Source organism: Pseudocitrobacter cyperus (assembly GCF_039889165.1).
GTDB classification, from domain to species: Bacteria; Pseudomonadota; Gammaproteobacteria; order Enterobacterales; family Enterobacteriaceae; genus Pseudocitrobacter; species Pseudocitrobacter cyperus.
Genome location: NZ_JAYMYY010000002.1, coordinates 172811 through 288153, shown reverse-complemented (window position 1 = coordinate 288153; position 115343 = coordinate 172811). Strand labels below are relative to the sequence as shown.

Below are 115343 nucleotides of genomic sequence, written 5' to 3'. Positions count from 1 at the left end.
CCAGGTTTGCGGGATTATCCGCTGTATCCCTATCTCGAATATCGCCAGCTCTCCGGCGACCTGAAGAACACCCCTGCAGTGACTGTCACCAATTTTGTGCGGGATAACCCAACGCTGCCGCCTGCGCGCACGCTCAAAAACCGTTTTGTGAATGAGTTGGCTCGTCGCGAAGACTGGCGTGGCCTGCTGGCCTTCAGCCCGGACAAACCCGCCACCACCGAAGCGCAGTGTAACTACTACTATGCAAAATATAACGTTGGGGAAACCCAGCAGGCGTGGGACGGTGCGAAGGAACTGTGGCTGACGGGGAAAAGCCAGCCGAATGCCTGTGACAAGCTGTTCAGTGCCTGGCGCTCTTCCGGGACTCAGGATCCCCTGGCCTACCTGGAACGTATCCGCCTGGCAATGAATGCCGGGAACACTTCGCTGGTGAAAGCGCTGGCATCGCAGATGCCGCCGGATTACCAGACCATTTCGCAGGCGGTGACCGACCTTGCGAACAATCCGAACAATGTGCTGACCTTCGCCCGTAGCACAGGGGCGACTGATTTCACCCGCTCGATGGCGGCTGTGGCGTTTACCAGCGTCGCGCGTCAGGATGCGGAAAACGCGCGTCTGATGATCCCTTCACTTGTGCAGGCGCAGCAGTTGAATGAGGATCAAACCCAGGCGCTGCGCGATATCGTCGCCTGGCGCTTGATGGGGTCGGATGTCACTTCCGAACAGGAGAAATGGCGTGATGACGCGATTATGCGTTCTAACTCCACGTCTTTGATTGAGCGTCGGGTACGCATGGCGCTGGGCACAGGCGATCGCCGCGGGCTGAACACCTGGCTTGCGCGTCTGCCGATGGACGCCAAAGAAAAAGATGAATGGCGCTACTGGCAGGCCGACCTGCTGATGGAGCGCGGGCGTGATGACGAAGCCAAAGAGATCTTCAAATCGTTAATGACTCAACGCGGCTTCTACCCAATGGTGGCGGCGCAGCGTCTGGGCGAGGATTACACGCTGCGTATTGAAGAGCCGCAGGGCACGATTTCACCGTTGCTGGTGAATGGCCCGGAGATGGCGCGTGTGCGTGAGTTGATGTACTGGAACATGGATAACACCGCGCGCAGCGAATGGGCGAACCTGGTGACCAGCCGCACGAAGAACGAGCAGGGGCAACTGGCGCGTTACGCTTACGATCAGCGCTGGTGGGATCTCGGCGTACAGGCGACCATCGCCGGTAAGCTGTGGGATAACCTGAAAGAGCGCTTCCCGCCCGCTTATAACGACCTCTTTGTACGCTATACCGCCGATAAAGATATTCCGCAAAGCTACGCGATGGCGATTGCGCGCCAGGAGAGCGCCTGGAATCCGAAAGTGAAATCGCCGGTGGGTGCCAGCGGCCTGATGCAGGTCATGCCCGCGACCGCGACGCACACGGTGAAAATGTTCAATATTCCAGGCTACAGTAACCAGAACCAGTTGCTTGACCCGGAAACCAACATCAATATTGGCACCAGCTACCTGCAATACGTTTACCAGCAGTTTGGCAACAACCGCATCTTCTCTTCTGCCGCCTATAACGCGGGGCCGGGGCGTGTGCGTACCTGGGTTGGCAACAGCGCAGGGCGTATCGATCCGGTCGCGTTTGTCGAAAGTATTCCTTTCTCGGAAACGCGCGGTTATGTGAAGAACGTGCTGGCTTATGACGCCTATTATCGTCACTTTATGGGCGAAAAAGAGGCGATCTTTAGCGATAGTGAGTGGCAACGTCGTTACTGATCTTAATGACTATGTTATGCTGTACTCGTTGAAGAGTACAGTAAGCGGATGGCCCAGTGCCATCCGCCATAACATGGCGGCATACTATGACCCAACAATCACCTTATTCAGCCTCCGTCGCCCAGCAGCGACATCAGGAATGGCTTCGCTTTGTTGAACTGCTTCGTCTGGCATACGCTGATGAACACGCACTGCCCTTACTCGACTTAATCATGACGCCCGATGAACGCGAAGCGCTGGGTACGCGCGTGCGTATCATCGAAGAACTGCTGCGCGGAGAGATGAGCCAGCGTGAGCTGAAGTCGGAGCTGGGAGCGGGGATCGCAACCATCACGCGGGGTTCAAACAGCCTGAAATCGGCTCCGGCCGAATTGCGTCAGTGGCTGGAGCAGACGCTGCCGAAAACGGTGAACAACGGCGGATAGCGCTTCGCTTATCCGCCATCCGGCCACGTTATTGCCCGTAAATCGCGTTATGGAACGGGCTTAACGCCAGCACCACCGCCTGATGGTAAACGCTGCTGCGGGTCAGCGTGCCTTTGGTGAAGACACCAATCGCGCCCTCCTTGCGGCCAATTTTATCGATGCCGGTGTAGTGCGACATCACCGGCCCCAGCGCTTCCCCTTCACGCACTTTCTCCAGAATGACTTCCGGCAGCGGCAATGTGGCGGAACGCGCTTCGCCGCGGCGTTCTGCGTTTTCAATGACCACCCAACTGAAGGTGCTGCCTTCATCGATACCTGCTTCAATCGCCACCCAGAAATCGGCGTCCGGACGCATTGCGCGCGCGTTCTCTACGCGGTTTCGTGCGCCAGCCCGCGTTTCTTCATTGCCATTCGGCTGCTCCGGCACACCGCTATCGACGGAGATTGCGTCAATATGGCAGGATCCTTCACCGTAGATCAGCTCAAAAGCCGCAAGAATTGCCTGAATTTTGGCTGGATTGGTGGTAGCTGTGACAACATTGTGCATAATCAGAACAACTCATAAGATTTAACATCACCGCAGTATACGGAATAAAGACATGTTACAGGTATACCTTGTTCGCCATGGCGAAACGCAGTGGAACGCCGAACGGCGTATTCAGGGCCAGTCTGACAGCCCTCTGACCCAAAAAGGGGAAGATCAGGCAAAGCAGGTGGGCGATCGCGTTCGCTCGCTGGGGATCACCCATATCATTACCAGCGATCTGGGGCGCACTCGTCGCACGGCGGAGATCATCGCTGATGCCTGCGGCTGCGAAGTGATCGCCGACCCGCGCCTGCGCGAGCTGAATATGGGCGTACTGGAACAGCGCCATATCGACACGTTAACGGCAGAAGAAGAGATGTGGCGTCGCCAGTTGGTGAACGGCACGCCGGATGGCCGCATCCCGGAAGGGGAGTCGATGCAGGAGCTTAGCGACCGCATGCACGGCGCGCTGCAAAGCTGTCTGGAACTGCCGCCGGGAAGTCGTCCGCTGCTGGTCAGCCACGGTATTGCGCTGGGTTGCCTGGTGAGCACTATCCTCGGTCTACCCGCGTATGCGGAGCGCCGTCTGCGCCTGCGTAACTGCTCGATTTCACGGATTGATCACCAGCAGAGTGCCTGGCTTGCTTCGGGATGGGTAGTAGAAACCGCAGGTGACGTCTCGCATCTGGACGCCCCTGCGTTAGATGAGTTGCAGCGTTAACGACGGATAGGGATCAGGTATTCGCAGCGTAGCTGAATTGGCGGTTCCTGATCCCGCGCTTCATCCTGCGGGAAGAAGCGTTCGATATCCAGCCCCTTGCGGCGGGTCAGGTTAAGCATCGGCATACAGGTGCCATACAGCGTCAGGATAAATTCCTGTAACCCGGTTCCCAGCCCTTCGTAGGTGAACATCACGTACTCGCCGCCTTCCAGCGTCACCGGATGCGAATTGTTAAGGTGGCCGTTAGCCATATCTGGCGTCACCGCAGTGGTGTAGAACACCTCTTGTTCATCATCTTTTTCAAGGCTCGGACGCGGCTCATGCAGCCCGTAAAGCACCGGCGGGATAGACGGTGAGTTGCCGAGGAACTCCTGCCAGAATTGCACACGCATTTGCTGACGGAACTCGGAAATCTCTTCCAGCTTGCAGGTATAACTTTGCGTCACCCCAACCAGCGGTGTGGCAGGCAGCGTCACGTATTCATACGGCGGCATGGTAAATTCACCCAGGCGCAGCGGCGGACGCATGCCGTAGGAGCTCCAGTCCGGCGAGCGGCGATAAAGGGCAGGCGTCTGAGCAAACTGCTTTTTGAAGGCGCGGGTGAAGGTTTGCTGTGAATCGAATCGATATTGCAGGGCAATGTCTAAGATAGGGCGAGCGGTCAGGCGCAGTGCAACGGCGGATTTCGACAGGCGACGCGCACGAATATAAGCACCAATGGCATGACCTGTGACATCTTTGAACATCCGCTGTAGATGCCACTTGGAATAGCCCGCTTTCGCCGCAACATTATCAAGCGACAGGGGTTGATCCAGATGGCTTTCCAGCCATATAAGGAGATCGCGAATAATCCCAGCCTGATCCATATAATGTCCTCGTCCTTAAAATTATAGGTACCTGATATTAAGGTAGCGGATAATAGCATTTTTTGATGTTTTAGCATTCAGTGTTTTTTTTGTTCATTCATGCGCTTTACAATGGGTTACAGCGTAATATTTGTAAAGCTGTGATCTTTCAATGCTTTATATCTGAAATGTTGAATAATCACTCAATAGAATCGTCAGAAATGGTAACAATATGAAATACAAGAAGTTAATGGCGGGGCTGCTGTTGAGCGTCTGCGGTTTTAGCGCCCAGGCGGAACAAATTGGCTCCGTAGATACTGTTTTCAAAATGTTTGGCCCGGATCATAAAATCGTCGTGGAAGCCTTTGATGATCCTGATATTACCAACGTCACCTGCTACATCAGCCGGGCGAAAACCGGTGGCATCAAAGGTGGGTTAGGGCTGGCGGAAGATACCTCCGATGCGGCGATTTCCTGCCAGCAGGTGGGGCCTATTGAGCTCTCAGATAAGATTAAAAAGGGCAAATCGCAGGGCGAAGTGGTTTTCCAGAAACGGACTTCTTTAGTCTTTAAAAAGCTGCAGGTGGTACGTTTCTATGACAGCAAACGTAATGCGCTGATCTATCTGACCTACTCCGATAAAGTGGTCGATGGCTCGCCGAAAAATGCCATTAGCGCAGTGCCGATCATGCCATGGAGTAAATAACAAGGAAGGTGTATGGAACGACCGCTGATCTGGCTGGTGGAGGATGAGATAAGCATTGCGGACACGCTTATCTATATGCTCCAACAGGAGGGATTTACCGTCAGGGCTTTTGAGCGTGGCCTGCCAGCGCTGGAAGCGGCCCGGCACCAGTTGCCCGAGTTGGCCATTCTTGATGTCGGGCTGCCGGATATCAGCGGTTTTGAATTGTGCCGACAGTTGCTGGCGCGTCATGCGGCGTTGCCGGTGTTGTTTCTAACCGCGCGCAGCGACGAAGTCGACAAACTGCTTGGGCTGGAAATCGGCGCGGATGACTACGTTGCCAAACCCTTTTCACCGCGCGAAGTCTGCGCCCGCGTGCGCACGATTTTGCGTCGCCTGCAAAAATTTTCCACGCCGCATGCACAGGTGCGCGTGGGGGATTTTGTTCTTGATGAACTTGCCGCCCAGGTCAGTTGGTGCGGCCAACCGCTGCTGCTGACGCGTTATGAATTTCTGCTGCTGAAAACACTGCTTTTGTCGCCAGGACGCGTGTACTCGCGCCAGCAACTGATGGATATCGTTTGGGGCGATGCGGCGGAAAGCTTCGAGCGTACTGTGGATACGCATATCAAAACCCTGCGCGCCAAGCTGCGCGCGATTGACCCATCACGGCAGCCTGTTAATACCCACCGCGGCCTCGGCTACAGTCTGGTGAAAGCCTGATGCGCATCGGGATGCGCGTACTATTAGGCTACTTCCTGATCGTGGCGGTGGCGGGGTGGTTCGTGTTGTCGATCTTCGTGCAGGAGATTAAGCCCGGCGTGAGGCGGGCGACGGAAGGCACGCTGATCGACACCGCTACACTGCTGGCTGCGCTGGCGCGGGACGATATGCTGGCGGGCAACCCGACGCAGGGCAAGCTGGCACAGGCTTTTCGCCAGTTGAATACGCAACCGTTCCGCGCCAATATCGGCGGGATCCAGAAAGTCCGCAACGAATATCACGTCTACATGACCGATGCGCAGGGGCGGGTGGTCTTTGATTCGGCCAATCGTGCTGTCGGGCAGGACTACTCCCGCTGGAATGATGTCTGGCTTACGCTGCGTGGCGAATATGGCGCGCGTAGCACCGCGCAAGACCCCCGCGATCCAGACAGCACGGTGATGTACGTCGCTGCACCGATTGTTGATCGAGGAGAGACAATCGGTGTGCTCAGCGTCGGCAAACCTAACGCCGCCATGGCGCCGGTGATTAAGCGCAGCGAGCATCGCATGCTGTGGGCGGCGGGCGCGCTGTTGGGCATCGCGCTGCTGATTGGCGGCGGGGTGATTTTATGGATTAACCGCTCTATCGGTAAGCTGGTGCACTACGCCGATTCGGTGACGCTTGAACAGCCTGTTCCATTACCAGACCCTGGCAGCAGCGAACTGCGCAAGCTGGCGCAGGCGCTGGAAAGTATGCGCGTTAAGCTGGAAGGTAAAAACTACATCGAGCAGTACGTTTATGCCCTGACTCACGAACTCAAAAGCCCGCTGGCGGCAATTCGCGGTGCGGCGGAGATCTTACGTGAAGGGCCGCCGCCGGAAGTTGTCGCGCGCTTTACTGACAATATTCTCCAGCAGAATGCGCGAATGCAGGCGCTGGTGGAAACACTGCTGCGCCAGGCACGGCTGGAGAATCGGCAGGAGATCGCGCTTGCGCCGGTTCCGGTGACGACGTTATTTAACCAGCTACAGGAGTCGCGAAGCGTCACGCTGGCGACGAAACAAATTGCGCTGCACGTCGAACCTACAACTCTGATCGTGGCGGCGGATGAAGCATTACTGATGCAGGCGATGGGCAATTTGCTGGATAACGCCATTGATTTCACGCCAGAGCAGGGGCGTATCACCCTTTGCGCCGACGAGCGGGGCGAAAGCGTGCTGCTGAAGGTGATTGATACTGGCAGCGGTATTCCCGATTTTGCCTTGCCGCGTATTTTCGAGCGCTTCTATTCGCTGCCCCGCGCGAACGGCCATAAAAGCAGTGGCCTGGGGCTGGCGTTTGTCAGCGAGGTCGCGCGTTTGCATCAGGGCGACGCCCGGTTATGCAACCGCGAGCAGGGCGGGGTGGAAGCGACGCTCACACTTCACCGTCACTTCACATAACTTCAAATTCACCGCACATAACCCGTTTACTCTCCTGCCATTGCAAAGGAGAAGGTTATGTCGAAATCAAAATCACCGCTGGCTGTAAAAATCGTTACTCTGGTTGGCACGATGTTGTTGCTGTTAATCCCGCTGATGGTGGTCAGAGGGCTGATTGTTGAACGCGCGGATTACCGTAGCGAGGTGGAAGAGGCGATTAGCCGCAGCACCAGTGGCCCACAGAGGCTGGTTGGCCCATTGATTGCCATTCCGGTGACGGAAATTTATATCACCCGGGAAAACAATCATGACGTGCCGCAAAAGCGCAGTTTTATCCATTTCTGGCTGCCGGAGTCGTTGATGGTGGAGGGCAATCAGAACGTTGAACCGCGTAAAGTGGGTATTTATGAAGGGCTGGTGTGGAAAACGGATGTTAGCGTTAAGGCTGAGTTTGATACCTCGCGGCTGGAAGCGCTCAATCACGACAATATCACTTTAGGAAAACCGTTTATGGTGATGGCCGTGGGTGATACGCGCGGCATTGGTGCGGTGAATGTTCCGAGCCTTGATGGCACCCCGCTGAAGGTGGAGCCCGGTACCGGGCTTGCCGGGGAGTCACAAGGGCTGCATGTCCAGTTACCGGATTTCCCTCTCGCACCGAAGAAATTTACCCTCGATTTTTCCCTTTCGCTGAGTGGCTCTGGCAATTTTTCCGTGGTTCCGCTTGGGCGTAACAGCGAATTTGTACTCAACAGCAACTGGCCGCATCCGAACTTTATTGGCGACTTCCTGCCCGTGAAGCGTGAGGTCAGCCCCACCGGTTTTCAGGCGCGCTGGCAGAGTAGCTGGTTTGCCAATAATCTGGGTGAACGATTCACTGATGTCGACAAATTTGCCTCGCCAGACCTGCCTTCGTTTAACGTAGCCGTTGCAACGCCCGCCGATCACTATCAACTGACCGATCGCGCGACGAAATATGCGCCATTACTGATTGCCCTGACCTTTACGGCCTTTTTCGTCCTGGAAGCGCTCACCGGGCGGCGCATGCACCCGATGCAGTATCTGCTGGTGGGGCTGTCGCTGGTGATGTTCTACTTTTTGCTGCTGGCGTTGTCGGAGCATATTGGCTTTACCCGCGCATGGGTAACTGCGAGCCTGGTCGGTGCGCTGATGAACGGAGTGTATCTGCAGGCGGTGCTGAAAAGCTGGCGGAGCAGCGCGCTATTTACGCTGGCGTTGCTGCTGCTTGATGGCGTGATGTGGGGGCTTCTGCGTTCAGAGGAGAGTTCGTTGCTGTTAGGGACGGGAGTACTGCTGATGGCGCTGTGCGGCGTGATGTTCCTGACGCGTCATCTGGACTGGTATGCGCTGGGTTTGCCAACTGCGCCGAAGGTGCCATCGCCGGAAAGTGATGAGTTGCGGATCTGGAAGTAAGATGCTTCAGGCCCGGTAAGCGAAGCGCCACCGGGCAACGCCAACCTGACCGACAGAAACGAAAACGGCGCTTAACGCGCCGTTTTTAATTATTCCTGCAGTTCGCCGCAGAAGCGGTAACCTTCACCATGAATAGTGGCAATGATTTCCGGCGTGTCCGGCGTAGATTCGAAATGCTTACGAATACGACGAATGGTCACGTCAACGGTACGGTCATGCGGCTTCAGCTCGCGACCGGTCATTTTCTTCAGCAGTTCAGCACGAGACTGAATTTTGCCTGGGTTTTCGCAGAAGTGCAGCATCGCGCGAAATTCGCTACGCGGCAGCTTATACTGCTCACCGTTAGGGCTCACCAGAGAACGGCTGTTGATGTCCAGTTCCCAACCGTTGAACTTATAGCTTTCCACGCTGCGGCGCTCTTCGCTCACAGTACCCAGGTTCATGGTACGGGAGAGCAGGTTACGCGCACGGATGGTCAGTTCACGCGGGTTGAACGGTTTGGTGATGTAATCGTCAGCACCGATTTCCAGGCCGAGGATTTTGTCGACTTCATTGTCGCGCCCGGTCAGGAACATCAGCGCTACGTTTGCTTGCTCGCGGAGTTCGCGTGCCAGCAGAAGGCCGTTTTTCCCTGGCAGGTTGATATCCATGATCACCAGGTTGATATCATTCTCAGAGAGGATATGATGCATTTCCGCGCCATCGGTCGCTTCGAAAACATCGTAGCCTTCTGCTTCGAAAATACTTTTTAACGTGTTGCGTGTTACCAACTCGTCTTCAACGATAAGAATGTGCGGGGTCTGCATGTTTGCTACCTAAATTGCCAACTAAATCGAAACAGGAAGTACAAAAGTCCCTGACCTGCCTGATGTATGTCGTAAATTAACATCACCGGCGTAACATGACTAAAGTACGTAATTGCGTTCTTGATGCACTTTCCATCAACGTCAACAACATCATTAGCTTGGTCGTGGGCACTTTCCCTCTGGACCCGACAGTGTCAAAAACGGTTGTCATCCTAACCATTTTAACAGCAACATAACAGGCTAAGAGGCACCAGACAGCCAATAAACCTACGCTTCGTTGACATATATCAAGTTCAATTGTAGCACGTTAACAGTTTGGTGAAATCATCGCTGCTAAATGCTAACGCTTGTCACATTATTTCCACAACTCAATTAGTTGCGTAGATTAACTGATAAACGCGTTGAATCCAATGTCTATAAGCTAAGTGGCACGAAAATAGTATTTATAAACATAGGGATATATAAGCTCTGTTAACATTAAAACACATAGTTTCAGAGCTGAATAGTTTAGCGTTTTTTATATGTTATGAAACATCATTTCAGTGATTTTTGTTGCATTTTTGTAAATTCGCGCTGCGCAATATGTTGAACTGCATCACATTTTTGCCGCGTGCCCGTTATGAAGAGAACTTTAAATGCGCTTATCGATAGTGCTGGTTTCACCAGCAAGAGCTGAAAATATCGGCGCCGCCGCCAGAGCCATGAAAACCATGGGCTTTAGTGACCTGCGCATCGTAGACAGCGTGGCTCACCTTGAGCCCGCCACCCGCTGGGTCGCCCACGGCTCTGGCGATATAATTGATAACATTACCTGTTATTCCACACTTGCCGATGCGCTGTATGACGTTGATTTTACTATTGCTACGACCGCGCGTAGCCGCGCAAAGTTCCATTACTACGCCACGCCGCAGGAACTTTTGCCGATGCTGGAAGAGAAAGCGCAGTGGATGGGGCATGCCGCGCTGGTATTTGGCCGGGAAGATTCAGGGTTAACTAACGAAGAACTGGCGCTTGCTGATGTGTTAACCGGCGTGCCGATGGTGGCTGATTACCCTTCGCTCAACCTCGGGCAGGCGGTAATGGTTTACTGCTACCAGCTCTCTTCGTTATTGCAACATCTGCCGCAGACGGCGGCCGTTGTTCAGGACAATCAGCTTCAGGCACTGCGCGAGCGCATCACTGCGTTGCTGACGCATCTGGACGTTGCCGGAGATGTAAAACTGGCTGACTGGCTGCAACAGCGAATCGGCTTACTTGAACAGCGCGATACGGCAATGTTACATCGTTTGCTCCATGATATTGAAAAAAAACTACCAGAGTAAAATTCTGTTGGTTTTTTGTTTTTTGGTTCAAAGGGCTGCTTTGTTGCGGAAATGTTGGGTTATAAAGTTAAAAAATTCCGCGTGAGTGGCGTGATGTGAAAAGGTTGCGAAGCGTGACGAACTTAAAAATTCGTTGACTTAAACGGGCAGATACTTTAACCAATATAGGTACAGCGCACAGACAGCGTAAAAATAACAGAGCACACAACATCCATGATTCGCATCAGCATCATTATCACCATGACAACCACCACTATTACCACAGGTAACGGTGCGGGCTGACGCGTACAGGAAACACAGAAAAAAGCCCGCACCGAACAGTGCGGGCTTTTTTTTCGACTAAAGGAAACGAGGGAACAACCATGCGAGTCTTGAAGTTCGGCGGTACATCAGTGGCAAATGCAGAACGCTTTCTGCGTGTTGCCGATATCCTGGAGAGTAATGCCAGGCAGGGGCAGGTGGCGACCGTGCTCTCTGCCCCGGCGAAAATTACTAACCATCTGGTGGCGATGATTGAAAAGACCATCGGCGGGCTGGACGCTCTCTCCAATATCGACGATGCCGAGCGCATTTTTTCCGAACTTCTTCATGGGCTTGCTGCGGCTCAGCCGGGGTTCCCGCTGGCTGAACTAAAACAAACCGTCGACAGCGAATTTGCTCAGATTAAACATATTCTGCATGGGATTAGCCTGCTGGGTCAGTGCCCGGACGGCGTTAACGCCGGGCTGATTTGCCGTGGTGAAAAACTCTCTATCGCGATCATGGCGGGGCTGCTGCGTGCTCGTGGTCACGGCGTGACGGTTATCGATCCGGTCGAAAAACTGCTGGCGACAGGCCATTACCTCGAATCCACCGTGGATATCGCTGAATCCACCCGTCGCATCGCCGCCAGCCAGATCCCGGTGAATCACATGATCCTGATGGCCGGGTTTACCGCGGGCAATGAGAAGGGCGAACTGGTTGTGCTTGGGCGTAATGGCTCGGATTACTCCGCCGCCGTGCTTGCCGCCTGTTTGCGCGCCGACTGTTGCGAAATCTGGACTGATGTCGACGGTGTTTATACCTGCGACCCAAGGCAAGTCCCGGACGCCCGCCTGCTGAAAAGCATGTCGTATCAGGAGGCAATGGAGCTCTCCTATTTCGGCGCTAAAGTTCTCCACCCTCGTACCATTGCCCCCATCGCCCAGTTCCAGATCCCTTGCCTGATTAAAAACACCGGAAACCCACAAGCACCCGGTACGCTTATCGGTGGCAGTAGCGTTGATGACGAACTGCCGGTTAAGGGGATCTCGAACCTCAATAATATGGCGATGTTCAGCGTCTCCGGGCCGGGGATGAAGGGCATGGTCGGCATGGCGGCGCGTGTATTCGCCACCATGTCGCGAGCGGGGATCTCCGTGGTGCTGATTACGCAGTCTTCATCCGAATACAGCATCAGCTTCTGTGTGCCGCAAAGCGACTGCGCGCGGGCGAAGAAAGCGATGGAAGATGAGTTTTATCTGGAGCTGAAAGAGGGGCTGCTGGAGCCGCTGGCGATTATGGAGCGTTTGGCGATCATCTCCGTGGTCGGCGATGGTATGCGCACCCTGCGCGGGATCTCAGCGAAATTCTTTGCCGCCCTGGCACGCGCCAATATTAATATTGTGGCGATTGCCCAGGGCTCGTCCGAGCGCTCTATTTCCGTGGTGGTCAGCAACGATGATGCCACCACCGGCGTGCGCGTTACTCATCAGATGCTGTTTAATACCGATCAGGTGATTGAAGTGTTTGTGGTGGGCGTCGGCGGCGTCGGCGGGGCGCTGCTGGAACAAATTAAGCGCCAACAGGCGTGGCTGAAGAACAAACATATCGACCTGCGTGTTTGCGGCGTGGCAAATTCAAAAGCGTTGCTCACCAGTGTTCATGGTTTGAATCTGGAGAACTGGCAGTCTGAACTGGCTGAAGCAAAAGAACCTTTTAACCTTGGCCGCCTGATCCGCCTGGTGAAAGAGTATCACCTGCTCAACCCGGTGATTGTCGACTGTACCTCCAGCCAGGCGGTTGCGGATCAATACGCCGACTTCCTGCGCGAAGGCTTCCACGTGGTCACGCCGAACAAAAAGGCCAATACCTCGTCGATGGACTACTATCACCAGTTGCGCCATGCGGCAGAGAAATCACGGCGTAAATTCCTGTACGACACTAACGTTGGCGCGGGTTTGCCGGTTATTGAGAACCTGCAAAACCTGCTCAACGCAGGTGATGAACTGCAACGCTTCTCCGGTATCCTTTCGGGCTCTCTGTCGTTTATCTTCGGCAAGCTGGATGAAGGCATGAGTTTCTCGCAAGCGACGGCAGTGGCGCGCGAGATGGGCTATACCGAACCCGACCCGCGTGATGACCTCTCGGGGATGGATGTGGCGCGCAAGCTACTTATTTTAGCCCGCGAAACCGGACGTAGCCTCGAATTGAATGATATTGTGGTGGAGTCGGTGCTGCCTGAAAACTTTGACGCTTCAGGCGACACTGAGAGCTTTATGGCGCGTCTGCCGCAACTGGATGACGACTTTTCTGCCCGTGTGGCGAAAGCGCGCGATGAAGGCAAAGTGCTGCGCTACGTTGGCAACATTGACGAAGATGGCGTGTGTCGCGTGAAGATCGACGCCGTCGACGGTAACGATCCGCTCTATAAGGTCAAAAACGGCGAGAACGCGCTGGCGTTTTACAGCCACTATTATCAACCGCTGCCGCTGGTACTGCGCGGCTACGGTGCGGGGAACGACGTCACGGCCGCCGGGGTGTTCGCTGACCTGTTACGTACCCTGTCATGGAAGTTAGGAGTTTAAGATGGTCAAAGTATATGCCCCGGCTTCCAGTGCCAATATGAGCGTCGGGTTCGATGTATTAGGCGCGGCGGTGACGCCTGTCGACGGAAGCCTGTTGGGTGATAACGTGTCGGTAGACGCGGCGGAAAGTTTCAGCCTGCGTAATGTCGGGCGCTTTGCCGATAAATTACCGCACGAGCCGAAAGAGAATATTGTTTACCAGTGTTGGGAACGCTACTGCCAGGAGATTGGCAAAACCGTTCCGGTGGCGATGACGCTGGAAAAAAACATGCCGATTGGTTCCGGGCTGGGTTCCAGCGCCTGTTCCGTGGTAGCGGCGCTGGTGGCGTTGAATGAATTTTGCGGTAAGCCGCTCGACGAAACCCGCATGCTGGCCCTGATGGGCGAGATGGAAGGGCGTATCTCTGGCAGCGTGCATTACGACAACGTCGCGCCGTGCTATCTGGGCGGCATGCAGCTAATGATTGAAGAAAACGGCATCATCAGCCAGCAGGTTCCGGGGTTTGATGAATGGCTGTGGGTGCTGGCGTACCCCGGCATCAAAGTGTCGACGGCGGAAGCGCGGGCGATTTTGCCCGCTCAGTATCGTCGCCAGGACTGTATTGCGCATGGCCGCCATCTGGCCGGTTTTATTCATGCCTGTTATTCCCGTCAGCCTCTGCTGGCGGCGAAATTGATGAAAGATGTGATTGCCGAACCCTATCGCACCAAACTGCTGCCGGGCTTCAGCCAGGCGCGCCAGGCGGTGGCGGAGATCGGCGCGCTTGCCTGTGGTATCTCCGGTTCCGGGCCGACGCTGTTCGCCCTTTGTGACAAACCCGAAACCGCGCAGCGCGTGGCCGACTGGCTGGGCAAACACTATCTGCAAAATCAGGAAGGCTTCGTTCATATTTGCCGGCTGGACACGGCGGGCGCACGAGTAGTGGGATAACCGATGAAACTCTATAACTTAAAAGATCACAACGAGCAGGTCAGCTTTGCGCAGGCCGTTACTCAGGGCCTGGGTAAGAATCAGGGGCTGTTTTTCCCGCACGACCTGCCGGAGTTCAACCTCACCGAGGTGGATGCGATGCTGGAAATGGATTTCGTGCCACGTAGCGCGAAAATCCTCTCCGCGTTTATCGGCGATGAAATCCCGCAGGAGCTGCTGGAAGAGCGTGTTCGCGCAGCCTTTGCTTTCCCGGCGCCGGTAAGCCAGGTGCAGGAAGACGTTGGTTGCCTGGAGCTGTTCCACGGCCCGACCCTGGCGTTTAAAGACTTCGGCGGCCGCTTTATGGCGCAGATGCTGACCCATATCAGCGGCGACAAACCGGTGACTATCCTGACCGCAACGTCCGGTGATACCGGGGCGGCAGTGGCGCATGCGTTCTACGGCCTGCCGAACGTTCGCGTGGTGATCCTCTACCCGCAAGGCAAAATCAGCCCGTTGCAGGAAAAACTGTTCTGTACCCTGGGCGGCAACATTGAAACGGTGGCCATCGACGGTGATTTTGATGCCTGCCAGGCGCTGGTGAAACAGGCGTTTGATGACGAAGAGCTGAAAGTGGCGCTGGGGCTTAACTCTGCGAACTCCATCAACATCAGCCGCCTGCTGGCGCAGATTTGCTACTACTTCGAAGCGGTGGCGCAACTGCCGCAGGAAGCCCGTAACCAACTGGTGGTCTCTGTGCCAAGCGGTAACTTCGGCGACCTGACCGCAGGGCTGCTGGCGAAATCCCTCGGCCTGCCGGTGAAACGCTTTATCGCTGCGACTAACGCCAATGACACCGTTCCGCGCTTCCTGCAACAGGGTGAATGGGCGCCGAAATCGACCCAGGCGACGCTATCGAATGCGATGGACGTCAGCCAGCCGAACAACTGGCCGCGCGTGGAGGAGCTGTTCCGGCGTAAAATCTGGCGTCTGAACGAGCTGGGCTATGCGGCGGTGGACGATGAAACCACCAAAGCGACCATGCGTGAACTGAAAGAACTGGGCTATCTCTCGGAGCCGCATGCGGCGGTGGCTTACCGAGCCCTGCGCGATCAGCTCAACCCAGGGGAATACGGCCTGTTCCTCGGTACGGCGCATCCGGCTAAATTCAAAGAAAGTGTTGAAGAGATCCTTCAGGAAACGCTGCCGTTGCCGAAAGAACTGGCAGACCGCGCCGACCTGCCGCTGCTCTCCCATAACCTGCCGGCAGATTTTGCGGCATTGCGCCAGTTGATGATGCGTCAGGCGTAATCGGTATCACGCTATCTCCAGATTGCCCGGTTAACGGGCAATTGTGGAGAGAACGTGGAAGAATAAAGCAGGAAAAACGCAGAAATTATCAATAGATGCGGGCGATCACAGAATAGGATTGCGGAGAATAACAACCGTCGTTCTATGGGGTTATTCTTACCTCATAGGCCGAAAGGCAGATGATAAATGAGGAATAACCTATGTCGAAGTTGAAACCCGTGATCCTTGCACTTTCTATGATGCTGGTGGCTCCGGCGATGGTTCAGGCGGAAGAAATCACACTGATTCCGGCTGTAAAGCTACAAATTGGCGACCGCGATAATAACGGCAACTACTGGGATGGCGGCCACTGGCGCGACCGTGATTACTGGAATGACCATTATGAGTGGCGTGACAACCGCTGGCATGCGCATAACAAACCGCCAAAACCGCATCATGACAATCGTGATAAGCACAAGTACAAAGATAAGCATGACGGCCCGGGTAAGGGGCACCATTAATTCGTCGCCGGGTGACATTGCGTCACCCGGCGTTTACATTACTCGTGGCGCTTAAACACCAGCTCATCCGGCGTGGATGATGCCTCATCAAAGAAATACCCTTCACTGTTAAACGCGGTTAACTGCTCCGGTTTGCTCAGGCGATTCTCAATAATAAAGCGGCTCATCAGCCCGCGCGCTTTCTTCGCATAGAAACTAATCACCTTAAACTTACCGTTTTTCTCATCGAGAAAGACCGGCTTGATGATGCGACCCTTTAGCACCTTCGGTTTCACTGATTTGAAATACTCATCTGATGCCAGGTTAACAATGATGTCATCGCCTTGCGCAGCCAGCGCGGTGTTCAGCTTTTCGGTGATTATCTCCCCCCAGAACTGGTAGAGATCTTTCCCGCGGGCGTTCTCCAGACGAATGCCCATTTCAAGGCGATAGGGCTGCATCAGATCCAGCGGACGCAGAACGCCGTAAAGCCCGGAGAGCATACGCAGGTGCTGCTGGGCAAAATCGAAATCAGCCTCGCTGAGGGTTTCGGCCTGAAGACCGGTATAGACGTCCCCTTTGAACGCCAGGATGGCCTGGCGAGCGTTGTCTGGGGTGAAATCAGGCTGCCAGTCGTGAAAGCGGGTGGCGTTCAGGTCGGCCAGTTTGTCGCTGATGCCCATCAGCTTTTTGATTTGCGGCGCGGAAAGCTTCCGCGCTTCGCGAATCAGTTGCTGAGAGTAGTCCAGCAGCTCGGGCTGGGTGTAGCGCGTGGTCGCCAGCTCGCTTTGATAATCGAGCGTCTTCGCGGGTGAGATCAGAATCAGCATATCCAGTCCTTACTAAAAATTTCACTCAACTTTAACAAAAAAAGCGTGTGAGCGGATCGATTGCTGCGATTGCCGCGCTACTCGCGCGGCGTCTCATCCCACGCCCCGGGCGCAAGCTGTTGTTCGATATCCGGATAATAGCGGGCGTTGAATACCGGCCGTACGCCCAGCTTGCGCTGGCGCAGATAGTCTCGGGCGATGATGCGGATGACCGGAGAGAGCAGCAGCAGCGCCGTCAGGTTAGTGATGGCCATTAGCGCCATAATCACGTCTGCCAGTTGCCAGACTATCGGCAGGCTGAGCAGGCTCCCGGCCAGCACCATCAGTACCGTCACAATACGTAAAATCCAGATGTTGGTTCGTGAATGCAGATGTAAAAAATAGAGGTTATTTTTGGCGTAAAGATAGTTCCCGGTAATCGACGTCAGCGCGAACAGCGCCATGATAAAGGCGACAAAGCCGGCCCCCCAGTTGCCAACCAGCATGGCCATTGACTGCTGAATTAAGTGAATACCGCTGTGGGTGACGATTTCTGTATCGTGCCCGGAGAGCAACACCACCATGGCACTGGCGCTACAAATGATGATGGTATCAATAAAAACGCCGATCATCTGCACGATGCCCTGCGCCGCAGGGTGCGGTGGCCAGGAAGTGGCAGCCGCGGCGATATTTGGCGTAGAGCCCATTCCTGCTTCGTTGGAAAACATCCCGCGCTGGAAACCGTTAGTTAAGGCCTGGCTGATGGTGTAGCCCACCGCGCCTGCGGCGGCCTCCTGCCAGCCAAAGGCGCTGCGAACTATCATCTCTAATAGCGCCGGCACCTCCACTGCATGCCATAAGGTGATCGCCAGACTGGCGCCAACCCACAGAATCGACATCAACGGTGCGACCCACTGCATCATTCGCGCGATATTTTTCAGGGTGCGGGTGATGAACAGCATCACCAGCAATCCGCCGATGATGCCAGTGATAAGTTTCGGTGTATCGAAGGCAAATTCCAGTGCGCGCGCCATTGAATTGGCCTGGACGGTATTAAAAATCAGACCATAGGCCAGCAGCAGGAAAATCGAGAACACCACGCCCATCCAGCGCATCCCCAGCCCGCGTTCCATATACCAGGCGGGGCCGCCGTGAAAATGGCCTGCGGCATCTTTTTCTTTGTAGAGCTGCGCCAGTGAAGATTCCGCGAAGCTGCTGGCCATGCCGACAATGGCCGACATCCACATCCAGAAGACGGCGCCGGGCCCGCCGACGGTAATGGCGATGGCGACGCCCGCCAGGTTACCGCTGCCGACGCGAGCGGCCAGACTGATGCAAAGAACCTGAAAGGAGGTTAACCCGCCTTGTTGTGGCGTCAGGCTGCCTTTCAGACTTCTGCCAAACTGGCGGATATAACGAAACTGAATATACCCTGTTCGCCAGGTAAACCAGACTCCACATCCGAGGAGCAGGTAGATCATCACGGAACCCCAAAGGATTTCGCCGATAAAAGAAAGAAAATCAGGCATTAAACGTCCTCTTGTTTATGCCGAAACAGGGGCTGGAATACGGAAATTATCGTCATAAGCACGATTCGATTCAGCCCATGTAAGCGTTACCATTTTACGGGCGAACCGTTGTCAGCCCTGAATGTTCAATGTCCCAGTTTATCATACTCTGCGCTCTCGAGGCTCCGGCAGTTGCGCAAAGGGCGGGGCGTGATATCATCGAAGAAGACCGGTTACATCCCCCTAACAGCTATTTAAAGAGAAACACTATCATGACGGACAAATTGACATCTCTACGTCAGTACACAACCGTGGTGGCTGACACCGGAGACATCGCGGCGATGAAGCTGTACCAGCCGCAGGATGCAACAACTAACCCTTCTCTGATCCTGGGTGCCGCTCAGATCCCTGAGTATCGTAAACTGATTGATGAAGCGATTGCCTGGGCGCGTAGCCAGAGCAGCGATCGCGCGCAGCAGGTTGTTGATGCAACTGATAAGCTGGCCGTAAACATCGGCCTGGAAATCCTGAAACTGGTTCCTGGGCGTATCTCCACTGAAGTGGACGCGCGCCTCTCTTATGATACCGACGCGTCTATCGCCAAGGCGAAACGCCTGATCAAGCTCTACAACGATGCTGGCATCAGCAATGACCGTATCCTGATCAAACTGGCCTCTACCTGGCAGGGCATCCGTGCCGCTGAGCAACTGGAAAAAGACGGCATCAACTGTAACCTGACGCTGCTGTTCTCCTTCGCGCAGGCGCGTGCTTGTGCAGAAGCGGGCGTTTACCTGATCTCCCCATTCGTAGGGCGTATCCTTGACTGGTATAAAGCCAATACCGACAAGAAAGAGTACGCACCGGCAGAAGATCCGGGCGTGGTTTCCGTAAGCGAAATCTACGAATATTACAAACAGCACGGCTACGAAACTGTCGTGATGGGCGCAAGCTTCCGTAATGTCGGCGAAATTCTGGAACTGGCGGGCTGCGACCGTCTGACCATCGCTCCGGCTCTGCTGAAAGAGCTCTCTGAAAGCGAAGGCGCGATTGAGCGTAAACTGGTTTACACCGGCGAAGTAAAAGCGCGTCCGGCGCGTATCACCGAGTCTGAGTTCCTGTGGCAGCACAACCAGGATCCGATGGCCGTTGATAAACTGGCGGAAGGCATCCGTAAGTTTGCTGTCGACCAGGGCAAACTGGAAAAAATGATCGGCGACCTGCTGTAATTCAGCCATAGTCGCACTCTGAATAACCCGCGCTTCTTTGTGAAGGCGGGTTATTTTTTTATCTTCATCATGCGTTCGCCCGCCAATCCCGTGTATCATTTCGCCTGACAGTACAAGTTTGGACGGAATGACTATGAACACCTTACGTATTGGCCTGGTTTCTATCTCTGACCGCGCTTCCAGCGGCGTTTATCAGGATAAAGGTATCCCGGCGCTTGAAGAGTGGTTGAGTAAAACCCTGACCACCCCTTTTGAACTCCAGACCCGCCTGATACCGGATGAACAGCCGATTATCGAGCAAACTCTGTGCGAGCTCGTGGACGAAATGAGTTGCCACCTGGTGCTGACCACTGGCGGAACCGGGCCGGCGCGTCGTGACGTGACGCCGGATGCAACGCTGGCGATTGCCGATCGCGTGATGCCGGGCTTCGGCGAACAGATGCGCCAGGTGAGTCTGCACTTTGTGCCAACGGCAATTCTCTCCCGACAGGTTGGTGTGATCCGCAAACAGGCGCTAATCCTTAACCTGCCCGGCCAGCCAAAGGCGATTCAGGAAACGCTGGAAGGCGTGAAAGATGCGGATGGCAACGTGCTGGTTCACGGTGTTTTTGCCAGTGTGCCGTATTGTGTGCAACTGCTTGAAGGCCCCTATATTGAGACTGACCCTGTGGTTGTTGCTGCATTTCGCCCGAAAAGCGCGCGCCGCGACGCGAATGCCTGAATCTGATGCATTAATGACATTGCCAGTCGCTCTGCTGGAGCGGTAAATACGAGCAGCCTTCCAGAATAGCAACGAACTCCTGACAACGGCTCGCGCCGGGTAGATACTGCGCCGCGAGTCAGTTTTTCAGGGGAATATTATGACAGGGAAAGTCTCAGCAGGGCCGCATGACGCGTTTTTCCGCCAGGTGATGACGCATCCTGAAGCCGCCCGTGATTTCCTCGAGATCCATCTTCCGCAGCATTTACGCGCCCTTTGCGATTTGAGTTCGCTGAAGCTGGAGTCCGGCAACTTTATCGAAGACGATTTGCGTATCCGCTATTCTGATGTGCTTTGGTCAGTGCAGATGAACGGGGAGAAGGGATATATCTACGCGCTAATCGAGCATCAAAGTAAGCCTGATAAGCAGATGACGCAGCGGCTGATGCGTTACTCGCTGGCGGCGATGCAACGTCACATTGAGAAGGGGCATGATACGCTACCGCTGGTGGTTCCTATCCTTTTTTATCATGGTGCAACGCGCCCCTATCCCTATTCAATGTGCTGGTTTGATGCTTTTTCCGATGCGGAATTGGCGAAACGGATATATTCCGGCCCCTTTCCGCTGGTAGATATTACCGAGGTTCCTGATGACGCGATTTTGACACATCGTCGGATAGCGATACTGGAATTTTTGCAAAAGCATATTCGTCAGCGCGATCTGATGGCGTTGACGGAGTCGCTGGTCAAGATTTTGCAGGCGGGATACACTTCAGATCAGCAGCTCCGAATGGCGCTGAATTATATCTTACAGGTTGGTTTTACCGCAGATAAAGGCGCTTTCTTTCGCACGCTGGCGAAAAGCGCAGCACAGCAGGGAGACGTTATCATGACATTAGCTGATGAACTGAGGCAGGAAGGTCTTGAACAAGGTCTGGAACAGGGTCTGGAACAAGGCCGTGAAGAGGCCACATTCAAAATTGCTCAGGCGATGATCGAAAGCGGTATCGATCGCATGCAGGTTCTGCACCTGACGGGGTTATCAGAAGAGACGCTGGAAACGCTGGTACACTAACGCCGGAAAGACGTTGCTCCTGCCACAGGCAGGAGCAAGAGTAATCAGTGAGATTCACCGATCGGCAGCACGGTGCGGCCAAACTGCTCGTTAAGCACTTCACCCATCGCCAGGTAAATCGCGCTGGCGCCACATACCAGGCCAATCCAGCCCGCCACGTGGACGATGCTTTCGTTGTCTGTCAGGTGGCCAATGGCCAGCAGTGCGAACAGCACGGTCAGGCTCAGGAAGACGAACTGCAACATACGCGCGCCCTTCAGCGTACCGAAGAACATGAACAGGGTGAAGACGCCCCAAAGACCCAGGTATACGCCCAGGAAGTGTGCGTTGGCGGCATCGGCCAGGCCCATTTTCGGCAGCAGCAGAATCGCGACCAGCGTCAACCAGAAGGAACCGTAGGAAGTAAAGGCGGTTAAACCGAAGGTATTGCCTTTCTTAAATTCCAGCAGTCCGGCAAAGATTTGCGCGATACCGCCATAAAAAATGCCCATCGCCAGGATGATGCCATCCATCGGGAAAAGCCCAATATTGTGCAGGTTCAGCAGAATGGTGGTCATGCCGAAACCCATCAGACCCAGCGGAGCCGGATTAGCCAACTTAGTGTTGCCCATAATTCCTCAAAAAATCATCATTAAATGGTGAAGTAATTTCCCCGCTGGACGTTACAGGTAGCGGGGCGCGGCATAATAATCAGGCAATGAATGGCTGTCTATGATCTGAGCGGGGGAAAATGAAATATTTCCCCTCTTAAAGGGGATTAAGGTGAAGGCGCGTATTTTTAATGGTTCTGTCTGGGATAGCGGTGTATGAAAGGGAGTGAGCCTTCACGCACTCTGGCATTTTCATGCCTTCACTAACGGCATTGATGACTCCGCTATTGCGCTAAAGCATATATTGCGCCGCGAACCGGGGAGTAAGCGATGTTTTACTGTATTGCTTCGATAGACCGGTTTTTTAACGTATCTAACGGGTTACAGGTTTTTTTTCTTCTTTTTGTTTATCGGGACAAAAAATTTTTTATCTCTCCCCCTTGATGGATTCAGTAACGACCCCATCTTGTACTCAACCGCAGTGGTGAGTCTGAAAAAAAACGATTCAGGGCAGTTGAAACGGCACGTTTCGCCCTTATTACAGATTCACAACCACATGTTGATCGAATTTTTAGTGGAGACGTTTAGATGGGTAAAATTATTGGTATCGACCTGGGTACTACCAACTCTTGTGTAGCGATTATGGATGGCACTACTGCACGTGTGCTGGAGAACGCCGAGGGCGATCGCACCACACCTTCTATCATTGCATATACCCAGGATGGTGAAACTCTGGTTGGTCAGCCGGCTAAACGTCAGGCAGTGACAAACCCGCAAAACACCCTGTTTGCGATTAAACGCCTGATTGGTCGCCGCTTCCAGGACGAAGAAGTTCAGCGTGACGTTTCTATCATGCCGTACAAAATCGTTGCCGCAGACAATGGCGACGCATGGCTGGATGTGAAAGGCACCAAAACTGCACCGCCGCAGATCTCTGCTGAAGTGCTGAAAAAAATGAAGAAAACGGCTGAAGATTACCTGGGTGAACCGGTAACTGAAGCGGTTATCACCGTACCTGCATACTTTAACGATGCGCAGCGTCAGGCAACCAAAGATGCTGGCCGTATCGCAGGTCTGGAAGTAAAACGTATCATCAACGAACCGACCGCTGCCGCACTGGCTTACGGCCTGGATAAAGAAGTCGGCAACCGCACTATCGCGGTGTACGACCTGGGTGGTGGTACTTTCGATATCTCTATTATCGAAATCGACGAAGTTGACGGCGAAAAAACCTTCGAAGTTCTGGCAACCAACGGTGATACCCACCTGGGTGGTGAAGACTTCGATACCCGTCTGATCAACTACCTCGTTGACGAGTTTAAGAAAGATCAGGGCATTGACCTGCGTAACGACCCGCTGGCCATGCAGCGCCTGAAAGAAGCGGCAGAAAAAGCGAAAATCGAGCTTTCTTCCGCTCAGCAGACCGACGTGAACCTGCCGTATATCACCGCAGACGCAACCGGTCCGAAACACATGAACATTAAAGTGACCCGTGCGAAACTGGAAAGCCTGGTAGAAGACCTGGTTAACCGTTCTATCGAGCCGCTGAAAGTTGCGCTGCAGGATGCGGGTCTGTCCGTATCTGATATCCAGGACGTTATCCTGGTCGGTGGTCAGACGCGTATGCCGATGGTTCAGAAGAAAGTTGCTGAGTTCTTCGGTAAAGAACCACGTAAAGACGTTAACCCGGACGAAGCTGTTGCTATCGGCGCGGCAGTTCAGGGTGGTGTATTGACCGGTGAAGTGAAAGACGTACTGCTGCTGGACGTTACCCCGCTGTCTCTGGGTATCGAAACCATGGGCGGCGTGATGACTGCGCTCATCAACAAAAACACCACGATCCCGACGAAGCACAGCCAGGTGTTCTCTACCGCTGAAGACAACCAGTCTGCGGTAACCATCCATGTGATTCAGGGTGAACGTAAACGTGCGTCTGATAACAAATCACTGGGTCAGTTCAACCTGGATGGTATCAGCCCGGCACCGCGCGGCATGCCGCAGATCGAAGTCACCTTCGATATCGATGCTGACGGTATCCTGCACGTTTCCGCGAAAGACAAAAACAGCGGTAAAGAGCAGAAAATCACCATTAAGGCTTCTTCCGGTCTGAACGAAGAAGAGATCCAGAAAATGGTACAGGAAGCTGAAGCAAACGCCGAATCTGACCGTAAGTTCGAAGAACTGGTTCAGACGCGTAACCAGGGCGACCATCTGCTGCACAGCACTCGCAAGCAGGTTGAAGAAGCGGGCGACCAGTTACCGGCTGACGACAAAACGGCTATCGAGTCTGCACTGACTGCGCTGGAAGGTTCTCTGAAAGGCGAAGACAAAGCGGATATCGAAGCGAAAATGCAGGCGCTGGCGCAGGTTTCCCAGAAACTGATGGAAATCGCTCAGCAGCAGCATGCGCAGCAGCAAGCTGGCGCAGCAGGCGCTGACGCTTCCGCGAACAATGCGAAAGATGACGACGTTGTCGACGCAGAGTTCGAAGAAGTAAAAGATAAAAAATAATCGCCCTTTGATTGGGTAATTACTGATACGGGCGAAGAGGTTTCCTCTCCGCCCGTTCATGCATGTTAAGGGCAGATAAAAAAAGATGGCGAAGCAAGACTATTACGAGATTTTAGGCGTCTCCAAAACAGCGGAAGAGCGTGAAATCAAAAAGGCGTACAAACGCCTGGCCATGAAATATCACCCGGACCGCAATCAGGGTGACAAAGAGGCCGAAGCCAAATTTAAAGAAATTAAAGAGGCTTACGAAATTCTGACCGACGCGCAGAAGCGTGCGGCCTACGACCAGTACGGTCATGCGGCCTTTGAACAAGGCGGCATGGGCGGCGGCGGCGGCTTTGGTGGCGGTGGCGCAGACTTTAGCGATATCTTTGGTGACGTATTTGGTGACATCTTCGGCGGTGGCCGTGGTCGTCAGCGTGCTTCACGCGGCGCTGACCTGCGCTACAACATGGAATTGACCCTTGAAGAAGCGGTTCGTGGTGTGACCAAAGAGATCCGTATCCCAACGCTTGAGGAGTGCGATGTCTGCCACGGCAGCGGGGCGAAAGCCGGTACGCAGCCGCAAACCTGTCCGACCTGCCATGGCGCAGGCCAGGTACAGATGCGTCAGGGGTTCTTTGCGGTGCAGCAGACCTGTCCACATTGTCAGGGGCGCGGTACGCTGATTAAAGATCCGTGCAACAAATGTCACGGTCATGGTCGCATCGAGAAAACCAAAACATTGTCGGTTAAAATTCCGGCAGGCGTCGATACCGGCGATCGTATTCGTCTCTCCGGCGAAGGTGAAGCGGGCGAGCACGGCGCACCGGCAGGCGATCTGTACGTTCAGGTTCAGGTGAAACAGCATGCTATCTTTGAGCGTGAGGGTAACAACCTGTACTGCGAAGTGCCGATTAACTTCGCGATGGCAGCGCTGGGCGGTGAAATTGAAGTGCCGACGCTGGATGGCCGCGTGAACCTGAAAGTGCCAGGAGAAACCCAAACGGGTAAACTCTTCCGTATGCGAGGCAAGGGAGTTAAATCCGTTCGCGGCGGTGCGCAGGGCGATCTCCTGTGCCGCGTGGTGGTGGAAACCCCGGTCGGCCTGAACGACAAGCAGAAGCAATTGCTTAAAGAGTTGCAGGAAAGCTTTGGCGGCCCGACAGGCGAGAAAAACAGCCCGCGCTCCAAAAGCTTCTTCGATGGCGTGAAAAAGTTTTTTGATGACTTAACACGCTAATGGCCGTGGCTCGTCCTGATATAGGTTGACAGTTTTCTGTCGGTAAAGCGCCTGATGAACATCATCGGGCGTTTTTTTATGTAATGAGTTAGTTTTATTTAAAATTATTTTTATTAAAACTTAAAACATCACGCCTGCCTCCTCTCATGAATTGAATTACGTTTATTTATAATTAAATGAGCATGTTTTTAGTGGCGGATGTTTTATTTATCTTAAGTATTATCTATATTGCCTCTTTTCATTGGCCAGAGGCTGACAGCGTATGGGATCGAAAGGTGCCAACAAGGAGTTTGATTATAATTTAATCAAAGTTCTTGATGCTGTTATCTCGTCAGGTAACGCCGCAAAGGCGGCAAAAAAACTGTCGGTTACTCCCGCCGCTATCTCTTTGGCACTCACTCGTCTCCAGGGGTTTTATCCGGACGAGTTATTTATTCGGGGTAAAGACGGGCTGATTCCTACCGCGAAAGCGGTGGAGATCCACCACTCCTTCCGCCAGGTGATGGCGCTTATTAATAACACCTTCATTGAGGAACAGCCTCATCGTCACGGCACCGAAATCTCGGTTCTTGGCGGCGAAATCGTTGAAAGTTATTATCTCTCCCAGCTTAACCATGACGACGTTTTTGCGCGTTTTGCCATTAGTCATTTCTCCGGTCGAAATATGCCGTTAACCGAAATGAAGGAGCTGCTCTTAACGGGAGAGTGTGATCTGGTGATAGGTATGGAACCTCTCGTTGATGCGGCGGTTGAGTTTCAGCTTATTGACACCTTTAAACATTACGTCTGTATCTGTAGCGAACAGAATCTGCTGGCGGAACTGTCACAGCTTTCATTACATCACTTCTATTCCGCGCATCACGCGGTTTATCAATCCGGTATCTTTTCCAGCACGGTGTTCAGCGAACGTAGCCTGCTCGGGGACGATGCTTTATACAAAGGGACGCGCATTCAGGGATATCGCGGTGATTCTATCAGCGGCATTATCAGTATTGTTGAGCGTACCTCGCTTATTGCGACCCTGCCATTAAAGCTGGCGTTGTTCTTCAAAAACCAGCGACGCTATACGATAAAAATGGTGCAACCTCCACCTGAGCTGACATTAAGACCGCTTTCCATTTATGCTTCATGGAACCGCAACAGCCATAAACGGAAAGAGACGGATGAACTGGTGACAATGCTGCATGCGCTCTCCTCATTCCGTCGTTAATGGCGGCTCACTGTGCTTGATTGATAATATTTGGCATGTGTTGATTTATCGTGATTAGTATTTTTAACCGTAAAGCCTGAATCTTGTGCCACTACATTGAAACAGGAGGTTAAAATGTCTATTGCTAATCATTTGGATACATCAGAAGTTGCTTTGCTGGAACTGGAAATTCTTTTCACCATTGTGGCAACTGGCGCATGGGGTGGTTTCGTCAGCTATCTTATTAAGGCTGATAAGAAATCTACCAAAAATATTAATAAAGGGATTATGAGTTGTCTGACTCAAGTTGTCGTCTCATGTTTTACCAGCTTCTTACTCAGTGCCGTAGCCATTGAAAAAAATTGTAGTTTTAATATTGTATTATTAGCCGCCGGGTTAGGTGGCGTATTTGCGGGCCCAATCCTGAAAGTGTTCGGTGAACTGGTTAAACGTTTTCTCGAAGATTACAACATTTTAAAAAGGTGAGTGTGCTTTTTTTAGTATTAAGGCCCTTCCATGGGCCTTAATATCTATCAAGACACCGCGCATGAACTTACCGTAAGTGTTATATAACAAAAATTATGCAACTCTGTTTTTTATCCAGCCATAGATGAACTCTTCATTTTTACTCGATTCTTCAGTGATATTCAGATAGTACGCCCCCTGACTACAGTTTAATGCTTTCACCAGAACATTTTCTCCCTCTTTTCCTCGCCAGTGCAGGAGAGCCTCCAGTGCATTGACCGTCATTAAGCCGATACAGCCATCTACTTTAATATCACGATAACCTTTTTGCTCACGGTTCAGTACATTTAGCCAGCGCTGAAGCCATAGGCAGGGAAGGCGTGGGCCGATATTAACGCCTGCATCGCACAGTTCAAAGGCGACATCCCACGAGACTCTGGCGATGAGATCGAAGCCGGGTTTAACCCAGTAATTTGTCTCCAGAATGGAATAGGCTTCTATCCGCGTCATCTCACGCATACTGCCCATATAACCACAGGCACGGGCGGTTTTTAGCGTGATTCCCCAGTTGGTTTCACCGCCGCTATCTTTCGGGTTAACGCTATACCCACCTTCGGTAGTTAAAATTCCATCAATAATCGGGTTCATGATATTCCTTATCCTTTAGTGAATATTAAAAAATACAGTTGTGGTTAATAAAATACTCGCCGCTACGGTGAACAGCGTTTTTGTTGACTTCGCAATAACCTCTTTTAATGATGTTTTCTTTACCGGCTCATGGAGCTTCATCGCAATCTGCGAATTGACCTGTATTCCCTGGCGCGGGATCGTAATAATCAGGTCGCTAATGCCCATGCTTTTTAAATCCTTACGGATTAAATAAAGTATCTGGGTCAAATTGGCATCACTCACAAATTCACTTCGATTTCCCCACAGCGCCTGGCTAAGCTGACGGCGGTCAATAACGCCTGTTTCTGCATGCTCAATTATGTAGCTCAGACACTTTGCGCGCATCGCCGTCATTCTGATTACCTGTGAGTTATTGGTATTTTTTAACTCGTACTGAGCTTCGTTAAAAATACAGTTGTTATTAATTAAATACATTTTCATTGCTTCATCCTTTAGATAGGTGGTTCCTGTTTGTGCTGGCGATATTAGATTTGGGATTTTGCTTATTCCATCATTTGTCTTTTATTTTCTGCTGTTTGATCGGTAAAGAGTGAGCCTTTTCACATAAAAAAGGCGTAATTAAATGACAGTTAATATCCTCATTAATTTTATTTAACTGGTTACGGAACCTCTCCTCTTTTTTCATGAAAGATGTCAATAAGTTGGCTCTGTGACTGATTTATCTACTCTCTTCGCCAAATAGATTACGGCTCATTAGAAATATGATGTTTTGTGATTAGCCAGAGGGATGAGGGCGCAGGAAGATGCGCGCAGCAGAATTGTCTGCCCCAAATTCAAACTTAAAAGGATATTAAAGTGGCTACCAGCAAAGAAGTTAAAGGAGCATCAGCACCCACCGTTACGATTAAAACCAGCAAAATCAATGTACAAAGCTGGTATCAGAAGGTGACGGTAACGCTGACTAACAGCAGCGACAGCGCTGTTGATATCAACCATGCGCAGATCTGTTTTCGTGCATCCGGCCATCCCGATCCGTGGGGCAATATTGGCGGAACCCTGAAAGGCAACCAGCCGTTGACGCTACATGATGAACCGCAGGGCAATGTGGATGCCAACACCATCACCATTAATAACAGCGGCGCGCTGTTACTCCACCCGGGGAAAAGCGGCACCCTCTTTTTTAGTTTTGCTTCTACTCAGGTTCCGCTGGTGATGTCCGACTTTTCACTGAAGCTGGTTGGTATGCCAGAGGAGCAAGAAGAAGAGGATATTGAACAGCCGGAAGAAGAGATAAAGCCCGCGCCACAGCCTGAACCAGAGAAAATCCCTGAACCGGTTAGCGGAGAGGGCATCACGATTAGCGCCAGCGAACTTAATCGCACAAGCTGGTATCAGCGCGTGGTATTCACGATTGCTAATCACTACAGTTGCGCTATCGATTTGAATAAGCTGAACATTCAGTTTACTGCCAGCGCCCATCCCGATCCTTACAGCCCGTTTGCGGGCAGCGCACTGGGCGATCAGGCTCCAATACTCGCCAGTGACGGGGGATGGCCTGTCGAGAAAAACAGCATCACTCTGCATAACAGCGCAGAAAAAATGCTGCCCACAGGTCGCAGCGCAACGCTGGAGTGCTATCTGGCGGCGACGCAAACGCCGCTGGTGTTCTCTGATTTGCAGGCGACGCTGGCCCGCGATCCTGGTCGTCAGGGAAAAATCGTGTTGAGCTTTCCGTCGCTTGCCAGCGAGCTAAAACCGATGGTCGAACTGCTGCATGCTGATGGCAAGAGCCAGATGCTTACCGGCAATTGGGGCGAATCTCTGAGCATAGATAACCTGGCGGCAGGGCAATACCGTGTGCGGGTACTTACCCTGCAAAATGAGGTGATGCAGCTTGCGCCGGTTGACGAGATGATTGCCGTGACGCTTCTCTCGTCGGCTGATGTTCAGTACTGCCAGGTGGCTTATCAGCCGGTGGTGATGTTCGCCAGCGCCGAACTTATGCTCGCCTGCTCGCCGCTGACGGGCGGCGAAGTGACGGCGGAGATCTGGAGTGATGACGGAAAATGCGTCCGCACGCTTCCCCTTACGGTGGGAAACGCGGCGAAGGTGGAGACGCTGATTTCGGGTCAGCGTTATGAAATACGTCTGCTGTCTACAGTAATTAATAACCAAATCATCACCACGCCAGCTCATGCCGTCAGCTTTGTGGCGACGACCGGCGAAGCCTGTCACGTTAGCGTAGGTTTCCAGCAAACAGCCGTCGACACGCACGGTTTCGTCAATGTGCGAGCAACGGTTCTGGGTCTACCCGAGGGCGTGGGGCCGCAACGCTACCGTCTGCGTACCCGCAGTGGACAAGGTGAATTTCAGTATGTTGTGGCGCTGCAAAGCGACAGCTTCCAGCAAACGCTGCCATTTATTGTCTCTCCTGGGCAGTACAGTGTTGAGGTGGCGGATGTAAGCTGGCAGGGCGGGCGCTGGCGCTGCGAAGCGCTCCAGCCGTTGCGTCTGTTACAGGCCACTAACGCGATAACCCTCTCTTTTGAAAAGAGTATCCCGCTTCAGGTTCGTGGCTGGCCAGCTTATCTGGCGCACGGCGGCGTCACGGTGAATGCCGCAGAAACGACAACCCTGTATCGCGATGTGCCTTTCAGCGCGCTGTTTAAGTACGATGGTTTTGATGGCGGCGGCGACCCCATTCCCGCACGGGAGATGGATCTCAACGGCGATGGTTTCCTGGATGCGAATCTGCTGCCAGTGCATAAAACGGTGGCATTAACCCGCCAGATCGAGAAAGAAGCGAAGCGCGCCGTTATGCCGGTGATGGTTATCTATACGGCTAACGCCAGCGGGGGAAGCGCCCTCAGCGATTTGCAGGATAATCAAAAGCTGCACAATCACTTTGGCAATTTTATAACCCAGTGCCTCACCGCGCAGTCATATAAAGATGCAGAACATCCGGTTCCGGCCACCTTTGTGCTGAATCCCGATTTCCTTGGTGCGATTGAACAGGAGCCTTACGGCTACACTGTCGTGCGGCAAAAAAACAGCGTGCAGGTAAATGCGCAACTGGCTGCTGCCGTGCGTGAACTGGCGTCCCTGCCTGGCTTTAACGCCCCGGCGCTGCCTGTTTTTAGTGATGACCTCTACGGTTATGTGCAGGCGATCAACTACATCGTGCGCCATTTTGCGCCAGATGTGGCGTTTGGCTGGCAAACCAACGTCTGGGCGACGGGGACGGCCGACTGGCTGCTGCGGGATAATGCCGATCCGCTGGCGCAGGGCAATCAAATCGCCGATTTTATTCAGGAGCTCGGCGTCTATACCGGACACTACATCCCTGACTTTATCGCCTTCGATAAATTTGAACGCGACTGTTTCAGTCCCGATGCTATTGCACACTATGCCTGGAATGCGCGCTGCTGGCTGAACTATCTGGAGATGGTCAGGCAAACGGCGAAGCGGCTCAGCGCACCGGCGATGCTATGGCAAATTCCCGGAGGACACATGCCGACGATCGATGAGGGCACCAGCAAACTTACTGCAACGCACTTTGCTTCCGGTGGTACGTTCTTTATGGGCGACAAAAGAATAGGCAGCAATATCGCAGCGATCACCCCGGATCTATTGAACAGCGCCCTGAACCCTGCGACCTACGGCGTTTCGACGGTTGGCCAATTCCTGGCGAAAGACCAGGGCTACGACTGGGGACAAATGCAGGCTCTGAATCTGCCGGACTACAATGTGTTCTCCGTGTTATGGGGCGGCGGTTCGACGGTCAGCATTACAACTATTCACTCGAATGGTGAAGATGGCGGCTGGCTGGCCGACAAAATGCGCGAATATTATGCCGCGCCGCGTTATTTTTATTGATGTCTGATGTGGCTGGCGATCCTGTTTTAGGATCGCCTTTTCTAACGATTAAGTTACGAGTTGTTTAACTAATTAAAATAAATGATAAGAATGTACTCAATTGAATGATGGTTGTGTTACGGATTACCTGTTTTTAGTTTTGTTTATCAACAATTATCCGCTTGGATAAAGTATTTCTATAAAATGATGTTATTTATAATTAATTGATTGCCCTGTTTTTGTCAGATATCTTCTTTTTTACCTCTCTATAACTTGATGAAAATAATGAAATTTAACATCATCGAAAACAATAATGATAATATATTGCATTCGTTCCTTTTTTCCCAGCAAACAAAACCTTATGCAGCAATAGATGGGTTGTTTTCGGCTTTCATGCCGATCAGTAAACCGTTACGGCTTGAGGCTGGTGCTGAGTTTCCGTTAGGAACGAGTAAAGAGAATGCGGAGCTGGTGTTGCTTGAGGATGGCATTTGTTCGTTTTGTCATGGAGAGAGCCAGATTCACATTACGACGATCTTTGCCCCTTCCGTGGTAGGGCTTGTCGATGGCTACGCCTTGACCTGCGAAGCGCCAAGCTGGCCGCAACACTATTTACTGGCTGAGACCCGCTGTCTGGGGCGTACTGTCAGTGTGATGGATTTTATCCGCGTGGCTAATGAACAGTCGCTGTGGCATGACGTGGCGCAGATCCTCGCACACCGCCTGGTGTTTATGAGTGCGCGAGGCAAAGAGATGATCGGCGTCGATTCTTATATAAAAGTCAGAGCGCTACTGATTGAGGCCTGGGCCTATCCTGAAGCCTATCGTAGCCAGATAAGTATTATGAGTTTCATTCAGCGACGCACCGGGCTTTCCCGTAGCCGAATTCTGAAGATCCTTTCAGAATTAAAGAAAGGAGGCTATATCGATATTGAAACCGGGAGGCTAATCTACGTCCGAAAACTTCCTTTAGCCTATTAACAGGAATAATTTCAGTCGTGATTATTTATAATTATTTTTCAGAATATCATCACGTTATCACCAGTCCTTTAAAGGATGCTTTATTGAGTTGCAACTAAATGTGCTATTTATAATAATTAAATCGCATGTTGAGTGCGCATTGTATTTTAAATAACTCACAGATGAATACTCGAGCGGGTTTGATATCCGTCGTGAGAACTCATCACATTTTTCTTGAGGAAAAAAAGAGACCGCGAGCGTAGGGGGGAGACGGCGCTCGCTATTTTAAATCAGCTCAATTTAATTCTATTTAAGGGAACGTATGAAAAAGCCTATTTTAGCTATTCTGATTGCCGCTTGCGCGGCTGGCGGGACATCCATTACCGCACTGGCGGATACCGCGACGGTTTCCGGTGGTACCGTTAATTTCGTCGGTCAGGTAGTGGATGCCGCCTGCTCAGTGTCAGCAGACTCCGTTGATCAGACCGTGACGCTGGGCCAGGTGCGATCCACCAAATTAACCGCCGCGGGTATGACTGCAAATCAGAAAGAAGATTTCACCATCAAGCTGGAAGATTGCGACATCTCCACCACTCAGAATGCTGCGGTTATTTTTAACGGCCAGGAAGACCCTTCCCAGACCGGCGCGCTGGCAAATACGGCAGGCGCTGGTTCAGCAACCAACGTGGCGTTGCAGCTTTATGGCCCGGATGGTCAGACACTTAACGTCGGTGATACCTCGTCCGCGATTACCCTGATTCAGGGGGAGAACACGATTCCGCTGAGCGTGGACTACATCGCGACGGGGACGGCCACGGCAGGTAATGTTGCCGCGACGGCAACCTTCAGCATGGTTTATTCCTGATTTTGTCCCCACCGCCCTTTGTCGGCAAAGGGCGGGTTAAGGCCTCACCCTGAAAGATTAAAAATGAAATCATTCGTCTCCACACCCTTTTTACGGCGTATTCGACGCCTTTTTCCCGTGCTTATCGTCGCCGCGTTGACGCCAGGTATTGCCCCCGGTGCTTACGCAGGCGGTGTGGCGCTGGGCGCAACGCGAGTTATCTACCCTCAGGGTGATAAGCAAACGTCGCTACCGGTCAGCAATTCTTCTGCCAGCAACGTCTTCCTGATTCAGTCCTGGGTGGCGAACGCCGATGGCAGCCGCTCGGGGGATTTTATTATTACGCCGCCGTTGTTTGTGCTGTCGCCGCAAAAAGAGAATGTACTGCGCATTATGTATGTGGGGCCGACGCTGCCTGGCGACCGGGAGAGTGTGTTCTTTCTCAACAGCAAAGCCATTCCCTCCGTGGATAAGCGCAAACTTCAGGGCAATACGCTGCAAATTGCGACCCAGAGCGTGATCAAACTCTTCGTCCGTCCAAAGAATTTACCCACACCTTCGACGGCCGCGCCCGCGTCGTTACGCTGCGATCGGCAGGCGGGGAAGATCACGGTAAATAATCCCTCTCCTTACTATGTCTCACTGGTTGAACTGCGTGTCGGGTCGTCAAAGCTTGCGAATACCATGGTTGCGCCAATGGCGAGCCTTACGTTAAACACGGCGGGTAAAAGCGGGAAGTTTACCTTCCAGACGGTGAATGATTTTGGCGCCAATACGCCCGTGCAAAGCTGTAAGGGCGCGTAACTTATGCATGTTGCGAGACCGGGGATTCGGGGCTGGCTTACGCCTGTCGCACTGGCGGTGATGGGCGTGCTGATCGTGCAAAAAGGCTGGGCGGAAAACTATTTCAACCCGGCGTTTCTCTCTGATGACCCCTCAGCCGTGGCGGATTTGTCGCATTTCGATAATAGCGAGCAGATGCCCGGTACTTATCGCGTTGATATCTATCTCAATACGGCGCTATTCGCCACCCGTGACGTCAGGTTTCACGCCGTAAAAGCGGCGGTGGACAATAGCGGGCTTGCCGCCTGTCTGACGCCGGAAATGCTGGCGCAGATGGGTGTCGATTTACCTGTCCTGATGGCGCATAAGCAGTCGGGCTGCATCGATATTGCGCAGGCAATCCCGGCGGCGACGTCGCATTTTGATTTTGCCAACCAGCGGCTGGATATCAGCATCCCGCAGGCGGCGCTGAAGAATGACGCGCGCGGCTACATTCCTCCTGAGCAGTGGGATGAGGGCATTAATGCACTCCTCCTGAATTACACTTTTACCGGCAGCCACAACAGTGACCATAGTGAGGAGGGCGAAGATAGTGATAGCCACTTCCTCGGCCTGAACAGCGGACTGAACCTGGGGCCGTGGCGGCTGCGTGATTATAGTACCTGGAACCAGGACAGCGGCGGCGACGATCGCGGCCGCTGGCAACATATTAATACCTACCTTAAGCGCGACATCATCCCGTTGAAGGGGGAGTTAACCGCCGGAGATAGCTACACGCCGTCTGATGTTTTCGACAGTCTGCCGTTTCGCGGCGTGCAGGTCGCCTCGGATGACAATATGTTACCGGATAGCATGAAAGGTTTTGCGCCCACCATCCACGGCATTGCCAAAAGCAACGCGCAGGTCACTATCCGCCAGAATCACTATGTTATCTACCAGAGCTATGTGCCGCCGGGCGCGTTCACGATTAACGATCTCTATCCCACCTCATCGAGCGGTGATTTAACCGTTGAGGTGAAGGAGTCTGACGGCAGCGTCAGCAGCTACAACGTGCCTTACTCCGCCGTTCCCATTCTTCAGCGTGAGGGGCGGGTGAAATATGCCCTTACCGTGGCGAAATACCGGGGCGATAGCAGCGAGAAAGAGGATGTCGGTTTTGGCCAGGGCACGCTGCTGTGGGGGCTGGCGCACGGCATAACGCTCTATGGCGGGGTGCAGGCATCTTCCCGTTATCGTGCGGGCGCGCTGGGCAGCGGCGTTAATCTTGGCGATCTCGGCGCGGTGTCGCTGGATATTACCCAGGCATACAGTCAGCTTGCCGACAACAGCGATCACCAGGGGCAATCCATTCGTTTTCTCTATGCCAAATCGCTTGCGGTAACGGGAACTCATGTCCAGTTACTGGGGTATCGCTACTCGACCTCCGGTTTTTACACGCTTGATGAAACCACCTGGAAACAGATGAGCGGTTATACCGGCGATGAGGATGACGAGGATGAGAAAGCGGACTGGAGCAACTACTACAGCCTCTATTACACCAAACGCGGCAAGGTGCAGATTAACGTGTCTCAGCCGTTGGGTAAGCTGGGCTCCGTTTTTGTCACCGGCAGCCAACAGAGTTACTGGCACACGGATGAGACGCAAACCCTGATGCAGGTGGGGTACAGCGATGTGCTGGCCGGTATCAACTGGAGCCTGACGTACAACGATACTCACTCTCCGGGCGACGCGCAGCATGACCGGATGCTGGCGCTGAGCCTCTCATTGCCAGTGGGACAGTGGTTACATCCTGGCGGCGATGCGCAGCAAGCGCACCACAATGTCTACGCCACCTACAGCACCAGCAGTGATAACCATCACAGCGTCTCGCAAAACGCCGGTATCAGCGGCACTTTGCTTGAGGACAACAACCTGAGTTACAGCGTGCAGCAGGGCTATCAAAACCAGGGCGTTGGCCGCAGCGGTACGGCGAGCCTGGAGTATGACGGCGCTTACGGAAATCTCTCGCTGGGCTATAACGACAGCCAGAACGGTGATTACCAGCAGGTGAACTATGGCCTGAGCGGAGGGATCGTCGCGCACTCTCACGGAATCACCCTGAGCCAACCGCTCGGCGACACTAACGTGCTGATCGCCGCACCCGGCGCGGATGATGTGAAAGTGGACGATCAGCCGGGGATCCACACCGACTCGCGCGGCTACGCGGTGGTGCCCTATGCCACGACCTATCGGGAAAACCGCATGGCGCTGGATGTGAACTCCATGCCAGACAACGTGGATATCGACGACGCTGTAACCAGCGTGGTGCCGACTGAGGGGGCGCTGGTGCGCGCGTCCTTTAAGGCGCGGGTCGGGGAGCGGGCGCTATTAACGCTACGCCATCTCGGTAAAGCGGTGCCGTTTGGCGCCACGGCGGTGAGTGGAGACAGCGGAGAAGAGTCTATCGTCGGTGAACACGGCGAGCTTTATCTGGCCGGGCTGGCGCCGCAGGGCATGATTTCCGCGCAGTGGGGGCGTAACCCGGATCAGCGCTGTACAGCGCGTTATCAACTACCGGCGGCCTCGGAACTGCTGGTGCGTCAAACGGTGGATTGTCAGTAAATGAAGAGATGTCGAATTATCCTGCTTATTGTCGGTTTTCTGGTCGCACGCAGTAGCTTCGCCGTGATATGTCAAAACGCAACGGGCACGCCCACAAGCGTTGATTATGATTTAACCACCACCTTGACAGCAGCACAAAACCAGGTGGGCAATACGGTGCAACTGCTGAGAAGCCAGGATGTGAACGTGCAGGCTATCTGCCCGGCAGATATGGGAGGTACGGGGATAACTTATCGTTCTTACGCTACGCAATATCCGGTGGTGGAGGTGGTTGGCAACTGGAAATATCTGCAACTCGATCCTGACTATCTGGAAGGGGCGATGGAGATTGAAGACTCTTCTGCGGGCAATTTTTATCCCCCGATTAATTACGTCCAGATGGGATACGACAATAACGTTGACCGGGGAACCCCTTTTTACGTGCATGATTCCAATCTGGTTTTCCAGCTAAAAATCGTCAAACCATTTGTGGGGACGGTAAACATCTCACCAAAAACAATGTTTAGCGTATATGTCACGACGACCCCCAGTGATGCCTTATCCAGCGTGGTTTACAACATCGTCTATAGCGGCAGCATCACGGTGCCGCAAAGCTGTGAAATTAATGCCGGGCAAACGGTGCTGGTGGATTTCGGCTCACTCTACAGTGGTGATTTTATTCGTGCGGGTCAGAAACCGGTCACTGTGCGGGCAAAAACGTTTCGTGTGCCAGTGAAGTGCAGCGGTGTGGATTCGCAGGTGAATTTGAGTATGCGCCTCGAAGCGACGCCGGACAGTCACTTCACGCAGGCGATCGCCTCGGATAACCCGGACGTCGGCGTGGTCGTTACTGATTCACAAGGCACGATTCTGACGCCCAACGATGCGGGCAGCGTCATTCCTTTCGTAACCGATGATATGGGGAACGCCAGCCTGACGATGCAGGCCTATCCGGTTAGCACGACCGGGCAGACGCCTGCGGAAGGGCAGTTTACCTCGCTTGCCAGCCTGCGGGTGGATTTCGACTAAATGAACAGCAAACACATCGCCTTTGTCAGCGTCGGCTGCGCATTGCTGGCCTGTGCCACGGCGCGGGCGGATGACGCCTACAATCTCGAACTGACTGGCACTATCGTGGCGCAAACCTGCAACGTGGATGTCTCCAGCCTCAACCAGACCATCGATCTGGGCGCATTTTCCATACACGATTTCCCGACGCCCGGGACAACCAGCAAATTTAAGCCCTTTAACATCAACCTGAAAAACTGCTCGCGCGGCATTACCGGCACCAGAGTCTGGTTTAGCGGCATCGCGGATAACGACAACCCGGCGCTGCTGGCGCTATCGGATACGGGAATGGGCAACGAAACCATTATGGCGACAGGCATTGGCGTGGAGCTGCTGGATGACGATCAAAACCCTATCAACATTAACAACACCACTTCGACGACATTTCCGCTGAAAGCAGGGCGCAATACGCTCTCTTTTTATATCCGTTACAAATCGACGTTACCGCAGGTGACTTCGGGTAACGCCACGGCGGTGATGTATTTCGATCTTGAGTATCAATAAGGAACGGCAATGAAATACTGGATAGTGCTCTGGCTTATGTTGGCGGTGGCCGGTGCGCAGGCGCATGACGGTCGGGTTAATATTACCGGCACGATTGACGACAATACCTGCACTTTGTCTCCTGATTCACAGAATTTCACCGTTGAGATGGGACAGGTATCCAACCGTCAGTTTTATCATGCCGGCGATGGTGGGGCGTATGTACTGTTCACAATTAATCTGGAAGATTGCGGCAGCACCGCCAGTGGCGTCAGCGTCAGTTTTAGCGGGGCAGCGGACAGCCTCAACCCGATCCTGCTGGCGCTAACGGGCGGGGCGGATAGCGCCTCTGGCGTCGGTATCGCTCTCTATAACGGAGACAAAACGCCGGTTGCACCGGGAGATATCAGCAATCTTCAGCCGTTAATTCCAGGCCAGGCGACGGCCCGCCTGAACTTCTATGCGCGCTATGTCGCGGACGGCGCTACCGTTACCCCCGGTTCGGCAAATGCTTCTGCGACCTTTGTTCTTAACTATGCGTAGCATCGGGTTATGTGTTGTGGCGCTCCTGCTGCTGTGCGCCTTGCCAGCACGGGCGGGCGTAGTGATCGGCGGGACGCGCTTTGTCTATCGGCAAGAACAACATGCTCTGAATGTGCCGCTGCGCAATGCATCGGACAGCGCCTGGCTGGTCGTCACCCGGGTGCAGTCGGCGGCGCGCTGGCCGGGAGCCAGGGTTACTGCCGCCGAAGCTTTTGTCGTGGTACCGCCGATTTGCGTCCTTGCTGGCGGCCAGGAGAATACGCTGCGCCTGATTCGCACGGCGTCGCCGTTACCGACGGATCGTGAAAGCCTGTTCACGCTGAGCGTGGCGACGGTACCTTCCGGAAAAGTGGACGGAAATCGCGTGCAGATGGGCGTCCGTTCGGCGCTGAAGCTAATTTATCGCCCGTCGGGGCTGGCGGGGGAGCCGCAGCAGGCTTACCGGCAATTGCGATGGTCTGCGGGGCGAGGGCTATCGGTCAGTAACCCTACGCCGTACTACGTCACGCTTTTCAATCTCAGCATCAACGGAAAGACGCTGGATAATCCGGGGGTTGTCGCCCCTTTCTCAACCCGAAGCCTGAGCCGTGAATTGCCGGGCAAAGTGATACAGCTTCGCTGGCAAACGCTTAACGACTATGGGCGGGTTATGCCGCCGATCACCGCCCATCCGCTTCGGGTTCCTTAACTTCACGGCGCATTGCCTGCAGTGCGCTGATTTTTAACTATCCGCTATGAGAACAGAGTATGACGATTCATCGTATAAAACTGCGCCATCTGGCCGCGCTGATGGCGCTTGCGTGGGCGACATCCGCCAGCGCCAAAGAGAGCAACGCCTTCAGTACTGAACAACAGACGCAAATTGGTCAAATTGCCGAAAGTTACCTGACGGCGCACCCCGATAAAATGGGGCAGGCCATTTCGACGTATCTGGCAGACCATCCGGAATTTCTTATCGCTGCCAGCGAGAGTTTGCGCCAGCGCCAGCAGGTGGCTCAACAGCAGGCCTATACCCAGATGGCGCTGGAGTACCGCGACGATCTGCTGAGTACGCAAAGCCCGTCCGTCGGCCCGAAAACAGCCAAAGTGGCGGTGGTGATGTTCTTCGATTACCAGTGTTCGTGGTGCAGTAAAATGGCGCCGGTGGTTGAACAGGTCATTAAGGCCAACCCGGATGTGCGTTTTGTGTTTAAGGAGCTGCCGATTTTTGCCTCCCGCTGGCCGGTTTCCGGACTGGCGGCGCGCGTCGGTGAACAGGTGTGGCTCGGCAAGGGCGGAGAAGCCTACCTCCAGTGGCACAATGCGCTTTATGCCACTGGCAAAGTGGAAGGGTCGATGACCGAACAGGATGTTTACACCCTGGCGCAGCACTACCTGACTACCGGGCAACTGGATGCTGTTAAGCACATGCAGGAAAATGGGCCGATTCATGATGCACTTCTCGCCAATCAGGGGCTGGCCAATCATATGAACTTTGGCGGCACGCCGGATTTTGTGATTATGCCGCAGGGTGACAACCCGGATGTGCAGAGAATTACCGTCATCCCTGGTAGTACGACCCAGGATATGCTGCTGATGGCAATTCAAAAAGCGAAAGGCTGATGACCGGAGAGGGGGTGTCCATCATCGGGCATCATCCCTCTCACCATGGGCTCAATGAGGGCAAAGAGATGGATAAACGAAAACATCACGGGTGTGTCAGCATGATAAATAGCCGTTCAGTTATCCTGATGCTCTATTTTCTTTCTGCCGCTGTTATTGCCAGGGGCGTATCGCAAATTCATTTTTCCGGCGCGGTTATTGAATCTGGCTGCTGGCATGAACCAGGTACGGTAGAAATTCTTTGCCAGAAGAAAAATACCGTTGAGCATCATCTTATTGTAGAAAATTTAACAACGACTATTTCTTCGCACAACGTAACGGTAGAGCAGCATTATCTTGATGAAGATAAACTTCTCACCGTTTTTCGTATTATTTATGACTAACCCAGGTCAGGCAGTTCGTTCAGAACTGCCTCATTCCACCTCATTTGACGCATCACAATATCATTCCCGCCGCCGGTGTTATTTCGAGAGAGTTAGTGATTAGCCATTTTTTTGTCCTGCCCGATTATGGCCTCAAGCAGAACGAACTGCGAGAAACATACACGTTTAAGACAACATTCAATTTTAAAAGGAAATTTAAAATGGCTACCAGCAAATTAATTAAAGGCGACACTCTGACTGAAACCAGCAATGCAGCAGATGGCTTTAACCCGGCAACCGAAACTGAAAAGTTTAGCTATACCTCCGCTCGTGTAGCGAAACCGGTTTATAACCAATATAAAGCAAACGTGGCTAAACCAAAGGTATTCGGCTACTTCACCGACTGGTCTCAGTATGATTCCCGTCTGCAGGGTGACGATATTCCGGCAAACCGCGGCCGCGGCTATGACCTGATGAACGTCTCTCCGACTGCATACGACAAAATCATTGCGGGCTTCGTCGGGATCGTCGGCTTCCACAAAGTTGATGGTCAGTATCGTGATGTGGTTGCCGAAGCGGCTGAGCTGTGCGGCAAAGTGAAATATGAGCCGACCTTCCTGGATCCGTGGGGCGACTTCCAGTCTTACATCAACGTTGGCCACGATGTTAGCGGTTGGGACGTTGACCCGAAAACCGTCACCCAGGCTAACTGCAAAGGCTTCCTCGGCGGTCTGCGCGACCTGCAGGCGAAAGCGAAAGCACAGGGCCACACTCTGGCGCTCTCTATGAGCATCGGCGGCTGGACGATGAGTAACGGCTTCCACGAGATGGCGTCCGCGGACTCTTCGCGGAAAATCTTCGCCAAAGGCGTGGTGAAACTGTTCAAACAGTTCCCGATGTTCAGCGAAGTGGATCTGGACTGGGAATACCCGAACGCAGAAGGCGCCGGCAACCCGCACGGTGAGAAAGATGGCGAAAACTATGCGCTGGTGATTGCAGAACTGCGTAAGCAACTGGACGCGGCAGGCCGTAGCGATGTGAAAATCTCCATTGCGGCTTCTGCGGTGGTTTCCACTCTGGAGTACTCCAACGTGAAAGCGTTGATGGCGGCAGGTCTGCACTACATCAACGTGATGACCTATGACTTCTTCGGTACGCCGTGGGCAGAAACCCTGACTCACCACACCAACCTGAAAGCGCTGGAAAAAGGCGCGTGGGCAGTGGATACCATCGTTGATCACCTGCTGGCGGAAGGTTTCCCGGCCGATCGCATCAACATCGGTTACGCAGGTTACACCCGTAACGGCCGTAACGTGGAGATCGAATCCCTGTCTCCGCTGAAAGGCACCTATAATGCAGGTACAGGCACCACCACCGGTACGTTTGAATCCGGCACCAACGAATGGTACGACGTGATTTACAACTATCTGGATCTGGAAAACAAGAAAGGTCGTAACGGCTTCAACGTTTACACCGACCAGGTTGCGGATGCCGATTACCTCTACAACCCGACTTCTAAGCTGTTCATGTCGCTGGATACGCCGCGCAGCGTGAAAGCGAAGGGCGAATATGCCGCGAAACTGGGTCTGGGCGGTCTGTTCACCTGGACTGTCGATCAGGACAACGGCGTGCTGGTTAACGCAGCGCGTGAAGGCCTGGGTTATGAAATCAGCAAAGAGGTCATCGATATGGATCCGTTCTATTTCGAAGGCATCAACGTTGAACCAGGCGAGAAAACGGAAGAGGAAACGCAGAAAGTTAACCATGCTCCGAAAGCGGCTATTGCGCTGCTGGTGGTGGGCGGCTCTCGCGTACAACTCTCTGGTGAAGGCTCTTCTGACGAAGACAATGATGATCTGACCTTTAGCTGGGGTGTGCCGACTGCGATTACCGTGGCTGATAAAGCGCAGAAAGTGATCGAGTTCGTGGCGCCGGAAGTTAGCGTGAAGACCGAATACCAGTTCACGCTGTTTGTTCGTGACTCCTGGGGCGAGCCGTCAACGCAGCAGCGTTTTGTACTGACCGTGGTTCCGGCTCTGAGCGAAGTGAAACCACAGCCGCAGCCGGAAGAGGAAGAAGAGGAGACGATTGTTCCTCAGCCGGAAGAGCAGGAAGAAACGCCGGCGGAAGAAGAGAAAGCCGCACCGTATGCGCAGTGGAACGCCAATACTATTTATGGCGCGAACTGGGGCTCTTTCGAAATCGTTAGCTGGAAAGGCCACAACTACCAGGTTAAGTGGTGGTCTCAGGGGAACCAGCCAGACACCAACTGCGGTAACGGAGGAGCATGGACTGACCTCGGCGCTTACTAAAAATGTGATTCAACGTTAAAACCGAAACCCCATGCTTGCATGGGGTTTATTGCTTCGTAAAAACTGAACTATAATCCAGAAATAATCTGTTTTTACCGATCTTTCTTTCGCGATACATTAGTCTTATCGATGAATGAGCAGTAAAAGAGAGAGTAAAAGTGAAACATCTACAGCGTTTCTTTCATAGTGATGCATCCGGCGGAATTATCCTGATCCTGGCTGCGAGCCTGGCGATGCTGCTGGCTAACATGGGGGCGACGAGCGGCCTCTATCACGCTTTCCTTGAGACTCCGGTGCAACTGAAAGTCGGCGTCCTCGAAATTAATAAAAACATGCTGTTGTGGATTAACGATGCGCTGATGGCGGTCTTTTTCCTGCTGATTGGTCTTGAAGTGAAGCGCGAAATGGTCGAAGGGGCGCTGGCGACGCGACGCCAGGCTATCTTCCCGGTAGTTGCGGCGCTGGGCGGCATGGTCGTACCGGCGCTGGTCTATCTGGCGTTTAACTACCAGGATCCTGTCGCCAGCGGCGGTTGGGCAATCCCGGCGGCGACGGATATCGCTTTTGCGCTGGGCGTGCTGGCGTTGCTCGGTAGCCGTGTTCCGGCATCGTTAAAAATCTTCCTGATGGCGCTGGCGATTATTGATGATTTGGGCGCGATTGTGATCATTGCGCTGTTCTACACCAATGACCTGTCGCTGCTATCGCTGGCGGTGGCTGCGGTGGCGATTGTGCTGCTGGCTATCCTGAACGTCAGCGGCGTGCGGCGTACCGGGCTCTATATTCTGGTGGGCGTCATTCTCTGGACGGCGGTGCTGAAATCGGGCGTTCACGCCACGCTTGCCGGGGTGATTGTCGGCTTCTTTATTCCGCTAAAAACGGAAAACGGTAAATCACCGGCCAAACAACTGGAGCATGTGCTACATCCCTGGGTGGCGTTTATGATTCTGCCGCTGTTCGCCTTCGCCAATGCCGGAGTATCGTTGCAGGGCGTTACGCTGGAAGGTCTGACCTCGCTGCTGCCGCTCGGCATTATTGCTGGCCTGTTTATCGGTAAGCCGCTTGGGATCTCCCTGTTCTGCTGGCTGGCGCTGAAGTTTAAGCTGGCCCGCCTGCCGGAAGGCGCAAGCTTCTCACAGATTATGGCGATCGGCCTGCTGTGCGGTATCGGTTTTACCATGTCGATCTTTATTGCCAGCCTTGCGTTTGGTACGGTGGATCCCGAACTGATTACCTGGGCGAAACTGGGTATTCTGCTGGGCTCTTTATTGTCTGCGGTGGTGGGATACAGTTTGTTGCGTATGCATCTGAAGCCTGAGCAGGCATAATTAGTGTGAATGTTTTATTCAGGGAGGAAATCAGGCATGTCGCACATTAATTACAATCATCTCTATTATTTCTGGCACGTCTATAAAGAGGGCTCAGTCGTTGGCGCGGCTGAGGCGCTCTATCTCACGCCACAGACCATCACCGGGCAGATCAAAGCGCTGGAAGAGCGGCTACAGGGCAAACTGTTTAAACGTAAGGGGCGTGGCATTGAGCCGAGTGAACTGGGTGAACTGGTGTTTCGCTACGCCGACAAGATGTTCACCCTGAGTCAGGAGATGCTCGATATCATCAATTACCGTAAAGAGTCGAACCTGCTGTTTGATGTGGGCGTGGCGGATGCGCTCTCAAAACGGTTAGTGAGCAGTGTGCTGAATGCGGCGGTGGTGGAAGATGAACAAATTCACCTGCGCTGTTTTGAATCTACCCACGAAATGCTTCTGGAGCAGCTCAGCCAGCACAAGCTGGATATGATTATCTCCGATTGCCCCATCGACTCGACTCAGCAGGAAGGGCTGTTTTCGGTGAAAATTGGCGAGTGTGGTGTCAGCTTTTGGTGTATGAATCCACCGCCGGAGAAACCGTTTCCCGCCTGCCTGGAAGAGCGCCGCTTGTTAATTCCTGGCCGCCGATCGATGCTCGGACGTAAGCTGCTGAACTGGTTTAACACTCAAGGCCTGAAGGTGGAGATCCTCGGCGAGTTTGACGATGCGGCATTAATGAAAGCCTTTGGCTCCGCGCACAACGCGATTTTTGTTGCGCCGACTCTTTACGGGCAGGATTTTTTTGCCGATGGCAACATTATCGAAATCGGGAGGATGGAAAACGTGATGGAAGAGTACCACGCTATTTTTGCCGAAAGGATGATTCAGCATCCGGCGGTGCAGCGTATCTGTAATCAGGATTATTCAGCGCTGTTTGCGCTTTCCCACTAAACTGCAGACGTAAAAAAACCCGCACAAGGCGGGTTTTTTCAACAAAGCGATAACAAGCAGGCGATTAAGCCAGTTTGTTGATCTGAGCGGTCAGGTTTGCTTTATGACGCGCAGCTTTGTTTTTGTGGATCAGACCTTTAGCAGCCTGACGGTCCACGATCGGTTGCATTTCGTTAAATGCTTTAACTGCAGCAGCTTTGTCGCCAGCTTCGATTGCTGCGTATACTTTCTTGATGAAAGTACGCATCATAGAGCGACGGCTTGCGTTGTGCTTGCGAGCCTTTTCAGACTGAACGGCGCGCTTCTTAGCTGATTTGATATTAGCCAAGGTCCAACTCCCAAATGTGTTCTATATGGACAATTCAAAGGCCGAGGAATATGCCCGTTTAGCCTTCTTTTGTCAATGGATTTGTGCAAATAAGCGCCGTTAATGTATCAGCGCTTCATTACGTATTGATGGCGCAGGATTCTACCAGCTTGTGGGCGATGAATACAGCCTTTCCGGCATAAAATTCGCACGACTGGCACAGATTTTCTTGCCTTTTATGTTGATGCTGATGAAATCATTGTCTCTTTCCCTGTACAAGGTGCAATCGGCGGTTAACGTCGACTGCTGTACAAGGTATACTTTGGCGATTTTCACTCTTTTGAGCCAGACATGAAGCTGATACGCGGCATACAAAATCTCAGTCAGGCCCCGCACGGGTGTGTGCTGACCATTGGAAATTTCGACGGTGTGCATCGTGGACACCAGGCGTTGCTACAGGGTCTGCGTGCCGAAGGGCGTGCGCGTAACTTGCCTGTCGTGGTGATGATTTTTGAACCGCAGCCGCTGGAACTGTTTGCCGCTGATAAGTCGCCCGCGCGCCTGACGCGCCTGCGCGAAAAACTGCGTTATCTGGCCGAGAGCGGCGTCGATTATGTCGTTTGTCTGCGTTTTGATCGTCGCTTTGCCGCGCTGAGCGCACAGGACTTTATCCGCACTCTTTTGGTGAAGCGTTTAGGCGTTCAGTTTCTGGCGGTGGGTGATGATTTCCGCTTTGGCGCTGGTCGTCAGGGTGATTTCTTGTTATTACAGAAGGCGGGCGCTGAGTTCGGCTTTGATGTCACCAGTACGCAAACTTTCTGCGAAGGCGGCGTGCGCATTAGCAGCACCGCCGTGCGCCAGGCGCTGGCGGATGACCAGCTCGAACTGGCTGAAAATTTACTGGGGCATCCTTTTACTATCTCCGGGCGCGTGGTGCACGGCGATGAATTAGGGCGCACCATCGGCTTCCCGACGGCAAACTTACCGCTGCGTCGTCAGGTCTCCCCGGTTAAAGGGGTGTATGCGGTAGAAGTGACGGGGCTTGGCGACAAATCCTATAAAGGCGTCGCCAATATCGGTACCCGCCCAACCGTTGCGGGTGTGCGTCAGCAACTGGAAGTCCATCTGTTGGACGTTGTAATGGATCTTTACGGTCGCCATATAGACGTTATCCTGCGTAAAAAGATACGCAATGAGCAGCGATTTGCTTCGCTGGATGAGCTAAAAGCGCAAATCGCGCGTGACGAATTAACGGCCCGCGAATTTTTTGGGCTTTCAAACCCGGCTTAATGCCTGAATAAGTACGTTTAAATACGGAATCGAGAATCTAATGAGTGACTATAAATCTACCCTGAATTTGCCGGAAACAGGGTTCCCGATGCGTGGCGATCTCGCCAAACGCGAACCGGGAATGCTGGCGCGTTGGACCGAAGATGACCTGTACGGCATCATTCGTGCCGCGAAAAAGGGCAAAAAAACCTTCATTCTGCATGATGGCCCTCCTTATGCGAACGGCAGCATTCATATTGGTCACTCGGTAAACAAGATTCTCAAAGACATTATTATTAAGTCCAAAGGTCTGGCGGGTTACGACTCTCCGTATGTACCGGGCTGGGACTGCCACGGTCTGCCGATTGAACTGAAAGTTGAGCAAGAGTTCGGTAAGCCGGGCGAGAAGTTCACTGCCGCAGAATTTCGCGCCAAATGCCGCGAATACGCAGCAGGCCAGGTGGATGGTCAGCGTAAAGACTTTATCCGCTTAGGCGTGCTGGGTGACTGGCAGCACCCGTACCTGACCATGGATTTCAAAACCGAAGCCAACATCATTCGTGCGCTCGGTAAAATCATCCACAACGGCCACATGCTGAAAGGCGCGAAGCCGGTTCACTGGTGTGTCGACTGCCGTTCAGCGCTGGCTGAAGCGGAAGTGGAATACTATGACAAAACCTCTCCGTCCATCGACGTGGCGTTCCACGCGGTTGATGCGGATGCGGTAAGCGCGAAATTCGGCGTCGCTAACGTCAAAGGCCCGGTTTCTCTGGTTATCTGGACTACCACCCCGTGGACTTTACCGGCTAACCGCGCGATTTCGCTCTCTAAAGAGTTTGATTATGTGCTGGTGCAGGTGGAAGGCCAGGCAGTGATCGTGGCGAAAGATCTGCTCGATAGCGTGATGAAACGTATCGGCGCGGCAGATTACACCGTGCTGGGTACCGTAAACGGCGCAGAGCTTGAACTGATGCGCTTCCAGCATCCGTTCATGGGCTTCGACGTGCCGGCTATTCTGGGCGACCACGTAACGCTGGACGCGGGTACCGGTGCGGTTCATACCGCCGGTGGCCACGGCCCGGACGACTACACCATCAGCCAGCAATACGGTCTGGAAATCGCTAACCCGGTTGGCCCGGACGGCGCTTACCTGGCGGGGACTTACCCAGGTCTGGACGGCGTTAACGTCTTTAAAGCGAACGATAAAATCGTTGAACTGCTGCAAGAGAAAGGCGCACTGCTGCACGTAGAAAAAATGCAGCACAGCTATCCTTGCTGCTGGCGTCACAAAACGCCGATCATCTTCCGTGCGACCCCGCAGTGGTTCATCAGCATGGATCAAAAAGGCCTGCGTATTCAGTCGCTCAAAGAGATCGACCGTATCGAGCAAGAGGGTCTGGCAAAAGAGAACCTGAGCGGTTGGATCCCGGCATGGGGTAAAGCGCGTATTGAGTCGATGGTGGCGAACCGTCCTGACTGGTGTATCTCCCGTCAGCGTACCTGGGGCGTGCCGATGTCGCTGTTCGTGCATAAAGACACCGAAGAGCTGCACCCGCGTACCACTGAGCTAATTGAAGAAGTGGCGAAATACGTTGAGAAAGACGGTATCCAGGCGTGGTGGGATCTCGACCCGCGTGACATTCTCGGCGATGACGCAGACAACTACGTGAAAGTGCCGGATACCCTGGACGTGTGGTTTGACTCCGGGTCAACCAGCTACTCCGTAGTGGATGCTCGCCCTGAATTTGGCGGCCATACGCCGGATATGTATCTGGAAGGTTCCGACCAACACCGCGGTTGGTTCATGTCTTCTTTGATGATCTCCACGGCGATGAAAGGCAAAGCACCTTACCGTCAGGTACTGACCCACGGCTTCACCGTTGATGGTCAGGGCCGCAAGATGTCGAAATCTATCGGCAACACCGTTTCGCCGCAGGACGTGATGAACAAACTGGGCGCGGATATTCTGCGTCTGTGGGTAGCATCTACCGACTACACCGGTGAAATGGCGGTTTCTGATGAAATCCTCAAACGCGCCGCCGACAGCTATCGTCGTATCCGTAACACCGCGCGCTTCCTGCTGGCGAACCTGAACGGGTTCGATCCGCTGAAAGACATGGTGAAACCGGAAGAGATGGTGGTTCTGGATCGCTGGGCGGTGGGCTGTGCGAAAGAAGCGCAGGAAGATATCCTGAAAGCTTACGAATCCTACGATTTCCACGAAGTGGTACAGCGCCTGATGCGCTTCTGCTCCGTTGAAATGGGGTCGTTCTATCTCGACATCATCAAAGATCGCCAGTACACCGCGAAAGCAGACAGTGTGGCGCGTCGTAGCTGCCAGACCGCGCTGTACCATATCGCCGAAGCGCTGGTGCGCTGGATGGCGCCGATCATGTCCTTCACCGCAGATGAAATCTGGGGCTACCTGCCGGGCGATCGCGAGAAATACGTCTTCACCGGCGAATGGTACGAAGGTCTGTTTGGCCTCGGCGAAACCGAAGCGATGAACGACGCCTTCTGGGACGTTCTGCTGCAGGTGCGTGGCGAAGTGAACAAGGTTATCGAACAGGCGCGTGCGGATAAGAAAGTCGGCGGTTCTCTGGAAGCGGCTGTTACCCTGTACGCGGAACCGGAACTGGCGGCGAAACTGACTGCGCTTGGCGAAGAACTGCGATTTGTCCTGTTGACCTCGGGTGCCAACGTTGCGGAATATAACGCAGCACCTGCTGATGCTCAGCAGAGCGAACTGCTCAAAGGGCTGAAAGTGGCGCTGAGCAAAGCCGAAGGTGAGAAGTGCCCGCGCTGCTGGCATTACACTCAGGACGTCGGCAAGGTGGCGGAACACGCAGATATCTGTGGACGCTGTGTCAGCAACATCGCCGGTGATGGCGAAAAACGTAAGTTTGCCTGATGAGTAAATCGATGTGTTCAACAGGGCTACGCTGGCTGTGGCTGGTGGTGGTCGTGCTGATTATCGATCTGGGCAGTAAATTCCTGATCCTCCAGAACTTTGCTCTGGGGGATACGGTACCGCTGTTCCCGTCGCTTAATCTGCATTATGCGCGTAACTATGGCGCGGCGTTTAGCTTCCTCGCCGACAGCGGCGGCTGGCAGCGCTGGTTCTTCGCCGGTATCGCTATCGGTATCAGCGTGGCGCTGGCGGTGCTGATGTACCGCTCGAAGGCCACTCAGAAGCTCAATAACATCGCTTATGCGCTGATTATTGGCGGCGCGCTGGGTAATCTGTTTGACCGCCTATGGCACGGCTTTGTGGTCGATATGATCGACTTCTACGTCGGCGACTGGCACTTTGCCACCTTCAACCTGGCCGATAGCGCAATCTGCGTCGGCGCGGCGTTGATCGTGCTGGAAGGTTTTATACCTTCCAAAGAGAAAAAAGCTGCATAAAAAAATGCCGGAGGGCGCTGGCGCTTATCCGGCTTACAATATAACGCGATCCTTGTTTGCCCGGTAAGCGTAGCACCACCGGGCAAACAGGTTGCAACTTAGAGCAAACCTGCATGTCTGAATCTGTACAGAGCAACAGCGCCGTTCTGGTGCATTTCTCACTGAAACTCGATGACGGTTCTACCGCCGAATCGACCCGCAACAACGGCAAACCAGCGCTGTTCCGCCTGGGCGATGGCTCGCTCTCTGAAGGGCTGGAACAACATCTGCTGGGCCTGAAAGCGGGTGACAAAAAAGAATTTTCCCTGGAGCCGGATGCCGCCTTTGGCGTCTCGACGCCAGACCTGATTCAGTACTTCTCCCGCCGTGAATTTATGGATGCGGGCGAACCTGAAATCGGCGCAATCATGCTCTTTACCGCTATGGATGGCAGCGAAATGCCAGGCGTGATCCGTGAGATTAACGGCGACTCTATCACCGTTGATTTCAACCATCCGCTGGCTGACCATACCGTTCATTTTGATATTGAAGTACTGGAGATCGATCCGGTACTGGAGGCCTGAAATGCAGATCCTGTTGGCTAACCCGCGCGGTTTTTGCGCGGGGGTAGACCGCGCTATCAGCATTGTTGAAAACGCGCTGGCGATTTACGGCGCGCCAATCTACGTGCGTCACGAAGTGGTTCATAATCGCTATGTCGTTGACAGCCTGCGCGAGCGCGGGGCGATTTTCATCGAACAGATAAGCGAAGTGCCGGACGGCGCGATTCTGATTTTCTCCGCTCACGGTGTTTCTCAGGCTGTGCGCAACGAAGCGAAAAGCCGCGATCTGACCGTCTTTGACGCTACCTGCCCGCTGGTGACTAAAGTCCATATGGAAGTCGCCCGCGCCAGCCGTCGTGGTGAAGAGTCCATTCTGATTGGCCACGCAGGGCACCCGGAAGTGGAAGGCACCATGGGCCAGTACAGCAACCCCGAAGGGGGCATGTACCTGGTGGAATCGCCGGAAGATGTCTGGACGCTGGAGGTTAAAAACGACGCCAAACTGTCGTTTATGACTCAGACCACGCTGTCGGTGGATGATACTTCGGATGTTATCGATGCGCTGCGTCAGCGCTTCCCGAAAATCGTCGGCCCGCGTAAAGACGATATCTGCTATGCCACCACCAACCGTCAGGAAGCTGTGCGCTCGCTGGCGGAACAGGCTGACGTGGTGCTGGTCGTGGGTTCGAAAAACTCCTCCAACTCCAACCGCCTGGCGGAACTGGCGCAGCGGATGGGCAAAGCGGCCTATTTGATTGATGATGCGACAGACATCCAGGAAGAGTGGGTGAAAGAGGCCGCCTGCGTCGGCGTTACCGCAGGCGCATCCGCGCCGGATATTCTGGTGCAGAATGTGATTGCGCGCCTGCAAACCCTCGGCGGCGGCGAAGCGATTCCGCTGGAAGGCCGTGAAGAGAACATTGTCTTCGAAGTGCCGCGCGAGCTGCGTGTGGATGTTCGTGAAGTCGAGTAAGTTATTCCCTTCATAAATATGACAATATGCCAGACTTAATGTCTGGCATTTTTTTTATGGAGGAAATATGCGCCTGCCGATTATTCTCGATACCGATCCCGGCATTGACGATGCCGCTGCCATTGCGGCTGCTTTGTTTGCCCCGGAACTGGATCTCCAGTTAATGACCACCGTAGCGGGCAACGTTTCCGTCGAAAAAACCACATGTAACGCCCTTCAGTTGCTGCATTTCTGGGAGGCTAACGTTCCGCTGGCTCAGGGGGCGGCAAAGCCGCTGGTGCGCCCGCTGCGCGATGCGGCCTATGTGCACGGGCAGTCCGGTATGGAAGGTTACGACTTTACGGAACATCAGCGCCAGCCGCTGGAGAAACCGGCGTTTATCGCCATTCGCGATGCGCTGATGCACTCACCTGAGCCTGTCACGCTGGTTGCCATCGGCCCGCTCACCAATATCGCGCTGCTGCTCTCTCAGTATCCGGAGTGCCAGTTTAATATTCGTCGCCTGGTGATGATGGGCGGCTCCGCCGGGCGGGGTAACTTCACGCCGAATGCCGAATTTAACATCGCCATCGATCCGGAAGCGGCTGCGCAGGTCTTCCGGAGTGGGCTGGAAATCGTGATGTGTGGGCTGGATGTGACTAATCAGGCGGTACTTACGCCGGACTATCTGGCGACGCTACCCAATCTCAACAAAACCGGCGGCATGTTGCACTCACTTTTTAGCCACTACCGCAGCGGCAGCATGCAAAGCGGCCTGCGCATGCATGACCTGTGTGCCATCGCCTGGCTGGTGCGCCCTGAACTTTTCACTTTGCAGCCATGCTTTGTGGCGGTGGAAACCCAGGGGGAATATACCGCCGGTACGACGGTTGTCGACATTGAGGGGCGGCTTGGCCAACCGGCTAATGCACTGGTGGCGCTGAAGCTGGATGTTGACGGTTTTCGTCAATGGGTGGCTGAGGTTATCGCGCGGGCACCGTAAAACTATGCGGTTATCCCGATGGTCGGGGTATCCGCTTGTCTTTTGGAAGTTAAGCCGTTGCCGAGGGATCTACGACGTTACGCCATAACGTCTCTGTTTCATCAGTCCACATCAACAGGAGTAATGATGCGAAGCGCTCCGCGGCTTCTGAGAGAGGGCGATCTTTTACGCGGATCATGCCCAGGGTTCGCCTGATTACGGGCTCAACAAGAGGAATGCTTACGACCGTGCTATTCCCATTATTCGGCATGGCCAGACACGGCAACGCTGAAACCCCCAGCCCGGCCTCGACCAACCCGAGGGACGTTGATAAGTGCCTGACTTCATAAAACCAGTCCAGTTTCCATGGCTTATCTGCAAGACTCCTCTCTATTAGCTGCCTGTTGCCGCTGGATTTCCTGACGCCAATTAACGTTTGTGTGACAAGTTCCCGCCATTCGACAAGTTTTCTGCTTGCCAGCGGATGATCGTGCCTGCAAGCCAGCACGAACGGTTCATTAACCAGAGGGATAAAATCGACTTCCGGATATGTGATGAAGTTCATATTTATGCCGAAGTCGACATCTCCTTTACGCACTGAATCCAGGCAGTTTTCTATACCTTGTTCATAAATTCGGACTTTGATATTGGGGTAGCGCTGATTAAATTGAACGATGGCGCGGGGGAGAAAGTAAAACACCGCCGTCGGGATGCAAGACAGCGTTACCGTATCATGCAGACTGGAGGTGAGATCGCTGATATTGAAAATAGCGGCATCAAGGCTGGCAATCAACGATTTGGCCTCGGGAAGGAGCGTTTTCCCGGCAGGCGTAAGTGAGATTTTACGTGTCGTTCTTTCAAACAGAGAGAGATTGAGATTGCTCTCTATCTTTTTAATCTTTCTGGTTAATGCTGGCTGGGTCAGGTTCAATTGTTCAGCCGCTTTGCTGAAAGATCCTAACTCAGCAATAGTGACAAAGGCCTTCATTCCTGAAAGTTCATTCTTCATCATGACTCCGAAACCAGTAATAAGCACAGTATTTATGAATGATAGATATTTATTACGTAAAAGAGAATGAGCTATTAGTACCAGAAAGGAATAAGTCTTATGATTTAATTTTATCAATCGCTGAAAACCTTGCAAGTAGAATTGCTAAACAGGCAATTTAGTGTGATTTATGTTGGCCGGTATTTAGGTAATTAAAAACTTAAAAAACATAAAAATCACCGTTGCTGTTTATTTGTTTTATCAATGTCTATTGTGTGAGGATAATGTCATGAAAAGTATTCCCTGTGTATTAATGCGCGGTGGAACATCAAAAGGCGCCTTTCTGTTGGCAACCGATTTACCCGAAAATATTGAGGAGCGTAATAACGCGTTACTGACCATTATGGGGTCTGGTCATGAACTGGAGATCGACGGTATTGGCGGTGGAAGCCCGCAAACCAGCAAAGTCGCTATCATAAGTCAGTCCACGAGTCAGGATGCCGATATTGATTACCTGTTTGTTCAGGTCATCGTTAACGAACGCCGCGTCGATACAACACCTAACTGTGGAAATATGTTGTGCGCAGTGGGTGGGTTCGCTATTGAGCACGGGCTAATTGACGCAACCTCGCCAGTCACCCGCGTGCGAATCAGAAATGTTAACACCAATACGTTCATTGATGCTGATATTCAAACACCAGATGGCGTTGTTATTTATGAGGGGAATACACAAATTGATGGTGTTCCCGGCTCCGCAGCGCCCGTTGGTCTGACGTTTTTAAATGCCGCCGGAGCAAAGTCAGGGCAACTTTTCCCAACAGGGAACCGTAGTGATGTTTTCGATAATATCCGTGTAACATGCATCGATATGGCCATGCCAATGGTGATCATCCCGGCGCAGAGCCTGGGGAAAACGGGATATGAAACTGCCAGTGAACTGGATCAGGATAAAGCGTTATTTCAACGGCTCGAATCTATCCGTAAACAAGCGGGTGCCGCGATGGGGTTCGGTGATGTTACGAATATGGTCATTCCAAAACCTGTTCTTATTTCACCGGCTCAACATGATGGAACCCTGAATGTACGCTATTTCATGCCGCATAATTGCCATAAATCTCTGGCGATCACCGGGGCTATTGGGCTGGCGAGTGCATCTGTAATTCCAGATACCATTGTTAATGAACTGACTCAACTATCCGGATATGGACTCATTAAAGTCGAACATCCAAGTGGGAGTATTGCGGTTAATTTAAGCAATGAGGGGGCTGAGCCTGAAAATATTCGAGCATCGGTTATCCGTACTGCGCGTAAGATTCTTTCCGGCACGGTTTATCTTCCCGATTAATTTTTTGTATATATTCAGCTAATACATTTTGTCGAAAAAATGGAGTTTTTGTATGGCGAAAATGCCATCAATATCCTTCTGCGGCAGATGTAGATAAGGATTGGAAATGCGAAAGAATATGTTATGGAAGCTGCTTATTTTAATAGCCATTCCGGTAGTAATGAGTTTATTTCCTGCGCCGGAAGGATTGTCTGAGCTTGCCTGGGTTTTATCAGGAATTTACATGGCGGCGATTGTTGGCTTAGTGATTAAACCATTTTCTGAACCCGTAGTGTTACTGATTGCCATAGCGGTATCTATGGTGGTTGTGGGAAATTTAGGCGATGGTTCACTAAAAGCCTCCAGTGTCTTAAGTGGCTACGCTTCAGGTACCACCTGGCTGGTATTTTCGGCTTTCACGCTGAGCGCCGCATTTGTTATTACGGGTTTAGGTAAACGTATTGCATATCTCCTGATTGGGAAAATTGGCAGCACGACGCTGGGGTTAGGTTACGTCACCGCCTTTCTTGACCTGGTTCTGGCACCGGCGACGCCTTCAAACACCGCGCGTGCAGGTGGTATCGTTCTGCCAATAATTAGCAGTATTGCCGTAGCCCTGGGTTCTGACCCTGAAAAGAGCTCGAAACGAGCGGGTCACTATCTGATGATGAACGTATATATGGTGACGAAAACAACCAGCTATATGTTCTTTACCGCGATGGCGGGCAACATTCTCGCACTTAAAATGATCGAGGACATTTGCCATATAAAATTGAGTTGGGGTGGTTGGGCGTTGGCCGGGGGAGTCCCTGGGCTCATTATGCTGTTACTGACTCCGTTGATCACCTATAAGCTCAATCCGCCTGAACTCAAAAGAGTGGATAATAAAAAGATAGCGAAAGAAGGGCTTGCAGCGTTAGGCCCAATGACGTTGCGTGAAAAAATGCTGACCGGGCTTTTTGTGCTGGCGCTGGTCGGATGGATTTTCAGTAAATCACTCGGTGTAGATGAAGCAACCGTTGCGATTTGTGTCATGTCGCTGATGCTGGTACTGCAAATCGTCACCTGGGATGATGTTATTAAAAATAAAGGCGGATGGAATACTCTAATCTGGTATGGCGGCATTATCGGTTTAAGCTCATTGCTGTCAAAGGTTGGGTTCTTTTCATGGTTAGGTGAAACGCTGAAAGATAACATCTCTTTTGGTGGTCATGGCACTATTGCTTTTATCGTTATCGTTCTTCTCAGTATCCTGGTTCGTTATTTCTTCGCATCTGGCAGTGCTTATATTGTGGCGATGGTACCAGTCTTTGCAATGTTAGCAAATGCGTCAGGCGCACCGATCATGTTAACGGCGTTAGCGCTACTGTTCAGTAATTCATATGGTGGAATGGTCACTCATTATGGTGGCGCGGCGGGCCCGGTTATTTTTGGCCTGGGTTATAATGATAGTAAAACATGGTGGATAACTGGCGGTATATTGACGCTCCTTACATTCATTATTCATATGACTTTAGGTGTATGGTGGTGGGAGTTGCTGATGTATTTTAATATTATTTAATTACTACGATACATACATTTTAAATGTCTGGGCGTTAGCTGTCGCCCAGATAAAAAATTGTGGTTATATTTTTTTTAGGTGGAGCCAATTTTAGTCCGCTTATGAATGCTATTGTCATTAATTACTTGACGAGGTGTGATATATTATGTCTCCAGTAGCAATTACATTGTCACTATTAGTTTTTTCAATTGTTATGTTTGTTTGGGAAAAAATACCCTTAGCGGTAACGGCGATGATTGTTTGTATTACATTAGTCGTTACCGGCGTTTTTGATGTAAAAACTGCTTTTTCTGGTTTTATTAATCAGAATGTCATTTTATTTGTGGCGATGTTTGTTGTTGGTGGTGCTTTGTTTGAAACCGGTGTGACGGATGAGATCGGCGGTGTCGTTACACGTTACGCTCGCTCGGAAAAACAACTCATAGTGATAATTATGCTGGTTTGCGGCGTGCTTTCTGGTTTTTTATCAAATACAGGGACTGCCGCAGTTTTAATTCCGGTGGTGATCGGTGCCGCAGCAAAATCAGGGTATGCGAGGTCTCGTCTTCTGATGCCGCTGGCCTTTGCATCGGCGTTGGGCGGTAACTTATCGCTGATTGGTTCGCCGGGAAATCTGATCGCCCAATCGGCACTTGAACACGTTGGGCAACGCTTTGGTTTTTTTGAGTATGCGAAGTTAGGCATTCCAATGCTGCTTTGCGGTATTCTCTATTTTGTGACTATTGGCTATAAATTGTTGCCAGGCGCTCATCTCGTTGGCGACCATAAAGTCGAAAACAGTAGAAAAGTAGCGTGTCCAAAATATAAAAAAGTTATTGCATTATCAGTGCTGGTGTTGACCGTACTGGGCATGATTTTTGAACATCAAATCGGCCTTCCGATCGCCATTATTGGTTCTATCGGTGCGTTATCATTAGTTGTAACCCGGGTTATTACTGAAAAACAAGCCTATCAGTCCATTGATTCACAAACGATTTTTCTTTTTGGTGGCACGCTGGCATTAGCCAAAGCACTTGAAACCACCGGTGCGGGCGAGATCATGGCCCGTTCGATTATCGACCTGCTTGGCCAACATGCATCACCGTTCTTACTGTTAAGCGCGGTATTGGTTATTTCCTGCGCATTGACCAACTTCATGTCGAACACCGCGACGGCAGCGTTATTAATTCCAATTGGGCTTTCTATTGCTAATACCATGGGCGCCGATTCACGTGCCGTATTGATGGCGATTGTTGTCGGTTGTTCTTGTGCTTATGCGACGCCTGTCGGGACGCCAGCGAATATGATGATTTTTTCTGCCGGAGGTTATAAGTTTACCGATTATGTGAGAGTCGGCTTACCTTTAATTGTTATATCAATTATTGTCAGCTTTGTTTTATTACCCATTTTCTTTCCGTTCTATCCGTAAACGCTATCGGAGAACAGCATTCCTGATAGTGAGTCAGTTCAATATTGTTTGTAAGGATACATACTATGATAAAATTGTATGAGCAGGGGATTTATCTCTCGCATGAGCATGGCATAATTCCCGAGGATAAAAGTTCGCCATCGATGAATAAACGAGATGCGCGTAAAGGGACGATTTCCTGGTCGATATTGTCATCGCATAATACATCGGGAAATGAAGATAAGTTAAAAATCAAATTTGACTCAATGACCTCACACGACCTTACCTTTGTGGGGATTATTCAAACGGCGAAAGCATCCGGGATGGAGCGATTTCCTTTACCCTATGTTCTGACCAACTGTCACAATTCATTATGCGCAGTTGGTGGCACCATTAACAGTGATGATCATATTTTTGGTTTATCATCTGCGCAAAAGTATGGTGGAATTTATGTTCCCCCGCATATCTCAGTTATCCATCAATATATGCGTGAGATGATGGCTGGCGGCGGGAAAATGATCCTCGGCTCGGATAGCCATACACGCTATGGCGCGCTGGGGACGATGGCGGTTGGCGAAGGTGGGGGCGAACTGGTAAAACAATTACTGGGGGATACCTGGGATATTGATTATCCCGATGTGGTTGCCGTTTATTTGACCGGGAAACCCGCACCTGGCGTTGGGCCTCACGACATTGCCCTGGCGATCATTGGGGCCGTATTTAAGCGTGGCTATGTTAAGAATAAAATCATGGAGTTTGTCGGGCCCGGTGTGGCCAGCATGTCTACGGATTTCAGAAACAGCATCGACGTGATGACGACGGAAACCACCTGCATGTCTTCTATCTGGCAAACAGATGAAGATACAAGAAAGTATTTGCAGGTACATGGCAGAGAAAAAGATTATGTGCCGCTGTCGGCGAAAGATATGGCTTATTATGATGGCTGTATTGAGGTCGATTTAAGCTGTATTAAACCGATGATTGCTTTGCCGTTCCATCCGGCGAACGTTTATGAAATTGATACGCTCAACGCAAATTTATCGGATATTCTGCGTGAAGTTGAGATTGAGTCTGAAAAAATTTCTCTGGGACGGGCAAAACTCTCCTTACTGGACAAAATTGAGAACGGCCGGTTACGAGTGCAGCAGGGGATTATTGCCGGCTGTTCCGGTGGTAACTACGTCAATGTGATAGAGGCGGCTAACGCCCTGAAACATCACTCCTGCGGCGATAATATTTTCTCACTTTCTGTTTATCCCTCGTCGCAACCGGTCATGATGGATTTAACAAAAAAAGGGGTGATGAACGATTTAATGAGCGCTGGCGCGATTATTCGTACTGCGTTTTGCGGCCCTTGTTTCGGTGCGGGCGATACGCCGATGCATAATGGGTTAAGTATTCGCCACACGACACGTAATTTCCCGAATCGCGAAGGTTCCAAACCAGGAAATGGCCAAATGTCTGCTGTGGCATTGATGGATGCCCGGTCAATCGCCGCGACGGCTGTGAATGGAGGATTACTGACATCGGCAGCCGAACTCGATTGTTGGGGCGCTATTCCGGAATATGAATTTAATGTGTCTGCGTATAAAAACCGCGTCTATCAGGGGTTTGTTAAGGGTGTCACCCAGAAGCCGTTGATCTATGGGCCGAACATTAAAGACTGGCCGGAGATGAGCGAATTAATGGACAACATTCTGTTGAATGTAACGTCGAAGATAATGGATCCGGTCACGACGACTGATGAACTCATTCCTTCCGGGGAAACGTCCTCGTTTCGCTCAAACCCGTTAGGGCTGGCAGAGTTCACGCTTTCGCGACGCGATCCTGGTTATGTGGGGCGCAGCAAAGCCATTTCGACGCTGGAACAGCAGCGCGTGGCAGGCGGCGACCTCTACAGCCTGAACCCTGAACTGGAGACTGTTTTCGCTCAGATCCGCCAACTGCCAGGACAGGAGAACGTCAGCATACAGCAAACGGAAATTGGCAGTATGGTCTATGCGGTAAAACCGGGCGATGGGTCTGCGCGAGAGCAGGCTGCAAGCTGTCAGCGTGTTATCGGTGGCCTTGCCAATATTGCACAGGAGTACGCCACGAAACGTTATCGCTCGAATGTGATTAACTGGGGAATGTTACCGCTACAGATGAAGGAGATGCCTGATTTTGAGGTGGGTGATTTTATCTATATACCGGGAATAAAATCAGCGCTGGATACTGACGTCAGCGATATCACCGCCTGGGTGATTGGCAGTAATGGTTCTGTCAAACCAATTTCACTGTACATGGAAGCCTTAACGCCCACGGAGCGAGAAATCATTAAAGCGGGCAGCCTGATTAATTACAACCGTAAGCAATTGCATAAAGACGCCCATTAACGGCGCTGTTGCTGAGAATAAAAAACGGGATGACATGTCATCCCGTTTTTTATGCGCTTACGCTCTTCATTTTGATTCAGCATAAGCGTGGTAAATGCGTTCCGGCCTGCCTACTTTGCCATAGCTGATTTCCGCTTCGAGTAAATCATTCCTCACACCCTGCTCAAGATAACGACGTGCGGTGGTTTTACTACAGCCGAGAATGCGAGCCAGTGAATCAGCGGTATGAACAACGTCAGGTGCGGAAAAGAGTTGCAGCATACGGTTAAAGGTATTTTCATCGATGCCGCGCGGCAGCGCACTGTCGGGCTCGGTTTGTTCGCGCGCCTGAATATTAAAAAGGGCATCCACATGGGTTTGGCTGGCCTGTTCGCTGGATCGCAGCGAACTGCGATAGCGGGCAAAACGCTCCAGCGTATGCTGCAATCGTTGATAGTGCACGGGCTTAATCAGATAATCGAAAACCCCTAAACGCAGCGCCTCACCGATGGTATCCATGTGGTTATCAGCAGTGATGAAAATAATGCGTCCCTGGTAGTTGGTGCTCATAGCGTGACGAATCAGATCGAGCCCTTTGCCATCGGGCAGAAAATTATCCAGCAAAATGAGCTGTGGTTGGTAGAGGCGAAGCTGTTTTTTGGCGCTTTCCAGTTTATCCGCAATGCCCGTTACCCTGAACTGGGGGAATTGTTTGATGGTATCTACCAGAATTTCCGCCAGCATAGGCTCGTCTTCCACGATAAGGGTAGTGATGCTATCCATGATGTTCATCTCTGCTTAGGGGAATATAAAGAGTAAAAATGGTGCCAAAGGGGATATTATCTTCGACGATGATATTACCACCCGCTTGCTCAACATAGCTGCGCACCAGCCATAGCCCAATGCCGTGATCGCCGCTGTTGCTGCTGGTCACGCCACGTTCAAAAATACGATCGCGAAGGGAGGCGTCAATCCCGCACCCCTGATCGGCGATCTCGATGATCACTTCATTTCCTTCACTGTTGATCAGGCATTCAATTTGCCGTGAGCCGCCAGAATGGCGCAGCGTGGCGTTATAGGCATTGTCCAGCAAATTACCGACGATTGAGATCCATTCGCTGGAGGACAATGCGCTGGGCAGTGTGGCATCCACATAGCAGGCGGGATCGAAAACAAGCTCCAGCCCCAGCTCTTTAGCGCGATAATATTTGCCGATCAGCAACCCTGCGAGGTGGCTATCTCTGAAAGCCCGTGAAATAAAATCCAGTACTTTCTGGTGGCTTTCTGACTGTTGCTGAATCAGCGCCAGGGCGTTGTCATAGCGCTTTAAAAACAACAGCCCCGCGATGGTGGAAATCAGGTTGCGGTGTTCGTGCTGCACGGCGCGCAGGTTATCGGCATATTGTTGCACCTGGCTCAGTTGCAGGCTAAGGGTATTAATATCATCTTTGCTGCGAAAGCTAATCACCCATCCCTGAGCCTGATTATTCAGGATCACCGCCATACGGCTGGCAATGACTTTCGTATCGTTGAAAGTCACAATTTCGTCCTTTTTATTTTTCTGCGTCGCATCATAAAAAAACGCCTTTGGTGAGACGACGCTGTCGATATTATTACCAATAAGCTCAGACTCAGGCTGACTAAGATTGAGCATACGGCGCGCGGTTTGGTTGATTGCGGTGATACGGTAAAGGGAGTCGATAGCGATAAGACCTTCAAAGACCGACTCGAACAGGACGCTCTGTTGGATCAGCAACTGCGAGAGTTGTTGAGGTTCCATATTGAGCATCTGTTTTTTTATATGCAGAGAAAACCGACGCGCGCAGTAGAGCAGGATGAGCAATAAAACGGCCATAGGAAACATTAACGAGCCGATTTGCAGATTGAGCCAGTTTTCCAGTTGTTCAATGGTATACCCGACGGAAACGATGCCGATGACTTTACCGGTGCTATCCTGAATCGGTGATTTTCCGCGTAGCGATGAGCCCAGTGAGCCTTTGCGCACAGAGACATAACTTTGGGCGTTCAGAAGGGCATTTTCGCTGTCGCCACCCTCCATAAATTTCCCAATTTCATCAGGGTTAACGTGATATAAGCGGCGTCCGTTTTCATCACCCACGGTAATGTAGGTGGCATCGGAGAACGAGCGCATGGGATCAATCAGCGATTTGATCCGTTTGAGGTCGTTATGTTTTACAGCGTCAACAAGTTCAGGCATTGCGGAAATTTGCATGGCCTGAATCAATGCGCGTTGCCCAACCTGGTAGTGGAGGCGATCTTTTGCAATATCGGTGACATACCAGGACATCGCGAGCATAACGATCGTTGATGTAAATAAAATCAGCAGAAATATTCGATTTTGAAACGACCGCCGTGAAAACCACAGTGTTATTTTTCTGATAAACATATCGGTATGTAAAAATTAAAAAGAGGATTCTCAGGTATCCAGCGAGTTTGGTTCCTGAGCCAGTTCATAATCCTCTGTTTTTCAGAAAACATTTAGCTGGAAAGGGGATATGCAGCGCATATCCCCTTTGATATTACATCGCCATTACATATTTCAGCATTACACCTGCGGCAATGGCCGAGCCAATCACGCCAGCCACGTTCGGCCCCATCGCGTGCATTAGCAGGAAGTTCTGCGCGTCGGCTTCCAGACCCACCTTGTTGGAGACTCGCGCCGCCATTGGCACGGCGGAAACCCCTGCGGAACCAATGAGCGGGTTGATAGGAACCTTACTGACTTTATTCAGTAATTTAGCCATCAATACGCCGGCGGCTGTACCGATACCAAACGCAATCACTCCCAGCAGCAGAATGCCGAGCGTCTGCGGCTGCAGAAACTTATCCGCTACCAGCTTCGCCCCGACAGACAGGCCAAGGAAGATAGTGACGATATTAATCAGACCGTTCTGTACTGTGTCGCTCAGGCGTTCCACTACGCCGCTTTCACGCATCAGGTTGCCGAAACAGAACATCCCCAGCAGCGGTGCGGCATCCGGCAGCAGCAGCGCCACCAGCAATAACAGCACCACAGGGAACAGAATTTTTTCCCGTTTGCTGATAGTGCGCAGTTGCACCATGCGGATTTTCCGCTCTTTCTCCGTCGTCAGCGCCTTCATGATCGGTGGCTGAATCAGCGGTACCAGCGCCATATAGGAGTACGCCGCTACGGCGATTGCCCCCAGAAGTTCCGGTGCCAGTTTGCTCGACAGATAAATTGCCGTTGGGCCATCTGCGCCGCCAATGATGCCTATCGCCGCCGCCTGCGGCAGGGTGAACGAGATGAAACCAAAGTAGTTCAGCGTCAACGCCCCCAGTACGGTGGCGAAAATGCCGAACTGCGCCGCCGCCCCGAGCAGCAGGGTGCGCGGGTTTGCCAACAGCGGGCCGAAGTCGGTCATCGCGCCGACACCCATAAAGATGACCAGCGGTGCGACGCCCGAGCCAATCGCCACTTTATAGAACAGCGCCAGTACGCCCGGGGTGTAGCCCATGTCCACTGCCAGTGTTTCCATCTGGTTTTGAACCGACGGCAACGCCAGCGCCAGAGCGTCTTTAATAGCGTGGACATCCGGTGCGCAGTTGAGCTTCGCGGCAATTATGGCCAGGTGCCCGGCGTCATGATGCGCCAGCAGGCTTTCCAGCGCGGTCAGTGCCAGACCCGCTTCCGGAATATTCGACAGCAGCCCACCAAAGCCAATCGGTAGCAGCAACAGCGGTTCGAACTTCTTCGCTATCGCCAGCCACAGTAGCAGCAGGCTAACCAGCAGCATGATGGCCTGCCCCGCACCAAGGTGCATCAGCCCCATCCCCTGAATCAGGGCGTTCAGACTTTCCATTTCTTCCGTTCCTTACGCCAGCGTCATCAGGGTATCACCCGGGGCAACGGCATCCCCGGCTTTCACCGTGATACTGCGGACGGTTCCGGCCTGTGCCGCGCGGATCTCGGTTTCCATTTTCATGGCTTCCAGAATCAGCAGTACATCGCCTTCCGCCACGGCCTGACCTTCTGTCGCGATAACTTTCCAGATATTGCCCGCCAGCGGCGCGGCAACCGGCGTCCCTGCGCCAGCCGGAGCCGGGGCGGCCACGGGGGCTGCTGTCGTTGGGGCAACCTGGCTGATGTCGCCGCCATCGCTCACTTTCACCACAAAGGCTTTGCCTTCCACTTCCACGGTGTAGATACCGGAGGTGGCCGCTTTCGGCGCGCTCACCGCCGCGGCAGGTTTCGCGGTTTCCACTTCCGGGCGCGGCTCAAAGGCGGCCGGGTTATTGCGGTTTTCGAGGAATTTCATGCCCGGCTGCGGGAACAGGGCCACGGTCAGCACATCGTCAATGGCATTGTCGGCAAGGGTGATGCCTTTTTCCTGCGCCTGACGTGTGATATCCGCTTCCAGTTGTGCCAGTTCCGGCTTCAGTAAATCCGCCGGGCGACAGGTGATGGCCTGCGCGCCGTCGAGAACTTTAGCCTGCAGCACGGTGTTCACTGGCGCCGGGGTGTGGCCGTATTCACCTTTCAGGATCCCCGCCGTCTCTTTGGCGATGGTTTTATAGCGCTCGCCAGTCAGCACGTTAAGCACAGCCTGGGTGCCGACAATCTGCGACGTTGGCGTCACCAGCGGGATAAAGCCCAGGTCTTCACGCACACGCGGGATCTCCGCCAGTACCTCATCAAGACGATGGGCGGCATTCTGCTGTTTAAGCTGGCTTTCGAGGTTGGTAAGCATTCCGCCCGGCACCTGGGCTACCAGGATGCGGCTGTCGTAACCTTTAAGCTGGCCTTCAAAGGCGTGATATTTTTTCCGCACCTCGCGGAAGTACGCTGCAATATTTTCCAGTTTAAGGATATCCAGCCCGGTATCCTGCTTAGTTCCGGCGAGCGTCGCGACCAGCGCTTCAGTCGCCGGGTGGCCGTAGGTGGCGCTCATCGAAGAGATAGCGGTATCGACGCCATCGATACCCGCTTCAATGGCTTTCAGCAGCGCCATCTCTGCCATACCGGTGGTAGCGTGGCAGTGCAGATGCAGCCTCACGTCGTAGCGTTTTTTGATTTCGCTGACCAGCTCAAAAGCGGTGACGGGGGTGAGGATGCCGGACATATCCTTAATGGCAATGGAATCAACGCCGGTTTCCAGCAGTTGTTCGGTTAGGTCGAGCCAGGTCTGTAAGGTATGTACCGGGCTGGTGGTGTAGGAGAGCGTACCCTGCGCATGCGCGCCGTGGCTGCGTACCGCCTGTAGCGCGGCTTTCATATTGCGTGGGTCGTTCATGGCATCAAAGACGCGGAACACGTCCATCCCATTTTTCACCGCGCGCTCGACAAAGCGCTCAACCACGTCGTCGGCATAGTGACGGTAGCCAAGCAGGTTCTGCCCGCGCAGCAGCATCTGCAATGGCGTTTTCGGCATCGCTTTTTTCAGCTCGCGCAGGCGCACCCAGGGGTCTTCTCCGAGGAAACGGATGCAGGCGTCAAAGGTTGCCCCGCCCCAGCACTCCAGCGACCAGTAGCCCACTTCATCAAGTGCGGCGGCAATCGGCAACATGTCATCAAGACGCAAACGGGTAGCGAACAGAGACTGGTGGGCGTCGCGCAGGACGACATCGGTAATAGCAATGGTCATACATTCCTCTGGGAATTAGTTTTTGAAACGATGATGGTGAATCGCTGCTGCGATCACGGGCTTTAAGCGCGTAAAGTCATCCACAACGGGCGCGACACGCGGCGCAACAGGAATCGGTTCGGGGAAAAAACGGCTAATGGCGGCGGACATACCGCGAATAGCAAAAATGAGCAAAAGCAGAAAGGTCAGCACAAAGCCCATACCGAGGAACATCAGGGTGAAGCCTTCACCCAGTAAAGCGGCATCAGTCATGAATGATTTTCCAGAGCAGAGGCACAGCGATGCAGTTGACTACAACCTTCCAGGTGGATCCGGCTAAGGAGTCGTAGAGTGGATTTCCCTCGGCCGCCCCCGGCTCTGGCCTCTACGTTTCACCTGGTCGTCTGTAGCAACTACACCGCCGTGCGTTTTTATTACACCATCATGCTGAACACGATGCTGGCGATAACCAGCACAATACCGCCGCCCAGACGGGAGGAGATTTGTGCGTAAGAAATAAGGTTCATACGGTTACAGGCGGACAACACTTCCAGGTCGCCGGAGCCGCCGCGGTTTGCCATGCAGAGGCCTGCAGTAATGGAGGATTCAATAGGATAGAAGCCGATCAACCAGCCCCCAACGGCTGCGCCCACTACCGCGCCGACGACGATAATCGCGGCGATGACCACGTTGGCAAATGTCAGGGCATCAATAATTTCCTGCAGATCGGTGTAGCAAACGCCAACCCCAACCATCAGTACCCACAGAAGCTGTTTAGAGAAGAAGTCAGACAGACGTTTCGCACCGGCTTTAATTTCTGGTGAGCATAGGCCGGATGCGTTCAGCGCCGCGACAATCAGTACCATCCAGGCGAAATAGTGAATAGATACGCCGCCAATGCTTGGCAGAATTTTCTTGGCGATAACATAGGCCAGCAGGAAGCAGGTGGTGGATAAAACCAGGCCTACCGCCGTTTCACGATGGGTAATCTGACCCGCTTTTTCATCATCTTCTGTTTTAAAAGACGCTTTACGGACTAATTCCCCTTCACCGCTGAGCCAGGTGTATTTTTTGCCGACAATATCCAGCAGCGCAGCGAAAACGATCGCAAAGATATTCGCAATGGTCAAAATAGCGATGGCGGTAGAGTAGTACTCTTCACGAGAACGGCCAGTGACAGAATGATAAATTTCGGACAGTGGTACCGCGCCTGCGCCATTACCGCCGCCCATAATTGGCAACACGTAGAGCATCATGATGCGATCGACCGGGATGCCGAAGCACAGGCCAATTGCGATACCGAAAATAGCTGCGCCGAGGATCCCTGTCAGGATTGTCGGGATATAACCCAGCAGTGATTTCAACAGTAATTTACGGTTTACCGAAAGGATCGCGCCAGTAATCAGCACGGCAATAAACAGGTTAAGGAAGTTACTCTTATCCATAACGTTGCTGATTGCATCGATTTCTTTCTGGGTAAATATGCCTGCATAGACAAAGTAAGCGGCAACCAGGAATATCATTACCGGCGCGCCGCCAATATATTTGTTGAAAATTGGCAGGCGTTTACCGATTTCTCCAAAAATGGCGCCAATAATAAACATGATCGCAAAGCCACCGACCAAATCAGTGGGTAATGCATTATAAAAGTGAGAAAGTAAAAGCGTTATCAACGCGAAGCCATAGAGCGGTACCGACATACCAAAGATTTTAAATCCCAGTAAATCGCTAATGCCCTTTTTCTCCGTTGCCGGAGCCTGGGTCATGTTGGTCATAAATATTGTCCTGTGTGGTGATAGATAACAATGTCGGCGCATATTAATAAAATCTGTTAACGGCGAGATGTGACTATCTTCACTGAATGGTGGTGTTTTTAATTAATTTAATTGTTTTTATTTTTCTCAGGTAATTAAAAACATAAAAACCATAAACACAATAAAGGCAGGGGGAAAAATGTGAAGTCTATTGCAGACGGATAATATAAACACTGGCGAAATAGGCGGCGTTAATTGCTTACGGATGCAGAATAGAGTGAACCTGATATTTAAGCGTATTTACCTGCAAAAAGAAGCCGAGCGTCGCGAGCGGGTGGCTGCCTTCCTGCGGAATGCAGGGCTTTCTCTGGAAGCCGATTGTGAAATCGCGGTGTGCGCAGAGTGGCAGGGTGAGGTCGTGGGTTGCGGCGCGATTGCTGGTAATGTACTGAAAAGTATCGCCGTATCTCCTGCGCTACAGGGAGAAGGTCTTAGCCTGAAGCTGCTGACCGAACTGCTGACGCTCGCCTATGAGTTAAATCGTAGCGAGCTTTTCCTGTTCACTAAACCGGAAAATCGACAGCTATTTTCTGGTGCCGGGTTCTGGCCAATTGCGCAGGCGGGCGAGCTGGTGGTATTGATGGAGAACAGCAGCGAGCGCCTGTCGCGTTACTGTCGTCAACTGGCGCTCTATCGCCAACCGGGAAAAACAATTGGCGCTATCGTGATGAATGCCAATCCGTTCACGCTGGGCCATCGTTATTTAGTGGAGCAAGCGGCCGCCCGTTGTGACTGGCTGCATCTGTTTGTCGTCAAAGAAGATGCATCATTTTTTTCCTATACCGACCGTTGGGCGCTGATCGAACAAGGGATTGCCGGTATTGACAATGTCACCCTGCACCCGGGTTCGGCATATCTGATCTCCCGGGCAACATTCCCGGGCTACTTCCTCAAAGAAAAAGGCGTGGTGGACGACTGCCACAGCCAGATTGATCTGCAACTTTTCCGCGAGCATCTGGCTCCGGCGTTGGGGATAACCCATCGTTTTGTCGGTAATGAACCGTTTTGCCCCCTGACCCGCGCTTATAACCAGCGGATGCACAATATTCTGAGCGCCCCGAATAGTCATAGCCCTGCCATCGAGGTGGTCGAGTTGCCGCGTATGGAGAAACTCGGCGCCCCCGTTTCCGCTTCTCGCGTCAGAAAACTGTACGCCGAACGCGACTGGCAGGCCATACGTGCGCTTGTCCCTGGCGGCACCCTGGCGTTTTTACAGCACCTTGCCGCCGAACACACTGAAACAGTATGACGTAATACCGTTAACAAGGAACATAACTTATGGAAATCATTAAAGATGCCCTGGCAGGCACGCTGGAATCCAGCGATGTGATGATCAGGATTGGCCCCTCCTCGGAGCCAGGGATCCGGCTGGAGCTGGAGAGCCTGGTAAAACAGCAATTCGGCACAGCGATTGAGCAGGTGGTGCGGGAAACGCTGGCGAAACTTGGCGTCGAACGCGCTCAGGTCAGCATCGATGACAAAGGCGCGCTGGAGTGTATTTTGCGGGCCAGGGTGCAGGCGGCGGCGCTGCGTGCGGCAGAGAAAACGGAAATTCAATGGAGTGCGTTATGAGACCTCGTCGCAGTATGTTGTTTATTCCCGGCGCGAATGCGGCCATGTTGAGCACCTCGTTCGTGTACGGTGCGGATGCAGTGATGTTTGATCTCGAAGATGCCGTGTCGCTACGCGAGAAAGATACCGCCCGTCTGCTTGTTCACCATGCTCTGCAGCACCCTTTCTACCAGGATGTGGAAAGAGTCGTGCGCATTAACCCGTTGAACACGCCATTTGGTTTGGCCGATTTGGAAGCGGTGGTACGTGGCGGGGCAAATATCGTTCGCCTGCCGAAAACCGATAGCAAAGATGATGTGCTGGAGCTGGAAGCGCAGGTTGCGCGCATCGAACGCGAGTGCGGGCGCGAAGTGGGCAGTACCAAACTGATGGCGGCGATTGAATCAGCGAGAGGGGTGGTAAACGCCGTCGAGATTGCGACCTCCAGCCCGCGTATGGTCGCGATTGCGCTGGCGGCCTTCGATTATGTGATGGATATGGGAACCAGCCGTGGCGATGGTACGGAGCTGTTCTATGCCCGCTGTGCCGTGCTGCATGCGGCGCGTGTCGCGGGCATTGCCGCTTATGACGTCGTCTGGTCGGATATTAACGACGAAGAAGGGTTCCTGAAAGAAGTGCAACTGGCGAAAGGGCTTGGATTTAACGGTAAATCGTTGGTGAACCCACGTCAGATCGAGCTTCTTCATCAGGCCTATTCACCGACGCGCAAAGAAGTTGACCACGCATTCGAAGTGATTGCCGCCGCAGAAGAGGCTGAGTCTCGTGGGCTGGGCGTCGTCTCGCTCAACGGCAAAATGATTGACGGCCCGATTATCGACCATGCACGAAAAGTGGTGGCTCTGTCGGCTTCCGGTATTCGTGATTAAGGAAGAAACCATGAAAGAGACTGTAGCAATGCTGAAGCAGCAATATGTCGTACCGGAAGGATTACAGCCCTACGAAGGGGTGACAACCAACAGCCCCTGGCTGGCGAGTGAAACCCAGAAACGCCAGCGTAAGATTTGTGATTCACTCGAAGAGGCGATCCGCCGTTCCGGGCTTAAGAATGGTATGACGATCTCCTTCCACCATGCGTTCCGCGGCGGCGATAAGGTCGTCAATATGGTGATGGAAAAACTGGCCGAAATGGGATTTCGCGATCTGACCCTGGCTTCCAGTTCCCTGATTGACGCCCACTGGCCGCTTATCGAACACATTAAAAACGGTGTCCTGCGGCAGATTTATACCTCCGGGCTGCGTGGCAAACTGGGCGAAGAGATCTCCGCCGGTTTGATGGAAAACCCGGTGCAGATCCACTCTCACGGCGGCCGCGTAAAACTGATTCAGAGCGGCGAGCTGAATATCGATGTCGCCTTCCTCGGTGTGCCGTGCTGTGATGAATTTGGTAATGCCAATGGTTTCAGTGGCAAGTCTCGCTGCGGTTCGTTGGGCTATGCGAAAGTGGATGCCGAATACGCCAAATGCGTGGTTCTGCTGACCGAAGAGTGGGTGAGTTATCCGAACTACCCGGCCAGCATTGCGCAGGATCAGGTGGATTTTATCGTCCAGGTTGATGAGGTTGGCGATCCTGCGAAGATCACGGCAGGCGCGATTCGCTTGTCCAGCAACCCGCGCGAGCTGTTGATTGCCCGTGAGGCCGCCAAAATCATTGAGCATTCAGGCTATTTTAAAGATGGCTTCTCATTGCAGACCGGTACGGGCGGGGCATCGCTGGCGGTATCGCGTTTCCTTGAAGACAAAATGCGCCGTCAGAATATTACCGCCAGTTTTGGTCTGGGCGGGATCACCGGCACCATGGTCGATCTACATGAGAAAGGGCTGATTAAAGCGCTGCTGGATACCCAATCTTTTGATGGCGATGCAGCCCGTTCTCTGGCGCAGAACCCGCATCATATCGAAATCTCTACCAATCAATATGCTAATCCTGGTTCAAAAGGGGCGGCCTGCGAACGCCTGAATGTGGTGATGCTAAGCGCGCTCGAAATTGACGTGAATTTCAACGTAAACGTCATGACCGGATCGAATGGCGTACTGCGCGGCGCATCCGGCGGGCACAGCGACACGGCGGCGGGGGCGGATCTCACGATTATTACCGCGCCCCTGGTGCGCGGGCGTATTCCCTGCGTGGTGGAAAAAGTCCTTACCACCGTCACACCGGGCGCCAGCGTCGATGTGCTGGTGACGGATCACGGCATTGCGGTGAATCCGGCGCGTCAGGATCTGATCGACAATCTGCGCGACGCAGGCGTCCCGTTAATGACCATTGAACAACTGCAACAGCGCGCGGAACAACTCACCGGTAAACCTCAACCGATTGAATTTATCGATCGTGTTGTTGCCGTCGTGCGCTACCGCGATGGCTCGGTGATTGACGTTATCCGTCAGGTTAAAGCCTGATGAGACGCGCAGACCTGCTGTCGGGCGGTCGACCAGTCACGCTGGAAGAGATGCTGCTGGCGCGCGACAGGCGCGCTGCACGTCAGCAGAGGCTGCTGGCGCTTTATCACCAGCCGGTCGTCTCTTTTACGCTCGTCGCGCCTGGCCCGGTGAAAAACAGCCCAAAGTGGCGCAGCGTGGCAGATGCAGCCTGTGACGCCGTTTTTTCCCTGTGTCTGCATCATGACTGGCATACCGATGGCCTTTTATGGAGTGATGCGAACAGTGGGCCGGAATGGATGATGGCGGTCTGCGCGTCGCCTTTAACATTGAAAGAGGCGCTGGTTGGTCTCGAACAGGCGCATCCTCTGGGGCGCCTGTGGGATGTTGACGTGATTGATGTGGCGGGCGTGGCGGTTTCGCGACGGGAGCTTAATCTTCCGGGGCGTCGTTGTCTGCTTTGTGAGAACAATGCCCATGTTTGCGCGCGCGCCAGAACGCATTCGCTGGATCTGTTGCTGGATGAAATCACCCAAAGGATTGAGAACTATGAGCGAGATATTAACGGCTGATACCGTCAGCTCTTTTACTGAAGAGCGTCTGGAGAACCTGGTGCGTTCCGCCTTACTGACGGAGGTACGACTGACGCCGAAGCCTGGGCTTGTCGATATTCGTAACACGGGTGCACACAAAGACATGGATCTGGCGTCCTTTGAAAGAAGCACCGCAGCTATCGTGCCGTGGATGACCCGCTTTTATCGTATGGGGTTCGAGTCGGCATTGGGGGAAGCGCAGGCCGTGCTACCTATGCTGAGGCCGATTGGCCTCGCCTGCGAATGCGATATGCTTCAGGTCACTGGCGGCGTAAATACGCATCGTGGCGCAATTTTCGCATTTGGGCTGTTGTCTGCGGCGATAGGCCGTCTGAACGCTAAAAAAGAGCCGCTTGAACAAAATCGTATTTGTGATGTTGTCGCCCGCTTCTGCCGTCATCTGGTGGCGAAAGAGTTGTCCGTGTCGAAGGGCGGCGGGCTTAGCAAAAGCGAGGCGCATTTTCTGCAGTTTGGCTTGTCCGGTGCACGTGGTGAGGCGGAAAGCGGTTTTTGCACCGTGCGAACCCAGGCATTACCGGTGTACAACCGGGTGATGGAAGAGTGGGGCGACACCAATCTGGCGCTACTGCAAACGCTGTTGCATCTGATGGCCTGGAATGATGATACCAATCTGGTGGCGCGTGGCGGGCTCGAAGGCCTTTACTACGTCCAGCAGCAGGCGCAGGAACTGCTATGGGAAGGTGGTGTGCTGGCGAAAGGGGGAATTGAAGCGATGCAACAGCTTGATGATGAACTGATTCTCCGTCATCTCAGCCCCGGCGGCAGCGCCGATTTGTTGGCTGTTACCTGGTTTTTAAGTCATTTCCCGGCAGGGGCGCTTTACCGCGACTAATCCGTTGCTGGCCGATTAGCGGAAAGTTCTGGCCACCCGGTCAGAACTTTGATTTTAGAGTGTGACACATCCCACAATGTCCTGAGTGAATTGTCAGGTTAATCGATTAATCCGCTATGCTAAACGTGCTGTTCTCCTCGGGCCGGAGACACATATGAATCTTCCTGATATTCAGCCACCACAAGTGGATTGGGCGAGCGGCGCTTTCGCCGACGGCCCGCTATTATCTAAATCAACGCGGCTCCGGGATCTCGCTGGCATCTTTGCCGATGAACCCGCACGTCAGCAACTGCCTGGCGAACAGGTAATCTATGACGTTGAGATGCTCGCGACTTCCCCCGCAGAAGGTGAACTCTACACTGGCGTTACCCACCTTTATCCAGGCCGTGTCGGCGGCGAATATTTTATGACCCGTGGGCATTTTCACGCACGTCGTGAACAGGGCGAGGTCTATTTTGGCCTGCGTGGAAACGGCCTGCTACTGCTGCAGAATGAACAAGGCGAAGCGCGGCTGGAAAAGGTCTTTACCGGGTCTGTTCACATTATTCCGGGGTTTACCGCTCATCGTTTAATTAATACCGGCGGCGAGGTGCTTTCGGCGCTGGCCGTATGGCCGGGTGTGGCGGGGCATGATTATGCCGCGCTGGCTAACGGTTTTGCCCTGCGAGTCATGGTCTCATCAGAGGGGTGGGAGGTGCATCATGACTGATTATGGTCTGGACATGTCTATCACCCATCATCCGCTCGGATTCAGCTATGGCGAGGATGTCACCGGGCCAATGCCGGAGATCCGCACGTTGGATCAGATCCGCGCATCGTTGCGAGATCCGGCGTGTCAGGGGCCGAATGAGGTGTACGCCATTGCGATGGATGTCGCCCGGATACAGGATCGCGAAGAGTTGCAAAAGCGAATGCTGCTGTTTGGGGTTGTGACTTATGCTGCAGGACAGCTAGGCGATGAACCGGTGCGTAGCCAGGGGCATATCCACAAAATCAGCCAGCATAGTGGTTGGTCGCCGCCGGAGCTTTACGAAATCTGGCAGGGTAAGGCCATTATTTATATGCAGGAATATGTGGCTGACGATCCCGGGCGCTGTTTCGCCGTGCTTGCAGGGCCTGGCGAGAAAGTCCTGGTGCCGCCGGGCTGGGGGCATGCCACGATCTCTGCCGATCCCGAGGTACCCTTAACCTTTGGCGCGTGGTGCGATCGTGAATATGGTTTTGAATATGACGCGGTGCGGTCATATAAAGGGCTGGCATGGTATCCGCTGGTGCAGGAAAAGCAGATTGTCTGGCAACATAACAGCCGTTATGTTCCCGGGCGACTACAGGCGGTGACGCCGCGTCAGTATACCGAATTTGGTATTACGGCGGCGCCGGTATATCAACAGTTTATTGATTGCCCGGCGCGCTTTCAGTTTATCTCGCGTCCGGATAAAACCGCCGGACTATGGCATAACTTTCACCCGTAGCCTTCCTGTCGGGTAAGCGCCGCGCCATCAGGCGCGTCTTACCCGGCAAACAGGCCACTTGCCACGCCAATCGCCGCTACAACCAGCAACAACAACATGGCTTTGACCGGAGAGACTCCGCGTTTTGCCATCACATACCAGGTACCCAGTACCACGATCAGCGGCAGAAGCTGCGGGAAGATGCCATCCAGCATCTGTTGAAGATGAATATTTACCCCGTCTTTAGTGATGAACTCCAGCCCGGTGCCGAGTTTGACATAACTTGCCGCGACGCCGCCCATCACAAAAACGCCCAGCAATGACAGGGCTTCACGCAGACGTGTGGATTTACTGCTGACCAGCATCTCCACCGAACCGGAACCCATCTGGTAGCCTTTCAGAAACAGGAACCACGACCCGGGGATAATGATCGCCAGCCAGGCAACAATATAAAACAGCGGCCCGAGCACGTTTCCGCCGGCGGCCAGCGCCATGCCGATACTGAGCAAAATCGGGATTAACATCCCGGGGATCATGGAGTCGCCGATCCCTGCAATTGGCCCCATCAGGCCGACTTTCAGCGTGTTGATCGTTTCGCCGTCAATAGGTTCGCCGTTGGCTTTTTTCTCCTCCAGACCCAGCGCCATGCCGTTGACGATTGCGCCAAGCTGCGGTTCGGTGTTGTAGAACGACGCGTGGCGGCGCAACATTTCGGTGCGTTCGGCGGGGTCGGGATAGAGTTTTTTCGCGACCGGCAGCATACTCAGGCAGAAGCCAAAAGATTGCAGACGTTCAAAGCTCATCGACGAGAGGTTGTGCATCATCCATGCCCGCCAGCAGCGGCGCAAATCCGTGCGTGTGAGTTTACGTTCTTCCATCAAAATTCATCCTCATCGTCGACCTTTGCCGCAGGCGTTGCCGCGACCGGAGCTTCAGGTTTGTAGTTGTAGTGAATCAACGCCAGTAGTGCGCCGACGATCACCAGCGCCACCATATTCAGCTTCAGAAAAACGATGCACACGAAGCCGACCAGGAAGTAAATCAACATGGTGTAGTTTTTGATTATCTGTTTTAACAGAATGGCTATCCCAACCGCGGGAAGGATGCCGCCCAGCACGTTCATCGTGGAGAGCACCACATTGGGCAGGCTTTCCATAAAGCCGCTGATGTACTGCGAGCCAAAATAGACGGCGATAAAGGTGGGGACGAAGCGCAGTATGAAGTTCGTTGCCTGCGGGAAGATCACACTGTTGAGATAGATGCCGCGCGCATCATCCCGCTCAATGGCGGTGTCGGCGCGATGGTTCCAGAATGAGTTGACGACCATCATGGTATTAAACAGAATCGTCCCGGCAATACCGATGGTTGCCGCCAGCGCTACCGCAACCTCCGGCCCTTGCCCTGAAAGGATCCCCAGCGCAATGGCGGGATAAGCGACAAAGTTTAAGTCGGCGGGCATTGAGCCGCCGGGCGTCACCATCGCAATATAAACCGCCTGCACGGCAACGCCGATCATAATGCCCGTTTTTACATCCCCCAGGATTAGACCGACCAGTAGACCCGATACCAGCGGTCGCGTAATCAAATACCAACCGCCCGTCAGACCCAGTAACCAGGGGCAACTTAATGCGCCAAGGTAACAGAGTATGCCAATGAGTGTGGCTTCGAAAATCATCGTATGCTCCTTATTTCAGTTTTTGCCGGGCATCCTGCCAGCTATAAAAACTGGCATCGGGAACCAGACGAAATTCGATATGATGGCCCTGTTCCATTAGCCAGTTGAAGGCTGCGATTTCGTCGCTGTTGACGGATTGGTTCGGGCCGATGGTTGTGGTATTTGCACGGGCGCTCATCGGGCCAACGTTGATTTTTCCGTTGGCGTTTTTCAGGCTAATACCGGCCTGTTCGATACGTTGCAGCGTGAGCGGGGATTTACCAATCACAAAATAACGCTTCTCGCTGGCGATCACTTTTGGCAACTTTTCAATGGCCGTCGCGGTGTTAAACAGCCAGACTTTTGTATCCGGTACTGCGCCTTTCATCACGGACGAGAGCAGGGGGTCGGCTGCGACTGCGTCATCAATGGCGACAATGCCGTCACAAGGCAGCTCTTTTGCCCAGCGGGTGACGAGTTGCCCATGGATGACGCGGTCATCTATGCGGACAAATGAGATACTCATAATCGGCTCCTTAAAAATCATCCGACTGCACTGACAGGGTCAGAGTAGCCAGGGTAATCGTAGGTTGGGTTAATGCAATTAGCTGTTGTGCTGCGATGTTGGCATCCTCTAAGTGCGCCACCTCGTCGGTTTGCAGCAGCATAGGGAAATTGACGCCAGCGACCACGGCGACAGGCGGCTGCGTTTGCGGCGAAAAACTGTGCAGGCAGGCCACATTCCACGGTGTACCGCTTTGCATATCACACAGCACCACTACGCCGCTTGCGCCCTGCCCGGCACTTTGCAGCACCTGCGCGAAATCCTGTTTAAAGCCTTCAATACCGCGCTCTTCCGTTAGGGCTATCGCCTGAACGTGAGGCAGTTCGCCATAGACCATGCGGCTGCTTTCGAGTAGCGCGGTGGCCAGGGGGCCATGTGATGCGACAATAAAATGGATCATCACTCCCCCCTTACCCATGCTTTGATGGTGGCGAGCTGTTGCCCCTGGCTTCGATGGGTGGGCGAAATGCGATATTCGCCTACGTCAGCCGGAACGATAAAGGTTTCCGCGTAACGCACTACAAACGGCGAGAAGGCCTGGCTGGGGCTTTCAACGACAGCTTCATCTCCTTCCACCAGATTCAGCACGTTGACGCCGCTGCCCGTATGGTGAGAAACCGGGCCGGTAAACCAGTGACGACGCGTTTCGATAAATTCCCGTTCGTGCAGCCCGGTTCGTTCTTCGCGCCAGTGCTCTCCCTGTGCGATGGGTTCTATCCGATTTACCAGATTACGCATGACCCAGTCGGTATCACGCTGCCAGTCGATAACCTGCTCGCCATGTTGCAGATGAACCGGGCGCGGCAGGCCATCCATACCCAGGCGCCCCCAGTCCCACAGTTTGAAGGTGAAGATGTAAGGGGTGGCGCTGATCTCAAGCACCATCGTACCCGCGCCGGAGCAGTGGACTGTGCCTGCGGGAATCAAAAAGTGATCGTGCTTTTTAGCCGGTAACTGATTGACGAACTTAGCGTCATCAAAGGCTTTTTCACCTCTGGCGGCGGCATGTAAATCGTCCAGCATCGCTTGTGGATGTATGCCGTTTTTTGTCCCCAGATAGACATGCGCATGGGGCTCGGCATCAAGAATGTAGTAGCTCTCATCCTGGGTGTAATGCATTCCAAACTGCTGCTGGATGTATTCCGTTAGCGGATGCACCTGAAAACTCAGATTTTGTCCCTGCATGGTATCGAGAAAATCGAAACGAATAGGGAACTCCGCGCCAAAACGGGCGTGGACACGATCGCCCAGCAGCGCACGAGGTTGCAGCAGGATCAGATCCTGAGAGGGGATCTCGATCCGCACGTTACCAAAACGTAGCAGCAGGCTGTTTTCCTCGGGCACGCAATCAAAACACCATGCATAGTTTGGTGCCGTGGGATCGAGATCGAATTGATGCTTCATCCACTGTCCCCCCCAGATGCCGGGGTCGAAAAAAGGCATCACGCGGAAGGGGCGTTTCGTGGTTTGTTGTAGGCCGGCACGCAGGGCTTCGCCGCTGACCATCGCGGGGTTGCCGGGTTGGGTGGTATCCAACAGAAAATCGGCGCGCTGCAGCAGCGGTGTTTTATGTCGGTCGAAGACCCGCCACTCAATAAAAAAGGCGCGTTTATAGCGACGAAGCATATCTTCATCGCGATTTTCCGCACCCCAGTTTCCCAGCTCGCCACGGCGCATCCGCTGCTGGATTTCCCATCTTGGCAGGTCTGCGTAGATCAGCACATCCCCCGAGTGCACCAGCGCAGCGCCAGGGCCATAAATAATCGTCAGCCCCTGATTTTCTCTGGCCTGTTCGCGTAAATTCTCTATTTTCTGAGAGTCAAAAAACTCATTTAAATGATGGCAGGAAAGTACACCGAAAACGCGGTCGTCGGTGAGGTTGCGTGCCAGCAAATGGTGTAATGCTGTTTTATCCAGACGTGCAGATTCGACGTTCAGAAGCAGGCTGGGTGTCAACAGAGGAAAGAGATGTCGCTCCAGCTCATTCAGGTCAACGCCAGGGTAGCAATCCACAATAAGCGTCGCCTTCGACTGCTGCGCTAAGCGCTGACGCAGGGTAGCGATAATCGGCTCCCAGCCCTGCCAGGCATCATGATCGTATCCGCTAATCGCGACCTCAGGGTACTTATCGTAAACGGTGTGGGTCATCGGTAATCTCCTTCGTCTTTGAATTAAGATTAATCGATTAACCGTTTTAGGAAAGAGTGGTTAACGCGATTAACCTGCCAGTTTTCACAAGTCGCGGCTATTCCAGCAGGAGAGTGTGAAGCGACTCACAGGCATTAATGCAAATAAAAGGTTATTCGATTAATCTAAAGGGAAAAGAGAGGTGATGATGACAACGATAACCCTGGCGCAGGTCGCCGCGCACGCAGGTGTATCCACCGCGACCGTATCGATGGTATTGCGCAACCGGGGGCGGATTTCTCAGGCAACCCGTGAACGGGTGCTGAAAGCGCTGGATGATACAGGCTATGTCTATAACCAAACGGCCGCTAACCTGCGCAATCGCCGCAGTAATCAGGTCGGTTTGCTACTGCACGACATTACAAACCCGTTTTATGGTGAAATGACGGCTGGGTTGAGTCATGAGATGGAACGGCATGAGCTACTGCTCTTTCTGGCGAACAGTGAAGAGTCCGGCGAGCGCCAGCAGCGATTTGTCGATTCATTGATGCGTAACAGCGCCTGCGGGATGGTGTTGTGCGCGGCGCGAGAAACGCCGCAATCCTTTTTCGATGGCCTGAAACGGCGCAACATTCCGGCGATCATGGTTGTCAGGCCGCTTAACGATCCGGATTTTGATTTTGTCGGCACCGACAATTTTCTCGGCACCCAGATGGCGACGGCGCACCTGATTAAGCTGGGGCATCGGAATATTGCGTTTATAGGCGGCAGTCAAAATTCCGGCACCCGCGCCCAGCGAATTGGCGGTTTTACCAGTAAACTTCTGGAAAACGGTATTTCACCCAATGCCGAGTGGATAGTGACGTCTCAGGCCAGCCAAAGCGATGGGGCGCGGGTGGCAGAGGAACTTCTGCATCGTTATCCGCAAATCACCGCCGCGGTGTGTTATCAGGATATCGTCGCGCTGGGAGTGATGCTCACCCTGCGCAAAAGGGGGCGTGAGCCGGGGCGAGACTTTGCGCTGGTGGGTTTTGATGATATTACTGAGGCAGCGCTGGTGCAGCCTGCATTAACCACGGTCTCCGTCGCGGCCAAAGAAATTGGCCGCAAAGCAGGGGAGTTGCTCTATAGCCGTATTCAGGGCAACGATGAGCCGCCAAAGCGGATTATTCTGCCGCCCGCGCTGGTGATCCGCCAGTCCTGTGGTTTCGCTCCCGCAGAATAAGAACGTTACGCTTGATATGTGATTCCAGCCCATGATTCGTCCTTTCCGATGAATCATGGCTTTTACTGATATTCCCCTCTGTTTATCATTTAATTCTAATTATGGACGTTTTCAACTGGCAGCCTGCGGGCGGGCTGGTTACTCTGAGAACGGTTTACGCAAAATTAACAAAAGAGAATAGCTATGCATGATGCACAAATCCGTGTCGCCATTGCCGGTGCTGGCGGACGTATGGGACGCCAGTTAATTCAGGCGGCAATCGCAATGGACGGCGTTCAGTTGGGCGCGGCGCTGGAACGCGAAGGATCAAGCCTGTTGGGCAGCGATGCGGGCGAGCTGGCGGGCGCGGGGAAAACCGGCGTTACCGTTCAGAGTAGCCTCGACGCGGTTAAAGATGATTTTGATGTATTTATCGATTTTACCCGCCCGGAAGGCACGCTGACGCATCTGGCGTTCTGTCGTGAACACGGGAAAGGCATGGTTATTGGAACCACTGGTTTTGATGATGCCGGCAAGCAGGCGATCCGCGATGCCTCTCAGGAGATAGCGATTGTCTTTGCGGCCAACTTCAGCGTGGGGGTAAACGTCATGCTTAAGTTGCTGGAGAAAGCCGCCAAAGTGATGGGCGACTATACCGACATCGAAATTATTGAAGCACATCATCGCCATAAAGTTGATGCGCCGTCAGGCACTGCGCTGGCAATGGGTGAGGCGATTGCCGGGGCGCTGGATAAAGATCTCAAGGAGTGCGCCGTTTACAGCCGTGAAGGTTATACGGGTGAGCGTGTGCCGGGTACCATTGGTTTTGCCACCGTGCGGGCGGGCGATATCGTCGGTGAACATACGGCGATGTTCGCCGATATTGGCGAACGTGTGGAGATCACCCACAAAGCCTCCAGCCGCATGACATTTGCCAACGGAGCGGTGCGTTCCGCTTTGTGGCTTAAAGCCAGGAAAAACGGTCTTTTTGATATGCGCGATGTGCTTAATTTGAATGAATTATAGTATTTATTACCCATCGTGATGTGGTATTGCAATCAGTAAGACATTGATTGCATAGGGCAATATTTTATTGCCCTTTATTTTATCTGTTTTTAGTTACTTTTCTCTTCTTGTTTCCTATAAAAGCACATTATCCGTCCATTTTTTGTTGTTTGAATGTAAATTTTGACCGGATGGTCTACTTTTTTCTCCCTTAATCCCATTTTTAACATTCTTCTTGCCGCGCAAGCGTTTTCTGTGGGTAGTTAGGTGATCTTTTTGCCAGCTAAAAGCGTTAGTTAAATCCAGTGGCGCAAAATAATAATAAAAAATGCCCTTTAAGGTAGACTTTTGTCCGGGCTCTCTCTAGAATGCCGCCGTTTGCCAGAAATTCAAAGGTAAGCAGATTTGCATTGATTTATGTCACCATTGTGAATTAATATGCAAATAAAGTGAGTGAATATTCTCTGGAGGGTGTTTTGATTAAGTCAGCGCTATTGGTTCTGGAAGACGGAACCCAGTTTCACGGTCGGGCCATAGGGGCAACAGGTTCGGCGGTTGGGGAAGTTGTTTTCAATACGTCTTTGACCGGTTATCAAGAAATCCTCACTGATCCTTCCTATTCTCGCCAAATCGTTACTCTTACTTATCCTCATATCGGCAATGTCGGCACCAATGCTGCTGACGAAGAGTCTTCTCAGGTTCACGCGCAAGGTCTGGTTATTCGCGACCTGCCGCTGATTGCCAGCAACTACCGCAATACAGAAGATCTCTCTTCTTACCTGAAGCGCCATAACATCGTGGCGATTGCCGATATCGATACCCGTAAGCTGACGCGTCTGCTGCGCGAAAAGGGCGCACAAAACGGCTGCATTATTGCAGGCGATAACCTGGACGCCGCACTGGCGCAGGAAAAAGCGAAAGCCTTCCCTGGTCTGAACGGGATGGATCTGGCAAAAGAAGTCACCACCCGCGAATCCTATAGCTGGACGCAGGGTAGCTGGACGCTGGCAGAAGAACTGCCGGAAGCGAAAAAAGAAGAAGAACTGCCATTCCACGTCGTTGCCTACGATTTTGGCGCGAAACGCAATATTCTGCGTATGCTGGTGGATCGCGGCTGCCGCCTGACCATTGTTCCGGCACAAACTTCTGCAGAAGATGTGCTGAAAATGAATCCGGACGGCGTGTTCCTTTCCAATGGCCCTGGCGACCCGGCACCGTGTGATTACGCAATTACCGCTATCCAGAAATTCCTCGAAACCGACATCCCGGTCTTCGGCATCTGCCTCGGCCATCAGCTTCTGGCGCTGGCGAGCGGGGCGAAGACCATCAAGATGAAGTTCGGCCACCACGGCGGCAACCATCCGGTGAAAGATATCGATAATAACGTGGTGATGATCACCGCGCAGAACCACGGTTTTGCCGTCGATGAAGCGACGCTGCCGGCAAACCTGCGCGTGACGCATAAATCCCTGTTTGATGGCACGCTGCAGGGTATCCACCGTACCGATAAGCCAGCGTTCAGTTTCCAGGGCCACCCGGAAGCGAGCCCAGGCCCGCACGATGCCGCACCGCTGTTCGACCACTTTATCGAGCTTATCGAGCAATACCGTCAGTCCGCGAAATAATCAGGAGTTATAAGAGCCATGCCAAAACGTACAGACATAAAAAGTATCCTGATTCTGGGTGCGGGCCCGATCGTTATCGGCCAGGCGTGTGAGTTTGACTACTCCGGCGCCCAGGCGTGTAAAGCGCTGCGCGAAGAGGGTTATCGCGTTATCCTGGTGAACTCCAACCCGGCAACCATCATGACCGACCCGGAAATGGCCGATGCGACCTACATCGAGCCGATTCAGTGGGAGGTGGTGCGTAAGATTATTGAAAAAGAGCGCCCGGATGCGGTGCTGCCGACCATGGGCGGCCAGACGGCGCTGAACTGTGCGCTGGAACTCGAGCGTCAGGGCGTGCTCGAAGAGTTCGGCGTCACCATGATTGGTGCCACTGCCGATGCGATTGATAAAGCAGAAGATCGTCGCCGCTTCGACGTGGCGATGAAGAAAATCGGCCTTGATACGGCGCGTTCCGGTATCGCGCACACCATGGAAGAAGCTTTGGCGGTCGCCGCTGAAGTCGGCTTCCCGTGCATTATCCGCCCTTCCTTCACCATGGGCGGCACCGGCGGCGGTATCGCTTATAACCGCGAAGAGTTCGAAGAGATTTGCGAACGCGGGCTGGATCTCTCCCCAACCAACGAACTGCTGATTGATGAGTCGCTGATTGGCTGGAAAGAGTACGAGATGGAAGTGGTGCGTGATAAAAACGATAACTGCATCATCGTCTGCTCTATCGAAAACTTCGATGCGATGGGCATCCACACCGGTGACTCCATCACCGTAGCCCCGGCGCAAACCCTGACCGATAAAGAGTATCAAATCATGCGTAACGCCTCGATGGCGGTACTGCGTGAAATCGGCGTCGAAACCGGCGGCTCTAACGTTCAGTTCTCGGTTAACCCGAAAAATGGTCGTCTGATTGTTATCGAAATGAACCCGCGTGTGTCTCGCTCCTCGGCGCTGGCGTCGAAAGCCACCGGCTTCCCGATTGCTAAAGTGGCGGCGAAACTGGCGGTGGGCTACACCCTTGACGAGCTGATGAACGATATCACCGGCGGCCGTACTCCGGCTTCTTTCGAGCCGTCCATCGACTACGTTGTGACCAAAATACCTCGCTTTAACTTCGAGAAATTCGTCGGCGCCAATGACCGTTTAACCACCCAGATGAAATCGGTCGGTGAAGTGATGGCGATTGGCCGCACGCAGCAGGAATCTCTGCAAAAAGCGCTGCGCGGCCTGGAAGTCGGGGCGATGGGCTTTGACCCGAAAGTGAGCCTTGATGACCCGGAAGCGCTGACCAAAATCCGCCGCGAACTGAAAGACGCAGGCGCAGAGCGTATCTGGTACATCGCCGATGCCTTCCGCGCGGGTCTCTCCGTGGACGGTGTATTCAACCTGACCAACATCGACCGCTGGTTCCTGGTGCAAATTGAAGAGCTGGTGCGTCTGGAAGAGAAAGTGGCGGAAGTGGGCATCAATGGCCTCGACGCCGACTTCCTGCGCACCCTGAAACGCAAAGGCTTCGCCGATGCGCGGCTGGCAAAACTGGCGGGCGTGCGTGAAGCGGAAATCCGCAAGCTGCGTGACCAGTACAACCTGCACCCGGTCTACAAGCGTGTGGATACCTGCGCGGCAGAATTTGCCACCGACACCGCGTACATGTACTCCACCTATGAAGATGAGTGCGAATCCAACCCGTCTGACCGTGACAAAATCATGGTGCTTGGCGGCGGCCCGAACCGTATCGGTCAGGGTATCGAGTTTGACTACTGCTGCGTTCACGCCTCGCTGGCGCTGCGCGAAGACGGTTACGAGACCATTATGGTCAACTGTAACCCGGAAACCGTCTCCACTGATTACGACACCTCCGACCGTCTCTACTTCGAGCCGGTGACGCTGGAAGATGTGCTGGAAATTGTACGCATCGAGAAGCCGAAGGGCGTTATCGTCCAGTACGGCGGCCAGACGCCGCTGAAACTGGCACGCGCGCTGGAAGCGGCTGGCGTACCGGTTATCGGCACCAGCCCGGATGCTATCGACCGCGCGGAAGACCGTGAGCGTTTCCAGCACGCGGTTGACCGTCTGAAACTGAAACAACCGGCAAACGCCACCGTTACCACGATTGAAATGGCGGTGGAGAAGGCGAAAGAGATTGGCTACCCGCTGGTGGTGCGTCCGTCCTACGTTCTCGGCGGTCGCGCGATGGAAATCGTCTATGACGAAGCGGATCTCAAGCGCTACTTCCAGACCGCGGTCAGCGTCTCCAACGATGCGCCGGTTCTGCTCGACCGTTTCCTTGACGACGCGGTAGAAGTGGATGTCGATGCCATTTGCGACGGTGAAACGGTGCTGATTGGCGGCATCATGGAGCATATCGAACAGGCTGGCGTGCACTCCGGTGACTCCGCCTGTTCTCTGCCAGCCTACACCCTGAGCCAGGAAATTCAGGATGTGATGCGCCAGCAGGTGCAGAAGCTGGCCTTTGAATTGCAGGTGCGCGGCCTGATGAACGTGCAGTTTGCGGTGAAAGACAACGAAGTCTACCTGATTGAAGTCAACCCGCGCGCGGCGCGTACCGTACCGTTTGTCTCCAAAGCGACTGGCGTACCGCTGGCGAAAGTGGCGGCGCGTGTGATGGCAGGCAAAACGCTGGCCGAACAGGGCGTGACCAAAGAGATCATCCCGCCGTACTACTCGGTGAAAGAAGTGGTGCTGCCGTTCAACAAATTCCCGGGCGTTGACCCGCTGTTAGGGCCAGAAATGCGCTCTACCGGGGAAGTGATGGGCGTCGGTCGCACCTTCGCGGAAGCTTTCGCAAAAGCGCAACTGGGCAGTAACTCCACCATGAAGAAACAGGGTCGTGCGCTGCTCTCCGTGCGCGAAGGCGATAAAGAGCGCGTGGTCGACCTGGCGGCGAAACTGCTGAAGCATGGTTTCGAACTGGATGCGACCCACGGCACGGCGATTGTGCTGGGTGAAGCCGGTATCAACCCGCGCCTGGTGAACAAGGTGCATGAAGGTCGTCCGCACATTCAGGATCGTATCAAGAATGGCGAATACACCTACATCATCAACACCACCGCAGGTCGTCAGGCGATTGAAGACTCCAAGCTGATTCGCCGCAGCGCGCTGCAGTACAAGGTACATTACGACACTACCCTGAACGGCGGTTTCGCAACGTCCATGGCGCTGAATGCGGATGCGAAAGAGAAAGTGATTTCAGTGCAGGAAATGCACGCGCAGATCGCTAAGTAATCGTATCCTGCTGGCCTGATAAAAACGGTTCCTGAAGAGGAACCGTTTTTTTATGCCTTCAGGTTATTCCTGGCGCTTAATCTGTTTTCATTGTAACAACCACGATTTAGATCACATCCTTCAACATTTAACTCGCATACCATCCCATATAACCATGTTCTTTGTGCGGCTTAATGTCCGCAGAATATAACCGATTTTTAATTCGTGAAAATGGTGTAATTATGAGTGAACAATGTGTTGGCAAACCACTCTACTTGTTAATTGCCGAATGGATCATGGCAGAAGATCGTTGGGTAACTGCAAGGGAGATCTCCATTCATTTCGATATTGAACACTGCAAGGCAATTAATACGCTCTCTTATATTCTTTCCGAGATAGGGGAAATTAGCTGTGAGGTCAAGATGATCCCCAATAAGCTGGAAGGGCGGGGATGTCAGTGCCAGCGGCTGGTGAAAGTGGTCGGGATCGATGCCCAGCTTTATGCCCGGGTGAACCATCACGAGCGGGAAAAAATGGCTGGCGTGAGGAAAACGCCGCATGTTCCTGCGGCGCTGCCAGCCGGGCTTAATCGCGAGCAAAAATGGCAAATGATGTTGTCTAAAAGTATGCGTCGATAATGATGCTTCGCCGGAGGGCGTCGCGCCATCCGGCAGTATCACCGCTTCGGTTGTACCGATGTTGTCCCTTTCAGGCGCGGTCGATTGTTTTCCTTTTCCGTTAACGGTTCCGTTAACTGTAATCCTGTTTTACAACGTATTGCCAGATCCTGATATTCCCGGGTATTCAGCCGCTTCCAGCGCATCTCTTCGTCGGTTACTTCGCGTAAAAAGCGGGCCGGGGAGCCCACCAGCATTTGCCGGGGCGAACCGGAAAACCCGGCTTTCACAAAGCTCATGGCGGCAACAATGCTCTCATCGCCAATCACCGCGCCATCCATGATGACGCTGTTCATGCCGATTAAGGCGTCGCGGCCAATCACACAACCGTGAAGGATCGCCCCGTGCCCGATATGACCGTTTTCCCGCACGATGGTGTCCGTATCGCAGTAGCCATGCATGATGCAGCCATCCTGAAGATTCGATCCGGCTTCAAGGATAAGCCGTCCGTAATCGCCACGTAGCGAAGCGTGCGGGCCAACATAAACCCCGGCGCTCACAATCACGTCGCCAATCAGCACTGCGCTTGGGTGGACGTAAGCCTGCGGGTGAACGACGGGTATGAGCCCTTCAAAGGCGTATATGCTCATTTTGACTCCTGTGCCGTGATGAGCCGGATAAGCGCTGCGCCATCCGGCTCATCACCTCAGCGTCCTTTCCACACCGGCTCGCGTTTTTCGGCGAACGCCAGCGGGCCTTCAATGGCGTCTTCGGAATGCAGTACCGCCGGGTAGTGTTTCAACGCTCCGCTACGCATGAAGCGATAGCCCTCTTCAACGCTCATTTCGCTGGTAGTGCGGTAGATCTCTTTCAGTGCCGCCAGCGCCAGCGGCGCGCTTTGCACCAGTTGTTGCGCCAGTTCACGCGCATGGGCCATGAGTTCAGGCTGTGCCACCACGCGGTTTACAATGCCCCAGCGCTGCGCTTCTTCTGCCGTCATGCGTCGCCCGGTCATCACCATTTCGTTGAGAATTGCAGGAGGAAGATATTTTGGTAAACGCAGCACTCCGCCGCTGTCCGGCACAATACCGAGTTTGGCTTCCGGTAGGGCGAAACTGGCATTTTCCGCACAGAGGATGAAATCGGCCGCCAGCGCCAGTTCGAAACCGCCGCCAAAGGCGTAGCCGTTAACGGCGGCTATTACCGGTTTGTCGAGGTTGAAGATCTCGGTTAATCCGGCGAATCCGCCAGGGCCGAAATCGGCATCCGGCGCTTCCCCGTCGGCGGCCGCTTTCAGATCCCAGCCTGCGGAAAAAAACTTTTCTCCTGCGCCAGTGATAATTGCGACGCGGAGAGTTGGGTCATCGCGGAAATTAAGAAACACTTCGCCCATTTCGAAACTGGTTCTGGCATCAATTGCATTGGCTTTCGGGCGATCCAGGGTTATTTCCAGAATCGCGCCATTGCGGGTCAGATGTAATGAATCACTCATTTTCACTCCTTGTTCGGTTTTCCGGCGGCATTGCTGCCGCTATTGTTGTTATCTCAGGTTTTTCTTGATTATTTTTCCTGAGCAGTTACGGGGCAGGTCAGTTCTTATCTCCATATAAGACGGCACTTTAAATTTCGCCATATGTGCTTCGCAGTAGCTGAAAAACTCCTCGTCGCTTAAGGTTTCACCCTCATTGAGAACCACGAAGGCTTTAATCGCTTCATCGCGAATAGCATCTTTAATGCCGATAACCACAATGTCCTGAATCTTGGGATGGGCAGCGATAATATTTTCCAGCTCGACGCAGGAGACGTTTTCACCACCGCGTTTAATCATGTTGCAGCGTCGATCTAAGAAGTAGAAAAAGCCCTCTTCATCGCGATAGCCGGAATCCCCGGTGTGTAACCAGCCATCGGCCTGTAACGCTTTTTCGGTGGCATCGGGGCGCAGGTAGTACTCCTTAAAAATCGTTTTCCCCGGCTCGCCTTTAATGCAAATTTCACCCACTTCGCCCGGCGGCAGCGGCCTGTTTTGATCGTCGCGGATCTCCGCTTCGTAGCAAAAGCCAGGGCGGCCAATCGACGGCCAGCGCCGCTTATCGCCGGGGCGGTCGCCAATGATCCCAACGATGGTCTCGGTCATGCCATATGAGGTTAGTAATCTCACGCCAAAACGTTCGATAAACGCGTCTTTCTCCGCGACGGAAAGATTCAGGTAATACATTACTTCGCGTAACCGATGTTGCCTGTCGGATGGCGCGGGCGGCTGTACCATCAGGGTGCGAATCATCATCGGAATACACTCCGTGACCGTCGCGTCGTAACGGCGAACCTGCCCCCAGAAGGCGCGAGCGCTGTATTTTTCAATCAGCACAAATGTTGCTCCGGCGGAAAATGCCGCCATCGCCGCCGTACACTGGCAATCGATATGGAATGCCGGCATCACCGTCAGGTAGACATCATCCGCGCGCAGGCCACACTGCCAGGAGGAGTAATATCCCGCGAAACGAAGATTGTAGTGAGTGATCACCACCCCTTTGGGGCGTGACGTGGTGCCGGAGGTAAACAGGATCTCGGCGGTATCTTCCGGGCTTAAGGGCGGGGCATAGCGTAGCGTTGCGGGCTGCTCCGCTTTCAGTCGCTGGAAATGACGCGCCTCGTCGCTATCAATCAGGCAGATAGTTTCCAGTTGTGTGGAATGCGCTTCACGAATCCGGCAATACATCGGATAAAAACGCGAAGACGTCACCAGCAGGCGCGCCTGGCAGTGATGCAGAATCCATGAGCTCTCTTCCTGTAATAGCCGTGCGTTAATCGGCACCATAATGGCGCCGATTTTCGCCAGCCCAAACCAGCAGAAAATAAACTCCGGACAGTTATCGAGATGCAGTGCAACGGTGTCGCCTTTACGTACACCCAGCGAGTGAAACAGGTTCGCCGTGCGGGTGATCTCCGCGTTGAGTGCGGCGTAGCTAAATTGCTGCACTTCCCCCTCGCAGGACTCCGTTATCAACGCCGTTTTCTCTCCATAAACTTCCGCCAGGTCATCCCACATCTGACGCAAGTGTTGCCCGCCTACCATATCCATTGCGCATTCACCCACAAAATAGTCCTGATCGTTAGCCGGGGAGCCCGACTAACGTATCCTGTTAATCCTCAACTTTGGCCAGCCCTTTGCCGACCAGCGCCTGAATATCGCTTTCGCTATAGCCGATATTTTTCAGAATGGCGGCGGTGTCCATGCCGTGCGATGGCATACCACGCCAGATTTTCCCTGGGTTGTTTTTGAATTTCGGCATTACATTCGGGCCTTTACAGGTGCGGCCGTCCATGGTTTGCCATTGGGTAATGGATTCACGAGCGACGTACTGTGGGTTGCCTTCCAGCTCCGGGATGGTCAGCACTTTGGCGCAGGCAATATTCAGCTCGGCAAAACGTGCTTTGACGTCAGCGATGGTATGTACCGCCAACCATTCATCAAGCTTCTCTTCTACCAGTGGGCCATAGGGACACTCAATGCGATGGATCAACTGTGTGCCTTCCGGAACCTCCGGCGTACCAAGAATGTGTGCCAGGCCAATATCTTTGAAGCATTCATTGATTTGCGTAATGCCAACCAGCTCCATCACGATGTAGCCATCGGCGCACTTATAGAGCCCGCAACCGGCGTAGTAGGGGTCTTTCCCTTTGGTCATGCGGGGGCAAATTTCGCCGCCGTTGAAGTAGTCCATCATGAAGTACTGGCCCATGCGCAGCATCACTTCATACATTGCGATATCAATGCTTTCGCCTTTGCCGGTTTCCCGCACTTTATACAGCGCCGCCAGCGCCGAGGTGGTGGCCGTCATCCCGGAGAAATAGTCTGCGGTATAGGGGAAGGCGGGCATTGGTTGATCGACATCGCCGTTCTGAATCAGGTAGCCGCTAAAGGCCTGGGCGATGGTGTTATAAGCAGGAAGGTTGGTGTACTCATCGGTACCGTACTGCCCGAAGCCGGAAAGGTGGGCAATAACCAGTTTCGGGTTGTGCTGCCACAGTACTTCATCGGTAATGCCGCGGCGCGCAAATGCCGGGCCTTTGCTGGCTTCAATAAAAATGTCGGTGGTTTCCATTAACTTCAGAAATGCTTCCCGCCCTTCATCTTTGAAGATATTCAGCGAAAGCGCATGCAGGTTACGGCGGGAAAGCTGCGGGTAGTTAGGCTGCACGCGGATGGTGTCGGCCCAGGCGACGTTCTCGATCCAGATAACCTCTGCGCCCCATTCGGCAAACATCTGCCCGGCGAAGGGGCCGGCAATTTCAATCCCGGAAAATACAACACGCAGCCCGGCAAGGGGGCCGAAGGCGGGCATAGATAAATGAGTCATAAATGAGCTCCTGGCGTATTTGTTATGTGCAGGCCTGCTGGCGCAACCGGTCAGGCCTGCAGAGGCCATGGTTAACGATATTGCTTCAGTACAGAGCGACCGAGTGTCAGGATCTGCATTTCATCAGAGCCGCCGGAGACGCGGTCTACGCGCAGGTCACGCCAGAAGCGGGTGATGCGGTGATTACCGGCAATCCCCACGCCGCCGAGAACCTGCATCGCGGTATCCACCACTTCAAATGCGGCATTGGCGCAGAAGTATTTGCACATTGCCGCATCGCCGGAGGTAATGGTGTTGTTATCTGCTTTCCAGGCTGTTTCCAGCAGCATGTTTTTCATGGCGTTAAGCTTGATGGCCATGTGGGCAAACTTCTCCTGGATAAGCTGGAAGCGGCCAATGGTTTCGCCAAACTGCACACGCTGGTTGGCATAGCGGGCGGCATCTTCAAAAGCACACATTGCAGTGCCATAGTTGGTTAGCGCCACCAGGAAGCGTTCGTGATCGAACTCCTCCTTCACGCGGTTGAAGCCGTTGCCTTCGCGGCCAAACATGTCTTTCTCTTCCAGTTCAACGTCGTCGAAAGTCAGTTCGCAGCAGCTATCCATGCGCAGACCGAGTTTTTCCAGCTTATTAATCTTGATGCCCGGTTTGCTCATGTCGACGCACCATTCGGTGTAAATCGCTTTATCCGGCGACGCGCCATCGCGGGCCATCACCACCACATACGGGGTGTAGGCGCTGCTGGTGATGAAGCACTTGCTGCCGTTGAGGTAAACCTTGCCGTTTTTGCGGGTGTAGGTGGTTTTCAGGCTGCCGACGTCAGAACCTGCGCCCGGTTCGGTGATGGCCGAGTTCCACATCTGCTTCCCGGTACCCTGGAAGGCCATGATTTTGTCTATCTGCTCCTGAGTCCCCTCGCGCAGGAAGGTGTTGAAGCCGCCTGGCAATTGGTAAAGCACGTAGGTTGGCGCACCGAGACGGCCCAGCTCCATCCACACGGCTGCGACGGTAACGAAACCGGCATCCAGACCGCCGTGTTCTTCCGGCAGCAGCAGGCTGTCGATGCCCATATCAGCCAGCGCTTTCACAAAACGTTCCGGGTAGACGCTGTCGCGGTCGCATTCGGCGAAATAGGCTTCCCAGTTTTCACTGGCCATCAGTTCACGAATACCGGCGACAAACAGTTCCTGCTCATCATTCAAATTGAAATCCATCTTCTAACCTCTTAATCGTGTTGGGTTTAATTAGTCTTTCCAGTTCTGCTTCGCGTCTTTAATAAAGGAGAGCGTCACCATAATGTTGACGAAGAACAGCGGGCAGCCGCCGGCGATAATGGCCGTCTGAATCGGCTTCAGGCCGCCAAGCGCCAGCAGCACAATGCCGATAATGCCCACCAGAACTGACCAGCCGATACGCACCAGCAGCGGCGGCTCTTCGCCATCGCGAACTTCGCGGCAGGTGGACATCGCCAGGGTGTAGGAGCAGGCGTTAATCAGCGTGACGGTGGCGATAAAACAGAGGATGAAGAATCCCCACATGGTGGCGGTGCTGAGCGGCAGGGCAGCCCAGGTTTCAATAATGGCGCGCGGTACGCCGTGCTGTTCAATCAGTTGAGGAATGTTGAGGATGTTTTGATCCATCAGCAGCAGGGTGTTACTGCCGAGTACCGTCCACAATATCCAGGTGGATGCGGTCAGCCCCAATACCATGCCGAAGCAGAGTTCACGCACGGTACGGCCACGGGAGATACGGGCCAGGAAAATACTCATCTGGATGGCGTAAATCACCCACCATGCCCAGTAAAAGACCGTCCAGCCCTGCGGGAAACCGCCTTTGCCAACGGCGTCGGTATAGAACAGCATCCGCGGCAGATGCATCAGTAGCATCCCGACGGAGTCAGTGAAGTAGTTCATGATGAAGCTGGCGCCGCTGACGATAAACACCCAGCCCAGCATCAGAAAACTCAGGTAGCTGCGAACGTCACTGGCAATCTTCACCCCTTTTTGCAGGCCGCAGGCGACGCAAATGGCGTTCAAAATAATCCAGCAGGTGATAATGATGGCATCGAGTTGCAGCGTATGCGGGATACCGAAGAGCCATTGCATGCACTCAGTCACCAGCGGCGTCGCCAGACCAAGGCTGGTGCCCATCGCGAAGATCAGCGCCACCAGATAGAAGTTATCGACGATAGTGCCAAACAGGCCTTTTGCATGTTTTTCACCCACCAGTGGCACCAGGGTGGAGCTGGGGCGAATCACGTCCATCTTGCGAACAAAGAAGAAGTAAGCAAAGGCGACAGAGAGGAAGCTATAGGTTGCCCACGGCAGCGGCCCCCAGTGGAACAAGCTGTAGGCCAGGCCAATCTCTTTCGCCCCGGTCGAGTTAGGCGCCAGTGCGAACGGTGGGGTGGAGATGTAGTAGTAGATTTCGATGGAGCCCCAGAACAGCACGGCGGCTGAAGTACAGGAGGCGAACATCATAAAAATCCAGCTTGCGGTACTGAACTCCGGTGGTTCATTGCCTAATCTCTTTTTGGCATAGGGGCCAAATACCAGCCAGAACCAGCCAAATAGCATCACCACCATGTACCATTCAAATGCCCAGCCCCAGACATTGGTGACATAGCTAAATACGGCATTAATAACAACGTTCGCTGCATCCAGATCGCGAACAGTTAGCCAGCAAAGTATTCCGACAATAATTAACGGCGGGAAAAAAACCTTTGGTTCAATTCCTGACTTTTTCTTTTCATTTTTCATGAGTCAATTCCACTGTGAAGACTAAAATTATTTAGCGTTCCCGGTTGTTCTATTTTTTGTCTATTATTGTTAATGATTTATTAATAACTTTTCGACCTCAAAGGGATGCAAGAAAGTAACTCATAATGGGTATTCATGTTGGGCTGTTCTGTGATTTTGGTCACGTTTTAACATGAGGGTGATTAAGCGATTTAGACTTGAATTAATTGTTTATTATCAGTTGTTTGGGTGTTTTATTGTGGCCTGTTTATTCGGTTGTCTTTCAATATTGGTGATCTGCGAAACAATATTGAAAATCTTAATGGTGATGTTATTTGTTCAATATTATTTGAGGCAGATAACATTATTGAAAGTTGTATTCTTCAGCGTGTGACATTTTCAATATTGGTGATTATTGTTTTGTTTCTGAATTAACGAGCGTGATATCTCTTTACCACCGCCGATATGGACGATGATCCCTTCATGATTTCTGGAGATGCAATGAAGATAATTACTTGCTACAAGTGCGTACCTGATGAACAGGATATTGCTGTCAATAACGCTGATGGTTCATTAGATTTCAGCAAAGCGGATGCGAAGATCAGTCAATATGATCTGAACGCAATTGAAGCCGCGAGCCAGTTAAAGCAGCAGGTCGGTGACGTACAAATCGTCGCCATGAGCGTGGGCGGCAAGGCGCTGACCCATGCTAAAGGGCGCAAAGATGTGCTCTCCCGCGGGCCGGATGAACTGGTGGTTGTGATTGACGATCAATTCGAGCATGCGTTGCCGCAGCAGACTGCCGCCGCGCTGGCTGCCGCTGCGCAGAAATCAGGTTTTGATCTGATTCTTTGCGGCGATGGATCTTCCGACCTTTACGCGCAGCAGGTTGGTCTGCTGGTAGGGGAAGCGTTGGCTATCCCGGTGGTGAATGGGGTGAGCAAGATCCTCTCTCTGGCCGATAACCAGCTTACCGTTGAACGCGAGCTGGAAGACGAAACCGAAACGCTGGTTATTCCGCTGCCTGCGGTTGTTGCGGTTTCAACCGATATCAATACCCCACAGATCCCTTCGATGAAAGCCATTCTGGGTGCGGCGAAAAAGCCGGTTCAGGTCTGGTCGCCAGCGGATATTGGCTTTAGCGCCCAGGAAAGCGCCTCAACGCAGCAGGTTGCCGCGCCGAAACAGCGCGAGCGTCAGCGCATCATCATTGAAGGTGATGGCGAAGAACAGATCGCCACTTTTGTCGACCATCTGCGCAAAATCATTAACTAATAGGGGATGTTATGAGCAAGTTTTCCAGTGTCTGGGTATTCAGCGATACCCCTTCTCGCCTGCCGGAACTGATGAGTGGCGCACAGGTTTTAGGTGAACAGATTCATGCTTTCACCCTTAGCGATGCCGATAGCGTGCTGGCGTTTCAGTTGGGGGCAAATCAGGTTTGGCAGCTTAGCGGTAAACCGGACGATCGTCTGATGGAAGATTATGCCGGAGTGATGGCCGATACCGTTCGTCAACACGCCTCCGGTGGGATGATCTTGTTGCCGAACAGCCGTCGCGGCAAATTGCTGGCGGCGAAACTCGGCTTTCGTTTATCGGCCGCGGTGTCTAACGATGCCAGCGCAGTTACGGTGCTGGATGGTGCAGCCGTTGTTAAGCATATGGTGTATGGCGGGCTGGCGATGGGTGAAGAGACGATCCGTTCGCCGTTTGCGGTTATGACGCTCAGCAGCGGCACCTTTGAGGCTGTGCAGCCTGATGCTTCGCTTACGGGCGATGCGCAGAAGGTGGAGTGGCAAGCTCCCGCCGTTGCCATCACTCGCACGGCGACACGGCCACGTCAGGGCAGCAATGTCGATCTTGATAAAGCGCGGCTGGTAGTCAGCGTGGGTCGCGGTATTGGCAGCAAAGAAAATATCCCGCTTGCCGGGGCGCTGTGCCAGGCGATTGGCGCCGAGCTTGCCTGTTCGCGCCCGGTCGCAGAGAACGAAAAATGGATGGAGCATGAGCGCTATGTCGGGATCTCCAACCTGATGCTTAAGCCGGAACTCTATCTGGCGGTGGGCATTTCCGGGCAGATCCAGCATATGGTCGGCGCGAACGGGGCCCAGACGATCTGCGCGATCAACAAAGATAAAAATGCGCCGATCTTCCAGTACGCGGATTTCGGCATCGTTGGCGATCTGATGAAGATCCTGCCTGAACTGACCCGCGCACTTGCCCGCTAACTCCTCTTAACAGGGCGTTTTACGCCCTGTCTTCTGACTTCTGGAGTCGTTATGTCTGAAGATATCTTTGACGCCATTATCGTGGGTGCCGGGCTTGCAGGTTCGGTGGCCGCGCTGGTGCTGGCTCGTGAAGGAGCCGATGTGCTGGTTATTGAACGCGGTAATTCAGCGGGGGCGAAAAACGTCACCGGCGGGCGCATTTACGCGCATAGCCTGGAGCGCATTCTTCCCGGATTTGCCGACACGGCGCCCGTTGAGCGGCGCATCACCCATGAAAAACTCGCCTTTATGACCGAAAAAGGGGTGATGACCATGGACTATCTCAACGCCAGCGAGGCCAGCGCCTCGCAGGTCTCTTATTCGGTGCTGCGCAGTAAATTTGATGCCTGGCTGATGGCGCAGGCGGAAGAGGCGGGCGCGCAACTGATCACCGGGATCCGCGTCGATAACGTGGTGCAGCGTGAGGGCAAAGTCATTGGCGTAGAGGCTGATGGCGATATCCTCGAAGCGAAGGTGGTGATCCTCGCGGATGGCGTAAATTCACTGCTGGCAGAAAAACTCGGCATGGCGAAGCGGGTGGATGCCGCCAACGTCGCCGTCGGCGTGAAAGAGCTTATCGAGTTGCCGAAATCGGTGATTGAAGATCGCTTTCAGCTTCAGGGTAACGAAGGGGCCGCTTGTCTGTTTGCGGGCTCACCGACGGATGGCCTGATGGGCGGAGGCTTTCTCTATACCAATGAAGACACCCTCTCGCTGGGGCTGGTCTGCGGGTTGCACCATCTGAAGGATGCGAAGAAATCCGTGCCGCAAATGCTCGAAGATTTTAAACGGCATCCGGCGGTTGCCCCGCTGATTGCGGGCGGGAAGATGGTTGAGTATTCCGCGCACGTGGTGCCGGAGGCGGGCATGAATATGCAGCCGGAACTGGTGGGCGATGGTGTGCTGGTTGCCGGTGACGCCGCCGGAATGTGCATGAACCTTGGTTTTACCATTCGTGGAATGGATTTAGCGGTAGCGGCAGGAGAAGCGGCAGCGAAAACGGTGTTATCCGCGAAGCGCCGCAACGATTTTAGCCGCAATAGCCTGGCTGAATATCGCCAGCATCTCGATAACGGGCCGATGCGCGACATGCGTATGTATCAGCGTCTGCCCGCATTCCTGGACAATCCCCGCATGTTTACCCGCTATCCGGAAATGGCCGTGAGTATCGCCCGTGACCTGTTCACCATTGATGGCAGCGCGCCGGTAGCGATGCGTAAAAAAATCCTTCAGCACGCGAAGAAAGTGGGCTTCATCAATCTGATGAAAGACGGTATTAAAGGAGCGACCGCATTATGACTTCCCCCGTGAATGTCGACGTCAAACTGGGCGTCAATAAATTCAATGTCGATGAAGAGAATCCGCACATCATTCTGAAAACAGACCCCGATAAAGCGGCGCTGGACGTGCTGGTGAAAGCCTGCCCCGCTGGCCTCTATAAAAAGCAGGATGATGGCAGCGTGCGTTTTGATTACGCCGGATGCCTGGAGTGCGGCACCTGCCGTATTCTTGGGCTGGGGACGGCGCTGGAAAAATGGGAATATCCGCGCGGCACCTTTGGCGTGGAGTTTCGCTATGGGTGAGGTTTGTGCCGGATGCATGAAAATCGCGTATTCGTTTTTTTCCAGGCCGGATAAGGCGTAGCCGCCATCCGGCAGAAGCAACACAGGACATCACCATGCCGCAGCCCAGAAACTTTGATGACATCAAATTCTCCTCCATACACCGCAGGATCATGCTGTGGGGAAGCGGCGGGCCGTTTCTGGATGGATATGTGCTGGTGATAATCGGCGTGGCGCTGGAGCAGCTCACGCCTTTCCTCAAGCTCGATGCCGAATGGATTGGCCTGCTGGGCGCAGCAACGCTGGCGGGGTTATTTGTCGGCACCACGCTGTTCGGCTACATTTCCGATAAAGTCGGGCGGCGCAAAATGTTCCTGATCGATATCATCGCCATTGGGCTGATATCGGTCGCGACGATGTTTGTCTCTTCCCCCGTTGAGCTGCTGGTGATGCGGGTGCTGATTGGCATCGTGATAGGGGCGGATTATCCCATCGCCACCTCAATGATCACCGAGTTTTCAAACACCCGCCAGCGGGCGTTCTCTATCGGTTTTATCGCCGCCATGTGGTACGTAGGGGCAACCTGCGCCAATTTGGTGGGCTACTGCTTATATGACGTTGAAGGCGGCTGGCGCTGGATGCTCGGTAGCGCCTTTATTCCCTGCCTGATTATTTTGGTTGGTCGCTTCGACCTGCCCGAATCGCCGCGCTGGTTGTTGCGCAAAGGACGAGTGGAAGAGTGCCAGCAGATGATGATCAAACTGTTTGGCGAACCTGTTACCTTTGATGATGAGCCGCCGAAAGAGACGCGTTTTCTGCAACTCTTCAATCGCCGTCATTTCCCGTTTGTGCTGTTTGTTGCCGCCATCTGGACATGCCAGGTGATCCCAATGTTCGCTATCTACACTTTCGGGCCGCAAATTGTTGGCCTGCTGGGCTGGGAACAGGGAAGAAATGCCGCGCTGGGCAACGTGGTGATCAGCCTCTTTTTTATGCTGGGCTGCGTGCCGGCGATGTTCTGGCTTAACAGCATCGGTCGGCGCATGTTGCTCATCGGCAGCTTTCTGATGATGACGCTGGCGCTGGCTTTACTGGGGGTTGTCTCTAACCTCGGGATTGGCCTGGTTGTATTTGCCTTTGCGGTGTACGCGTTCTTCTCCGGCGGGCCGGGCATTTTACAATGGCTCTATCCGAACGAACTCTTTCCAACCGATATTCGCGCTTCCGCCGTGGGGGTGATTATGTCCCTCAGTCGCATTGGCACGATTGTCTCGACCTGGGCGTTGCCGGTGTTTATCACTCGCTATGGCATTAACAACGTGATGCTGATTGGGGCGGGAATATCGTTCGTCGGGCTGGCGATTTCAATAATGTTTGCCCCGGAGACGCGGGGCATGTCGCTGACCCAAACGGCCAATATGACGATTCGCGGCAGGTCGCTCTCCTGAACCGCGTCGCGACCTTCAGAGTGTTCTGGTTCTTTTATGTCCGACAGCACGTTAGTCTATAGTTAACAATTACATGACATAAATTGACTGAGAAGCAGGGAGAACACCATGCAAAAACGTATCGTAATCACCTCTATTTTGACTGCCGCAGCACTGTTTACCGTCGCGGGCTGTTCGTCGAACCAGGCCGTGAAGACCACCGATGGCCGGACAATTGTGACTGATGGTAAACCGCAGGTTGATGATGATACCGGACTGGTCTCCTATGAGAACGCCGAAACCGGTAAAACTGAGCAGATCAACCGCGATCAGGTTAAATCCATGAATGAGCTGAACAACTGATTTATTTTGCCGGGTGGCGCTGACGCTTACCCGGCATACCCGCCGCACAACTCCCCCCTAATTGTTCTGTTAGCCAGGCCGCTTGCGGTCTACACTGTGCTTGTTACATAACAATAATGCAGTGATAACAGGCTAAACATGATTCTCATTATTTATGCGCATCCTTATCCGCAGCACTCGCATGCGAATAAACGGATGCTTGAGCAGGTAAGGACACTGGATGACGTAGAGGTTCGCTCGCTCTACAGCCTCTATCCAGACTTCAATATCGATATCGCCGCGGAGCAGGGCGCTCTGAGTCGCGCCGACCTCATCATCCTTCAGCATCCCATGCAATGGTACAGCATGCCGCCGCTGCTTAAACTCTGGCTTGATAAAGTGCTATCGCACGGCTGGGCGTATGGCCATGGTGGCACTGCGCTGCACGGCAAAAGCATGATGTGGGCAGTGACCACCGGCGGGGCGGAAAGTCATTTTGAGATTGGCTCGCACCCTGGCTTTGATGTGCTGGCGCAACCGCTGGAAGCGACGGCGATTTATTGCGGCCTGAAGTGGCTGCCGCCGTTTACCCTCCACAGCACCTTTATCTGCGATGAAGAAACCCTGCAGGCGAAGGCGCGTCATTACAAACAGTGCTTGCTGGCGTGGCAGGAGGATAATCGTGGATAACCATACTCTGATTCAGGCGCTGATTTATCTTGGCTCCGCGGCGCTGATTGTGCCGATTGCCGTCCGTCTCGGTCTGGGTTCGGTGCTCGGCTACCTGATTGCGGGCTGCATTATCGGCCCGTGGGGTTTGCGCCTGGTGACTGACGCTGAGTCGATCCTGCACTTCGCAGAGATTGGCGTGGTGCTAATGCTGTTTGTCATCGGCCTCGAACTTGACCCGAAACGGCTGTGGAAACTGCGCGCCTCGGTATTCGGCGGCGGCCTGCTGCAAATGGTGGTATGCGGCGCCTTGATTGGCTTGTTCTGTATGTTCCTCGGCCTGCGCTGGCAGGTGGCGGAACTGATCGGCATGACGCTCGCGCTCTCTTCAACAGCCATTGCCATGCAGGCGATGAACGAGCGTAACCTGACGGTTTCTCAGGTCGGGCGTAGCGCCTTTGCCGTGCTCTTATTCCAGGATATCGCGGCTATTCCGCTGGTGGCGATGATCCCTCTGCTGGCAACCAGCGGCGCGTCCACAACGATGGGGGCCTTCGCGTTCTCTGCGCTGAAAGTGGCGGGGGCGCTGGTGCTGGTGGTACTACTCGGTCGTTACGTAACGCGCCCTGTGCTGCGATTTGTCGCGCGCTCCGGCCTGCGGGAAGTCTTCAGCGCCGTGGCGCTGTTCCTGGTCTTCGGCTTTGGTTTGCTGCTGGAAGAAGTTGGCTTATCCATGGCGATGGGGGCGTTCCTGGCGGGCGTACTGCTGGCAAGTTCTGAGTACCGACACGCGCTGGAAAGTGATATCGAACCGTTTAAAGGCCTGCTGCTGGGGCTATTCTTTATCGGCGTCGGCATGTCTATCGACTTCGGCACGCTTATCGATAACCCGCTGCGTATTATTACGCTGCTGTTCGGCTTCCTGATTATCAAATCCGTCATGTTGTGGCTGATTGCGCGCCCGTTGCAGGTTCCACGTTCACAGCGCGCCTGGTTCGCGGTGCTGCTGGGGCAGGGGAGTGAATTTGCTTTCGTGGTCTTTGGTGCGGCGCAGATGGCGAACGTACTGGATGCCGACTGGGCGAAAGCGCTGACCCTGGCGGTTGCGTTATCCATGGCGGCGACGCCGATCCTGCTGGTGCTGCTGACCCGTCTGGAAGCGCGCAAAAGCGGTGGTGAACAGCGCGAAGCGGATCAGATTGATGAAGAACAGCCGCGCGTGATTATCGCGGGCTTTGGTCGTTATGGGCAGATTACCGGCCGTTTGTTGCTCTCCAGCGGCGTGAAAATGGTGATCCTCGACCACGACCCGGATCATGTCGATACCCTGCGTAAATTCGACATGAAGGTGTTCTACGGTGATGCGACGCGCGTTGATATGCTGGAGTCTGCCGGTGCGGCGAAAGCCGAGGTGCTGATTAACGCCATCGACGACCCGCAGACCAGCCTGCAACTCACCGAACTGGTGAAAGAGCACTTCCCGAACCTGACGATTATCGCCCGTGCCCGCGACGTGGAGCACTATATCCAGCTCCGCCAGGCCGGTGTGGCGTCGCCGGAGCGTGAAACCTTCGAAGGTGCGCTGAAGTCCGGCCGTATGGCGCTGGAATCGCTGGGGCTGGGGGCTTATGAGGCGCGTGAACGTGCCGATCTGTTCCGCCGCTTTAATATCCGCTTAATGGAGGAGATGGTGGAGATGGCCGAAAACGACGCCTCTACCCGTGCGGCGGCCTTCAAACGTACCAGCGCGATGCTCACGGAAATCATTAATGAAGACCGTAATCATCTGTCGGTTATACAGCGTCACGGCTGGCAGGGGACGGAAGAGGGAAAGCACAGCGGCAACCCGGCTGATGAGCCGGAAGTTAAGCCTTCTGCCTGAGTCCTGAAAATGTGATGTCACGCAGGGTTTACGGCTAAACAGTTGTTTCTGCTTAGCTGTAATGCTGGCAGTCCACTTCTCTCCCGTGGGCTCGCCAGCAATTCTGAAAATTTTCGTATTCTTTACTCTGCGCCCAGTCGACGAAAGATTATGCTTTCCGTATAGTGGCGACAATTTTTTTGCATCCGGGAAATATTCAATGATCAGTCTGATTGCTGCGCTGGCGGTAGATCGCGTCATCGGTATGGAAAATGCCATGCCCTGGAACCTGCCCGCCGATCTGGCGTGGTTTAAACGCAACACCCTGAACAAACCCGTAGTGATGGGGCGCCTGACCTGGGAATCTATCGGGCGTCCGCTGCCGGGTCGTAAAAACATCGTTATCAGCAGTAAGCCGGGCAGCGACACGCGCGTCCAGTGGGTAAAATCTGTGGATGAAGCCATTGCCGCCTGCGGCGACGTGGAAGAGATCATGGTGATTGGCGGCGGTCGCGTCTATGAGCAGTTCCTGCCGAAAGCGGACAAGCTTTATCTGACGCACATTGATGCGGAAGTGGAAGGCGACACGCATTTCCCGGATTACGATCCGGACGAGTGGGAATCCGTATTCAGTGAATTTCACGACGCGGACGAGCAAAATTCCCATAGCTACTGCTTTGAGATTTTAGAGCGTCGATAGAGCCCTTAACCCTCTCCCCAAAGGGGAGAGGGGACGCATAGTGCCATTTTTAAAAAATGCGCTGGTTTTCGAGGGGGATTACGACGCCACAGCCTCGCCCATCCCGGGTTCAATATGACGGTTCGACGGTTGGGTAAAATAGCGTTTATCTTCCCAGCGCAGGCAGGTTAAATCCCCACCCCAGCAGCAGCCCGTATCCAGCGCGTAAACGCCTTCCGGCGTGCCGCGACCTTCCAGAGAGGCCCAGTGGCCGAACACCACGCTGTATTCATCCGTTACCGGGCCTGGGATTGCAAACCAGGGTTTCAGCGGCGCAGGGGCGTTTTCCGGCGCTTCTTTGGTATACATGTCCAGTTGCCCGTTCGGGAAGCAGTAGCGCATGCGGGTGAACGCGTTAGTGATGAAACGCAAACGCGCCAGGCCGCTCAACTGCGGCGACCAGTTGTTCGGCATATCGCCGTACATGGCATCCAGGAAGAACGGGTAGGAGTCGCTCGACAGCACCGCTTCAACGTCGCGAGCGCACTGTTTCGCCGTCTCCATATCCCACTGCGGGGTGATACCGGCGTGAGCCATCACCAGCTTCTTCTCTTCATCCACCTGCATCAGTGGCTGACGGCGCAACCAGTTCAGTAGCTCGTCTGCATCCGGAGCTTCGAGCAGCGCGTTAAGCCGGTCTTTCGGTTTGTTGCGGCTGATCCCGGCAAACACCGCCAGCAGATGCAGGTCGTGATTACCGAGGACGATGCGCACATCGTCACCCATCGATTTTACATAGCGCAGCACATCCAGGGAGCCTGGCCCGCGCGCGACAAGATCGCCCGTCAGCCAAAGTGTGTCTGTCCCAGGGGTAAACTCCACCTGATCTAACAATGCGATCAACTCATCAAAGCAACCGTGAATGTCGCCAATAAGGTATGTAGCCATCTGTTTTTAATGGATTAGTGTAGGGACAAAGAGACGGAATACGGGAATGTCGATGGAGAACGGCCTGCCGTCTACATCGATCATTTCATAGTGCCCCTGCATGGTGCCAAGCGGGGTTTCCAGTACGGCGCCGCTGGTGTACTGATATTCGTCACCGGGCGCGATATGCGGCTGGACGCCAACGACGCCCTCGCCCTGTACTTCTGTTGTACGGCCATGACCATTGGTGATGAGCCAGTAGCGGCTCAGTAGCTGAACCTGAGTTCGCCCAAGGTTGCGGATCGTTACCGTGTAGGCGAAGACATAACGCTCTTCGTCCGGTAGAGACTGCGATTCAATGTAGACACTTTGAACCTGGACGCAAACTCGGGGCGAATCAATCATGGTTTAGCTCTCCTTCGGCGGCGCGTTTTCTGCCAGATAGTTGGCCATCTTGCAGTACTGCGCAACAGAGATATTTTCTGCCCGCATCGTCGGATCGACGCCCAGTTCAGTCAGTGTCTCCACGCTGAACAGGTTGCCGAGGCTGTTGCGGATCGTTTTACGACGCTGGTTAAACGCTTCCGTGGTGATACGGCTCAGAACGCGAACGTCTTTCACCGGATACGGCATCGTGCTGTGCGGCACCAGGCGTACCACGGCAGAATCGACTTTAGGCGGTGGCGTAAAGGCGCTCGGCGGCACCTCTAATACCGGGATCACCTGGCAGTAATATTGCGCCATCACCGTTAAACGACCATACGCCTTGCTGTTCGGGCCTGCAACCAGACGGTTAACCACCTCTTTTTGTAACATGAAGTGCATGTCAGCGATCGCATTAGTATAGCTAAACAGATGGAACATCAGCGGCGTTGAGATGTTATATGGCAGGTTGCCGAATACGCGCAGCGGCTGACCCAGCGTTTGCGAAAGCTCAGCAAAGTTCATGGTCATGGCGTCTTGCTGATAAATCGTCAGCTTCGGCCCCAGAAACGGGTGTGTTTTCAGACGTGCAGCCAGGTCGCGGTCAAGCTCGATGACCGTCAGTTCGTCAAGGCGTTCGCCAACCGGTTCGGTCAGCGCCGCGAGGCCCGGGCCGATTTCAACCATTGCCTGGCCTTTCTGGGGGTTGATTGCCGAGACAATACTATCGATCACGAACTGATCGTTGAGAAAGTTTTGCCCGAAGCGTTTACGGGCTAAGTGGCCCTGATGGACTCGATTATTCATTTAGAGTTAACAATCATTTTGATGGCGAGATTAAGCGCCGTAATAAAACTGCCGACATCCGCTTTTCCCTGGCCTGCCAGTTCCAGCGCAGTCCCGTGGTCAACGGAAGTTCGAATAAAGGGTAAGCCGAGGGTGATGTTCACACCGCGACCAAAGCCCTGGTATTTTAGCACGGGTAGACCCTGATCGTGGTACATTGCGAGCACCGCGTCAGCATGGTCGAGATATTTCGGCTGGAAGAGGGTATCCGCAGGCAGCGGCCCGCTCAGATTCATCCCCTTCGCGCGCAGCGTATTGAGCACCGGAATAATAGTGTCTATCTCTTCTGTGCCCATGTGGCCGCCTTCTCCGGCGTGGGGGTTGAGCCCGCATACCAGGATATGTGGCGCTGCAATGCCAAATTTGGTCTGTAAATCGTGATGTAAGATCGTGATCACTTCATCGAGCAGTACCGGGGTGATCGCATCACTGACAGCCTTCAGCGGCAGATGCGTGGTTGCCAGCGCGACGCGAAGCTCTTCGGTCGCCAGCATCATCACTACTTTTTCCACCTGTGAGCGCTGTTCAAAAAACTCCGTATGGCCGGTAAACGCCACGCCAGCGTCGTTGATGATCCCCTTATGCACAGGCCCGGTGATCAGGGCGGCAAATTCACCGCTCAGACAGCCGTCGCAGGCGCGCGCCAGCGTATCCACCACATAGTGACCGTTCTGCGCGTTAAGCTCGCCTGGCGTCACTGGCGCGCGTAGCGGCACAGAAAGCAGGGTAAGCGTACCGGCACGTTGCGGCAGGGCGGATTCTTCGGGAGTGTAAGGCAGAAGAGAAAGCGGAAGGCCAAGGAGAGCGGCTCGCTCACTGAGGAGTGCGCCATCGGCGCACACCACCAGTTCAACGGGCCAATCGCGCTGGGCGAGCTGGATAACCAGCTCCGGGCCAATCCCGGCGGGTTCGCCGGGCGTGATCACCACACGATGGGTTGTTGTCATTAGTTGCTCAGGATTTTGACATAAGCACTGGCGCGTTGTTCCTGCATCCAGGTCGCCGCTTCTTCAGAGAACTTACGGTTCATCAGCATGCGGTACGCTTTGTCTTTCTGCGCGGCATCGGTACGGTCGACATTGCGGGTATCCAGCAGCTCGATCAGGTGCCAGCCGAAAGAAGAGTGAACCGGGGCGCTCATCTGGCCTTTGTTCAGTTTCATCAGCGCATCGCGGAACGCAGGATCGTACATGTCCGGCGTAGCCCAGCCTAAATCACCGCCCTGGTTCGCTGAACCTGGATCCTGAGACAGTTCTTTCGCAGCGTTGGCGAAAGTGGTTTTACCGCTACGAATATCGGCAGCAACCTGCTCCAGTTTCACGCGAGCCTGATCGTCAGTCATGATTGGCGACGGTTTCAGCAGAATGTGGCGGGAGTGAACTTCGGTCACGGAGATGCTCTGCGAGCCACCGCGCATGTCGTTGATTTTCAGGATATGGAAACCGACACCGGAACGAATTGGGCCGACGATGTCGCCTTTTTTCGCGGTGGTCAGCGCCTGAGCGAAGATGCCCGGCAGTTCCTGAATACGACCCCAGCCCATCTGGCCGCCTTTCAGCGCCTGCTGGTCAGCAGAGTAGGAGATAGCGAGCTTACCGAAGTCGGCACCGCCGCGAGCCTGCTCAACGATAGACTCCGCCTGGCTCTGCGCTTCGTTGACCTGATCAGAAGACGGGTTTTCCGGCAGTGGGATCAGGATGTGGCTGAGGTTCAGTTCCGTGCTGGCATCGTTCTGGTCGCCAATTTGGCTTGCCAGCGCGTCAACTTCCTGCGGCAGTACGGATACGCGACGACGCACTTCGTTGTTACGCACTTCAGAGATGATCATCTCTTTGCGGATCTGGCTGCGATAGGTGCTGTAGTTCAGACCATCGTAAGCCAGACGGCTGCGCATCTGATCCGGCGTCATGTTATTTTGCTTCGCAATGTTAGCGATAGCCTGATCCAGTTGGTCGTCAGAGATTTTGACGCCCATTTTCTGGCCCATCTGCAACAAGATTTGGTCCATGATCAGACGTTCCAGGATCTGGTGGCGCAGAGTTGCGTCATCCGGTAACTGTTGTCCAGCCTGACCCGCGTTGAGCTTGACGGATTGCATCAGCCCGTTGACGTCGCTTTCAAGCACGACACCATTGTTTACGACGGCTGCTACTTTATCGACAACCTGTGGGGCGGCGAAACTGGTATTCGCGACTAACGCGATACCAAGAAGCAGCGTTTTCCAGTTCTTCATACTTTTTCCATTTCAATTAACAAACCGCTCGGCGGTTTAAGTTTCTGTCAGTGTCGTTACAGCGAGTTCTGGTACGGCAGAATGTTCGAACGCAGCATTTGCTGGGTACCCAGACCATAGTTCGAACTCAATCCACGAAGCTCAATATTAAAGCCGATTACGTTATCGTAGACGGCGTGATCTTTAGCCCCTTCGCTATCCCAACCGTTCAGCTTACGTTCATAGCCAACACGGATGGCGTAGCAGCAGGAGTTGTACTGCACGCCCAGCATCTGATCGGCCGGTTTATGACTGTTGGTGTCAAAGTAGTACGCGCCCACAACAGACCAGCGATCGGCAACAGGCCAGCTCGCGATGCCGCCCACCTGGGAGATCCCGTTCTTATACTGCTCGGACGTCGAGTAGTTAGACGGTAATGTCGCCTGGATATATTCCGGGCTGGCGTAACGGTAGCTCAACTGGACTAAACGATCCTGGTCACGGCGATACTCAAGGGTGGTGCTACTGGTGGAGATGTTATCCAGACGTTTATCGTACTGGATGCCGCCACGCAGGCCCCAACGGTCGGTCAGACGTAAATAGGTGTCTCCCGCCCACACCAGTGAACCGGTGTTGTCATCATTTTGCCAGGTCGTTGTATCATCACCGGAACGAGACTCGGTGAAATAGTAGATTTGACCAACAGAAACGTTAAAACGTTCAATCGCAGCTTCATCATAAACGCGCGAGGTAAGACCGGTCGTCACCTGGTTGGCCGACGCAATGCGGTCAAGGCCGCCGTAGGTGCGGTCGCGGAACAGGCCGTTGTAGTCAGATTGCAGCAGCGATGAGTCATAGTTGTAGATATTGCTCTGGTCTCTGTACGGCACGTACAGATACTGTGCACGAGGCTCCAGCGTCTGGGTGTAGCCCGCAGACCAGTCCATATCGCGCTCAAACACCATTTTGCCGTCGACTTTGAACTGCGGCATGACGCGGTTCACTGAGTCGTCATAGACGGTGTTTTCGATGTTCTTCTGCTGATAATGGGTAGCGAGCAGCTTCGCTTCGGTGTTAACACTTCCCCACGCGTTCGCGAGCGGCAGGTTGATCGTCGGCTCAAGGTGCAGACGTGTCGCTTCCGGATTATTACTGTTGGTGTTAACAAAATTCACCGCCTGGCCATAAATACGGGTATCAAACGGCCCAACGTCATTTTGATAGTAATTCACATCCAACTGCGGTTCAGCAGAGTACGAGTTACTGCTGGTTCGGTCGAACACCTGGAACTGTTTGGTCGACACTGTCGCGTCGAAGTTCTGCACCGCATAGCCGACGCTGAATTTTTGCGTCGCGTAGCCGTCGGTACTGGAGCCGTACTTGGAATCAAAGTCGTTGAAATAGTTAGGATCGCTGACTTTGGTGTAATCGACGTTAAAGCGCCATACCTGATCCAGCACGCCAGCGTGTTGCCAGTAGAACATCCAGCGGCGGCTGTTATCGTCATCCGGGTGCTCATCGCTATAGACTTTATCCGACGGCAGGTAGTCGAGTTCCATTAAACCCGCACCCGCTTTGGTCAGATAGCGGAACTCGTTCTCCCACATGATACCGCCACGCTTGTGCATGTAATGCGGCGTGATGGTCGCATCCATGTTTGGCGCAATGTTCCAGTAGTACGGTAAGTAGAACTCGAAGTAGTTCTTAGTACTGTACCGGGCATTCGGGATCAGGAAGCCTGAACGGCGTTTATCACCGATTGGCAACTGTAAATAGGGGCTATAAAAGACCGGAACCGGGCCCACTTTAAAGCGAGCGTTCCAGATCTCCGCAACTTGTTCTTCGCGATCCTGAATCACTTCGGAGCCGACAACGCTCCAGGTGTTGGAGCCCGGCAAACAGGACGTGAATGTCCCGTTCTCAAGAATGGTGTAGCGGTTTTCACCGCGCTGTTTCATCAGGTCTGCGGTTCCGCGGCCCTGACGTCCCACCATCTGGTAATCACCTTCCCAGACGTTGGTATCTTTGGTATTGAGATTCGACCAGGCTTTCGGCCCTTTCAGGATCACCTGATTGTCGTCGTAGTGTACATTACCGAGAGCATCGACCGTACGCACGGGCGCGGGTTGGCCTTCCGGCTGTTTTTGATGAAGCTGAACTTCATCGGCCTGCAAGCGGCTATTTCCCTGGTTAATATCGACATTGCCGGTAAACACCGCATCGTCAGGGTAGTTCCCTTTTGCGTGATCGGCGTTAATCGTGACAGGCAGATTGTTAGTATCGCCTTGCACTAAAGGGCGGTCGTAGCTCGGCACGCCCAGCATACATTGCGAAGCGAGATCGGCAGCCATGCCTTGTTGGCTGTACAAGGCACTGGCAATCATTGTTGCCAGGAAGGTGGGAATACGTTTTTTCATACGTTGTATTTGTTGTTCCGTCATCGATAGCATTGCGGCTTGCAAACGGTCAGAGACTAACGTACTCATCGTCGTGACGCTAGTATTTATCCTGCCCGTCCCTGCCAGAGGTGTTAGGCACGGCATTGAATGACGGGTATGATAATGCATATTTTAGCTGCTGGCATGACGATTTGGGGAGTATATGCAGTATTGGGGAAAAGTGATTGGTGTGGCCATCGCCTTATTTATGGGCGGCGGGTTCTGGGGCGTGGTTCTCGGGCTACTCGTGGGACACATGTTTGATAAGGCGCGTAGCCGCCGGATGAACTGGTTTGCTAACCAACAGGAGCGCCAGTCCCTCTTTTTTGCCACCACCTTTGAAGTTATGGGGCATCTGACCAAATCGAAAGGACGTGTCACGGAAGCGGACATCCATATTGCCAGCTTGTTGATGGACAGAATGAACCTGCACGGCGCATCGCGCACGGCGGCTCAGCAGGCATTTCGCGTGGGCAAATCAGATAACTATCCGCTGCGTGAAAAAATGCGCCAGTTTCGTAGCGTCTGCTTTGGTCGTTTCGACCTGATTCGGATGTTTCTTGAAATTCAAATTCAGGCGGCGTTTGCTGACGGTTCACTGCATCCGAACGAACGCGACGTGCTGTATGTGATTGCGGAAGAACTCGGCATTTCGCGCGCGCAGTTCGACCAGTTCCTGCGCATGATGCAGGGCGGGGCGCAGTTCGGCGGTGGTTATCAGCAGCAGTCTCAGGGCGCAGGCGGCTGGCAACAGGCGCAACGCGGCCCGACGCTGGAAGATGCCTGCAATGTGCTGGGCGTGAAAAGCGGCGACGACGCGGCGACGATCAAACGCGCATACCGTAAGCTGATGAGCGAGCATCACCCGGATAAACTGGTGGCCAAAGGTTTACCGCCAGAAATGATGGAGATGGCGAAGCAGAAAGCGCAGGAGATTCAGAAGGCGTATGAGCTAATTAAGGAACAGAAAGGGTTTAAGTAGGATTGTGCAGTGGGAGCCCCTCACCCTAACTCTCTCCCACAGGGAGAGGGGACAGACGGTGCTGTTTGCTCCCTCTCCCCGTGGGAGAGGGCCGGGGTGAGGGCATCAGGCCGCAGAGGCCTCAAAAATCCACCGGCGCCTTAAACGTCATACTTGTCCCATACTCCGGATGCGTAATCGTCAGGGTCTGCGCATGCAGCAGCAGACGCGGTGCCATCGCCAGCGCTTCCGGCGTCGCGTAAAAGCGGTCGCCCAGAATCGGATGGCCTAACGCCAGCATATGCACACGCAACTGGTGCGAACGCCCGGTAATCGGCTTCAGCAGCACACGGGCGGTGTTATCGTCCGCGTACTCCAGCACTTCATACTCCGTTTGCGCCGCTTTGCCGGTTTCATAACACACCTTCTGCTTCGGCCGGTTCGGCCAGTCGCAAATCAGCGGTAAATCCACCAGACCCTCTTGCGGCTTTGGATGCCCCCAGACGCGCGCCACATACTGCTTTTTCGGCTCGCGCTCGCGGAACTGACGTTTAAGCTCGCGTTCGGCCGCTTTGGTCAGGGCCACCACAATCACTCCGCTGGTCGCCATATCCAGACGATGGACAGATTCGGCCTGTGGATAGTCGTGCTGCACACGCAGCATTACGCTGTCTTTATGCTCCTCCTGACGGCCCGGCACGGACAACAAGCCGCTCGGCTTGTTGACCACCATAATGTGCTCGTCCTGATAGAGAATAACCAGCCACGGATCCTGCGGCGGATTGTAGTTTTCCATTCCCATAGCGGGCTCCTGTTACTGGTGCGTCACGACGATGAGTCGCAGCGCATCCAGACGCCAGCCAGCCTGCGACAGGCTTTCCATCACCTGCTGGCGGTTGCTTTCAATCGCGGAAAGTTCGTCATCACGGATGTTCGGGTTCACCGCTTTCAGGGCTTCCAGACGCGACAGCTCAGCGCTCAGTTTTTCATCCGCTTCATTACGCGCAGCATCGATCAGCGCCTGCGCTGCTTTGGCAATCTGCCCTTCGCCCTGTTGCAGAATCGCGTGGACGTCCTGCTGTACGGCGTTAACCAGCTTGCTGCCCGTGTGGCGATTCACCGCGCTCAACTGACGGTTGAAGGTTTCAAACTCCACCTGCGCCGCAAGGTTAGTGCCGTTTTTATCCAGCAGCATGCGCACCGGCGTTGGCGGCAGGAAGCGGTTGAGTTGCAGTTGCTTCGGCGCGTTGGCTTCGACAACGTAAATCAGTTCCAGCAGCAGCGTACCCACAGGTAGTGCTTTGTTCTTCAGCAGAGAGATAGTGCTGCTACCCGTATCGCCGGAGAGGATCAGATCCAGGCCGTTATGAATAATCGGGTGTTCCCAGGTCAGGAACTGCGCATCCTCGCGGGAGAGCGCCACGTCACGTTCGAAGGTAACTGTGCAGCCATCTTCCGGCAGACCCGGGAAGTCCGGTACCAGCATATGGTCGGATGGGGTCAGAACAATCAGGTTTTCACCGCGGTCGTCCTGGTTGATGCCAATGATATCAAACAGATTCATAGCGAAGGCGATCAGGCTAGTGTCGTCATCCTGCTCTTCAATGCTTTCGGCCAGCGCCTGTGCTTTCTCGCCGCCGTTGGAGTGAATTTCCAGCAGACGGTCGCGACCCTGTTCCAGTTGCGCTTTCAGTGCGTCATGCTGTTCGCGGCAGGCTTTAATCAGGTCGTCAAAGCCGTCGCTGTTTTCCGGCGCGGCTAAATAGTTGATCAGTTGATCGTGTACGCTGTCATAAATGGCGCGACCGGTCGGGCAGGTGTGTTCGAAGGCGTCGAGGCCTTCATGGAACCAGCGAACCAGCACAGACTGCGCAGTACGTTCCAGATAAGGCACATGGATCTGAATATCGTGCGCCTGACCGATACGGTCAAGACGGCCGATACGCTGTTCCAGTAGATCCGGGTTGAACGGCAGGTCAAACATCACCAGATTGCTGGCGAACTGGAAGTTACGCCCTTCAGAACCGATTTCCGAGCACAGCAGCACCTGTGCGCCGCTGTCTTCTTCGCCAAACCAGGCCGCCGCGCGGTCGCGTTCGATGATAGACATGCCTTCATGGAATACCGCGGCACGGATACCTTCGCGTTCGCGCAGTACTTGCTCCAGTTGCAGCGCGGTGGCGGCTTTGGCGCAAATCACCAGCACTTTCTGCGAGCGGTGACTGGTGAGGTAGCCCATCAGCCACTCCACGCGCGGATCGAAGTTCCACCAGGTGCCGGTATCCCCTTCAAATTCCTGATAAATTTGCTCCGGATAGAGCATGTCACGGGCACGTTCTTCCGCGCTTTTGCGCGTGCCCATAATGCCGGAGACTTTAATCGCCGTTTGATATTGAGTCGGCAGCGGCAATTTAATGGTGTGCAACTCGCGTTTCGGGAAGCCTTTCACGCCATTACGGGTATTACGGAACAGTACGCGGCTGGTGCCGTGGCGATCCATCAACATGCTGATCAGCTCCTGACGCGCGGCTTCTGCCCCATCACGGTCGCTGTTCGCCGTTTGCAGCAGCGCTTCAATATCCTGCTCGCCAATCAACTCGCCAAGCATGTTGAGTTCGTCATTACTGAGTTTGTTGCCCGCCAGCAGCAGCGCAACCGCGTCGGCCACCGGGCGATAATTTTTCTGTTCTTCAACAAACTGTTCGAAATCGTGGAAGCGGTTCGGGTCGAGCAGGCGCAGACGCGCAAAGTGGCTCTCCATCCCCAGTTGTTCCGGCGTCGCGGTCAGCAGCAGGACACCCGGAACGCGTTCGGCCAGTTGTTCGATGCACTGATATTCGCGGCTTGGCGCGTCTTCGCTCCACACCAGGTGATGCGCTTCATCGACCACCATGATGTCCCACTCTGCGTCGCACAGATGCTCCAGGCGCTGCTTGTTACGGCGCACGAAGTCCAGCGAGCAGATCACCAGTTGCTCGGTTTCAAACGGATTGTAAGCATCGTGCTGCGCTTCGGCATAGCGCTCATCGTCAAACAGCGCAAAGCGCAGGTTGAAGCGGCGCAGCATCTCAACCAGCCACTGGTGCTGGAGCGTTTCCGGCACGATGACCAGCACACGCTGGGCGGCGCCAGAGAGCAACTGCTGATGCAGGATCATCCCGGCTTCGATGGTTTTACCTAAACCGACTTCATCGGCCAGCAGCACGCGCGGCGCGTGGCGGCGGCCCACATCGTGGGCGATATTGAGCTGATGGGGGATCAGGCTGGTGCGCTGACCGCGCAGGCCGCTGTAGGGCATGCGGTACTGTTCGCTCTGATATTTACGCGCACGATAGCGAAGGGCAAAGCGATCCATACGGTCGATTTGCCCGGCAAACAGGCGATCCTGGGGTTTGCTGAAGACCAGTTTGCTGTCGAGCAAAACTTCACGCAGCACAACGTTGGCTTCTTCGGTATCCAGACGGGTGCCGACATAGGCCAGCAGGCCTTTTTCTTCAATAACTTCATCAACGTGCAACTGCCAGCCATCATGGCTTGTGATCGTGTCGCCAGGATTGAACATCACGCGGGTCACGGGGGAGTCACTTCGTGCGTACAGGCGGTTCTCTCCGGTAGCCGGAAAGAGCAGGGTGACGGTGCGTGCATCCATTGCAACTACAGTACCAAGTCCCAGTTCGCTTTCTGTATCGCTGATCCAGCGTTGACCAAGTGTAAAAGGCATATGTGTTCGGCTCTATCTCTTTGTGAATTGCAGGCAATACTCATCCACCGCCTGAAGGATAAGCGGCGAATGAATGAGGTCCAGGAATGGAAAGGGCGCTATGGTACTGGATGGCGCGGCGTTAGTCACCTGTCAAAATAGCCCCAGTTGCCCTGTCACTATTGTAGCAAAATCATCGTCGACAAAGGGGAGTATTCCTTCCGCAACGGGTTCTAATTGTTTCGTCAGGTAGTGCTCGTAATCAAGCGGCGACTGTTGATAATCCAGCGGTTCCGGGCCGCTGGTTGTCCAGACATATTTTATGCTGCCGCGTTGTTGATATTGCAGTGGCCGACCCAGACGCGCGTTATGTTCGTCTGCCAGACGTGCGGCGCGCACATGCGGCGGCACGTTGCGCTGATATTCAGCCAGCGGACGGCGTAGCCGCTTGCGATAGACCAGCCTGTCATCCAGCTTGCCAGCCATCAGATGCTCGATGGTTTCAAGGATGTAATCCCGGTAAGGCTCGTTACGGAAGATACGCAGGTAGAGTTCCTGCTGGAACTGCTGCGCCAGCGGCGTCCAGTCGGTGCGCACAGTTTCCAGCCCTTTATATAACATCCTTTGCTCATCACCTTCCTGAATCATCCCGGCATAACGTTTCTTACTCCCGGTATCGGCGCCGCGAATGGTCGGCATCAGGAAGCGGCAGAAGTGGGTTTCAAACTCCAGCTCCAGCGCGCTGGTTAAGCCCGATTTTTGTAGCTCATCGGCCCACCACTGGTTGACAAACTCAACGAGGTCGCGGCCAATCTTCG

Annotated in this window: 104 protein-coding genes, 1 pseudogene and 1 other annotated feature (2 of these 106 running past the window's edge); of the genes and pseudogenes, 69 read left to right on the top strand and 36 right to left on the bottom strand. The window is 53.6% G+C overall.

Annotation, left to right across the window (positions count from 1 at the left end):
• Positions 1-1770, top strand: the 3' portion of a protein-coding gene (gene sltY, locus VSR74_RS10105; RefSeq protein WP_347794610.1) for a murein transglycosylase. The gene continues 168 nt to the left of window position 1, outside the view; the window shows 1770 of its 1938 coding nt (coding positions 169-1938); its start codon lies off the left edge, out of view; it ends in the stop codon at positions 1768-1770.
• 86 nt (positions 1771-1856) lie between these two features.
• Entirely contained in the window at positions 1857-2195 is a 339-nt protein-coding gene (gene trpR, locus VSR74_RS10100; RefSeq protein WP_347794609.1) for a trp operon repressor, read from the top strand.
• Between the two features lie 28 nt (positions 2196-2223).
• On the opposite strand, the gene yjjX is transcribed toward trpR, so the two are convergent.
• Complete coding sequence (gene yjjX, locus VSR74_RS10095; protein WP_347794608.1) at positions 2224-2742, bottom strand: inosine/xanthosine triphosphatase; 519 nt, start codon at positions 2740-2742, stop codon at positions 2224-2226.
• Positions 2743-2794: 52 nt separating this feature from the next.
• On the opposite strand from yjjX, the gene gpmB reads away from it, so the two are divergent.
• Positions 2795-3442 carry a 2,3-diphosphoglycerate-dependent phosphoglycerate mutase GpmB gene (gene gpmB, locus VSR74_RS10090; RefSeq protein WP_347794607.1) on the top strand — a complete coding sequence of 216 codons (648 nt, stop codon included), beginning with the start codon at positions 2795-2797 and terminating at the stop codon, positions 3440-3442.
• Here the strand turns inward: gpmB and robA are convergent.
• Positions 3439-4308: an MDR efflux pump AcrAB transcriptional activator RobA gene (robA, locus tag VSR74_RS10085; protein WP_347794606.1), complete on the bottom strand. Its 870-nt coding sequence runs from the start codon at positions 4306-4308 to the stop codon at positions 3439-3441. The two genes, gpmB and robA, sit on opposite strands and share 4 nt — an antisense overlap.
• Positions 4309-4519: 211 nt before the next feature.
• On the opposite strand from robA, the gene creA reads away from it, so the two are divergent.
• Genes creA through creD form a run of 4 tightly spaced genes read left to right on the top strand, consistent with a single transcriptional unit; the run spans position 4520 to position 8532 of the window.
• The gene (gene creA / locus VSR74_RS10080; RefSeq protein ID WP_347794605.1) at positions 4520-4993 is read left to right on the top strand and encodes a protein CreA; all 474 of its coding nucleotides are present in this window, start codon (positions 4520-4522) and stop codon (positions 4991-4993) included.
• A gap of 12 nt (positions 4994-5005) precedes the next feature.
• On the top strand, positions 5006-5695 hold the full coding sequence (gene creB / locus VSR74_RS10075; RefSeq protein ID WP_347794604.1) for a two-component system response regulator CreB: 690 nt from the start codon (positions 5006-5008) through the stop codon (positions 5693-5695).
• Complete coding sequence (gene creC / locus VSR74_RS10070; RefSeq protein WP_347794603.1) at positions 5695-7119, top strand: two-component system sensor histidine kinase CreC; 1425 nt, start codon at positions 5695-5697, stop codon at positions 7117-7119. The genes creB and creC overlap by 1 nt, the downstream gene beginning before the upstream one ends.
• 57 nt (positions 7120-7176) lie before the next feature.
• On the top strand, positions 7177-8532 hold the full coding sequence (creD, locus tag VSR74_RS10065) for a cell envelope integrity protein CreD (protein ID WP_347794602.1): 1356 nt from the start codon (positions 7177-7179) through the stop codon (positions 8530-8532).
• Between the two features lie 89 nt (positions 8533-8621).
• Here the strand turns inward: creD and arcA are convergent, their stop codons facing one another.
• Positions 8622-9338 (bottom strand): two-component system response regulator ArcA, encoded by a 717-nt coding sequence (arcA, locus tag VSR74_RS10060; protein WP_347794601.1) that lies wholly within the window; start codon positions 9336-9338, stop codon positions 8622-8624.
• A 95-nt stretch (positions 9339-9433) separates the two neighbouring features.
• Here arcA and yjjY point away from each other — a divergent pair, with 95 nt between their 5' ends.
• From yjjY to VSR74_RS10030, 7 genes are all read left to right on the top strand, one after another.
• Positions 9434-9574, top strand: coding sequence for a YjjY family protein (gene yjjY / locus VSR74_RS10055; protein WP_001622273.1), 141 nt, complete (start codon positions 9434-9436; stop codon positions 9572-9574).
• 399 nt (positions 9575-9973) lie between these two features.
• Positions 9974-10660 carry a tRNA/rRNA methyltransferase gene (locus VSR74_RS10050; protein ID WP_347794600.1) on the top strand — a complete coding sequence of 229 codons (687 nt, stop codon included), beginning with the start codon at positions 9974-9976 and terminating at the stop codon, positions 10658-10660.
• 213 nt (positions 10661-10873) lie between these two features.
• Entirely contained in the window at positions 10874-10942 is a 69-nt protein-coding gene (gene thrL, locus VSR74_RS23240) for a thr operon leader peptide (RefSeq protein ID WP_411914251.1), read from the top strand.
• Positions 10881-10997: a sequence feature (Thr leader region), on the top strand. (Overlaps the previous gene by 62 nt.)
• A 25-nt stretch (positions 10998-11022) precedes the next feature.
• Positions 11023-13485 carry a bifunctional aspartate kinase/homoserine dehydrogenase I gene (gene thrA / locus VSR74_RS10045; RefSeq protein ID WP_347794599.1) on the top strand — a complete coding sequence of 821 codons (2463 nt, stop codon included), beginning with the start codon at positions 11023-11025 and terminating at the stop codon, positions 13483-13485.
• 1 nt (position 13486) lies between these two features.
• Positions 13487-14416, top strand: coding sequence for a homoserine kinase (gene thrB, locus VSR74_RS10040; protein WP_347794598.1), 930 nt, complete (start codon positions 13487-13489; stop codon positions 14414-14416).
• Between the two features lie 3 nt (positions 14417-14419).
• Positions 14420-15706 (top strand): threonine synthase, encoded by a 1287-nt coding sequence (gene thrC / locus VSR74_RS10035; protein WP_347794597.1) that lies wholly within the window; start codon positions 14420-14422, stop codon positions 15704-15706.
• A gap of 200 nt (positions 15707-15906) precedes the next feature.
• The gene (locus VSR74_RS10030) at positions 15907-16206 is read left to right on the top strand and encodes a DUF2502 domain-containing protein (protein WP_347794596.1); all 300 of its coding nucleotides are present in this window, start codon (positions 15907-15909) and stop codon (positions 16204-16206) included.
• Positions 16207-16244: 38 nt separating this feature from the next.
• Here VSR74_RS10030 and yaaA read toward each other — a convergent pair whose 3' ends face one another.
• On the bottom strand, positions 16245-17015 hold the full coding sequence (yaaA, locus tag VSR74_RS10025) for a peroxide stress protein YaaA (protein ID WP_347794595.1): 771 nt from the start codon (positions 17013-17015) through the stop codon (positions 16245-16247).
• A 77-nt stretch (positions 17016-17092) separates the two neighbouring features.
• Positions 17093-18523 carry an alanine/glycine:cation symporter family protein gene (locus tag VSR74_RS10020; RefSeq protein WP_347794594.1) on the bottom strand — a complete coding sequence of 477 codons (1431 nt, stop codon included), beginning with the start codon at positions 18521-18523 and terminating at the stop codon, positions 17093-17095.
• 251 nt (positions 18524-18774) lie between these two features.
• Between VSR74_RS10020 and tal the strand changes: the two genes are divergently transcribed.
• The 3 genes from tal (at position 18775) to VSR74_RS10005 (ending at position 21503) form a co-directional block, all read left to right on the top strand.
• Entirely contained in the window at positions 18775-19728 is a 954-nt protein-coding gene (gene tal / locus VSR74_RS10015; protein WP_347794593.1) for a transaldolase, read from the top strand.
• Positions 19729-19861: 133 nt separating this feature from the next.
• A complete protein-coding gene (gene mog / locus VSR74_RS10010) occupies positions 19862-20449 on the top strand; it encodes a molybdopterin adenylyltransferase (protein WP_347794592.1) in 588 nt (195 codons plus the stop codon).
• A gap of 139 nt (positions 20450-20588) precedes the next feature.
• Positions 20589-21503, top strand: coding sequence for an Rpn family recombination-promoting nuclease/putative transposase (locus tag VSR74_RS10005; protein WP_347794591.1), 915 nt, complete (start codon positions 20589-20591; stop codon positions 21501-21503).
• Positions 21504-21547: 44 nt separating this feature from the next.
• Here the strand turns inward: VSR74_RS10005 and satP are convergent, their stop codons facing one another.
• A complete protein-coding gene (gene satP / locus VSR74_RS10000; protein WP_347794590.1) occupies positions 21548-22114 on the bottom strand; it encodes an acetate uptake transporter in 567 nt (188 codons plus the stop codon).
• A 567-nt stretch (positions 22115-22681) separates the two neighbouring features.
• Between satP and dnaK the strand changes: the two genes are divergently transcribed.
• The 4 genes from dnaK to VSR74_RS09980 all read left to right on the top strand — a co-directional run bounded on the left by dnaK (position 22682) and on the right by VSR74_RS09980 (position 27501).
• Entirely contained in the window at positions 22682-24604 is a 1923-nt protein-coding gene (dnaK, locus tag VSR74_RS09995; RefSeq protein ID WP_347794589.1) for a molecular chaperone DnaK, read from the top strand.
• Between the two features lie 85 nt (positions 24605-24689).
• Positions 24690-25826, top strand: a complete 1137-nt coding sequence (gene dnaJ, locus VSR74_RS09990; RefSeq protein ID WP_347794588.1) for a molecular chaperone DnaJ — start codon at positions 24690-24692, stop codon at positions 25824-25826.
• Positions 25827-26088: 262 nt separating this feature from the next.
• A complete protein-coding gene (locus VSR74_RS09985) occupies positions 26089-27036 on the top strand; it encodes a LysR family transcriptional regulator (RefSeq protein WP_347794587.1) in 948 nt (315 codons plus the stop codon).
• 114 nt (positions 27037-27150) lie between these two features.
• Positions 27151-27501 (top strand): phage holin family protein, encoded by a 351-nt coding sequence (locus VSR74_RS09980; RefSeq protein WP_347794586.1) that lies wholly within the window; start codon positions 27151-27153, stop codon positions 27499-27501.
• Between the two features lie 93 nt (positions 27502-27594).
• On the opposite strand, the gene VSR74_RS09975 is transcribed toward VSR74_RS09980, so the two are convergent.
• Together VSR74_RS09975 and VSR74_RS09970 are read right to left on the bottom strand one after the other, a co-directional pair.
• Positions 27595-28128 (bottom strand): glycoside hydrolase family 108 protein, encoded by a 534-nt coding sequence (locus VSR74_RS09975; RefSeq protein WP_347794585.1) that lies wholly within the window; start codon positions 28126-28128, stop codon positions 27595-27597.
• Between the two features lie 15 nt (positions 28129-28143).
• Positions 28144-28590 carry a winged helix-turn-helix domain-containing protein gene (locus tag VSR74_RS09970; protein WP_347794584.1) on the bottom strand — a complete coding sequence of 149 codons (447 nt, stop codon included), beginning with the start codon at positions 28588-28590 and terminating at the stop codon, positions 28144-28146.
• A gap of 375 nt (positions 28591-28965) precedes the next feature.
• Between VSR74_RS09970 and VSR74_RS09965 the strand changes: the two genes are divergently transcribed.
• The 14 genes from VSR74_RS09965 to nhaR all read left to right on the top strand — a co-directional run bounded on the left by VSR74_RS09965 (position 28966) and on the right by nhaR (position 45763).
• Positions 28966-31986: a chitinase gene (locus VSR74_RS09965; RefSeq protein WP_347794583.1), complete on the top strand. Its 3021-nt coding sequence runs from the start codon at positions 28966-28968 to the stop codon at positions 31984-31986.
• Between the two features lie 252 nt (positions 31987-32238).
• Positions 32239-32946, top strand: coding sequence for a winged helix-turn-helix transcriptional regulator (locus VSR74_RS09960; protein WP_411914247.1), 708 nt, complete (start codon positions 32239-32241; stop codon positions 32944-32946).
• Between the two features lie 301 nt (positions 32947-33247).
• On the top strand, positions 33248-33790 hold the full coding sequence (locus tag VSR74_RS09955; protein WP_347794581.1) for a fimbrial protein BcfA: 543 nt from the start codon (positions 33248-33250) through the stop codon (positions 33788-33790).
• A 63-nt stretch (positions 33791-33853) separates the two neighbouring features.
• Complete coding sequence (locus VSR74_RS09950) at positions 33854-34573, top strand: fimbria/pilus periplasmic chaperone (protein ID WP_347794580.1); 720 nt, start codon at positions 33854-33856, stop codon at positions 34571-34573.
• A gap of 3 nt (positions 34574-34576) precedes the next feature.
• On the top strand, positions 34577-37153 hold the full coding sequence (locus tag VSR74_RS09945) for a fimbrial biogenesis usher protein (RefSeq protein WP_347794579.1): 2577 nt from the start codon (positions 34577-34579) through the stop codon (positions 37151-37153).
• Positions 37154-38161, top strand: a complete 1008-nt coding sequence (locus tag VSR74_RS09940; protein WP_347794578.1) for a fimbrial protein BcfD — start codon at positions 37154-37156, stop codon at positions 38159-38161.
• Entirely contained in the window at positions 38162-38704 is a 543-nt protein-coding gene (locus tag VSR74_RS09935) for a fimbrial protein BcfE (RefSeq protein WP_347794577.1), read from the top strand.
• A gap of 9 nt (positions 38705-38713) precedes the next feature.
• Positions 38714-39226 (top strand): fimbrial protein, encoded by a 513-nt coding sequence (locus tag VSR74_RS09930; RefSeq protein ID WP_347794576.1) that lies wholly within the window; start codon positions 38714-38716, stop codon positions 39224-39226.
• The gene (locus VSR74_RS09925; protein ID WP_411914250.1) at positions 39219-39914 is read left to right on the top strand and encodes a fimbria/pilus periplasmic chaperone; all 696 of its coding nucleotides are present in this window, start codon (positions 39219-39221) and stop codon (positions 39912-39914) included. Before VSR74_RS09930 ends, VSR74_RS09925 begins: the two co-directional genes overlap by 8 nt.
• Positions 39915-39973: 59 nt before the next feature.
• Entirely contained in the window at positions 39974-40828 is an 855-nt protein-coding gene (locus tag VSR74_RS09920) for a DsbA family protein (RefSeq protein WP_347794574.1), read from the top strand.
• Positions 40828-41211: a hypothetical protein gene (locus VSR74_RS09915; protein WP_347794573.1), complete on the top strand. Its 384-nt coding sequence runs from the start codon at positions 40828-40830 to the stop codon at positions 41209-41211. The genes VSR74_RS09920 and VSR74_RS09915 overlap by 1 nt, the downstream gene beginning before the upstream one ends.
• A 200-nt stretch (positions 41212-41411) precedes the next feature.
• A complete protein-coding gene (locus VSR74_RS09910; protein WP_347794572.1) occupies positions 41412-43502 on the top strand; it encodes a glycosyl hydrolase family 18 protein in 2091 nt (696 codons plus the stop codon).
• A 158-nt stretch (positions 43503-43660) separates the two neighbouring features.
• Positions 43661-44830 carry a Na+/H+ antiporter NhaA gene (gene nhaA, locus VSR74_RS09905; protein WP_347794571.1) on the top strand — a complete coding sequence of 390 codons (1170 nt, stop codon included), beginning with the start codon at positions 43661-43663 and terminating at the stop codon, positions 44828-44830.
• A gap of 36 nt (positions 44831-44866) precedes the next feature.
• Positions 44867-45763 (top strand): transcriptional activator NhaR, encoded by an 897-nt coding sequence (gene nhaR, locus VSR74_RS09900; protein ID WP_347794570.1) that lies wholly within the window; start codon positions 44867-44869, stop codon positions 45761-45763.
• A 64-nt stretch (positions 45764-45827) separates the two neighbouring features.
• On the opposite strand, the gene rpsT is transcribed toward nhaR, so the two are convergent.
• Positions 45828-46091 carry a 30S ribosomal protein S20 gene (gene rpsT / locus VSR74_RS09895; protein WP_041686324.1) on the bottom strand — a complete coding sequence of 88 codons (264 nt, stop codon included), beginning with the start codon at positions 46089-46091 and terminating at the stop codon, positions 45828-45830.
• A gap of 106 nt (positions 46092-46197) precedes the next feature.
• Between rpsT and VSR74_RS09890 the strand changes: the two are divergent.
• From VSR74_RS09890 to rihC, 7 genes and pseudogenes are all read left to right on the top strand, one after another.
• Positions 46198-46414: pseudogene (locus tag VSR74_RS09890) on the top strand (DUF2575 domain-containing protein).
• Between the two features lie 7 nt (positions 46415-46421).
• Positions 46422-47360, top strand: coding sequence for a bifunctional riboflavin kinase/FAD synthetase (ribF, locus tag VSR74_RS09885; protein ID WP_347794569.1), 939 nt, complete (start codon positions 46422-46424; stop codon positions 47358-47360).
• Positions 47361-47400: 40 nt separating this feature from the next.
• The gene (gene ileS / locus VSR74_RS09880) at positions 47401-50250 is read left to right on the top strand and encodes an isoleucine--tRNA ligase (RefSeq protein ID WP_347794568.1); all 2850 of its coding nucleotides are present in this window, start codon (positions 47401-47403) and stop codon (positions 50248-50250) included.
• Entirely contained in the window at positions 50250-50747 is a 498-nt protein-coding gene (gene lspA / locus VSR74_RS09875) for a signal peptidase II (RefSeq protein ID WP_347794567.1), read from the top strand. Before ileS ends, lspA begins: the two co-directional genes overlap by 1 nt.
• A gap of 113 nt (positions 50748-50860) precedes the next feature.
• Positions 50861-51310, top strand: a complete 450-nt coding sequence (gene fkpB / locus VSR74_RS09870; protein WP_015965981.1) for an FKBP-type peptidyl-prolyl cis-trans isomerase — start codon at positions 50861-50863, stop codon at positions 51308-51310.
• Between the two features lies 1 nt (position 51311).
• The gene (gene ispH / locus VSR74_RS09865; RefSeq protein WP_347794566.1) at positions 51312-52262 is read left to right on the top strand and encodes a 4-hydroxy-3-methylbut-2-enyl diphosphate reductase; all 951 of its coding nucleotides are present in this window, start codon (positions 51312-51314) and stop codon (positions 52260-52262) included.
• Positions 52263-52329: 67 nt separating this feature from the next.
• On the top strand, positions 52330-53244 hold the full coding sequence (gene rihC, locus VSR74_RS09860; RefSeq protein WP_347794565.1) for a ribonucleoside hydrolase RihC: 915 nt from the start codon (positions 52330-52332) through the stop codon (positions 53242-53244).
• A 49-nt stretch (positions 53245-53293) separates the two neighbouring features.
• Here rihC and VSR74_RS09855 read toward each other — a convergent pair whose 3' ends face one another.
• Positions 53294-54232 carry a LysR family transcriptional regulator gene (locus tag VSR74_RS09855; RefSeq protein WP_347794872.1) on the bottom strand — a complete coding sequence of 313 codons (939 nt, stop codon included), beginning with the start codon at positions 54230-54232 and terminating at the stop codon, positions 53294-53296.
• Between the two features lie 268 nt (positions 54233-54500).
• Here VSR74_RS09855 and VSR74_RS09850 point away from each other — a divergent pair, with 268 nt between their 5' ends.
• The 4 genes from VSR74_RS09850 (at position 54501) to VSR74_RS09835 (ending at position 60858) form a co-directional block, all read left to right on the top strand.
• Positions 54501-55556: a 4-oxalomesaconate tautomerase gene (locus VSR74_RS09850; protein WP_347794564.1), complete on the top strand. Its 1056-nt coding sequence runs from the start codon at positions 54501-54503 to the stop codon at positions 55554-55556.
• A gap of 106 nt (positions 55557-55662) precedes the next feature.
• Positions 55663-57096 (top strand): anion permease, encoded by a 1434-nt coding sequence (locus tag VSR74_RS09845; protein ID WP_347794563.1) that lies wholly within the window; start codon positions 55663-55665, stop codon positions 57094-57096.
• Positions 57097-57241: 145 nt separating this feature from the next.
• Positions 57242-58504 (top strand): SLC13 family permease, encoded by a 1263-nt coding sequence (locus VSR74_RS09840; protein ID WP_347794562.1) that lies wholly within the window; start codon positions 57242-57244, stop codon positions 58502-58504.
• 65 nt (positions 58505-58569) lie between these two features.
• A complete protein-coding gene (locus VSR74_RS09835) occupies positions 58570-60858 on the top strand; it encodes a hydratase (RefSeq protein ID WP_347794561.1) in 2289 nt (762 codons plus the stop codon).
• A 66-nt stretch (positions 60859-60924) separates the two neighbouring features.
• Here VSR74_RS09835 and citB read toward each other — a convergent pair whose 3' ends face one another.
• The 6 genes from citB to citS form a co-directional block, all read right to left on the bottom strand.
• Positions 60925-61620 carry a citrate response regulator transcription factor CitB gene (gene citB, locus VSR74_RS09830; RefSeq protein ID WP_347794560.1) on the bottom strand — a complete coding sequence of 232 codons (696 nt, stop codon included), beginning with the start codon at positions 61618-61620 and terminating at the stop codon, positions 60925-60927.
• Positions 61613-63244: a citrate sensor histidine kinase CitA gene (citA, locus tag VSR74_RS09825; RefSeq protein WP_347794559.1), complete on the bottom strand. Its 1632-nt coding sequence runs from the start codon at positions 63242-63244 to the stop codon at positions 61613-61615. Before citA ends, citB begins: the two co-directional genes overlap by 8 nt.
• 133 nt (positions 63245-63377) lie before the next feature.
• Positions 63378-64679 carry an oxalacetate decarboxylase subunit beta gene (locus VSR74_RS09820; RefSeq protein ID WP_347794558.1) on the bottom strand — a complete coding sequence of 434 codons (1302 nt, stop codon included), beginning with the start codon at positions 64677-64679 and terminating at the stop codon, positions 63378-63380.
• A 12-nt stretch (positions 64680-64691) separates the two neighbouring features.
• Positions 64692-66461 (bottom strand): sodium-extruding oxaloacetate decarboxylase subunit alpha, encoded by a 1770-nt coding sequence (oadA, locus tag VSR74_RS09815; RefSeq protein WP_347794557.1) that lies wholly within the window; start codon positions 66459-66461, stop codon positions 64692-64694.
• Between the two features lie 15 nt (positions 66462-66476).
• Positions 66477-66713, bottom strand: coding sequence for an oxaloacetate decarboxylase subunit gamma (locus VSR74_RS09810; RefSeq protein WP_347794556.1), 237 nt, complete (start codon positions 66711-66713; stop codon positions 66477-66479).
• 161 nt (positions 66714-66874) lie between these two features.
• On the bottom strand, positions 66875-68215 hold the full coding sequence (gene citS, locus VSR74_RS09805) for a citrate/sodium symporter CitS (RefSeq protein WP_347794555.1): 1341 nt from the start codon (positions 68213-68215) through the stop codon (positions 66875-66877).
• A gap of 244 nt (positions 68216-68459) precedes the next feature.
• Between citS and citC the strand changes: the two genes are divergently transcribed.
• The 8 genes from citC (at position 68460) to VSR74_RS09765 (ending at position 75120) form a co-directional block, all read left to right on the top strand.
• Positions 68460-69503: a [citrate (pro-3S)-lyase] ligase gene (gene citC / locus VSR74_RS09800; protein WP_347794554.1), complete on the top strand. Its 1044-nt coding sequence runs from the start codon at positions 68460-68462 to the stop codon at positions 69501-69503.
• Positions 69504-69532: 29 nt separating this feature from the next.
• A complete protein-coding gene (gene citD / locus VSR74_RS09795) occupies positions 69533-69826 on the top strand; it encodes a citrate lyase acyl carrier protein (protein ID WP_347794553.1) in 294 nt (97 codons plus the stop codon).
• Positions 69823-70692: a citrate (pro-3S)-lyase subunit beta gene (citE, locus tag VSR74_RS09790; protein ID WP_347794552.1), complete on the top strand. Its 870-nt coding sequence runs from the start codon at positions 69823-69825 to the stop codon at positions 70690-70692. The genes citD and citE overlap by 4 nt, the downstream gene beginning before the upstream one ends.
• Positions 70693-70702: 10 nt before the next feature.
• Positions 70703-72223, top strand: coding sequence for a citrate lyase subunit alpha (gene citF, locus VSR74_RS09785; protein ID WP_347794551.1), 1521 nt, complete (start codon positions 70703-70705; stop codon positions 72221-72223).
• Positions 72223-72774 carry a citrate lyase holo-[acyl-carrier protein] synthase gene (gene citX, locus VSR74_RS09780; protein ID WP_347794550.1) on the top strand — a complete coding sequence of 184 codons (552 nt, stop codon included), beginning with the start codon at positions 72223-72225 and terminating at the stop codon, positions 72772-72774. The genes citF and citX overlap by 1 nt, the downstream gene beginning before the upstream one ends.
• Positions 72752-73648 (top strand): triphosphoribosyl-dephospho-CoA synthase CitG, encoded by an 897-nt coding sequence (gene citG / locus VSR74_RS09775; RefSeq protein WP_347794549.1) that lies wholly within the window; start codon positions 72752-72754, stop codon positions 73646-73648. Before citX ends, citG begins: the two co-directional genes overlap by 23 nt.
• 154 nt (positions 73649-73802) lie before the next feature.
• Positions 73803-74357 carry a glucose-6-phosphate isomerase family protein gene (locus VSR74_RS09770; RefSeq protein WP_347794548.1) on the top strand — a complete coding sequence of 185 codons (555 nt, stop codon included), beginning with the start codon at positions 73803-73805 and terminating at the stop codon, positions 74355-74357.
• Positions 74350-75120 (top strand): glucose-6-phosphate isomerase family protein, encoded by a 771-nt coding sequence (locus VSR74_RS09765; RefSeq protein WP_347794547.1) that lies wholly within the window; start codon positions 74350-74352, stop codon positions 75118-75120. Before VSR74_RS09770 ends, VSR74_RS09765 begins: the two co-directional genes overlap by 8 nt.
• 38 nt (positions 75121-75158) lie before the next feature.
• On the opposite strand, the gene VSR74_RS09760 is transcribed toward VSR74_RS09765, so the two are convergent.
• From VSR74_RS09760 to VSR74_RS09740, 5 genes are read right to left on the bottom strand one after another with little or no spacing between them, the layout of a single operon-like run.
• The gene (locus tag VSR74_RS09760; protein ID WP_347794546.1) at positions 75159-75977 is read right to left on the bottom strand and encodes a PTS system mannose/fructose/sorbose family transporter subunit IID; all 819 of its coding nucleotides are present in this window, start codon (positions 75975-75977) and stop codon (positions 75159-75161) included.
• Positions 75977-76774, bottom strand: a complete 798-nt coding sequence (locus tag VSR74_RS09755) for a PTS mannose/fructose/sorbose/N-acetylgalactosamine transporter subunit IIC (protein ID WP_347794545.1) — start codon at positions 76772-76774, stop codon at positions 75977-75979. The genes VSR74_RS09760 and VSR74_RS09755 overlap by 1 nt, the downstream gene beginning before the upstream one ends.
• A 10-nt stretch (positions 76775-76784) precedes the next feature.
• Complete coding sequence (locus VSR74_RS09750; RefSeq protein WP_347794544.1) at positions 76785-77279, bottom strand: PTS system mannose/fructose/N-acetylgalactosamine-transporter subunit IIB; 495 nt, start codon at positions 77277-77279, stop codon at positions 76785-76787.
• A 10-nt stretch (positions 77280-77289) separates the two neighbouring features.
• Entirely contained in the window at positions 77290-77718 is a 429-nt protein-coding gene (locus VSR74_RS09745) for a PTS sugar transporter subunit IIA (protein WP_347794543.1), read from the bottom strand.
• Positions 77718-79466 carry a class I mannose-6-phosphate isomerase gene (locus tag VSR74_RS09740; protein WP_347794542.1) on the bottom strand — a complete coding sequence of 583 codons (1749 nt, stop codon included), beginning with the start codon at positions 79464-79466 and terminating at the stop codon, positions 77718-77720. Before VSR74_RS09740 ends, VSR74_RS09745 begins: the two co-directional genes overlap by 1 nt.
• 187 nt (positions 79467-79653) lie before the next feature.
• Here VSR74_RS09740 and VSR74_RS09735 point away from each other — a divergent pair, with 187 nt between their 5' ends.
• The 5 genes from VSR74_RS09735 (at position 79654) to caiF (ending at position 87136) form a co-directional block, all read left to right on the top strand.
• On the top strand, positions 79654-80670 hold the full coding sequence (locus VSR74_RS09735; RefSeq protein WP_347794871.1) for a LacI family DNA-binding transcriptional regulator: 1017 nt from the start codon (positions 79654-79656) through the stop codon (positions 80668-80670).
• 183 nt (positions 80671-80853) lie between these two features.
• Positions 80854-81675, top strand: a complete 822-nt coding sequence (gene dapB / locus VSR74_RS09730) for a 4-hydroxy-tetrahydrodipicolinate reductase (protein WP_347794541.1) — start codon at positions 80854-80856, stop codon at positions 81673-81675.
• 455 nt (positions 81676-82130) lie between these two features.
• Positions 82131-83279 (top strand): glutamine-hydrolyzing carbamoyl-phosphate synthase small subunit, encoded by a 1149-nt coding sequence (gene carA / locus VSR74_RS09725; RefSeq protein WP_347794540.1) that lies wholly within the window; start codon positions 82131-82133, stop codon positions 83277-83279.
• A gap of 18 nt (positions 83280-83297) precedes the next feature.
• On the top strand, positions 83298-86519 hold the full coding sequence (carB, locus tag VSR74_RS09720; protein ID WP_347794539.1) for a carbamoyl-phosphate synthase large subunit: 3222 nt from the start codon (positions 83298-83300) through the stop codon (positions 86517-86519).
• Positions 86520-86740: 221 nt separating this feature from the next.
• Positions 86741-87136, top strand: coding sequence for a carnitine metabolism transcriptional regulator CaiF (gene caiF, locus VSR74_RS09715; protein ID WP_347794538.1), 396 nt, complete (start codon positions 86741-86743; stop codon positions 87134-87136).
• Positions 87137-87174: 38 nt separating this feature from the next.
• On the opposite strand, the gene caiE is transcribed toward caiF, so the two are convergent.
• From caiE to caiT, 6 genes are all read right to left on the bottom strand, one after another.
• Positions 87175-87765, bottom strand: coding sequence for a carnitine operon protein CaiE (gene caiE / locus VSR74_RS09710; protein ID WP_347794537.1), 591 nt, complete (start codon positions 87763-87765; stop codon positions 87175-87177).
• 56 nt (positions 87766-87821) lie between these two features.
• Positions 87822-88607, bottom strand: a complete 786-nt coding sequence (gene caiD / locus VSR74_RS09705) for a crotonobetainyl-CoA hydratase (RefSeq protein ID WP_347794536.1) — start codon at positions 88605-88607, stop codon at positions 87822-87824.
• A gap of 48 nt (positions 88608-88655) precedes the next feature.
• On the bottom strand, positions 88656-90194 hold the full coding sequence (gene caiC / locus VSR74_RS09700; protein WP_347794870.1) for a crotonobetaine/carnitine-CoA ligase: 1539 nt from the start codon (positions 90192-90194) through the stop codon (positions 88656-88658).
• Positions 90195-90255: 61 nt separating this feature from the next.
• On the bottom strand, positions 90256-91473 hold the full coding sequence (gene caiB, locus VSR74_RS09695; protein WP_347794535.1) for an L-carnitine CoA-transferase: 1218 nt from the start codon (positions 91471-91473) through the stop codon (positions 90256-90258).
• A gap of 71 nt (positions 91474-91544) precedes the next feature.
• Positions 91545-92687 carry a crotonobetainyl-CoA dehydrogenase gene (gene caiA / locus VSR74_RS09690; RefSeq protein ID WP_347794534.1) on the bottom strand — a complete coding sequence of 381 codons (1143 nt, stop codon included), beginning with the start codon at positions 92685-92687 and terminating at the stop codon, positions 91545-91547.
• Positions 92688-92717: 30 nt separating this feature from the next.
• Positions 92718-94232, bottom strand: coding sequence for an L-carnitine/gamma-butyrobetaine antiporter (caiT, locus tag VSR74_RS09685; RefSeq protein WP_347794533.1), 1515 nt, complete (start codon positions 94230-94232; stop codon positions 92718-92720).
• A gap of 480 nt (positions 94233-94712) precedes the next feature.
• Between caiT and VSR74_RS09680 the strand changes: the two genes are divergently transcribed.
• The 9 genes from VSR74_RS09680 to folA all read left to right on the top strand — a co-directional run bounded on the left by VSR74_RS09680 (position 94713) and on the right by folA (position 103039).
• Positions 94713-95486 (top strand): electron transfer flavoprotein FixA, encoded by a 774-nt coding sequence (locus VSR74_RS09680; protein ID WP_347794532.1) that lies wholly within the window; start codon positions 94713-94715, stop codon positions 95484-95486.
• A gap of 11 nt (positions 95487-95497) precedes the next feature.
• On the top strand, positions 95498-96439 hold the full coding sequence (locus tag VSR74_RS09675; RefSeq protein ID WP_347794531.1) for an electron transfer flavoprotein subunit alpha/FixB family protein: 942 nt from the start codon (positions 95498-95500) through the stop codon (positions 96437-96439).
• A gap of 51 nt (positions 96440-96490) precedes the next feature.
• Entirely contained in the window at positions 96491-97777 is a 1287-nt protein-coding gene (fixC, locus tag VSR74_RS09670; protein ID WP_347794530.1) for an FAD-dependent oxidoreductase FixC, read from the top strand.
• Positions 97774-98061, top strand: a complete 288-nt coding sequence (fixX, locus tag VSR74_RS09665; RefSeq protein ID WP_149463066.1) for a ferredoxin-like protein FixX — start codon at positions 97774-97776, stop codon at positions 98059-98061. The genes fixC and fixX overlap by 4 nt, the downstream gene beginning before the upstream one ends.
• 95 nt (positions 98062-98156) lie before the next feature.
• Complete coding sequence (locus VSR74_RS09660) at positions 98157-99488, top strand: MFS transporter (RefSeq protein ID WP_347794529.1); 1332 nt, start codon at positions 98157-98159, stop codon at positions 99486-99488.
• A gap of 108 nt (positions 99489-99596) precedes the next feature.
• Positions 99597-99830 (top strand): YgdI/YgdR family lipoprotein, encoded by a 234-nt coding sequence (locus VSR74_RS09655; RefSeq protein WP_347794528.1) that lies wholly within the window; start codon positions 99597-99599, stop codon positions 99828-99830.
• A 138-nt stretch (positions 99831-99968) separates the two neighbouring features.
• The gene (gene kefF, locus VSR74_RS09650) at positions 99969-100499 is read left to right on the top strand and encodes a glutathione-regulated potassium-efflux system oxidoreductase KefF (protein WP_347794527.1); all 531 of its coding nucleotides are present in this window, start codon (positions 99969-99971) and stop codon (positions 100497-100499) included.
• Positions 100492-102360 (top strand): glutathione-regulated potassium-efflux system protein KefC, encoded by a 1869-nt coding sequence (gene kefC, locus VSR74_RS09645; protein ID WP_347794526.1) that lies wholly within the window; start codon positions 100492-100494, stop codon positions 102358-102360. Before kefF ends, kefC begins: the two co-directional genes overlap by 8 nt.
• A gap of 199 nt (positions 102361-102559) precedes the next feature.
• On the top strand, positions 102560-103039 hold the full coding sequence (gene folA / locus VSR74_RS09640) for a type 3 dihydrofolate reductase (protein ID WP_347794525.1): 480 nt from the start codon (positions 102560-102562) through the stop codon (positions 103037-103039).
• 78 nt (positions 103040-103117) lie between these two features.
• Here folA and apaH read toward each other — a convergent pair whose 3' ends face one another.
• From apaH to lptD, 6 genes are read right to left on the bottom strand one after another with little or no spacing between them, the layout of a single operon-like run.
• Complete coding sequence (apaH, locus tag VSR74_RS09635; RefSeq protein ID WP_347794524.1) at positions 103118-103966, bottom strand: bis(5'-nucleosyl)-tetraphosphatase (symmetrical) ApaH; 849 nt, start codon at positions 103964-103966, stop codon at positions 103118-103120.
• Between the two features lie 6 nt (positions 103967-103972).
• Positions 103973-104350 (bottom strand): Co2+/Mg2+ efflux protein ApaG, encoded by a 378-nt coding sequence (gene apaG / locus VSR74_RS09630; protein WP_347794523.1) that lies wholly within the window; start codon positions 104348-104350, stop codon positions 103973-103975.
• Between the two features lie 3 nt (positions 104351-104353).
• Complete coding sequence (rsmA, locus tag VSR74_RS09625) at positions 104354-105175, bottom strand: 16S rRNA (adenine(1518)-N(6)/adenine(1519)-N(6))-dimethyltransferase RsmA (RefSeq protein ID WP_347794522.1); 822 nt, start codon at positions 105173-105175, stop codon at positions 104354-104356.
• Positions 105172-106161: a 4-hydroxythreonine-4-phosphate dehydrogenase PdxA gene (pdxA, locus tag VSR74_RS09620; RefSeq protein WP_347794521.1), complete on the bottom strand. Its 990-nt coding sequence runs from the start codon at positions 106159-106161 to the stop codon at positions 105172-105174. Before pdxA ends, rsmA begins: the two co-directional genes overlap by 4 nt.
• Positions 106161-107447, bottom strand: coding sequence for a peptidylprolyl isomerase SurA (gene surA, locus VSR74_RS09615; RefSeq protein ID WP_347794520.1), 1287 nt, complete (start codon positions 107445-107447; stop codon positions 106161-106163). The genes pdxA and surA overlap by 1 nt, the downstream gene beginning before the upstream one ends.
• A 56-nt stretch (positions 107448-107503) precedes the next feature.
• Positions 107504-109843, bottom strand: a complete 2340-nt coding sequence (lptD, locus tag VSR74_RS09610) for an LPS assembly protein LptD (protein WP_347794869.1) — start codon at positions 109841-109843, stop codon at positions 107504-107506.
• A gap of 184 nt (positions 109844-110027) precedes the next feature.
• Here lptD and djlA point away from each other — a divergent pair, with 184 nt between their 5' ends.
• Positions 110028-110846 carry a co-chaperone DjlA gene (gene djlA, locus VSR74_RS09605; protein ID WP_347794519.1) on the top strand — a complete coding sequence of 273 codons (819 nt, stop codon included), beginning with the start codon at positions 110028-110030 and terminating at the stop codon, positions 110844-110846.
• Between the two features lie 121 nt (positions 110847-110967).
• Here the strand turns inward: djlA and rluA are convergent, their stop codons facing one another.
• From rluA to polB, 3 genes are all read right to left on the bottom strand, one after another.
• Entirely contained in the window at positions 110968-111627 is a 660-nt protein-coding gene (gene rluA / locus VSR74_RS09600) for a bifunctional tRNA pseudouridine(32) synthase/23S rRNA pseudouridine(746) synthase RluA (RefSeq protein ID WP_347794518.1), read from the bottom strand.
• A gap of 12 nt (positions 111628-111639) precedes the next feature.
• Entirely contained in the window at positions 111640-114546 is a 2907-nt protein-coding gene (rapA, locus tag VSR74_RS09595) for an RNA polymerase-associated protein RapA (protein ID WP_347794517.1), read from the bottom strand.
• Positions 114547-114678: 132 nt separating this feature from the next.
• Positions 114679-115343, bottom strand: the 3' portion of a protein-coding gene (gene polB / locus VSR74_RS09590) for a DNA polymerase II (protein ID WP_347794516.1). The gene runs 1693 nt beyond the window's last position; 665 of the gene's 2358 nt are visible here — the last part of the coding sequence; the start codon falls outside the window, past its right edge; it ends in the stop codon at positions 114679-114681.

What these genes read in the sequence shown, in the direction of transcription:
- trpR (WP_347794609.1), top strand. Translation starts at nt 1,857, where the DNA reads ATGACCCAACAATCACCTTATTCAGCCTCCGTCGCCCAGCAGCGACAT.
- yjjX (WP_347794608.1), bottom strand. Translation starts at nt 2,742, where the DNA reads ATGCACAATGTTGTCACAGCTACCACCAATCCAGCCAAAATTCAGGCA.
- gpmB (WP_347794607.1), top strand. Translation starts at nt 2,795, where the DNA reads ATGTTACAGGTATACCTTGTTCGCCATGGCGAAACGCAGTGGAACGCC.
- robA (WP_347794606.1), bottom strand. Translation starts at nt 4,308, where the DNA reads ATGGATCAGGCTGGGATTATTCGCGATCTCCTTATATGGCTGGAAAGC.
- creA (WP_347794605.1), top strand. Translation starts at nt 4,520, where the DNA reads ATGAAATACAAGAAGTTAATGGCGGGGCTGCTGTTGAGCGTCTGCGGT.
- creB (WP_347794604.1), top strand. Translation starts at nt 5,006, where the DNA reads ATGGAACGACCGCTGATCTGGCTGGTGGAGGATGAGATAAGCATTGCG.
- creC (WP_347794603.1), top strand. Translation starts at nt 5,695, where the DNA reads ATGCGCATCGGGATGCGCGTACTATTAGGCTACTTCCTGATCGTGGCG.
- creD (WP_347794602.1), top strand. Translation starts at nt 7,177, where the DNA reads ATGTCGAAATCAAAATCACCGCTGGCTGTAAAAATCGTTACTCTGGTT.
- arcA (WP_347794601.1), bottom strand. Translation starts at nt 9,338, where the DNA reads ATGCAGACCCCGCACATTCTTATCGTTGAAGACGAGTTGGTAACACGC.
- yjjY (WP_001622273.1), top strand. Translation starts at nt 9,434, where the DNA reads ATGACTAAAGTACGTAATTGCGTTCTTGATGCACTTTCCATCAACGTC.
- VSR74_RS10050 (WP_347794600.1), top strand. Translation starts at nt 9,974, where the DNA reads ATGCGCTTATCGATAGTGCTGGTTTCACCAGCAAGAGCTGAAAATATC.
- thrA (WP_347794599.1), top strand. Translation starts at nt 11,023, where the DNA reads ATGCGAGTCTTGAAGTTCGGCGGTACATCAGTGGCAAATGCAGAACGC.
- thrB (WP_347794598.1), top strand. Translation starts at nt 13,487, where the DNA reads ATGGTCAAAGTATATGCCCCGGCTTCCAGTGCCAATATGAGCGTCGGG.
- thrC (WP_347794597.1), top strand. Translation starts at nt 14,420, where the DNA reads ATGAAACTCTATAACTTAAAAGATCACAACGAGCAGGTCAGCTTTGCG.
- VSR74_RS10030 (WP_347794596.1), top strand. Translation starts at nt 15,907, where the DNA reads ATGTCGAAGTTGAAACCCGTGATCCTTGCACTTTCTATGATGCTGGTG.
- yaaA (WP_347794595.1), bottom strand. Translation starts at nt 17,015, where the DNA reads ATGCTGATTCTGATCTCACCCGCGAAGACGCTCGATTATCAAAGCGAG.
- VSR74_RS10020 (WP_347794594.1), bottom strand. Translation starts at nt 18,523, where the DNA reads ATGCCTGATTTTCTTTCTTTTATCGGCGAAATCCTTTGGGGTTCCGTG.
- tal (WP_347794593.1), top strand. Translation starts at nt 18,775, where the DNA reads ATGACGGACAAATTGACATCTCTACGTCAGTACACAACCGTGGTGGCT.
- mog (WP_347794592.1), top strand. Translation starts at nt 19,862, where the DNA reads ATGAACACCTTACGTATTGGCCTGGTTTCTATCTCTGACCGCGCTTCC.
- VSR74_RS10005 (WP_347794591.1), top strand. Translation starts at nt 20,589, where the DNA reads ATGACAGGGAAAGTCTCAGCAGGGCCGCATGACGCGTTTTTCCGCCAG.
- satP (WP_347794590.1), bottom strand. Translation starts at nt 22,114, where the DNA reads ATGGGCAACACTAAGTTGGCTAATCCGGCTCCGCTGGGTCTGATGGGT.
- dnaK (WP_347794589.1), top strand. Translation starts at nt 22,682, where the DNA reads ATGGGTAAAATTATTGGTATCGACCTGGGTACTACCAACTCTTGTGTA.
- dnaJ (WP_347794588.1), top strand. Translation starts at nt 24,690, where the DNA reads ATGGCGAAGCAAGACTATTACGAGATTTTAGGCGTCTCCAAAACAGCG.
- VSR74_RS09985 (WP_347794587.1), top strand. Translation starts at nt 26,089, where the DNA reads ATGGGATCGAAAGGTGCCAACAAGGAGTTTGATTATAATTTAATCAAA.
- VSR74_RS09980 (WP_347794586.1), top strand. Translation starts at nt 27,151, where the DNA reads ATGTCTATTGCTAATCATTTGGATACATCAGAAGTTGCTTTGCTGGAA.
- VSR74_RS09975 (WP_347794585.1), bottom strand. Translation starts at nt 28,128, where the DNA reads ATGAACCCGATTATTGATGGAATTTTAACTACCGAAGGTGGGTATAGC.
- VSR74_RS09970 (WP_347794584.1), bottom strand. Translation starts at nt 28,590, where the DNA reads ATGAAAATGTATTTAATTAATAACAACTGTATTTTTAACGAAGCTCAG.
- VSR74_RS09955 (WP_347794581.1), top strand. Translation starts at nt 33,248, where the DNA reads ATGAAAAAGCCTATTTTAGCTATTCTGATTGCCGCTTGCGCGGCTGGC.
- VSR74_RS09950 (WP_347794580.1), top strand. Translation starts at nt 33,854, where the DNA reads ATGAAATCATTCGTCTCCACACCCTTTTTACGGCGTATTCGACGCCTT.
- VSR74_RS09945 (WP_347794579.1), top strand. Translation starts at nt 34,577, where the DNA reads ATGCATGTTGCGAGACCGGGGATTCGGGGCTGGCTTACGCCTGTCGCA.
- VSR74_RS09940 (WP_347794578.1), top strand. Translation starts at nt 37,154, where the DNA reads ATGAAGAGATGTCGAATTATCCTGCTTATTGTCGGTTTTCTGGTCGCA.
- VSR74_RS09935 (WP_347794577.1), top strand. Translation starts at nt 38,162, where the DNA reads ATGAACAGCAAACACATCGCCTTTGTCAGCGTCGGCTGCGCATTGCTG.
- VSR74_RS09930 (WP_347794576.1), top strand. Translation starts at nt 38,714, where the DNA reads ATGAAATACTGGATAGTGCTCTGGCTTATGTTGGCGGTGGCCGGTGCG.
- VSR74_RS09925 (WP_411914250.1), top strand. Translation starts at nt 39,219, where the DNA reads ATGCGTAGCATCGGGTTATGTGTTGTGGCGCTCCTGCTGCTGTGCGCC.
- VSR74_RS09920 (WP_347794574.1), top strand. Translation starts at nt 39,974, where the DNA reads ATGACGATTCATCGTATAAAACTGCGCCATCTGGCCGCGCTGATGGCG.
- VSR74_RS09915 (WP_347794573.1), top strand. Translation starts at nt 40,828, where the DNA reads ATGACCGGAGAGGGGGTGTCCATCATCGGGCATCATCCCTCTCACCAT.
- VSR74_RS09910 (WP_347794572.1), top strand. Translation starts at nt 41,412, where the DNA reads ATGGCTACCAGCAAATTAATTAAAGGCGACACTCTGACTGAAACCAGC.
- nhaR (WP_347794570.1), top strand. Translation starts at nt 44,867, where the DNA reads ATGTCGCACATTAATTACAATCATCTCTATTATTTCTGGCACGTCTAT.
- ribF (WP_347794569.1), top strand. Translation starts at nt 46,422, where the DNA reads ATGAAGCTGATACGCGGCATACAAAATCTCAGTCAGGCCCCGCACGGG.
- ileS (WP_347794568.1), top strand. Translation starts at nt 47,401, where the DNA reads ATGAGTGACTATAAATCTACCCTGAATTTGCCGGAAACAGGGTTCCCG.
- lspA (WP_347794567.1), top strand. Translation starts at nt 50,250, where the DNA reads ATGAGTAAATCGATGTGTTCAACAGGGCTACGCTGGCTGTGGCTGGTG.
- fkpB (WP_015965981.1), top strand. Translation starts at nt 50,861, where the DNA reads ATGTCTGAATCTGTACAGAGCAACAGCGCCGTTCTGGTGCATTTCTCA.
- ispH (WP_347794566.1), top strand. Translation starts at nt 51,312, where the DNA reads ATGCAGATCCTGTTGGCTAACCCGCGCGGTTTTTGCGCGGGGGTAGAC.
- rihC (WP_347794565.1), top strand. Translation starts at nt 52,330, where the DNA reads ATGCGCCTGCCGATTATTCTCGATACCGATCCCGGCATTGACGATGCC.
- VSR74_RS09855 (WP_347794872.1), bottom strand. Translation starts at nt 54,232, where the DNA reads ATGAAGAATGAACTTTCAGGAATGAAGGCCTTTGTCACTATTGCTGAG.
- VSR74_RS09850 (WP_347794564.1), top strand. Translation starts at nt 54,501, where the DNA reads ATGAAAAGTATTCCCTGTGTATTAATGCGCGGTGGAACATCAAAAGGC.
- VSR74_RS09845 (WP_347794563.1), top strand. Translation starts at nt 55,663, where the DNA reads ATGCGAAAGAATATGTTATGGAAGCTGCTTATTTTAATAGCCATTCCG.
- VSR74_RS09840 (WP_347794562.1), top strand. Translation starts at nt 57,242, where the DNA reads ATGTCTCCAGTAGCAATTACATTGTCACTATTAGTTTTTTCAATTGTT.
- VSR74_RS09835 (WP_347794561.1), top strand. Translation starts at nt 58,570, where the DNA reads ATGATAAAATTGTATGAGCAGGGGATTTATCTCTCGCATGAGCATGGC.
- citB (WP_347794560.1), bottom strand. Translation starts at nt 61,620, where the DNA reads ATGGATAGCATCACTACCCTTATCGTGGAAGACGAGCCTATGCTGGCG.
- citA (WP_347794559.1), bottom strand. Translation starts at nt 63,244, where the DNA reads ATGTTTATCAGAAAAATAACACTGTGGTTTTCACGGCGGTCGTTTCAA.
- VSR74_RS09820 (WP_347794558.1), bottom strand. Translation starts at nt 64,679, where the DNA reads ATGGAAAGTCTGAACGCCCTGATTCAGGGGATGGGGCTGATGCACCTT.
- oadA (WP_347794557.1), bottom strand. Translation starts at nt 66,461, where the DNA reads ATGACCATTGCTATTACCGATGTCGTCCTGCGCGACGCCCACCAGTCT.
- VSR74_RS09810 (WP_347794556.1), bottom strand. Translation starts at nt 66,713, where the DNA reads ATGACTGATGCCGCTTTACTGGGTGAAGGCTTCACCCTGATGTTCCTC.
- citS (WP_347794555.1), bottom strand. Translation starts at nt 68,215, where the DNA reads ATGACCAACATGACCCAGGCTCCGGCAACGGAGAAAAAGGGCATTAGC.
- citC (WP_347794554.1), top strand. Translation starts at nt 68,460, where the DNA reads ATGCAGAATAGAGTGAACCTGATATTTAAGCGTATTTACCTGCAAAAA.
- citD (WP_347794553.1), top strand. Translation starts at nt 69,533, where the DNA reads ATGGAAATCATTAAAGATGCCCTGGCAGGCACGCTGGAATCCAGCGAT.
- citE (WP_347794552.1), top strand. Translation starts at nt 69,823, where the DNA reads ATGAGACCTCGTCGCAGTATGTTGTTTATTCCCGGCGCGAATGCGGCC.
- citF (WP_347794551.1), top strand. Translation starts at nt 70,703, where the DNA reads ATGAAAGAGACTGTAGCAATGCTGAAGCAGCAATATGTCGTACCGGAA.
- citX (WP_347794550.1), top strand. Translation starts at nt 72,223, where the DNA reads ATGAGACGCGCAGACCTGCTGTCGGGCGGTCGACCAGTCACGCTGGAA.
- citG (WP_347794549.1), top strand. Translation starts at nt 72,752, where the DNA reads ATGAGCGAGATATTAACGGCTGATACCGTCAGCTCTTTTACTGAAGAG.
- VSR74_RS09770 (WP_347794548.1), top strand. Translation starts at nt 73,803, where the DNA reads ATGAATCTTCCTGATATTCAGCCACCACAAGTGGATTGGGCGAGCGGC.
- VSR74_RS09765 (WP_347794547.1), top strand. Translation starts at nt 74,350, where the DNA reads ATGACTGATTATGGTCTGGACATGTCTATCACCCATCATCCGCTCGGA.
- VSR74_RS09760 (WP_347794546.1), bottom strand. Translation starts at nt 75,977, where the DNA reads ATGGAAGAACGTAAACTCACACGCACGGATTTGCGCCGCTGCTGGCGG.
- VSR74_RS09755 (WP_347794545.1), bottom strand. Translation starts at nt 76,774, where the DNA reads ATGATTTTCGAAGCCACACTCATTGGCATACTCTGTTACCTTGGCGCA.
- VSR74_RS09750 (WP_347794544.1), bottom strand. Translation starts at nt 77,279, where the DNA reads ATGAGTATCTCATTTGTCCGCATAGATGACCGCGTCATCCATGGGCAA.
- VSR74_RS09745 (WP_347794543.1), bottom strand. Translation starts at nt 77,718, where the DNA reads ATGATCCATTTTATTGTCGCATCACATGGCCCCCTGGCCACCGCGCTA.
- VSR74_RS09740 (WP_347794542.1), bottom strand. Translation starts at nt 79,466, where the DNA reads ATGACCCACACCGTTTACGATAAGTACCCTGAGGTCGCGATTAGCGGA.
- VSR74_RS09735 (WP_347794871.1), top strand. Translation starts at nt 79,654, where the DNA reads ATGACAACGATAACCCTGGCGCAGGTCGCCGCGCACGCAGGTGTATCC.
- dapB (WP_347794541.1), top strand. Translation starts at nt 80,854, where the DNA reads ATGCATGATGCACAAATCCGTGTCGCCATTGCCGGTGCTGGCGGACGT.
- carB (WP_347794539.1), top strand. Translation starts at nt 83,298, where the DNA reads ATGCCAAAACGTACAGACATAAAAAGTATCCTGATTCTGGGTGCGGGC.
- caiF (WP_347794538.1), top strand. Translation starts at nt 86,741, where the DNA reads ATGAGTGAACAATGTGTTGGCAAACCACTCTACTTGTTAATTGCCGAA.
- caiE (WP_347794537.1), bottom strand. Translation starts at nt 87,765, where the DNA reads ATGAGCATATACGCCTTTGAAGGGCTCATACCCGTCGTTCACCCGCAG.
- caiD (WP_347794536.1), bottom strand. Translation starts at nt 88,607, where the DNA reads ATGAGTGATTCATTACATCTGACCCGCAATGGCGCGATTCTGGAAATA.
- caiC (WP_347794870.1), bottom strand. Translation starts at nt 90,194, where the DNA reads ATGGATATGGTAGGCGGGCAACACTTGCGTCAGATGTGGGATGACCTG.
- caiB (WP_347794535.1), bottom strand. Translation starts at nt 91,473, where the DNA reads ATGACTCATTTATCTATGCCCGCCTTCGGCCCCCTTGCCGGGCTGCGT.
- caiA (WP_347794534.1), bottom strand. Translation starts at nt 92,687, where the DNA reads ATGGATTTCAATTTGAATGATGAGCAGGAACTGTTTGTCGCCGGTATT.
- caiT (WP_347794533.1), bottom strand. Translation starts at nt 94,232, where the DNA reads ATGAAAAATGAAAAGAAAAAGTCAGGAATTGAACCAAAGGTTTTTTTC.
- VSR74_RS09680 (WP_347794532.1), top strand. Translation starts at nt 94,713, where the DNA reads ATGAAGATAATTACTTGCTACAAGTGCGTACCTGATGAACAGGATATT.
- VSR74_RS09675 (WP_347794531.1), top strand. Translation starts at nt 95,498, where the DNA reads ATGAGCAAGTTTTCCAGTGTCTGGGTATTCAGCGATACCCCTTCTCGC.
- fixC (WP_347794530.1), top strand. Translation starts at nt 96,491, where the DNA reads ATGTCTGAAGATATCTTTGACGCCATTATCGTGGGTGCCGGGCTTGCA.
- fixX (WP_149463066.1), top strand. Translation starts at nt 97,774, where the DNA reads ATGACTTCCCCCGTGAATGTCGACGTCAAACTGGGCGTCAATAAATTC.
- VSR74_RS09660 (WP_347794529.1), top strand. Translation starts at nt 98,157, where the DNA reads ATGCCGCAGCCCAGAAACTTTGATGACATCAAATTCTCCTCCATACAC.
- VSR74_RS09655 (WP_347794528.1), top strand. Translation starts at nt 99,597, where the DNA reads ATGCAAAAACGTATCGTAATCACCTCTATTTTGACTGCCGCAGCACTG.
- kefF (WP_347794527.1), top strand. Translation starts at nt 99,969, where the DNA reads ATGATTCTCATTATTTATGCGCATCCTTATCCGCAGCACTCGCATGCG.
- folA (WP_347794525.1), top strand. Translation starts at nt 102,560, where the DNA reads ATGATCAGTCTGATTGCTGCGCTGGCGGTAGATCGCGTCATCGGTATG.
- apaH (WP_347794524.1), bottom strand. Translation starts at nt 103,966, where the DNA reads ATGGCTACATACCTTATTGGCGACATTCACGGTTGCTTTGATGAGTTG.
- apaG (WP_347794523.1), bottom strand. Translation starts at nt 104,350, where the DNA reads ATGATTGATTCGCCCCGAGTTTGCGTCCAGGTTCAAAGTGTCTACATT.
- rsmA (WP_347794522.1), bottom strand. Translation starts at nt 105,175, where the DNA reads ATGAATAATCGAGTCCATCAGGGCCACTTAGCCCGTAAACGCTTCGGG.
- pdxA (WP_347794521.1), bottom strand. Translation starts at nt 106,161, where the DNA reads ATGACAACAACCCATCGTGTGGTGATCACGCCCGGCGAACCCGCCGGG.
- surA (WP_347794520.1), bottom strand. Translation starts at nt 107,447, where the DNA reads ATGAAGAACTGGAAAACGCTGCTTCTTGGTATCGCGTTAGTCGCGAAT.
- lptD (WP_347794869.1), bottom strand. Translation starts at nt 109,843, where the DNA reads ATGAAAAAACGTATTCCCACCTTCCTGGCAACAATGATTGCCAGTGCC.
- djlA (WP_347794519.1), top strand. Translation starts at nt 110,028, where the DNA reads ATGCAGTATTGGGGAAAAGTGATTGGTGTGGCCATCGCCTTATTTATG.
- rluA (WP_347794518.1), bottom strand. Translation starts at nt 111,627, where the DNA reads ATGGGAATGGAAAACTACAATCCGCCGCAGGATCCGTGGCTGGTTATT.
- rapA (WP_347794517.1), bottom strand. Translation starts at nt 114,546, where the DNA reads ATGCCTTTTACACTTGGTCAACGCTGGATCAGCGATACAGAAAGCGAA.